Origin of the sequence: Salinimicrobium tongyeongense (assembly GCF_026109735.1) — a bacterium.
GTDB classification, from domain to species: domain Bacteria; phylum Bacteroidota; class Bacteroidia; order Flavobacteriales; family Flavobacteriaceae; genus Salinimicrobium; species Salinimicrobium tongyeongense.
Genome location: NZ_CP069620.1, coordinates 1,382,673 through 1,498,015, shown reverse-complemented (window position 1 = coordinate 1,498,015; position 115,343 = coordinate 1,382,673). Strand labels below are relative to the sequence as shown.

101 protein-coding genes, 1 tRNA gene and 2 pseudogenes (2 of these 104 cut by a window edge) are annotated in these 115,343 nt (G+C 44.5%); 52 read left to right on the top strand and 52 right to left on the bottom strand.

Annotation, left to right across the window (positions count from 1 at the left end):
* The 7 genes from JRG66_RS06655 to JRG66_RS06625 all read left to right on the top strand — a co-directional run.
* Positions 1-2,097, top strand: partial view of a helix-turn-helix and ligand-binding sensor domain-containing protein gene (locus tag JRG66_RS06655; RefSeq protein WP_265165093.1) — the 3' portion only. Its footprint begins 678 nt before the window's first position; 2,097 of the gene's 2,775 nt are visible here — the last part of the coding sequence; its start codon lies off the left edge, out of view; its stop codon occupies positions 2,095-2,097.
* Between the two features lie 383 nt (positions 2,098-2,480).
* Entirely contained in the window at positions 2,481-5,588 is a 3,108-nt protein-coding gene (locus tag JRG66_RS06650; protein ID WP_265165091.1) for a SusC/RagA family TonB-linked outer membrane protein, read from the top strand.
* 25 nt (positions 5,589-5,613) lie between these two features.
* Entirely contained in the window at positions 5,614-7,149 is a 1,536-nt protein-coding gene (locus JRG66_RS06645) for a RagB/SusD family nutrient uptake outer membrane protein (RefSeq protein ID WP_265165089.1), read from the top strand.
* A gap of 24 nt (positions 7,150-7,173) precedes the next feature.
* Positions 7,174-9,267 carry a hypothetical protein gene (locus JRG66_RS06640; protein WP_265165088.1) on the top strand — a complete coding sequence of 698 codons (2,094 nt, stop codon included), beginning with the start codon at positions 7,174-7,176 and terminating at the stop codon, positions 9,265-9,267.
* An 11-nt stretch (positions 9,268-9,278) separates the two neighbouring features.
* Complete coding sequence (locus JRG66_RS06635) at positions 9,279-10,943, top strand: family 16 glycosylhydrolase (protein WP_265165087.1); 1,665 nt, start codon at positions 9,279-9,281, stop codon at positions 10,941-10,943.
* 63 nt (positions 10,944-11,006) lie between these two features.
* Positions 11,007-13,280, top strand: a complete 2,274-nt coding sequence (gene bglX, locus JRG66_RS06630) for a beta-glucosidase BglX (RefSeq protein ID WP_265165086.1) — start codon at positions 11,007-11,009, stop codon at positions 13,278-13,280.
* Positions 13,281-13,337: 57 nt separating this feature from the next.
* Entirely contained in the window at positions 13,338-14,216 is an 879-nt protein-coding gene (locus JRG66_RS06625) for a glycoside hydrolase family 16 protein (protein WP_265165084.1), read from the top strand.
* Positions 14,217-14,471: 255 nt separating this feature from the next.
* Here the strand turns inward: JRG66_RS06625 and JRG66_RS06620 are convergent, their stop codons facing one another.
* On the bottom strand, positions 14,472-14,921 hold the full coding sequence (locus JRG66_RS06620) for a nucleoside deaminase (protein ID WP_265165083.1): 450 nt from the start codon (positions 14,919-14,921) through the stop codon (positions 14,472-14,474).
* Between the two features lie 38 nt (positions 14,922-14,959).
* Here JRG66_RS06620 and JRG66_RS06615 point away from each other — a divergent pair, with 38 nt between their 5' ends.
* Entirely contained in the window at positions 14,960-16,747 is a 1,788-nt protein-coding gene (locus JRG66_RS06615) for a 1-deoxy-D-xylulose-5-phosphate synthase (RefSeq protein ID WP_265165082.1), read from the top strand.
* Complete coding sequence (locus JRG66_RS06610; protein WP_265165081.1) at positions 16,747-17,715, top strand: DUF3078 domain-containing protein; 969 nt, start codon at positions 16,747-16,749, stop codon at positions 17,713-17,715. Before JRG66_RS06615 ends, JRG66_RS06610 begins: the two co-directional genes overlap by 1 nt.
* A gap of 3 nt (positions 17,716-17,718) precedes the next feature.
* On the opposite strand, the gene JRG66_RS06605 is transcribed toward JRG66_RS06610, so the two are convergent.
* From JRG66_RS06605 to JRG66_RS06580, 6 genes are all read right to left on the bottom strand, one after another.
* Positions 17,719-20,550: a T9SS type A sorting domain-containing protein gene (locus JRG66_RS06605; RefSeq protein ID WP_265165080.1), complete on the bottom strand. Its 2,832-nt coding sequence runs from the start codon at positions 20,548-20,550 to the stop codon at positions 17,719-17,721.
* Positions 20,551-20,603: 53 nt separating this feature from the next.
* A complete protein-coding gene (locus tag JRG66_RS06600) occupies positions 20,604-21,944 on the bottom strand; it encodes a deoxyguanosinetriphosphate triphosphohydrolase (protein ID WP_265165411.1) in 1,341 nt (446 codons plus the stop codon).
* 112 nt (positions 21,945-22,056) lie between these two features.
* The gene (locus JRG66_RS06595; RefSeq protein WP_265165079.1) at positions 22,057-23,019 is read right to left on the bottom strand and encodes a ribonucleotide-diphosphate reductase subunit beta; all 963 of its coding nucleotides are present in this window, start codon (positions 23,017-23,019) and stop codon (positions 22,057-22,059) included.
* A gap of 255 nt (positions 23,020-23,274) precedes the next feature.
* The gene (locus JRG66_RS06590; RefSeq protein ID WP_265165078.1) at positions 23,275-24,354 is read right to left on the bottom strand and encodes a Gfo/Idh/MocA family protein; all 1,080 of its coding nucleotides are present in this window, start codon (positions 24,352-24,354) and stop codon (positions 23,275-23,277) included.
* Between the two features lie 61 nt (positions 24,355-24,415).
* Positions 24,416-25,246 (bottom strand): DUF4412 domain-containing protein, encoded by an 831-nt coding sequence (locus JRG66_RS06585; protein WP_265165077.1) that lies wholly within the window; start codon positions 25,244-25,246, stop codon positions 24,416-24,418.
* Positions 25,247-25,538: 292 nt separating this feature from the next.
* Positions 25,539-26,117, bottom strand: a complete 579-nt coding sequence (locus tag JRG66_RS06580) for a DUF3109 family protein (RefSeq protein WP_265165076.1) — start codon at positions 26,115-26,117, stop codon at positions 25,539-25,541.
* A 116-nt stretch (positions 26,118-26,233) separates the two neighbouring features.
* On the opposite strand from JRG66_RS06580, the gene JRG66_RS06575 reads away from it, so the two are divergent.
* From JRG66_RS06575 to JRG66_RS06565, 3 genes are read left to right on the top strand one after another with little or no spacing between them, the layout of a single operon-like run.
* A complete protein-coding gene (locus JRG66_RS06575; RefSeq protein WP_265165075.1) occupies positions 26,234-26,809 on the top strand; it encodes a MarC family protein in 576 nt (191 codons plus the stop codon).
* The gene (locus tag JRG66_RS06570; RefSeq protein WP_265165074.1) at positions 26,806-27,003 is read left to right on the top strand and encodes a hypothetical protein; all 198 of its coding nucleotides are present in this window, start codon (positions 26,806-26,808) and stop codon (positions 27,001-27,003) included. Before JRG66_RS06575 ends, JRG66_RS06570 begins: the two co-directional genes overlap by 4 nt.
* The gene (locus JRG66_RS06565; protein ID WP_265165072.1) at positions 27,003-27,611 is read left to right on the top strand and encodes an FAD-dependent oxidoreductase; all 609 of its coding nucleotides are present in this window, start codon (positions 27,003-27,005) and stop codon (positions 27,609-27,611) included. Before JRG66_RS06570 ends, JRG66_RS06565 begins: the two co-directional genes overlap by 1 nt.
* Position 27,612: 1 nt before the next feature.
* On the opposite strand, the gene JRG66_RS06560 is transcribed toward JRG66_RS06565, so the two are convergent.
* From JRG66_RS06560 to JRG66_RS06545, 4 genes are all read right to left on the bottom strand, one after another.
* Positions 27,613-29,217, bottom strand: a complete 1,605-nt coding sequence (locus JRG66_RS06560; RefSeq protein ID WP_265165070.1) for a S41 family peptidase — start codon at positions 29,215-29,217, stop codon at positions 27,613-27,615.
* On the bottom strand, positions 29,214-29,645 hold the full coding sequence (locus JRG66_RS06555; RefSeq protein WP_265165068.1) for a deoxycytidylate deaminase: 432 nt from the start codon (positions 29,643-29,645) through the stop codon (positions 29,214-29,216). The genes JRG66_RS06560 and JRG66_RS06555 overlap by 4 nt, the downstream gene beginning before the upstream one ends.
* Positions 29,646-29,753: 108 nt before the next feature.
* Positions 29,754-30,341 (bottom strand): HupE/UreJ family protein, encoded by a 588-nt coding sequence (locus JRG66_RS06550; protein WP_265165067.1) that lies wholly within the window; start codon positions 30,339-30,341, stop codon positions 29,754-29,756.
* Positions 30,342-30,450: 109 nt separating this feature from the next.
* Positions 30,451-30,532, bottom strand: a tRNA-Leu gene (locus JRG66_RS06545).
* A gap of 273 nt (positions 30,533-30,805) precedes the next feature.
* On the opposite strand from JRG66_RS06545, the gene JRG66_RS06540 reads away from it, so the two are divergent.
* The 8 genes from JRG66_RS06540 (at position 30,806) to JRG66_RS06505 (ending at position 38,000) form a co-directional block, all read left to right on the top strand.
* Positions 30,806-31,264: a hypothetical protein gene (locus tag JRG66_RS06540; protein WP_265165066.1), complete on the top strand. Its 459-nt coding sequence runs from the start codon at positions 30,806-30,808 to the stop codon at positions 31,262-31,264.
* A gap of 33 nt (positions 31,265-31,297) precedes the next feature.
* The gene (locus tag JRG66_RS06535; protein WP_265165065.1) at positions 31,298-31,840 is read left to right on the top strand and encodes an RNA polymerase sigma factor; all 543 of its coding nucleotides are present in this window, start codon (positions 31,298-31,300) and stop codon (positions 31,838-31,840) included.
* A gap of 2 nt (positions 31,841-31,842) precedes the next feature.
* Positions 31,843-33,099: a porin family protein gene (locus JRG66_RS06530; RefSeq protein WP_265165064.1), complete on the top strand. Its 1,257-nt coding sequence runs from the start codon at positions 31,843-31,845 to the stop codon at positions 33,097-33,099.
* Between the two features lie 177 nt (positions 33,100-33,276).
* Complete coding sequence (locus tag JRG66_RS06525) at positions 33,277-34,218, top strand: ribose-phosphate pyrophosphokinase (RefSeq protein WP_265165063.1); 942 nt, start codon at positions 33,277-33,279, stop codon at positions 34,216-34,218.
* Between the two features lie 172 nt (positions 34,219-34,390).
* Complete coding sequence (locus JRG66_RS06520) at positions 34,391-35,014, top strand: 50S ribosomal protein L25/general stress protein Ctc (RefSeq protein ID WP_265165061.1); 624 nt, start codon at positions 34,391-34,393, stop codon at positions 35,012-35,014.
* A 75-nt stretch (positions 35,015-35,089) separates the two neighbouring features.
* Positions 35,090-35,713, top strand: a complete 624-nt coding sequence (pth, locus tag JRG66_RS06515; protein WP_265165060.1) for an aminoacyl-tRNA hydrolase — start codon at positions 35,090-35,092, stop codon at positions 35,711-35,713.
* A gap of 9 nt (positions 35,714-35,722) precedes the next feature.
* Positions 35,723-36,661, top strand: a complete 939-nt coding sequence (locus JRG66_RS06510; protein WP_265165059.1) for a bifunctional riboflavin kinase/FAD synthetase — start codon at positions 35,723-35,725, stop codon at positions 36,659-36,661.
* Positions 36,651-38,000 (top strand): HTTM domain-containing protein, encoded by a 1,350-nt coding sequence (locus JRG66_RS06505; protein WP_265165057.1) that lies wholly within the window; start codon positions 36,651-36,653, stop codon positions 37,998-38,000. The genes JRG66_RS06510 and JRG66_RS06505 overlap by 11 nt, the downstream gene beginning before the upstream one ends.
* An 81-nt stretch (positions 38,001-38,081) precedes the next feature.
* Here the strand turns inward: JRG66_RS06505 and JRG66_RS06500 are convergent, their stop codons facing one another.
* A complete protein-coding gene (locus tag JRG66_RS06500) occupies positions 38,082-38,648 on the bottom strand; it encodes a thioredoxin family protein (RefSeq protein WP_265165055.1) in 567 nt (188 codons plus the stop codon).
* Positions 38,649-38,917: 269 nt separating this feature from the next.
* Between JRG66_RS06500 and serS the strand changes: the two genes are divergently transcribed.
* The 5 genes from serS (at position 38,918) to mgtE (ending at position 44,663) form a co-directional block, all read left to right on the top strand.
* A complete protein-coding gene (gene serS / locus JRG66_RS06495) occupies positions 38,918-40,189 on the top strand; it encodes a serine--tRNA ligase (protein ID WP_265165054.1) in 1,272 nt (423 codons plus the stop codon).
* A 132-nt stretch (positions 40,190-40,321) separates the two neighbouring features.
* Entirely contained in the window at positions 40,322-42,106 is a 1,785-nt protein-coding gene (locus tag JRG66_RS06490) for a tetratricopeptide repeat protein (protein WP_265165052.1), read from the top strand.
* A 49-nt stretch (positions 42,107-42,155) separates the two neighbouring features.
* Complete coding sequence (locus JRG66_RS06485) at positions 42,156-42,464, top strand: DUF4286 family protein (RefSeq protein WP_265165051.1); 309 nt, start codon at positions 42,156-42,158, stop codon at positions 42,462-42,464.
* 14 nt (positions 42,465-42,478) lie between these two features.
* The gene (gene rsmA, locus JRG66_RS06480; protein ID WP_265165050.1) at positions 42,479-43,321 is read left to right on the top strand and encodes a 16S rRNA (adenine(1518)-N(6)/adenine(1519)-N(6))-dimethyltransferase RsmA; all 843 of its coding nucleotides are present in this window, start codon (positions 42,479-42,481) and stop codon (positions 43,319-43,321) included.
* Entirely contained in the window at positions 43,311-44,663 is a 1,353-nt protein-coding gene (gene mgtE / locus JRG66_RS06475) for a magnesium transporter (protein ID WP_265165049.1), read from the top strand. Before rsmA ends, mgtE begins: the two co-directional genes overlap by 11 nt.
* A gap of 70 nt (positions 44,664-44,733) precedes the next feature.
* Here mgtE and JRG66_RS06470 read toward each other — a convergent pair.
* Positions 44,734-45,127: pseudogene (locus JRG66_RS06470) on the bottom strand (putative toxin-antitoxin system toxin component, PIN family).
* Positions 45,117-45,329 carry a hypothetical protein gene (locus tag JRG66_RS06465; protein ID WP_265165048.1) on the bottom strand — a complete coding sequence of 71 codons (213 nt, stop codon included), beginning with the start codon at positions 45,327-45,329 and terminating at the stop codon, positions 45,117-45,119. The pseudogene JRG66_RS06470 and the gene JRG66_RS06465 overlap by 11 nt, the downstream one beginning before the upstream one ends.
* Before the next feature lie 125 nt (positions 45,330-45,454).
* Between JRG66_RS06465 and JRG66_RS06460 the strand changes: the two genes are divergently transcribed.
* The 3 genes from JRG66_RS06460 (at position 45,455) to JRG66_RS06450 (ending at position 48,115) form a co-directional block, all read left to right on the top strand.
* Entirely contained in the window at positions 45,455-45,820 is a 366-nt protein-coding gene (locus JRG66_RS06460) for a cupin domain-containing protein (protein WP_265165047.1), read from the top strand.
* A 5-nt stretch (positions 45,821-45,825) separates the two neighbouring features.
* Positions 45,826-46,773 (top strand): 2-hydroxyacid dehydrogenase, encoded by a 948-nt coding sequence (locus tag JRG66_RS06455; RefSeq protein ID WP_265165045.1) that lies wholly within the window; start codon positions 45,826-45,828, stop codon positions 46,771-46,773.
* A gap of 130 nt (positions 46,774-46,903) precedes the next feature.
* Positions 46,904-48,115: an MFS transporter gene (locus JRG66_RS06450; RefSeq protein ID WP_265165043.1), complete on the top strand. Its 1,212-nt coding sequence runs from the start codon at positions 46,904-46,906 to the stop codon at positions 48,113-48,115.
* Between the two features lie 170 nt (positions 48,116-48,285).
* Here JRG66_RS06450 and JRG66_RS06445 read toward each other — a convergent pair whose 3' ends face one another.
* The 5 genes from JRG66_RS06445 to JRG66_RS06425 form a co-directional block, all read right to left on the bottom strand.
* Complete coding sequence (locus tag JRG66_RS06445) at positions 48,286-48,486, bottom strand: YwbE family protein (protein ID WP_265165041.1); 201 nt, start codon at positions 48,484-48,486, stop codon at positions 48,286-48,288.
* A gap of 35 nt (positions 48,487-48,521) precedes the next feature.
* The gene (locus tag JRG66_RS06440) at positions 48,522-49,172 is read right to left on the bottom strand and encodes an SDR family oxidoreductase (RefSeq protein ID WP_265165040.1); all 651 of its coding nucleotides are present in this window, start codon (positions 49,170-49,172) and stop codon (positions 48,522-48,524) included.
* Positions 49,173-49,246: 74 nt separating this feature from the next.
* Complete coding sequence (locus tag JRG66_RS06435; protein ID WP_265165038.1) at positions 49,247-51,076, bottom strand: GNAT family N-acyltransferase; 1,830 nt, start codon at positions 51,074-51,076, stop codon at positions 49,247-49,249.
* Between the two features lie 24 nt (positions 51,077-51,100).
* Positions 51,101-52,351: an aspartate kinase gene (locus JRG66_RS06430; protein WP_265165036.1), complete on the bottom strand. Its 1,251-nt coding sequence runs from the start codon at positions 52,349-52,351 to the stop codon at positions 51,101-51,103.
* Positions 52,348-52,830, bottom strand: coding sequence for a GNAT family N-acetyltransferase (locus JRG66_RS06425; RefSeq protein ID WP_265165034.1), 483 nt, complete (start codon positions 52,828-52,830; stop codon positions 52,348-52,350). Before JRG66_RS06425 ends, JRG66_RS06430 begins: the two co-directional genes overlap by 4 nt.
* 118 nt (positions 52,831-52,948) lie before the next feature.
* On the opposite strand from JRG66_RS06425, the gene fbp reads away from it, so the two are divergent.
* A complete protein-coding gene (fbp, locus tag JRG66_RS06420) occupies positions 52,949-53,959 on the top strand; it encodes a class 1 fructose-bisphosphatase (RefSeq protein WP_265165033.1) in 1,011 nt (336 codons plus the stop codon).
* An 80-nt stretch (positions 53,960-54,039) separates the two neighbouring features.
* Here fbp and JRG66_RS06415 read toward each other — a convergent pair whose 3' ends face one another.
* Positions 54,040-54,465, bottom strand: a complete 426-nt coding sequence (locus JRG66_RS06415; RefSeq protein WP_265165032.1) for a tellurite resistance TerB family protein — start codon at positions 54,463-54,465, stop codon at positions 54,040-54,042.
* Between the two features lie 232 nt (positions 54,466-54,697).
* Between JRG66_RS06415 and JRG66_RS06410 the strand changes: the two genes are divergently transcribed.
* Positions 54,698-55,738, top strand: a complete 1,041-nt coding sequence (locus JRG66_RS06410) for a ligase-associated DNA damage response exonuclease (protein ID WP_265165030.1) — start codon at positions 54,698-54,700, stop codon at positions 55,736-55,738.
* Positions 55,739-55,821: 83 nt separating this feature from the next.
* On the opposite strand, the gene JRG66_RS06405 is transcribed toward JRG66_RS06410, so the two are convergent.
* Positions 55,822-56,217 (bottom strand): hypothetical protein, encoded by a 396-nt coding sequence (locus tag JRG66_RS06405; RefSeq protein ID WP_265165028.1) that lies wholly within the window; start codon positions 56,215-56,217, stop codon positions 55,822-55,824.
* Positions 56,218-56,370: 153 nt separating this feature from the next.
* Here JRG66_RS06405 and JRG66_RS06400 point away from each other — a divergent pair, with 153 nt between their 5' ends.
* The 11 genes from JRG66_RS06400 (at position 56,371) to mfd (ending at position 74,460) form a co-directional block, all read left to right on the top strand.
* The gene (locus JRG66_RS06400; RefSeq protein ID WP_265165027.1) at positions 56,371-57,648 is read left to right on the top strand and encodes an L-lactate MFS transporter; all 1,278 of its coding nucleotides are present in this window, start codon (positions 56,371-56,373) and stop codon (positions 57,646-57,648) included.
* A gap of 268 nt (positions 57,649-57,916) precedes the next feature.
* On the top strand, positions 57,917-60,154 hold the full coding sequence (gene pflB, locus JRG66_RS06395) for a formate C-acetyltransferase (protein ID WP_265165026.1): 2,238 nt from the start codon (positions 57,917-57,919) through the stop codon (positions 60,152-60,154).
* A gap of 98 nt (positions 60,155-60,252) precedes the next feature.
* Positions 60,253-61,041, top strand: coding sequence for a pyruvate formate-lyase-activating protein (gene pflA / locus JRG66_RS06390; protein ID WP_265165024.1), 789 nt, complete (start codon positions 60,253-60,255; stop codon positions 61,039-61,041).
* Positions 61,042-61,153: 112 nt separating this feature from the next.
* Positions 61,154-62,776 (top strand): aspartate:alanine exchanger family transporter, encoded by a 1,623-nt coding sequence (locus JRG66_RS06385; RefSeq protein WP_265165023.1) that lies wholly within the window; start codon positions 61,154-61,156, stop codon positions 62,774-62,776.
* 210 nt (positions 62,777-62,986) lie between these two features.
* Positions 62,987-64,321, top strand: coding sequence for a serine hydrolase domain-containing protein (locus tag JRG66_RS06380; RefSeq protein WP_265165022.1), 1,335 nt, complete (start codon positions 62,987-62,989; stop codon positions 64,319-64,321).
* Positions 64,322-64,410: 89 nt separating this feature from the next.
* Positions 64,411-66,000, top strand: coding sequence for an ATP-dependent DNA ligase (locus tag JRG66_RS06375; protein ID WP_265165021.1), 1,590 nt, complete (start codon positions 64,411-64,413; stop codon positions 65,998-66,000).
* Positions 66,001-66,203: 203 nt separating this feature from the next.
* Positions 66,204-66,608 (top strand): endonuclease domain-containing protein, encoded by a 405-nt coding sequence (locus tag JRG66_RS06370; RefSeq protein ID WP_265165020.1) that lies wholly within the window; start codon positions 66,204-66,206, stop codon positions 66,606-66,608.
* A 181-nt stretch (positions 66,609-66,789) separates the two neighbouring features.
* Positions 66,790-69,267 carry a ligase-associated DNA damage response DEXH box helicase gene (locus tag JRG66_RS06365; protein WP_265165019.1) on the top strand — a complete coding sequence of 826 codons (2,478 nt, stop codon included), beginning with the start codon at positions 66,790-66,792 and terminating at the stop codon, positions 69,265-69,267.
* A gap of 8 nt (positions 69,268-69,275) precedes the next feature.
* Positions 69,276-69,914: a ligase-associated DNA damage response endonuclease PdeM gene (pdeM, locus tag JRG66_RS06360; protein ID WP_265165018.1), complete on the top strand. Its 639-nt coding sequence runs from the start codon at positions 69,276-69,278 to the stop codon at positions 69,912-69,914.
* A 453-nt stretch (positions 69,915-70,367) separates the two neighbouring features.
* Positions 70,368-70,817, top strand: coding sequence for an IS200/IS605 family transposase (gene tnpA / locus JRG66_RS06355; protein WP_265165017.1), 450 nt, complete (start codon positions 70,368-70,370; stop codon positions 70,815-70,817).
* A 280-nt stretch (positions 70,818-71,097) separates the two neighbouring features.
* Positions 71,098-74,460, top strand: a complete 3,363-nt coding sequence (mfd, locus tag JRG66_RS06350) for a transcription-repair coupling factor (protein ID WP_265165016.1) — start codon at positions 71,098-71,100, stop codon at positions 74,458-74,460.
* 91 nt (positions 74,461-74,551) lie between these two features.
* On the opposite strand, the gene JRG66_RS06345 is transcribed toward mfd, so the two are convergent.
* The 18 genes and pseudogenes from JRG66_RS06345 to JRG66_RS06260 all read right to left on the bottom strand — a co-directional run bounded on the left by JRG66_RS06345 (position 74,552) and on the right by JRG66_RS06260 (position 88,692).
* Positions 74,552-75,184: a hypothetical protein gene (locus JRG66_RS06345; RefSeq protein ID WP_265165014.1), complete on the bottom strand. Its 633-nt coding sequence runs from the start codon at positions 75,182-75,184 to the stop codon at positions 74,552-74,554.
* Positions 75,174-76,067: a hypothetical protein gene (locus JRG66_RS06340; RefSeq protein WP_265165012.1), complete on the bottom strand. Its 894-nt coding sequence runs from the start codon at positions 76,065-76,067 to the stop codon at positions 75,174-75,176. Before JRG66_RS06340 ends, JRG66_RS06345 begins: the two co-directional genes overlap by 11 nt.
* 117 nt (positions 76,068-76,184) lie before the next feature.
* A complete protein-coding gene (locus JRG66_RS06335; protein ID WP_265165010.1) occupies positions 76,185-76,616 on the bottom strand; it encodes a hypothetical protein in 432 nt (143 codons plus the stop codon).
* Between the two features lie 317 nt (positions 76,617-76,933).
* A complete protein-coding gene (locus JRG66_RS06330; RefSeq protein ID WP_265165009.1) occupies positions 76,934-77,782 on the bottom strand; it encodes a hypothetical protein in 849 nt (282 codons plus the stop codon).
* Positions 77,783-77,896: 114 nt separating this feature from the next.
* Complete coding sequence (locus JRG66_RS06325; RefSeq protein ID WP_265165007.1) at positions 77,897-78,625, bottom strand: hypothetical protein; 729 nt, start codon at positions 78,623-78,625, stop codon at positions 77,897-77,899.
* A gap of 44 nt (positions 78,626-78,669) precedes the next feature.
* Entirely contained in the window at positions 78,670-79,893 is a 1,224-nt protein-coding gene (gene hflX, locus JRG66_RS06320; protein ID WP_265165006.1) for a GTPase HflX, read from the bottom strand.
* A gap of 123 nt (positions 79,894-80,016) precedes the next feature.
* Complete coding sequence (locus tag JRG66_RS06315) at positions 80,017-80,919, bottom strand: DUF3078 domain-containing protein (protein WP_265165005.1); 903 nt, start codon at positions 80,917-80,919, stop codon at positions 80,017-80,019.
* 3 nt (positions 80,920-80,922) lie between these two features.
* Entirely contained in the window at positions 80,923-81,426 is a 504-nt protein-coding gene (locus JRG66_RS06310; protein WP_265165003.1) for a DUF2480 family protein, read from the bottom strand.
* 26 nt (positions 81,427-81,452) lie between these two features.
* A complete protein-coding gene (locus tag JRG66_RS06305; protein WP_265165002.1) occupies positions 81,453-81,776 on the bottom strand; it encodes an SUF system Fe-S cluster assembly protein in 324 nt (107 codons plus the stop codon).
* A 1-nt stretch (position 81,777) separates the two neighbouring features.
* Positions 81,778-82,203 carry a SufE family protein gene (locus JRG66_RS06300; RefSeq protein ID WP_503827431.1) on the bottom strand — a complete coding sequence of 142 codons (426 nt, stop codon included), beginning with the start codon at positions 82,201-82,203 and terminating at the stop codon, positions 81,778-81,780.
* A 2-nt stretch (positions 82,204-82,205) separates the two neighbouring features.
* Complete coding sequence (locus tag JRG66_RS06295; RefSeq protein WP_265165001.1) at positions 82,206-82,610, bottom strand: META domain-containing protein; 405 nt, start codon at positions 82,608-82,610, stop codon at positions 82,206-82,208.
* 10 nt (positions 82,611-82,620) lie between these two features.
* Positions 82,621-83,859, bottom strand: a complete 1,239-nt coding sequence (locus JRG66_RS06290; RefSeq protein ID WP_265165000.1) for an aminotransferase class V-fold PLP-dependent enzyme — start codon at positions 83,857-83,859, stop codon at positions 82,621-82,623.
* 18 nt (positions 83,860-83,877) lie between these two features.
* Positions 83,878-85,191, bottom strand: a complete 1,314-nt coding sequence (sufD, locus tag JRG66_RS06285; RefSeq protein WP_265164999.1) for a Fe-S cluster assembly protein SufD — start codon at positions 85,189-85,191, stop codon at positions 83,878-83,880.
* Between the two features lie 54 nt (positions 85,192-85,245).
* Positions 85,246-85,998, bottom strand: a complete 753-nt coding sequence (gene sufC / locus JRG66_RS06280; protein ID WP_265164998.1) for a Fe-S cluster assembly ATPase SufC — start codon at positions 85,996-85,998, stop codon at positions 85,246-85,248.
* Positions 85,999-86,020: 22 nt separating this feature from the next.
* On the bottom strand, positions 86,021-86,434 hold the full coding sequence (locus JRG66_RS06275; RefSeq protein ID WP_265164997.1) for a hypothetical protein: 414 nt from the start codon (positions 86,432-86,434) through the stop codon (positions 86,021-86,023).
* Positions 86,435-86,439: 5 nt separating this feature from the next.
* Positions 86,440-87,885, bottom strand: a complete 1,446-nt coding sequence (sufB, locus tag JRG66_RS06270; protein WP_265164995.1) for a Fe-S cluster assembly protein SufB — start codon at positions 87,883-87,885, stop codon at positions 86,440-86,442.
* 38 nt (positions 87,886-87,923) lie between these two features.
* A pseudogene (locus tag JRG66_RS06265) lies at positions 87,924-88,312 on the bottom strand (four helix bundle protein).
* Positions 88,313-88,362: 50 nt separating this feature from the next.
* Positions 88,363-88,692: a HesB/IscA family protein gene (locus tag JRG66_RS06260; RefSeq protein ID WP_265164994.1), complete on the bottom strand. Its 330-nt coding sequence runs from the start codon at positions 88,690-88,692 to the stop codon at positions 88,363-88,365.
* 274 nt (positions 88,693-88,966) lie between these two features.
* Between JRG66_RS06260 and thiL the strand changes: the two genes are divergently transcribed.
* The gene (gene thiL / locus JRG66_RS06255; protein WP_265164992.1) at positions 88,967-90,019 is read left to right on the top strand and encodes a thiamine-phosphate kinase; all 1,053 of its coding nucleotides are present in this window, start codon (positions 88,967-88,969) and stop codon (positions 90,017-90,019) included.
* On the opposite strand, the gene JRG66_RS06250 is transcribed toward thiL, so the two are convergent.
* From JRG66_RS06250 to JRG66_RS06240, 3 genes are all read right to left on the bottom strand, one after another.
* Positions 90,016-90,285, bottom strand: coding sequence for a DUF1660 family phage protein (locus JRG66_RS06250; protein WP_265164991.1), 270 nt, complete (start codon positions 90,283-90,285; stop codon positions 90,016-90,018). The genes thiL and JRG66_RS06250 overlap by 4 nt on opposite strands.
* 70 nt (positions 90,286-90,355) lie before the next feature.
* Positions 90,356-91,129: an alpha/beta fold hydrolase gene (locus tag JRG66_RS06245; RefSeq protein WP_265164990.1), complete on the bottom strand. Its 774-nt coding sequence runs from the start codon at positions 91,127-91,129 to the stop codon at positions 90,356-90,358.
* A gap of 150 nt (positions 91,130-91,279) precedes the next feature.
* Entirely contained in the window at positions 91,280-92,572 is a 1,293-nt protein-coding gene (locus tag JRG66_RS06240) for an aminopeptidase P family protein (RefSeq protein ID WP_265164988.1), read from the bottom strand.
* A 294-nt stretch (positions 92,573-92,866) separates the two neighbouring features.
* Between JRG66_RS06240 and JRG66_RS06235 the strand changes: the two genes are divergently transcribed.
* The 4 genes from JRG66_RS06235 to JRG66_RS06220 all read left to right on the top strand — a co-directional run bounded on the left by JRG66_RS06235 (position 92,867) and on the right by JRG66_RS06220 (position 97,644).
* Positions 92,867-93,580 carry a succinate dehydrogenase cytochrome b subunit gene (locus JRG66_RS06235; protein WP_265164987.1) on the top strand — a complete coding sequence of 238 codons (714 nt, stop codon included), beginning with the start codon at positions 92,867-92,869 and terminating at the stop codon, positions 93,578-93,580.
* Between the two features lie 3 nt (positions 93,581-93,583).
* A complete protein-coding gene (locus JRG66_RS06230; RefSeq protein WP_265164985.1) occupies positions 93,584-95,587 on the top strand; it encodes a fumarate reductase/succinate dehydrogenase flavoprotein subunit in 2,004 nt (667 codons plus the stop codon).
* A 77-nt stretch (positions 95,588-95,664) separates the two neighbouring features.
* Complete coding sequence (locus tag JRG66_RS06225) at positions 95,665-96,408, top strand: succinate dehydrogenase/fumarate reductase iron-sulfur subunit (protein ID WP_265164983.1); 744 nt, start codon at positions 95,665-95,667, stop codon at positions 96,406-96,408.
* 78 nt (positions 96,409-96,486) lie between these two features.
* Entirely contained in the window at positions 96,487-97,644 is a 1,158-nt protein-coding gene (locus JRG66_RS06220; protein ID WP_265164981.1) for a methionine aminotransferase, read from the top strand.
* Positions 97,645-97,646: 2 nt separating this feature from the next.
* On the opposite strand, the gene JRG66_RS06215 is transcribed toward JRG66_RS06220, so the two are convergent.
* Positions 97,647-98,165, bottom strand: a complete 519-nt coding sequence (locus JRG66_RS06215; protein WP_265164980.1) for a DUF1440 domain-containing protein — start codon at positions 98,163-98,165, stop codon at positions 97,647-97,649.
* Between the two features lie 100 nt (positions 98,166-98,265).
* Here JRG66_RS06215 and JRG66_RS06210 point away from each other — a divergent pair, with 100 nt between their 5' ends.
* A complete protein-coding gene (locus JRG66_RS06210; protein WP_265164978.1) occupies positions 98,266-99,057 on the top strand; it encodes an amidohydrolase in 792 nt (263 codons plus the stop codon).
* Here JRG66_RS06210 and JRG66_RS06205 read toward each other — a convergent pair.
* Together JRG66_RS06205 and JRG66_RS06200 are read right to left on the bottom strand one after the other, a co-directional pair.
* Positions 99,032-100,675, bottom strand: coding sequence for an Ig-like domain-containing domain (locus tag JRG66_RS06205; protein WP_265164977.1), 1,644 nt, complete (start codon positions 100,673-100,675; stop codon positions 99,032-99,034). The two genes, JRG66_RS06210 and JRG66_RS06205, sit on opposite strands and share 26 nt — an antisense overlap.
* A gap of 51 nt (positions 100,676-100,726) precedes the next feature.
* Entirely contained in the window at positions 100,727-101,407 is a 681-nt protein-coding gene (locus JRG66_RS06200; protein ID WP_265164976.1) for a ComF family protein, read from the bottom strand.
* 73 nt (positions 101,408-101,480) lie between these two features.
* Between JRG66_RS06200 and JRG66_RS06195 the strand changes: the two genes are divergently transcribed.
* The 5 genes from JRG66_RS06195 (at position 101,481) to JRG66_RS06175 (ending at position 108,880) form a co-directional block, all read left to right on the top strand.
* Complete coding sequence (locus JRG66_RS06195) at positions 101,481-102,362, top strand: DUF8428 domain-containing protein (protein WP_265164975.1); 882 nt, start codon at positions 101,481-101,483, stop codon at positions 102,360-102,362.
* 64 nt (positions 102,363-102,426) lie between these two features.
* Positions 102,427-103,965, top strand: a complete 1,539-nt coding sequence (locus JRG66_RS06190) for a glycine--tRNA ligase (RefSeq protein ID WP_265164974.1) — start codon at positions 102,427-102,429, stop codon at positions 103,963-103,965.
* Between the two features lie 111 nt (positions 103,966-104,076).
* The gene (locus JRG66_RS06185) at positions 104,077-107,061 is read left to right on the top strand and encodes a GEVED domain-containing protein (RefSeq protein WP_265164972.1); all 2,985 of its coding nucleotides are present in this window, start codon (positions 104,077-104,079) and stop codon (positions 107,059-107,061) included.
* A 73-nt stretch (positions 107,062-107,134) separates the two neighbouring features.
* Entirely contained in the window at positions 107,135-107,896 is a 762-nt protein-coding gene (locus JRG66_RS06180) for an exodeoxyribonuclease III (RefSeq protein ID WP_265164971.1), read from the top strand.
* A 12-nt stretch (positions 107,897-107,908) separates the two neighbouring features.
* Entirely contained in the window at positions 107,909-108,880 is a 972-nt protein-coding gene (locus JRG66_RS06175; RefSeq protein WP_265164970.1) for an OmpA/MotB family protein, read from the top strand.
* Between the two features lie 9 nt (positions 108,881-108,889).
* Here JRG66_RS06175 and JRG66_RS06170 read toward each other — a convergent pair whose 3' ends face one another.
* The 7 genes from JRG66_RS06170 to panC form a co-directional block, all read right to left on the bottom strand.
* A complete protein-coding gene (locus tag JRG66_RS06170; RefSeq protein ID WP_265164969.1) occupies positions 108,890-110,023 on the bottom strand; it encodes a peptidoglycan DD-metalloendopeptidase family protein in 1,134 nt (377 codons plus the stop codon).
* Between the two features lie 78 nt (positions 110,024-110,101).
* Positions 110,102-110,626, bottom strand: a complete 525-nt coding sequence (locus tag JRG66_RS06165) for a GNAT family N-acetyltransferase (RefSeq protein WP_265164968.1) — start codon at positions 110,624-110,626, stop codon at positions 110,102-110,104.
* Positions 110,627-110,658: 32 nt separating this feature from the next.
* The gene (radA, locus tag JRG66_RS06160; protein ID WP_265164967.1) at positions 110,659-112,023 is read right to left on the bottom strand and encodes a DNA repair protein RadA; all 1,365 of its coding nucleotides are present in this window, start codon (positions 112,021-112,023) and stop codon (positions 110,659-110,661) included.
* Between the two features lie 24 nt (positions 112,024-112,047).
* Positions 112,048-113,193: an alpha/beta hydrolase-fold protein gene (locus JRG66_RS06155; RefSeq protein ID WP_265164966.1), complete on the bottom strand. Its 1,146-nt coding sequence runs from the start codon at positions 113,191-113,193 to the stop codon at positions 112,048-112,050.
* 36 nt (positions 113,194-113,229) lie between these two features.
* Complete coding sequence (locus JRG66_RS06150; RefSeq protein WP_265164965.1) at positions 113,230-114,195, bottom strand: lysylphosphatidylglycerol synthase transmembrane domain-containing protein; 966 nt, start codon at positions 114,193-114,195, stop codon at positions 113,230-113,232.
* Between the two features lie 3 nt (positions 114,196-114,198).
* Complete coding sequence (gene panD, locus JRG66_RS06145; protein ID WP_265164964.1) at positions 114,199-114,549, bottom strand: aspartate 1-decarboxylase; 351 nt, start codon at positions 114,547-114,549, stop codon at positions 114,199-114,201.
* 4 nt (positions 114,550-114,553) lie between these two features.
* Positions 114,554-115,343 carry the 3' portion of a pantoate--beta-alanine ligase gene (gene panC, locus JRG66_RS06140; RefSeq protein ID WP_265164963.1) on the bottom strand. Its footprint extends 59 nt past the window's final position, so the window shows 790 of its 849 coding nt (coding positions 60-849); its start codon lies off the right edge, out of view — the gene reads right to left on this strand; its stop codon occupies positions 114,554-114,556.

Sequence of the window (115,343 nt, the reverse complement as noted above, 5' to 3'; positions counted from 1 at the left end):
CTAATTGCTGAAAATGACTGGAAACGCCTTGAGGTTGAAGCTTACCCTGTTTCTGAAAGTTTCTTTTCGGCACTTTACCTCAATGATGGCAGTTTAGCCCTGGGAAGTATAGGCGATGGCCTGTACATTCTCAACCTTGAAGGAGAGATGGAGTATCATCTGGCACAGCCTTCTCTCATGAACAACACCCTGCTTGCCGTTATGGAGGATGATGAAGGAAATATTTGGGGCGGTTTGGATAACGGGATTGCGGTGATCAACAAGCAGAGCCCCTTCCGGATTTTCGTTGATACCTTTGGGGAAATTGGCACCGTTTACTGCAGCATTGTTGTTGATGGGCTCATGTATTTGGGGACAAATCAGGGCTTGTATTACAAAGAAGTTGATTCTAACGAAGCTTATAGGTTAATAGAAGGTACCACAGGCCAGGTATGGAGCCTTAGCTACCTGAATGCCGAGCTGTATGCAGGTCATGACAGAGGAACCTTTAGAATTGATGGGGCACGGGCGGTTCAAATTTGGGACGGACTAGGAACCTGGACCATGGGAGAAATGGGCCCGGGAATTGTTCAGGGACATTACAACGGTTTAAGCTTTTTTACTGGTGATGATTTTGGGGAAGAAGCTCATTATCTCGATAATTTTGATCTTTCGGTGCAGCACATGATTATAGAAAATGATTCTACTTTGTGGATGAGCCATTTTCATCGGGGTATTTTTCGTGTCGAACTAAATGAAGGTTATTCGGAAGTTGAAGCAATGCAGAATTTCGGAATTTCAAGAAAGTCGGGCCTTGGACCAAAAATTTTCAGGTTTGAAAATGAGATCTATTACTCTACAGAAGATTCCGTTTATCAATACAGCAGTAAATTAAACGATTTTACTTCTAAAAATGTGCTTAATCAACTGACTACTACTACTGAAAGAATAAGTGGAGCTTCCCGCGTGCTGGGTGATGGAAGCTGGTGGACGTTTGGAGTAGATAACCTGTTTTATGTAAACAGAGATCCTTTTGAGCAGAAGCTTATTTTACAGAAGGTTCCCCTTCCGTTAGAGCACAGGAATATAAGCAAAGGCTTTGAGAATATATCGCTGGTTGGGGAGAATCGCTACCTGGTAGGCTCTAATGGAGGTTATATTGAATTTTCTCTGCCTCTTGATAAGATCCCTTCGGGAGAGCTTATGCTTAATGCTGTGAGCACCTCTTCAAAAAGAGAGAATTTTACCTACCGCCAGTTAGATGATCATAAATTGGAATTGGAGAGTAAGGAGAATAATATTCGTTTTGTATACAGCATTCCCGCCTACCAAAGCCTGTCTAAAGCCGAATATAGTTACCGCCTTCTCAATTATTCCTCATCCTGGTCTCAGTGGGACCAAACCGGGATTGCCAGTTTTGAAAATCTCCCTGCCGGCAGTTACACCTTTGAAGTAAAAGGCAGAATTAGTGACCATAATACCCAAACGCTGAGTTATAAATTTAATATTGCTAAACCCTGGTACTACAGCAATTTGGCTGTGTTGAGTTACCTGTTATTGTTCATGCTTGGGCTTTTGGTTATTCACTATACCTATAAGCGACGGCATAAAAAGATCATAGAGAAGAGGGAAAGGAACTTAAGGCTGAAAAACCTGGAAGCAGAACAGGAGATTATAAGGCTTCAAAAAGAGCATTTAGAGAAAGACATGCAGGAAAAAAACAGTCAGTTGGCCGCTTCTACCATGTCTATTATAAAGAAGAACGAACTTCTTTCAACTTTAAAAGCTGATCTTAAGGAAGCAGACAATCCAGAAGTGAAAAAGGTGATTCGCACCATTGATAAAGAACTAAGGGAAGAAGACAACTGGAAAATGTTCAAGGAAGCCTTTAAAAATGCCGATAAGGAATTCTTTGACAAGATTAAGAAGAAACACCCGGAACTCACTTCCAATGATCTTCGGCTTTGTGCCTATTTGAGATTAAATCTGTCTTCAAAAGAAATTGCACCGCTTGTAAATATCTCGGTAAAAAGTGTGGAGATTAAACGATATCGTTTGAGAAAAAAGATGAATTTGCCCCGGGAAGCAAATTTAACAGACTATATCATGAATTTATAGCCTTAACAATGCTGTATTTTACCTCTACAACACCTCTACATTTTACCAAACATCCTGGTTTTACAACCTTTTGAGCAGGCTTTAAATTGGGGGATTTTTCTTGTTGAAACCTTAATTTTGCAGGAGTTTTAATAATCTTTACATGTACCTTCTACTCTCTGTAGGTTTTTTGTAAAGGCGGTATTTGTTTCATCTTTTCTTTTACTTAATACATTAGTAACACAAATTTAACAGCTATCCTTATAGATATTGTCTTTTCTATAATTTGAAGTTCGTGTAGTTGTCTTTTTGATAACTCGAAAACGATTTCGATCACTGTAAAGACAATTTTAAAGAGGTGGTGATATTAACAATTTTACACTAACAACTAAATTAAACAGTCAATGAAAATCAAGAACTATTTAGTGATGTTATTTTTGTTCGTGGTAAGTACGGCTTTAGCTCAAACAGAGCAAATAACAGGTACTGTTGTAGATGGGGATGGTATTCCCCTGCCGGGTGCCAATGTCATTATCAAGGGCACAACAACAGGGACACTTACAGATTTCGACGGAAAGTTTGCTATAGAGGCAGCAACCGGAGATGTGCTCGTGTTCTCTTACATGGGTTATGAGACCGTAGAAACTGTAGTAGATGACCAGGAAGAATTAATGATTACACTCACTCCTGATGCTGCCTCTCTCGATGAAGTGGTGGTTGTTGGATATGGAACCCAAAAACGAAGTGTGGTAACCGGGGCTATTTCTAGCGTAAATGCTTCAGATCTAGAAACTATGCCTATAAATACTGTGGGTGAAGCCCTGCAGGGCCGTACTTCAGGTTTGACCGTAGCTGCTGCGAGTGGGCAACCAGGTTCGGGAGCTACCATACGTGTACGGGGAATTACCACTCTTAATAACAACAACCCGTTATGGATAGTTGATGGGGTGGTTGTAGACGATGGTGGAATAGGATATTTGAATCAATCTGATATTGCATCAATCGAAGTATTAAAAGATGCAGCCTCTCAGGCCATATATGGTGCAAGGGCTGCGAGTGGTGTGATACTTATTACTACTAAATCTGGCAAAGCTGGAAGAATTAGGGTTAATTACAACACCTATCTTGGTTTTTCTGAACCTGCAGAACGCATAGACATGACAAATGCGACCCAATATGCAGCCCTGCGTAATGAAGCAAGTGTTAATGATGGAGAGGGCGTGGTTTTTAATGACCTTAGTGCTCTGGGTAAGGGAACAGACTGGCAGGATGTTATTTTTAATGATTCGGCTTTTCGTCAAAACCATGAACTCAGCATTAGTGGTGGAAATGACGTTTCCACGTTCTATTTTTCTTTTGGATATCTGGAAGAGGAAGGTATTGTAGCTACAGATATTTCCAACTATGAACGTACCAATCTTCGTTTAAATTCTACCCATGAAGTCACACCCTGGTTGACTTTTGGTGAGAATTTTGGTTATTCAAGAAATAAAAGTATAGGAATAGGAAATACGAACAGTGAATATGGAGGGCCTTTAAGCTCTGCTATAAATCTTGACCCTTTGACCCCTGTGATAGTAACTGATCCTGATAGGCTTTCTCAATTTCCATACAATCAGGATCTTCCTTTTCTAAGAGATGCCAATGGAAATCCTTATGGTATTTCTCAACAAGTTGCTCAGGAAATTATCAACCCTTTGGCATATATTCAAACCCGTCTTGGTAATTTCGGGTACAGTGATAATTTTGTGGGGAATGCCTTTGTTGAAGCAGAACCTATTGAAGGCCTTGTTTTTAGATCAAACCTTGGGGTGAAGCTTTCCTACTGGGGAGATGAATCTTTTACTCCCATCAACTACCTAAACGCATCTTTTAGTACTGCAGAAACTTCTTTTACCAGGAGCAGCAATAACAAACTTGATTATAACCTTGAGAATACCTTGTCGTATTCAGATGAAATTGATCAACATAACTTCACCATACTGTTAGGACAGGGGGCTTATAAGGAAAATGAAGCAAAAGGTTTAAGTGTGACAAAATTTGGGATTCCCGTAGACAATTTTGATGATGCATCTTTAAATTTTGATGTGCCGGAAAATAAAGTAGTGGCAAATGGTTATGAGAATGTTCCTCATAAAGTATCATCACTTTTTGCAAGGCTCAACTATAATTATGCTGAAAAATACCTTTTTAGCGGGATTGTTCGTAGAGATGGTTCCTCCAGGTTTGGAGCTAATAACAAGTATGGCGTATTTCCCTCCGGGTCTATAGGTTGGGTTGTTTCGAGAGAAAATTTCTGGGGAGGTAACAATCCTGTAGGCTTTTTTAAATTGAGAGGGAGTTATGGTGTCGTTGGGAATGATAATGTAGGGGATCTTGCTTACCTCTCAACAATTGGTTCGGGTAGAAATTATGCGTTTGGTGATCAGCTTGGAAGTTATGATGTGGGTTACAGCCCCGATGCTCCGGCCAACCCAGATTTGAAATGGGAGGAGACCAGCCAGCTGAATATTGGTTTTGAATCACGCTTCCTCAATGGATTTTCACTTGAAGTAGACTGGTACAAGAAAGAAACCACCGATATTTTGCTCTATCCTAGAATACCAGCATTTGCCGGGGTAATTGGTAATCCGGCTCGTAATGTGGGAGACATGGAAAATACGGGTGTAGAAGTGAATTTTGGTTACTCCTTAAATAAAGAGGATTATGGTATTAATATCAATACAAATGCTTCTTATCTTCATAATGAAGTTACATACCTGGGAGACGGGCAGGAGTATCTAGATGGAGGTGTAGCTTTTCAGTCCAGTACCTTTCCTATCACCAGAACTGCTGTTGGAGAGGCCGTAAATTCATTCTATGGATTTAAAACTTTGGGGGTTTTCCAAACTCAGGAAGAAATAAATAATTATACAAATGCCAATGGAGACCTGATTCAGCCTAACGCTGTACCCGGAGATTTTAGATGGCAGGATTCAGATGGTAGCGGTTCTATTGGAGAAGAAGATAGGGTCTTTATTGGGGATCCAACGCCCGATTGGTCTTATGGTATTACCTTGAGTGGTTACTATAAAAACTTTGATTTTACAATTTTTGGACAGGGTGTAGCCGGGAACCAGATATTCCAGGGGCTTCGCCGCCTCGATATCGCTAATGCCAATTACCCAGCAAAAGCCATGGAACGTTGGACAGGGCCTGGTACCTCAAATTCCTACCCTCGCATGACAAATGATGACCCTAATAATAATTACAGTAATCCGTCAGATTTCTACCTGGAAGATGGAGATTACTTCAGAATTAAGACTGCCCAAATTGGATACAATTTACCCGAATCTCTTCTTTCCTCAGTAGGATTTGAGAAGGTGAGGGTATACGTAATGAGTGAAAATTTATTAACGTTTACAAAATACACAGGTTTTGATCCAGAAATTGGAGGAGGTGTGTTAAGTATTGACAGGGGTATTTATCCACAAGCGAGATCATTCATGCTTGGAGCTTCATTAGGTTTTTAATTGAATAATCATAAAAGTTACTATTATGAAAAAATTTATAAAATATATAGCAGTCGTTGTCTCAGCGGTTACATTGACTGCATGTAGTGATGACTTCCTGGAAGTAGAGCCCCGTGGCCAAAGCCTGGAATCAAACTATTATCGTAATGCACAGGAAGCTTATAATGGTTTGGTTGCAGCCTATGATCCTATAGGATGGGTTGGGCAAAATTATGTAGCCAAAGAATTTGCACTTAACGTTGCTTCCGATGATTTTTATGCCGGAGGAGGGAACTCTCAGGATGTTCCAGCCATTCAGGCCTGGTCCAGTTACACCTTAGATCCTGCAACAGGTCCACAGGAAGAACTGTGGAGGAGAAGTTATTCCGGTATTTACCGAACAAATGTCCTGCTTTCAAAATTGCCAAATACAGAAATGGATGAACAGTTGAGGAGCAGATTTGAGGCCGAGATGAAATTTCTCAGAGCTTACTACTATTTTGATTTAATAAGATTGTTTGATCGTATTCCATTATTTACTGAGCCTGTTGCAGCGAGTGAATTGGGTAATGCCGTACAGGTAGATCGATCAGAAGTTTTTGCTCAAATTGAACAGGATCTAACAGAAGCCATTCCAAACCTCCCCACACAAATCGATGCGGCAACCGAAGCCGGCAGGGCTACACAGGGTGCCGGAAAAGCACTTTTAGGAAAGGTGTTTCTGCACCTGGAGAGGTTTGGAGAGGCTGCCCAGCAGTTTAGCGATGTAAATGGAACCCCAGGAGGCACCAGCCAGTATGGGTATAAACTACTTGAAAATTTTGGAGATCTTTTTGAAAATGAAAATCAGTTCAATGAGGAATCAATTTTTGAAGTAATCCATTCCTCGGCTTCAAACTGGGGAGATTGGGACTGTATTGGTTGCACAGAGGGTAACCTGCTAAACCAAATGTCGGCTCCCCGGGGATATAACGTTCTGCAACAAGGTAAGGGTGCGCCCGACTTTATTGCGGGATGGGGGTTTAATATTCCTACCAAAAAACTTGTGGATGCCTTTATTTACAATGATGGCAGCTATGACAATAGGTATAAATACACCATAAGTAATCTTGACAGCCTTGAACAGGCAGGTATAATTTCTTATGAAGAAAGTTATCAGGACACCGGGTATTTCCTTAAGAAATTCGCAGGAGAACAGGAAGATCGATCTACTGGGGGAGGAAACTTTGAACTTAACTGGTCTCAGAATTTTTATGACATAAGATTGGCAGACACTTATTTACTCGAAGCAGAGGCTTTGGTAAGAGGTGGGGGAGATACTAACCGTGCTCAGGCCTTATTGGATGCCGTAAGAAATAGAGTTGGAGAAGAGTCTGTTCCCGCCACTTTCGAGAATATTCTTAGAGAAAGAAGACTGGAACTTGCAGGAGAAGGCCATAGGTGGTTTGATCTTCAAAGGGCCGGTCTCGCTGCTCAATATCTGGAATTTAAGGGTTATGTAGAAGGGAAACATGATAAACTTCCTATTCCATTACAGGACTTAACAAATACTCAATTGGAGCAAGATCCTGCTTATCAGTAAGTCATTCAATAACACATGAAGATTATGAAAAATATATTTAGAATCATCTTAGCTGTTTTTGTTAGCACGGCCGTAATAAGCTGTGATAAAGACGATGATAGTTTAGGAGTGGATCTGGAAGGACTTGCAGCCCCGTCAAATTTGGGAGCAACCTTTAAGATCACTCAAGACAACACTGGTTTGGTGACCATTATTCCATCTGGTGAGGGCGCAAATTTATTCACAGTTGATTTTGGTGACGGTTCTACACCTTCGGAAGAAATTGGTGTTGGGGAGAGTGTAACCCATACCTATGCTGAAGGTGATTACAACGTCGTGATCACAGGAACAAACATCGCAGGAGAATCTGCTGAAGGTACCCAGCCATTGACTGTTTCCTTCCGTGCACCCGAGAACCTGGAGATTAACATTAATAAGGACCCTCAGGATAGTTACACAATCTCCGTTAGTGCCACAGCAGATTATGCTGCTATGTATAACGTTTACTTTGGAGATCTCGAAAATGAAGAGCCCACTCCTCTTATGGCTGGAGAAACCCTAAGTCATACCTATGAAACTGTTGGCACCTATAATATCCGCGTTGTTGCCCTAAGTGGTGGTGAAGCGACCATTGAAGCTACTCAGGAGGTCACAATTACAGATCCATTATTTCTTCCGGTAGATTTTGAATCTGAAAAGCTGGATTATACCTGGGCAGGATTTGGAGGAGCCAGTGGCGAAGTGGTGGCTAATCCAGATATGAGCGGCATCAACACCAGCTCTAAAGTAGTGGAGCTTAAAAAATCAGCCGGGGCAGAGACATGGGCAGGAATTTCTTTATCTCTTGATGAACCTCTCAATTTTGCTGAAGGTACTGCAGTTAAAATGAAAGCCTGGCCCCCTAAAGCAGGGGTCCCTGTACTATTTAAAATTGAAGATTCAGGTTCTGAGCCCGATGCAAATGGAAATCCTACAGTATTTGTTGAAGTGATCTCCAATACAACCACAACCGGGGAATGGGAAGAGATGACTTTTGACCTGAGTAGCTATGCAGCCTTTGATCCTTCTGTTGATTACGACAGGGTGATCGTGTTCCATGACTTCGGAAATACAGGAGAAGGTACTTCCTTCTACTTTGATGACATCAGGTTAACAAACCTCGAACCATTAAAACTACCTGTTACTTTTGATAGTAGTGCTATAAACTACTCCCCTGCAGTTTTTGGTGGGGTTTCCTTTGAGGTGGTTACAAATCCGGATAAATCTGGAGCCAATACTTCTACTACCATGGTTGGGGCACTTACAAATGCCGGAAATGCCTGGGAAGGTACTTCCTTTAATCTTGAAGAGCCGGCAGATTTTAGTGGCGATAACAAAACGATCACGATGAAATTGTGGTCAGATGTTGCTCTTCCTGTTCTTTTAAAGTTCGAAGGAGGTTTTAATGGAGAACGGCAGACAGAAGTGGTGGCTAACCACGGAGGTGCCGGTTGGGAGGAACTCAGCTTCAATTTTAGTACAGATGCCGTGAAAAGCTACATCGATGGATCCCAGGGAGTAGGTGAAGCCTTTGTTCCTACAGGTCAATATGCTACCATGACTATTTTTATAGATGGTCCCGGAAATTCAGCAGGAACATTCTATCTGGATGATATACAAAAGTTACAAACCGGAGAAACCTCCTATATATCCATTTTCAGTGATGTTGCAGATGATGTTGTAGTCGATACCTGGAGAACACACTGGTCTGATGCAAATTATGAGGAGGTAACATATGAGGGTAAATTATCCAAACACTACACAAATTTAGACTTTGTTGGAATTGAAACTGTGGTAAACCAATTGGATATTACCAATATGACCCACATGCATGTGGAATTCTATACCGAAAATGCGACCAGTTTTAAAGTTAAGCTGGTAGATTTTGGTCCAAACGGAGTATATGAAGAGGGCGGTGATAATACCGAACATGAAGTGGTTATAGAAAACCCCGAACAAAACCAATGGGTGAGCGTGGATATTCCATTGTCAGATTTCACAAATCTCACCACACGCGAACATATTTCACAGCTCATCTTTTCAGCTACACCTACTGGAACAGCTAATGTGTATGTGACCAATATATACTTTCATAATTAAACAGAAGAAACATGAAAAATAATTTAAAAATAAAGAACATATTCTTCATCCTTCTTCTCTCTGTTCTTGCAGTGGGTTGTGCTGAAGAAGATTTCGAATTCGGAGAGCTCACAAGCCCAAAAAACCTTAGTGTTTCTACAGAGGTTGTGGGACAAAGCACAGATATGCCGCATGGAGACGGTTCTGGGGAAGTAGTGTTTAATGCATCTGCAGATGGAGCTATGACTTACAAGTACATATTTGAAAATGGAAGTTCGGGAACTGCATCAAATGGTACTTACACCCACCAATTTTCTAAAATTGGAACTAACGTACACACAGTTACTGTTGTAGCCTATGGTCCCGGTGGTACTGCCACTTCAACCCCTGTGGAAGTAGAAGTACTCGTAACCTATGAGCCACCGGCCGAATTAATTGAAAAATTAATAGGTAAAGAATGGCGTATTAAAGCCTCTGCCCCAGGTCATTTCGGATTAGGCCCCGTAGGAGGAACAACTCCTGTAGAATGGTACAGTGCCCCGCCTGATAGTAAAGCTGGAACCGGCATGTATGATGATCGTTATATCTTCAATGCAGATGGAACATTCACCCACATCGTTGATGCAACAAATGACGATCCAACCCAAGATCCAACCGGAACTGTATTTGGAAGGATAAACCTGGTAGATCAATTAGGTGCGTCATGTAGTGAAGAAGATGGTTGTACTGTAGATGGAGCAGATGTATTAAATATTCCATATACAGATTATACCGAGAACTGGACGATCTCAGCACCCGGTGGTGTAGAAACCCTTAACCTGACCGGAACCGGATTTATTGGCTACTACATTGGTGGCGATCATACCTATGAAATATTTGATCGCTCTGTTGCCAATGAATTGATGCTTAAATCTACCGATGGTAATGGAGAATTTGACTGGTGGTTTGTCCTTACTTCTGAAGAAGAAGGAGCTCAGGAGCCGGAAGATTTCGAAACTGAATATAACAAACTCATTTGGGAACAGGATTTCGAATCTGGATCTTTGGATACCAGCATTTGGAATTTTGAAACAGGAAATGGAGAAAATGGCTGGGGAAATCAGGAAAAACAATACTATACCACAGAGAATGCCGAAGTGGTTGATGGAAACCTGGTTATCACAGCCAAAGCAGAAGCATCCAATGGTTTTAATTACACTTCTTCCAGGATCACAACAAAAGATAATTTCGAATTTAAATACGGTAGGGTAGAAGCCAGAGCTAAATTACCCGAAGGTGCCGGCACCTGGCCGGCAATATGGATGTTGGGATCGAATTTTAATGAAGTAGGCTGGCCAGACAGTGGTGAGATCGATATCATGGAACACGTGGGGAATGACCAGAATACAATTCACGGAACACTTCATTACGCTGGGCGTTCCGGCGGTAATGCCGATGGTGGTACCACCACGGTTGAAGGAGTGAGTAGTGAATTTCACCTCTACACCGTGGAGTGGAGCCCAGAAAGAATAGTATTTCTTGTAGACAATGAAGTTTACCATACTTATGAAAATTCTGCAGACTCTCCATTTAACCAGGACTTCTTCCTTATCCTGAATGTAGCTATGGGAGGAAATTTCGGAGGGGAAATAGATCCTGCTTTTTCAGAATCTTCCTTGATCATAGATTACATCAAGGTGTTTCAGGCAGAAGAATAATTTTAGCCACTTCTTTAATCATATCCAGGGGGATCTTTCGCCCCCTGGAATTTAATTACCAAAATGAAAAAAATAAATATAGTTTTCTTTAGCCTTTTCTGGATCTCTATGGCATCTGCCCAAAACTCCGGAATCAAAAGCTCTGTTGAAAACGTAGAAACAAAAATCGACTCCCTTCTCTCCATCATGACCCTTGAAGAAAAAGTGGGGCAAATGGTGCAGTATAGCGGGACCTGGGACCTTACCGGCCCTGCCAGCGGAAATCAAAACCAGTACCGGGAAGAACAGCTAAAAAAGGGCCTTGTGGGTTCCATGCTCAACGTTCTTTCGGTAGAAGCCACCCGGGAGGCCCAAAAGCTGGTCATGGAAAATTCCAGGATCAAGATTCCGCTCATGTTTGGCTATGATGTCATTCATGGTTACAAGACCATCTTCCCTGTTCCGCTTGGCGAAACTGCAAGCTGGGACCTGGAGGCGATGAAAGAAACTGCCCGTATCTCTGCCCTCGAAGCAGCGGCCGATGGCGTAAACTGGACTTTCGCGCCTATGATAGACATTTCCCGTGACGCCCGTTGGGGGCGCATAATGGAAGGTTCCGGGGAAGATCCCTTTCTCACCTCCCGTGTGGCCGAAGCAAAGATTAAAGGCTACCAGGGCGAAGATCTTTCCAATCCTGCAACTATCGCCGCCACTGCCAAGCACTTTGCCGGTTATGGTTTTGCTGAAGCAGGCCGTGATTACAACACCGTTCACGTAGGCGATAACGAACTCCACAATACCATCTTACCTCCTTTTAAGGCTGCTGCGGCTGCAGGGGTTGCTACTTTCATGAACTCTTTTAACGATCTTGACGGTACCCCCGCAACCGGAAGTGAAATGCTCCAGAGAGAAATCCTTAAAGGTGACTGGGACTGGAACGGGTTCATAGTTTCCGACTGGGGCTCAATTGCCGAAATGATAAACCACGGTTTTGCTGAAGATCTTACCCACGCCGCCGAAATCGCGGTAAAAGCCGGAAGTGACATGGATATGGAAGGTGGGGCCTATGAAAACGGACTTGTTCAACTGGTTACCTCCGGAAAAGTTGATGAAGCACTAATTGACGCTGCTGTTAAAAGGATTCTTCGGGTGAAATTCAAACTGGGGCTTTTTGAAGATCCCTACCGCTATTCCAATCCTCAAATGGCTCAACAGCTCAACCTGAAGGAGCATAGGGCTGTGGCAAGAGATGTGGCAAAAAAGTCAATTGTACTCCTCAAAAATGATAAAAACCTATTGCCTATAGCCTCTTCAGTAAAAAATATCGCTGTTATAGGTCCGCTGGCGAACGATAAAGACACGCCCATTGGTAACTGGAGAGCCCAGGGAGAAGCGAATTCCGCAGTTTCCATACTCGAAGGTTTGAAAAGCGCTGTGGGTAACAATGTGAAGATCACCTACGCTAAGGGAGCCGATCTCGGTATGGGAGAACGCTCCTTCCTGAAGCCTCTTAAGATCAATACTACCGACAAATCCGGATTTAAAGCCGCTATTGATGCTGCAAAAAAAGCCGATTTAGTGGTCCTTGCCCTTGGTGAAGATGCGTTTCAAAGCGGCGAAGGCAGAAGTCAGGTGAATATTGGCCTGGCGGGCGTGCAGCAGGAACTTATGCAGGAAGTTTACAAGGTGAACAAAAATGTGGTGCTGGTACTCCAAAATGGCCGTCCTTTAGAGATTTCCTGGGCCGCCCAGAATATTCCCGCGATTGTGGTGGCATGGCAACTGGGTACCGAAAGCGGTAACGCCATTGCCGATGTGCTCTTCGGAAAATACAATCCTTCAGCTAAACTTCCGGTGTCATTCCCAAGAGCTGTGGGCCAGGAGCCGCTGTATTACAACCAGAAAAATACCGGTCGCCCTTCCAATCCTACAGATGTTACTTATTCAGCCTATACCGATGAAGAGAAAACAGCCCTGTACCCCTTTGGTTACGGCCTTAGTTACACCACTTTTGAATATGGCGATTTAGAACTTTCTTCAGAAGAAATGAATCCGCAGGAGTCATTAACGGTCACCGTGCCTGTTACCAACACCGGAAAAAAAGCCGGGAAAGAGGTGGTGCAGCTGTATCTCAGAGACATGGTGGCCAGTACTACCAGGCCGGTTAAAGAATTGAAAGGTTTTGAACTGGTAGAACTGCAACCGGGAGAGACAAAACAGGTGAGCTTTACCATATCAAACGAATTGCTGAAATTTTACAATGCCAATAAAGAATGGGCTGCAGAACCTGGAGAATTCCAGGTGATGATAGGTGGTAATTCCAGGGACCTTAAAACTGAAAGCTTCCGACTCAACTAACAAAATGGTTTTCAAAAATGACCTTTTTGAAAACCATTTTTGAACCCTACATTAAGAATGAAAAAGATATACACAAAAAATTTAAAAAATATTCTTCTGGGAGTAATGATCTCTGCAGGAGGGAATCTTTTTGCACAGCAGGCAGGTGCAAAAGTTCAAAAAGACACACTTTTCTTTGACGATTTTGCTGAAACCAGCCTCGACCGCCAAAAATGGAATGTGCAGGGCACCGACTTTTGGGTGAACAATGAACAGCAAATCTACATTGATTCTTCGGCCACTGTTTTTACCGTAAAAGGTGCCAAAGCAGGGGGAGTTGAAGATGCGCTGGTTCTCAAAGCCCATTATAGCCCGAATTATATCAACTATAAAGGCAATAATTTCGATTTTATCTCCGGAAGGATCAACACCCGGGATAAAGTGATGTTCACCTATGGTACGGCAGCTGCCAGGATGAAGTTGCCAAAAGGCGCGGGTTACTGGCCGGCTTTTTGGGCCCTTGGTGGGGGCAACTGGCCCGAAACTGGTGAAATTGACATCATGGAATATGTGGGTGAAACAGACTGGATTGGGGTGGCCCTTCACGGCCCCGGATATTCAGGCGAAACCCCGCTGGTGAACAAATACTTTTTTCCCGAAGGGGAAGATGTTACCGGCTGGCATGTGTATGCTGTAGACTGGACTCCCGAAGGTTTCGATTTCAAAGTTGACGGCCGGTTGATCTACAGGGTGACCAAACCCATGGTAGAACACTACGGAAAATGGGCTTTTGACAACCCAAAATACCTTATTCTGAATCTGGCGCTGGGTGGCGCATATCCCTATAAGACCAACGGAGTGGAAGAACCTTACAACGGACTGCCTTCATCTACCGTAGAACTGATAAAATCGGGTAAAGCCGAAGTGCTTATCGATTGGGTCTTGATCACGAAGTAAGCAGGTTGAGTTAGCCAGAGATCCTCTTCAAAAATGGCATTTTTGAAGAGGATCTTTTTTTAATTCTTTCAGGATTTAAAACTTTGAAAGGGTTACCTTCTACAGTCGTGTCTCCTGGTTCTGTCCTCTTAAATTGATGCTGCAAAGAGCTCCGGAGGAGCGGCATTAAGGGTAGGACGCCCGGAGTAAAGGCCCCAGAGCTACACAGTAATAATTAAATCTTAATTTTTGGCTCTTGTTTCTTGGCTCTTTCCTCTAATTCAAATTCCTTCTTTCAATAAAAAACCGCTTCAGGAGCTGCGAAGCTTCCTCTTCTAAAATGCCACTTTTGACCTTTGTTTTTGGGTGGAGTTTTGCACCCATGCTTCTGTAGCCCCTCTCAGGATCGGAAGCAGCAAAAATTAAATTTGATATCTGGCTCCAGTAAAGGGCGCCGGCACACATTTGGCAGGGTTCCAGAGTCACGTACATGGTACAGTCGAGCAGGTATTTTCCGCCTAAAAAATTCGCAGCCGAGGTGATGGCCTGCATTTCGGCGTGGGCCGTTACATCGTTCAGCAGTTCGGTGAGATTGTGTCCGCGGGCAATGATCCTTTCCTGGGCCACAATCACAACCCCAACGGGAATTTCCCCTTTTTCGTAAGCCTGCTGCGCCTCTTCAAGGGCTTTCCGCATAAAATAAACGTCGTCAAAAACTAATTGCATATTCAAAAATACGATTTCAAAATGTACCTTTGTTTTTTATGGCAAAAACTATTCTCGATACCGTTAATTCTCCTGCAGATCTTCGGAAAATTGCTCCTGAAAAGCTTCCGCAGCTGGCCGCAGAATTGCGGAAATTCATTATTGAGATCGTTGCTTCCAAAGAAGGCCACCTGGGCGCCAGCCTTGGGGTTGTAGAACTTACGCTGGCCCTGCATTACGTTTTTGATACACCAGAAGACCTGCTGGTATGGGATGTGGGGCACCAGGCTTACGGGCACAAGATCATTACCGGCAGAAGAGAGAATTTTCATACAAACAGGCAGCTTAACGGCATCAGCGGCTTTCCAAAAAGAAGCGAAAGCGAATATGACACTTTTGGGGTGGGGCATTCATCCACCTCAATTTCGGCCGCATTGGGCATGGCACTGGCTTCGGGTTTAAAAGGCGATAATGAGAAGCAGCATATTGCCGTGATAGGCGATGCTTCTATCGCCAGCGGGATGGCTTTTGAAGGTTTGAACCATGCCGGGGTAACCAATGCTAACCTTTTGATCGTTCTCAACGACAATGCCATTGGAATTGACCCCAGTGTGGGAGCTTTAAAGAATTATCTCACAAAAGCGCGGGTTGGCTATAAGCCGAAGCAGGATAATATCGTGGAAGCGCTCAACTTTAAATATTTTGGCCCGGTAGACGGGCACGACCTAAAAAGCCTTTTGGAAACTTTTGAAGTGCTTAAGAAAATAAAAGGCCCCAAGTTTCTTCATGTGATCACCACTAAAGGGAAAGGCCTGAAAAAAGCTGAAGAAGACCAGGTGAAATATCACGCCCCGGGTAAATTCTTTCCTGAAACCGGGGAGTTGCTGCCTTATGATGCCAGTAAGCTGCCGCTCAAATTTCAGGATGTGTTTGGATTAAGCCTGGTGGAGCTTGCCGAAAAGAACGAAAAGATCATTGGAATTACCCCCGCCATGCCAACAGGCAGTTCGCTCAAATACATGATGCAGGCTTTTCCAAACAGGGCTTTTGACGTGGGAATTGCCGAGCAGCATGCCGTGACTCTTGCCGCCGGGATGGCCACCCAGGGTTTTGTGGTCTATTGTGCTATTTATTCCACTTTTCTCCAGCGGGCTTACGATCAGGTGATACATGATGTGGCGATCCAGGATTTGCCGGTAGTATTTTGTCTTGACAGGGCAGGGCTCGTAGGCGAAGATGGCGCTACTCATCACGGTAGTTTTGATATTGCTTATTTGCGCTGTATCCCTAATATGATGATCTTTGCACCTCTTGATGAGGTGGAGCTTAGAAATATGCTGTACACTGCCCAAACCGGGAAGTTGAACCACCCCCTGGCCATACGTTACCCAAGAGGCAGGGGTTTTGTAGAAGACTGGAAGTTGCCATTTGAAGAGATTGGCTTCGGAAAAGCTAGAAAGCTGAAGGAAGGAAGTGCTATTGCCGTGCTTAGCTTTGGCTCTATTGGTAAAAATGTTGAAAAAGTACTGCACGACCTGGGAGAACCTGAAGCCATCGGTCACTTTGATATGCGGTTTGTAAAACCTTTAGACGAAGGGCTGCTGCACGAGATCATGGCTGGCTATAAAATGCTAGTTACTGTAGAAGACGGCGTAATTAAAGGCGGGGCAGGATCGGCGGTGATGGAATTTGCCCAGCAGCACGATCATCAGCTCCCAATTACCGCCCTGGGCCTGCCCGATCAATTTACAGACCACGGAAAAGTGGAAGAATTACAAGAAAAATCAAAAATTGACGTTGAAAGTATTAAGGCATGTCTTAGCGGCCTGCTCAGAAAATTAAAATAATGCACAAGTTCCTCATTAGCCTCCCGTTTTTACTGTTTAGCCTGCTGGGCTTTAGTACCGAAAGAGATACCACAGCTGTTGATACCACTCAAGTGGTAAATGAAAAGATCAACTACTGGAAAAATACCAATAAAGTTGGGGTGAACCTGAATGAAGTAGCTTTTATCAACTGGAACTCGGGTGGTAACAATTCTTTTTCTGCCCTGCTCCACGGACTCTTCGGAAGGAAATACCAGAAAGAACTTTTAAACTGGAATTCGACCCTTGCAGTAAAATATGGATTTAACGCGCAGGAAGGCAGGGAACTTCGAAAGACAGAAGATAACCTAGAGATCAACTCCAATTTCGGGTACCGGCGAGATTCGGTTTCCAATTGGTATTATTCGGCTAAATTTACATTTAACACGCAGCTCTCTTTCGGGTACAGGTATCCCAACACCGAGACCCCAATTTCTAAATTTATGGCCCCGGGTTATGCTTTTGTAGGGGTAGGAAGTGAATATTCTTCCCCAAAAGAAGACCTTACCGTGTATATCTCTCCGGTTACCCAAAAATCGACTTTTGTGTTAGACCAACGGCTGGCAAATGAAGGGATGTTCGGGGTTTCGCCGGCTGTGAGAGATGAGGAGGGAAATATCATTGACGAAGGGGAAAAAGTGAGAACGCAGCTGGGCTTCCTGGTGAGCAGTGCATTTTCGAAGAAGATCTTTGACAATATAGACCTCAATAACAGTCTGCGCTTATATTCCGATTATCTCAACCAGTTCGGAAATATAGATGTTGACTGGGAACTCAATCTCGACCTGCAGGTGAACGATTACGTAAAGGCCAACGTGGGCTCTCATCTAAAATATGACGATGACGTAAAGTTCAAGCAGGATCTAGACGGCGATGGGGAACTCGAGACCGGCGGCCCAAAAGTCCAGTTCAAGCAGTTACTGGGAGTGGGAGTGGTGTATTCTTTTTAACAGTTACTCCAGGTCCTTAACTTTAATTACTTTCTGAACCTGTGTTTTTCCGGCACCCGTGATCTTAAACAGGTATACTCCTGAAGCTTCAGTCACAAGATTAACATCAATGGGTTCATTGGCTGTAAGGGGCTGCTTTACAACCTGGATCAGTTTACCCTGAAGATTGTAGACGTAAGCTTCCATATCTGCTATGTCCTCTCCCGATACAATCTGAAAATTTCCGCCAGAAACAGTGGGATCTACCACAATCAGGTTCTCTTCAACTACAACTTCTCCGCGTTCCTCAGCTTCTTCTTTGGCCGTTTTGAATTGACCTGAAAAGATCCCGCGCCCGTAAGACGCAGCATAGACAACATTATTGCCCTTTTTGAGATCCAGGTCGGTCACTTTCACGTCGCTCATTCCATTATAAGACTGTGCCCAGACGGGTTGGCTGCTGGTGAAATTTTCGGTGGCCCAAACTCCGAGTTCAGTGCCAATAATTACCTCGTCTTCGTTAATCGGGTTGTGAAGAATGGAAAGTACGGGAAGATCGGGAAGGTTGCCTTCCTTACTTGTCCAGGTGGGCTTAGCTGCACCGGCATTTGAAGTATACCATATACTTTTTACCCCGTAATTGTAAAAGCTTACGTAAATTTCATCTTCAGTTTCACCGTATTCCACATCCGAAATACTTCCAATGAATCCGGGTCCGGTGATCTCTTTCCAGGTGGCATTTTCGGGAGCGCCGTGGGCATTCTCCACTTTAAGGAGTTTGGAGTTGGTAAGCCCCAGCAGCACCGTACTGCTTTGGGTTGAAAAAGGGGAAACCGTGAGGGCACTTATTGAACTGTCTAAAATGCCATTTTTAAGCGAAACTCTTGGTGCAACGGGAGAGTCCTGTTGAATGCCGTCATCGTCAAGAAGCGGAAGTCGGGTAAGCTTATCATACCTGTAAAGCACGCCTTCTGGCCCATTGGAGAACAGCACATCCAGATTGGAATCTAGGGCCTGCGGATTTATAAAGAACCCGTCCCTGTCCTCATTGTTGGCTATAAGTGCAAAACCCTCTTTGTCGTAACTGTAAAGAATGATAAGGTCGTTATATACCAGGTTTGCGATGAGGTACTTTGTGTCTACCTGGTCAAAAAAGGAATGTGCACCATCGCCACCCAAAATTCCTATAGAAGTGGGGTTTCCTCTTTCAATCAAGAGGGTGCCGTTATCCTGGGTGCCCCCCAAAAAGTAATCTCCGGTTGCAAAGGAAGCAGGCGCCACGGCAACAGAGTAGAATTGTGTGGTGATATAGTCGGTTTCGGGAGTGATGAATACTTTCGAAGTGCTTGCTGCTGAAAGATCGCTGGCAAAAGAAACCCCGCCGTCATGCCCAAAGATCGCCTGGTTGGTATTGCCGGGTTTAAACCTCATCACATGATGGTCTGCGTGAACTTCCGAAACAGGCAACTCATCAAGGTTGTCATTATTAGACCATTTAGAGATCTGTTCCCATGAATTTCCCCCTGTTGTTGACCTGAAGAGGTCTATTCCGCCAACGTAGACAATATCATCGTTGGTAGGATCAGATTCAATCATCAGGTTGTAAAATGCCTGTCCGCGGGCAAAATCATCTGGAGGAATATCAAGATCGGCATCGTTGGGTTCATTCAGCCGGGAAATATTCTGAAAAGCATTTGTGGTCACCCAAAGCGAGGCTTCTTCATACTGGTCTTCAGCAAGAATGTAAAATTTTTCAGGATTTATGGCTGAAGCTTCTATTTCGGTGCGGTAAACATTGGGAATGGTGGTCACCAGAGACCAGCTCGTATTTGCCTCTTTTTCGCGCCTGAAGATCTTTCCGCCAAAAGAATTCTCCTCGCCCGGCGAATAGGTAGTTGAAACCCATACATTCCCTGCTGCATCTGTTTCAAAGTCGTTAAAAGACTCCTCTTCAAGGACCTTGTTCCAGGAAGCCCCTTCGTCTTTACTTTGGTAAAGCCCCCTTTCAAAAAAGCCCAGCAAATTCTGCGGATTTTGTGCATTGGCATACAGATGGGTGGAGACGCCAATAAAGACTTCGGTGCTGCTGCCATTATCCCAGGCTTCTATGTCATTGATGTAGTAAACGCCTCCAATGGCCCGAATGTTGGTGCCGCTTCCTGTTTCTGAAAACTCTTCTACATCAAGCACTTTACTCCAGGTCTGGCCTGCATCTGTAGTTTTGTAAACGCCCGTTCCCACTACGTCTCCGCCGGTATATTGTTCTCCTGTACCTGCATACCAGATATCAGGATTCCGTGGGTCTACCGTGAGGCACGATATATTCAAATTGGCCGGCAAGCCTTCTACCTGCTTCCAGGGAGAAGATTCACGGGTAATATTGTCATTGACCCACAGCCCGCCGCTTATGGCACCGGCAAACACCCGGTTGCCCGAGGCATCATTTGGGTCAAAGAGCAAAACCCTTGTACGGCCTCCCACATTGTTGGGGCCGCGGGAGATCCATGGGTGCTGCTCATTGTCTCCCGGAGCTTTGACAAAACTCCTGCTTTGCCTTTGTTTTTGAAGCTGCTCATGCAGCGCCCTTACTTTATGAGGTTCCGGATATCCCAAAGCAGGATTCATGGTGAGGTACTCCATTTCCTCGTAATATTTCTTTGGGGGCAGGCCTTTTTTGATCTTTTCAAGACGTGAGAAGCCTTTATCTTTGGTGGGCTTGTTCTGCTTCAGAAAATGCTCATGCCTTTCTCTTAATTCTGAAATTTCAGAAGGTGCAGTGTTCTCACAACCCAGGTAAAGTCCAAAAACGGCAGCAAACAGAACGACCGGAAGTACAAAAAGTAATCGTTTATTCATAAAGGGAAAGGTAAATGACTTCCGAAGAAAGCTATTCTGCAAATTACAAAAAATTAAATTTTAAGGCCTTTGAATTTTTTGAACAACGACACTATTTTACTGTCTGTTAATGAAGAAATATAACTGCAAATCTTGATAAGCTTGTCGTACACCCCAAGGTCTTCAAAATGATGGGCTTCGGGAATTAATTTTAGAACGAGTTTGTTGTAATTTGTCTGTTTCCCGTTTTCGGGCAGTAAGGCGGCGGTGTAAGTGTCCAGCAAATGAGAAAGCATTTGGTAACCAGCAATTTCCTTGCTAATCACTTCTTCGCTCTGGTAAATTTTATCAATACTAATTTTAATGATATCAGTGATCTGGGCTTCGTATTTACTCCTGTCAAAAAGGGCTTCGTGAAATTCCCCTTTTAGGATGGCCTCCTCGTTGTCCATAAAAATTTCCACAGCCTCGGTGAGCAGCGTATTAATGGCCAGGGCCCTTAGGTAACTCAGCCTGTCGGCGCGGGTTTGCAGGTTGTGGTACTTTTTTGTGATGATAGAATCTTTCACCAGGTTGATGAGGTACTCCAGCGCATATTCTTCCTGGATGAGCCCCAGGTTGATGCCGTCTTCAAAATCAATGATCGTGTAGCAAATATCATCGGCCGCTTCAACAAGAAAAGCGAGGGGGTGCCTGTAGTAGCTCAGGTTTTTGCCGCTGCCGCTGGAAATAAGTCCCAGTTCATTGGCTACCTCTTCAAAAAAGGCTTTTTCAGACTGAAATATCCCGAACTTCTTATCGGCTATGCGTGCGGTGGGTTTATGCGGAAGGGATTCCTTCGGATATTTTATAAAAGCTCCCAAAGTGGCATAAGAAAGCCTGATGCCCCCAGGTATACCGGGTTTGTCTTCCGTTAAGATCTTGAAACCGTTGGCATTTCCTTCAAATTTGGTAAGGTCTTCATATTCTTCAGCAGTAAGCAACTCCCGGAAACGCCTCCCATTGCCATTGCTGAAGTATTCTCCAATGGCCTTTTCCCCCGAATGCCCAAAAGGCGGATTCCCAATATCGTGCGCCAGGGCGGCAGCGGCAACAATGGCCCCAAAATCGTTCATCTGGTAGCCATGGGTCTTTTCCAGCTGCGGGTGTTTCTCCAGGATCTTTTGCCCGGCCAGGCGCCCCAGGGAACGCCCCACTACCGATACTTCAAGGCTGTGGGTGAGCCGCGTATGTACAAAATCTGTCTTTGAAAGCGGGATTACCTGCGTTTTATCCTGTAAACTTCTAAAAGCCGAAGAAAATATGATGCGGTCATAATCTACTTCAAATCCTAAGCGGGTCGCATTTTGTTCTTTTCGTAATCTTTTGTTCGTGTCTCCTGCTTTTTTAAGCGAAAGCAGCTGCTCCCAGTTCATCATGTTCGAAGTTTTTTCCTGAAGCCTCAAAAATAGCAAAAAAGCAGGCGGTTCCCGCAACTGCTTGCTTTTCTAATTTCAGGTTTAAATCGCGTAATTATCCTGAAAAACTTCAGGATTCCTGATTTTTGCTGCGGAAGGGTTCAGGTTCTTTGTTTGTGGTACCCGCATTTTTGAACGCTCCCACTCTTTTTTCTAAGAAATGGGTTTTCTCCTGAAGGCTATCTGGATCCATAGGACTTAACGGGTCTTCTGTTCCGAATTCTTTTGTGCATTCCAGCTGAAGCAGTAGTTGGTCGGTATCAGACTCGAGGTAATGAAGTAGTGATTCGCACTTCATTCCCATAAGCTCATTGGGGAAGCTTGCTGTAATGAATTCTCGTTCCAGGTTGTGGGCTTCAAGAATAATCTCCCTTCTACGCTCTTTTGGCAGCCTGTTCACCAGATGCTTGTTGTGCAGGTGGGCCCCAAAACCTGATTGAACACCTTTATCCCTTGCCACAAGTTGGCTGGCGAGGTAAAGGCCAGGCAGGAGTCCCTGCTTCCCAAGCCAAAAGATGGAACAAAAAGCCCCTGAAAAGAAGATTTTTTCAATCGCTGCAAAAGCAATTAGCCTTTCGGCAAAAGAACTGGATTTTCCCCATTTTTGCGCCCACATATTTTTCTTCTGATGGGCGGAAGCTTTAAAAAAGGCGGTTTTTTCCTGTTCATCTTTGATGTAGGTGTTTATAAGCAGGGAGTAAGTTTCAAAATGGATATTCTCCCTGCTTATTTGAAATCCGTAGAAGGACCTGGCTTCGGGGTATTGAACTTCATTCACGAAGTTTTTGGCCAGGTTCTCCCTTAGAACTGCATGTGAAGTGGCAAAAAAGGCAAGTATATGTTTGATGAAATTTCTTTCACCGGTACCCAAATTAGTGTTCCAGTGGTTCAGATCCTGCTGCAGGTCAATTTCTTCTGCAGTCCAGAAATTGGCTTCCATTTTTTTATACCAGTCCCAAATGTCGTGATGCTTCACCGGAAAAATCACGAATCTGTCTTTGTTTTCCTGTAAAATGGGTTCTAAGCTAGCCATAAAAGTGAATTTGGACGGCTCTTTTTGAGCGCTGTCAAATTTGAACTTAAAGTAAAGAGTTTTCTTACAGCTTCAGAAATATTTTTAACATTTTTTTTTAATAATACAAGTATTCTTCTGCGGAAGTCAGAAAAACGGCTTCAGTATATGCTTTTGTGAGCTAGTTCATTAGCCCTTTAAATTTTCCGAAGAAGCAAAAAAAGGTCTTCCTGAAGTTCTTCAGAAACAGATGTCAAAAATGGCATTTTTGGAAGCTTATATTTTCAGCCTTTGCCCATTTTTTGCTGCCGATGCAAAGATTTTTTCAAGAACAACAATATCCTTCAAACCTTCTTCCCCGGGCACCATCATGGGCTTGTCATGGAGTATTGCCAGCGCATCGTCGTCCATCTGCACGGCCTGCTGGTTCTTCCCGAACGGCTCAAGGATTTTACCGTCGCTGGTGCCTCCTTTTACGCCGGTGTACGTCTGGAAAGGTTGCAGGTAGTACGAGCCATTGCTGCAGGTCACTTCCAGGTTGTTCATGTTTTCCCCGAAACTGGTGCGGCAGTTGGCCACAATTCCGTCGGGAAATTCGAGGGTGAACTCCATGCTTTCATCAACCTCCTTAAAAAGCTGGTCGCGGGTGGTGTGGCTTTTCGCCGAAACAGCAATAGGCTCCCTGCCTACTGTGTAACGGGATGTGTTTAGCGGGTAAACGCCCATGTCGTACATGGCGCCGCCGCCCATTTCCTTTTCTGCACGCCAGCCGGGATTGCTGTTGTAGAAACCGGCTGCGGCTTTTACTTCCTGCATGGGCCCGTAAGGCGTGGTTTCGGCCCATTTCATCATGATGCGGTTGTTCTTTTCATGCTGAAGCCGGTAGCCTATGGCGAGTTTGACTTTGTTCTTTTCGCAGGCTTCTATCATTTGGCGGCACTCTTCGGCATTCATGGCCATTGGTTTTTCACACCATACGTGTTTGCCGGCATTGGCAGCTTTAATCGTGTATTCGGCATGCATGGAGTTGGGCAGCACAATGTAAATTACATCAATATCGTCATTATTGGCAATTTGGTGCATAGTGTCGTAATTGTAAACATTAGCATCGGGGATGTTGTATTTTTCCTGCCAGCGCGGGATCTTCTCGGGGCTGCCGGTTACAATGCCGCGTAGCTCACAGTATTGGGTTTCCTGCAGGGCAGGAGCCAGTTGATGGGTGCTGTAGCCGCCCAGGCCCACGAGGGCAACTCCGAGTTTTTTCTTTCGGGTAGACCCTAAAAATGTGGTGACGGGCAAAAAGCTGGATGCAAGAAAAAGCCCGGACGTTTTGATGAATGTTCTTCTGTTTTTCATATATCTTATTTACCACTTCAATTTAGCAAAAACAGAAGAAATATCTGGGAATGAGATTATTTTATCTGCCTCCGCCCATACTTTGGTAGTCTGAAGTGTTAATGGAAAAGGCTTGTTTCTCAATCCCCGTGCATAGCATGCTCACATTTTTTTCAGGATTTTTCTTGTCTTTCATCTGCATTTCCATCATTAACCCCTTTCCGTCTTTAATCCAGTCGGCGTCCAGGCCTTCAGGGATGTTTTTCTGGTTTTTCTGAAAGAAATCGCTAAAACTGAGTCCGGTCTCATCGGTCACGTAAAATGTAAAGACATTTTCATCATTTTCGGAACTATAGCCCTGGCATTCATATCCCAAAATGGTCTTTTTGCCAATCTTTTCAAACTTCATTTCATCATAAGGTGTGTCTGCCTCCATATTTTCTTCAGAAACATCAAAACGGGTGGCCATCACCATTTTGTTGCCTTCAGAATTCATGTAGAGCACGGTCATATTCCTTTTATTATCGAGTACGCTAAGCATATTCTCTGCCTGCGGGATTTTTATCCCTACATATGGAGCATTCTCCTTAATGTGATATACCATATCCATTGTTCCTTCCGAAGTGTTCATCTGGAGGGTATATTTCCAGTCAAAATTATAGCTGTCGGGAATTTCTGAAGGGTCAACCATGTTCATTCCCATGGAATAATTGGAGGTCTCGAGTTGTTTTGCCCAAAGGTTGTCTAAAGACTTATTGGTTTCTTTAGCGGCTTTGTCAGACACGTTTTTTATTGCTGCGTCTTCAACTTTTTCTTCTACCTTCTTTTTAAGCTTTTTGAAAAACTGGGCTTCAGCTGTGGTGGTGCCGGCCATGAAGATAATTGCAAGAATTAAATGGATGAATCTTTTCATAATGCTATGTTTTTAAGTGATTACAGGCTGTAAAAAAAATTAAAAACGGGGAAAAGGGCTCTGCCTGAGGGAAGTAAAAGTGGCAGAACGAATTACGAAAATAAAAAAAATCCTTATGCGGTCAAAGTCTAAGCCATTTATTTTCAGGCAGGTATATGGGGTTTGACTTTGTTGAGCTGAAAATGCCTGCAGATGGCAGGAAAGCGCAAAGTGCCGGTGCCATTCTTTAGATGAATGGGATTATTTCAAAAACCAGCTTTCTCCAGGGCTGAAGTTTATTCTCCTTAAGAACCTATTTTTCCTGTTCTTTCAGGTTTTCGGCTACTTTTTCAAGTTCAGCGTACCAGTCTTCACCGTATTTTCTGATAAGAGCTTCCTTTACGAACCTGTATACAGGCACCTGAAGTTCTTTTCCCAAAGTGCAGGCATCGTCGCAAATGTACCAGTGGTGATAGTTCACGGCAGAAAACTCGGAATAATCCTGTGTGCGTACCGGGTAGAGGTGGCAGGAAACGGGTTTTTTCCATTTAATATCCCCCTGGTTGTAAGCTTCTTCAATTCCGCAAAGGGCCGTGCCTTTTTTATCGAAAGTGACATAAGCACAATCGGCCCCATCTATAAGCGGGGTCTCGTATTCACCATCTTCGCCAATAACTGAGGTGCCCTGCTTTTCAATGGCTGCAATGCCTTCTTTTCGAAGATAAGGTTTAACGAGTGGATAAATGTCTTCCAGGATGTGGGTTTCGGCCTCTTCCAAAGGTGCGCCCGCATCTCCGGCGATACAACAGGCTCCTTTACAGGCCGAAAGGTTACACACAAAATCCTTTTTCAGGATTTCTTCAGATACTATAGTTTTTCCAAGCTGAAACATGCTGCAAAGATAATTTTTTCAGGCACTTAACTTCAGGGGTGATCCTGTTAAAATTTTCGCGGTATAATTCGTATTTTCTGTCAATTCAGAGTACTTTTGCGAGCTAGTTTTTGAATATGGAATTAAACTTCAGGGAAATAGCCAGCGCCAGTATGATCCTTTTTGCGGTGATTGATATTATTGGGAGTATTCCTATAATTATTGATCTTCGGAAGAAAGCGGGACACATTCAGAGTGAAAAAGCGACCATAGTTGCCGCAATTTTGATGATTGCTTTTCTGTTTTTAGGGAAAGAGATCCTGAACCTGATAGGTATAGATGTGAATTCATTTGCAGTGGCAGGGGCATTTATCCTGTTCTTCCTGGCCCTCGAAATGATTTTGGGAATTCAGCTTTACAAAGATGATGCGCCTGAAACTTCGGCAGTGGTGCCCCTGGCGTTCCCGCTAATTGCGGGTGCCGGTACCATGACCTCAATACTTTCCCTGCGTGCCGAGTATGCTACTGTTAATATTATTGCTGCCATTGTTATAAATACTATTTTTGTATATATCGTCCTTAAATCTTCGGGTAGAATTGAAAACTTCCTGGGGAAACAGGGCATAAGCGTGATCCGGAAGATCTTTGGGGTCATTCTTTTGGCAATTGCCGTAAAACTTTTCGCTACAAATATTAAGAGCCTTTTCCTATGAAAGCCCTCATCTACATTTTAATCGTACTGGCCGTGGGCCTTATTATATACAATGCGACTTTTTTAGATCTTGAAAATGCCTTTTCGGGGGATAGTAAAACTGCGCTTATAGGCATACTTGCCTCAAGTATTGTGGTGGTTCTCATGGTCATTCTTCTCATGTCACGGGCCATTGCAAAGAAGAGTGGCGAGTAATGGTGTTTGATGCGCTTATCATAGGGGGTGGGGCTGCAGGCCTTTCCTGTGCCCTTGTTTTGGGTTCTGGGTTATCGAAAGACTTTGCCGCCGGTAAAAAAGTGGGTCTTATAGCACATCAGCGGGCTTCGCATCTTTCAAGTGCCCGGTTAAACAATGTTCTGGGAATCCCTTCGGGTACTGCCGGTAAAGACATTCTTTCTTCAGGGCTTGAACAGCTTGAAAGGCTTTATCCGGAAGTGGAAATTATTCAGAAAGAAAAGGTGTTGAAAATAGCATTTTTGGAAGGTAAGTTCGAAATTTCTACAAATAAAAACTCTTACTTCTCTAAAACTGTGGTGATCGCTACAGGTTATGCCCGGCCTTTTACTATAGAAGGGCTTGACCAGTATATCATTCCGCATAAGAAAGCAAAAACTTCAAAAGAGAGGATACAGCTGTTCAACGACGATCACCTGGTGCGCTCGGGTTTATATGTGGCAGGAAGCCTGGCAGGTCACAGGAGCCAGTATGCGATTGCCTGCGGCAGTGGTGCGGCAGTAGCAACCGATATCCTCACTCTCTGGAATGGAGGGGAGCACACCAAAGTGCACGATAAGATCAACTAGCTTAATTTTTAAATTTTCGGGCGGTAGAAAGTTCTATAACTTTCTCTACTGCAGGATCTTCTTCATTGAGGATCTGCTCAAAGGCGGTGCTGCCAAATAATTGCTGGGCCATAGCCGCTTTCAGGTAGAGCTTAAGGGTGGGAACGTATTCCCTGAAGCGCATATCAAAATTCTCCCGCTTCATAAATGCCCTGAATTCTTCAACAGTAGCTTTGGTGATCAATTCTTTCTGCATAAAGTCTTCAAAACTTAAGGCGTTGTAAAATTTCCGGTCCTTTTCAAGAACTTCAAAAATAAAGCTGTCCATATAGCCATTTCTAAGCATCAGGTTGAGGCTTTGCTTTTCAAAGTTAGTGTCTTTAGGAATAAAAATATCGGGAATGATACCGCCGCCGCCGTAAACAACCTTTCCGCCGGGTGTAACGTATCGCAGGGAATCGGCTACATGTATACTGTCGGCACTAACCAGTTCGCCGTTTTTATAACGGTTAAGGTAATCGGCGAAATACTCTTCGCTGCCATTGGAGTAGGGGCGCTGAATAGATCTCCCGGTGGGGGTGTAATACCGGGCTATGGTAAGTCTCACGGCGCTGCCGTCGCCCAAAGCCATTTCCCGCTGAACAAGGCCTTTTCCGTAAGACCTTCGGCCTACAATGGTCCCCTTGTCGTTATCTTGCAGGGCTCCGGCGATAATCTCACTGGCCGAAGCCGAATTCTCATTGATGAGCACATAGAGTCCTCCTTCTTCAAAATTTCCTTCTTTGGTGGCAAAGGTCTTCTCTATGGCCCCTTTCTTGTTTTTGGTGATGAGCACCAGCTTGTCTTGCGGTAGGAACTCATCTACAATCCTGGTAGCTTCGGCGAGATAGCCGCCCGGGTTATCGCGCAGGTCAAGTGCAATCTTTTTAGCCCCTTTTTTCTTCAGTTTAAGAAGCCCGCTTTTGAATTCTTCATAGGTAGATTCAGCAAAGCGGTTAATTTTAATGTAGCCAAGATCTTCCGTTAACATATAAGCCGCGTCTACACTTTTAAGGGCAACTTTTCCGCGCTTCACATCAAACTCGAGCAGGTTGGGCACTCCTTTTCGGTGTACTTTAAGAAGAACCCGCGTGTTCTCCTCTCCTTTTAATTTACTGGTGATGGAATCTTCGTTTATATTGGAATTAAAAAGCGGCTCCCCGTTGGCATAAAGGATCCTGTCTCCTCCTTTGATGCCCACTTTTTCACTTGGCCCGCCTTCAATAGTCTGAATAACTGCAATAGTGTCGTTAATATTCCTGAAACTCACCCCAATGCCCACAAAATCCCCTTTCATACTGGCACTTAGGTCTACGTATTCTTCCTGCGGAATGTAGACGGAATGCGGATCTAAGTCTGTGAGGATCTCATTTACCGTAACATCTACAATACTGTCCATATCTACATCGTCTACATATTCGTATTCAATGTAGTCTATAAGCCGCGCCAGTTTTTCCTTTTTCTGGTTCGGTTTTAAGAAGGCGCCCGAATTGTAGCTGGAAAAATCGAGAGCGGCGCCCAGTAACACTCCAATGGCACAGGCAAAGCCCAGTAGTAATGGTAAATATTTTTTATTGCTGTTTCTCAACCCTCAAGTTTTGTTATTTGTTCTATCTCGACCCCGGCTTTCTTTAAAAAATCGAGCCCCGAGTTGTCTTTGTAGTCTATGTTATAAACCAAACGGGTAATGCCCGACTGGTGTATGAGCTTACTGCATTCCTTGCAGGGGGACATCGTGATGTACAGTGTTGCCCCTTTGCAGGACTGGGTACTGCCGGCCACCTTTAAAATGGCGTTGGCTTCGGCGTGCAAAACGTACCACTTGGTGTAGCCTTCATCGTCTTCACACGGATTTTCGAAACCGGTGGGGGTGCCGTTATACCCGTCAGAAATTATCATTCTATCCTTCACAATAAGCGCGCCAACCTGTTTGCGGTTACAGTGAGAAAGTTTACCCCATTCCCTGGCGATCCTTAAATAAGCCCGGTCAAACTTAAGCTGCTTTATTTTTTGCATAGTTGTAAAATACGCCTGCAATATAGGAAGCTTTTTAAGCTGCTGAAACTTTGGGCTTTACTAATTTATTGCATGGCAGGAATTAAATGAATAGAAAGAAGTTAAATTTTAAAGTGCCAGATAATTTTCCTTCAGTATAGGAAGTATAATTCCTATTACGATTGCCGAAACTACCAAGATCCAGTCTCGCCTCGATACCTGCAGCACATTCTGGAACAGGAAGCTTAGCAGGAGCACAGCCAGTACAACGATGATCTGGGCGGCTTCAATGCCCAGCGCAAATTCGAGCAAAGGCAGAAAAAGGCTGTCGCTCCCCGAAGCAATCATTTTGAAATATGAAGAAAAACCCAGGCCGTGAATAATTCCGAAGAAAGCCGTGCTAAAATAAAGCAGGCTCACGTTGTTCTTGTTCTCTTTCTTCTTTGAGTTGATCATGTTGAAAATTGCAGTGGCCAGGATGGTTACCGGGATCAAAAATTCAACCAGCGTGGTGTTTACCAGCACGATTTTGTACACCGAGAGAAAGAGGGAAAGCATGTGTCCCAGGGTAAATATGGTCACCAGCCAGAACACCTTTTTCCAGGTGAGAAAAGAAAAAGAGGCGACAAGAACGATGAGAAAGAGGATATGATCATAAGCATTCCAGTCCAGAACATGTTCCAGACCTAACTGAAAATACAACCAGAATTGCGACATAAGATAAAGATAAGCGCCGAAAATACGATTTCTGCCCAAGATGGGCAAAGCCGGTGCATCAATAGAACGTAATTACAATAAAAAAAGCCCATCCTGAGATGAGCTTTTGTACCTTGGGTGGGAATCGAACCCACACTTCCGAAGAAACTGGATTTTGAATCCAGCGCGTCTACCAATTCCGCCACCAAGGCAAACGGGAGGCAAAAATAATAATTTTTGTGTTAAGCAAATAGATTTCTGGTAAAAAAGTTGCAGGCATAAAACTGCATCGGTCAAAACTGAACAGCCAGCTACTTTAAAATGCCGTTTTGGGAGCAGGTTTTTTCTTTTTTCAGAAAGAACGCACAGAAACAACATCGAAAATATGCTCTTAAAATTGTGACCAGGAATATTTTTTGAAAATAATACGCAACCTTTTAGAAAATGAAGGTCATAAGGGTAAATAACAATTTAAAACAAAAAACATGAAAAAATTTCTTTTCTTATTCATTGCAGCTTTATCGTTAACCGCTTGTGACGTTGATGACGACGGTCCCGGAACTGTACAGGTTTTGGCTGAAGTAGTTGACACCACACTTCCCGAGTTTTTTGAAAAAGACAAACTCTACGATATCAAGATCACCTACCTGCTTCCAGATGCCTGCCATACAGGAATTGGTGTACAGGCAATGAGAGAAGGGAGTGGAGAAGCGGAAAGAAGGAAAATTTATGTAGGAGGAGTGGCTTCGCGCCCTGCAAATCAAACTACCTGTAACCTAGAAGAAGATGATCTTGAGGTTGAAGGTTCTTTTTCCATGAGAGTTGACAGTGATCAACCTTACACTTTTTATCTTTGGACAGGGGTTGATGTAGATGGCGAAAGCGTCTATGATGAGGTAGTTGTGCCGGTTGGCGAAGAAGAGCCTGCAACTCCCCAGGAATAAATTTGAACATTAAAGAACCAACATAAATTTCCTGTGGGTCTAAAGGAACTAGTTCGGCTTTGTAAACAACAGGATAGAAAGGCGCAGGAGGAGCTTTACCGAAAATATTCGGAACAGCTCTTCGTGCTCTGCCTTAAATATTCGGGGAATTACGAGCAGGCAAAAGACCTGTTGCAGGATAGCTTTGTGAAAATTTTTCAGAAAATTGACCAGTTTAGCGGAAGAGGCAGTTTTGAAGGCTGGATGACGCGACTGGTCATTAACACCGCCATCAAAAAGAGCAAAAAGAACGGGCTCCACCTTAGCATTACCGGCGAAATTTCTGAAGAAGCTGAAGAGGAGCTTGATGACCAGAACCTGTCACTGGATTTCCTGATCAAAATAATCCAGGAACTGCCCGAAGCCTACCGGCTCGTCTTTAACCTTTACGTAATGGAAGAACATTCTCACAAGGAGATCGCTAAAATGTTGGGGATTTCTGAAGGGACTTCAAAATCAAACCTCGCGCGTGCCCGCTACAAGTTACGAGAGAGCATAAAGCGTCACAACCGGGGGAATTTCCTTAAATCTATATGAAAATGGAGAAGGACATAGACAAAATTTACCGGCGTCGCTTTGAGGGGGCAAAAATGCCTCCGCCCGAAGGTTCCTGGGAAAATATCCTGTCTCAGCTCCCGACAAAAAAGGCAAAAAGAAGGCTGGTCCCGCTTTGGGTGCCGCTGGCCGGGGTGGCCGCACTGGTCGCTCTCATTTTGATGCTCTACCCGCCAACTTCAAATTTTGCTGAAAATGAAAATGGCGTGCAGGTTGTTTTTGAGCCGGGGCAATTCAATTTTGAGCCCGAAACTGCTTCCGAGAATTTCCGGGAAGTGATGCAGCAATCCCAAATCCTTTTGCAGGCCTTGATCATACAGCATGAGCTTATAGACAGGCAGAAAATTATTGCTGAAGTAAAACCTGAAGTTAAAGCTGAAGCCGGCAAAAATACTTCAGGAAATTACGCAATTGCCAATAGGCAGTTGCAGCTCACAGAAGAGGCCGAAGTAGCTGAAGTTTTTGAAAATCAGGAAGTTCCTGAGGAGAAAACTTCCGAAGAAATTCAGGGGCCGGGTGCTTCAGCAGATCTTGCTGCGGCTTTGAACCTGTCTAAAGAGGAAGAGCCTGAAATAGCTTCCAAAAATGACAATTTTCAGCAGAAATTTAAACTGAGTACAAGGGTGGCCCCCGTGTATTTTAATAACTTCGGAAACGGGAACGTGGTGAACAGAGGCTTTTCAGAAAAAGAAGCTTCGGGGGAGGTGACCTTCTCTTACGGGCTGAGCGTGGCTTACGCGGTTTCTGAAAATATCAACATTAGGGGCGGCATTAACAAGCTGAGCCTTGAGTACAATACCCGGGAGGTTTCGTTCAACGAGGTGGCCAAAATTTCATCTTATGGCATGAAAATGATGAATGCCACAACGCTTGCTTCCCCTTCTAACGGTACGCTGCATCAAAAAATGGGATTTTTGGAGGTTCCCCTTGAACTTGAATATTTGGTGGTAGACGACCAGTTTTCACTGGGGATTATAGGCGGCGGAAGTGTGCTTTTTCTCGAAGAAAACAGCCTTTTACTGGCCCTTCCCGGCGAAGAGGCCGATCTTGGAGGGGCAAACCGGATGAATAAACTCAGTTATACCACGAATATTGGCCTTGGCCTTGGCTATAACCTGTCCAAACAGCTGCAATTAAGCCTGGAACCTGTGCTCAAGTTTCAAATGAACACTTTTAAGGACAGTAACGGGCAAAAACCTCACTTTTTTGGGTTGTATTCGGGCTTCAGTTACAGGTTTTGACAGGGGCTTAGCTAAATCTATTCCAAAACTTCCTCTCAAAAATGCCATTTTTGAGAGGAAGTTTTTTTTCAGGCTATGCCTTTTTTACTTTTTCGTTATTTCTCAAAAAGTAATTTTGCCGGTTCCCACCCACAAATTTAATTTCTAAATTTGCAGGGCAACAACAAACAACACAACATGCCTGAAGTTACTACCGCAGTAAAAATCTTTTCCTGTAATCAAAGCCGTGATCTGGCCGAAAAAATAGCCGAATCTTATGGCTCTAAATTGGGGAATGTTATCACTTCTACTTATAGTGATGGCGAATTTCAACCTTCTTTTGAAGAATCTGTACGAGGATCAAGAGTCTTTATTATAGGATCTACCCACCCGGGTTCTGACCACCTTATGGAATTGTTACTGATGCTCGATGCTGCAAAAAGGGCATCGGCAAGGCATATTACAGCGGTAATTCCTTACTACGGTTGGGCCAGGCAGGACAGAAAAGACAAGCCACGCGTGCCTATTGCCGCCAAACTTATCGCAAAGATGCTCGAAACTGCCGGGGCTACCCGAATCATTACCATGGACCTGCATGCAGACCAGATTCAGGGCTTCTTTGAGAAACCCGTAGATCATCTGTTTGCGTCTACCGTATTTTTGCCCTACCTGCGAAGCCTCAACCTCGAAAACCTCACTATTGCATCACCAGATATGGGTGGCTCCAAAAGAGCTTACGCCTATTCAAAAGCTATGGAAAGCGATGTGGTAATTTGTTACAAACAAAGGATCAAGGCCAACGTGATCTCCCATATGGAATTGATTGGAAATGTTGAAGGTCGCAACGTGGTGCTTGTAGATGACATGGTAGATACCGCCGGAACTCTAAGCAAGGCTGCCGATTTGATGATGGAAAGGGGTGCCCTTAGCGTGCGGGCCATTTGTACGCACCCTGTACTTTCGGGGGAAGCTTATGAGCGCATTGAGAACTCAAAACTGATGGAGCTTATCGTTACCGATTCAATCCCGCTAAAGAGAAAAAGCGACAAGATACGCGTGGTTACCTGCGCCAATTTGTTTGCAGATGTGATGAGCCGGGTCCACAACAACAGGTCGATAAGTTCAAAATTCATCATGTAAGCAGGAGGTAGATTTTAGAAGCTAGAAGTACGGGCAGCCTTTCTAAGATTTTAAATTCCCGACTTTTAATATTCAGCTATTGCTGCCAGGAATCTTTCGTTATAAATAATTAGGCGCGAAGCTTTTATTAGCTCAAAAAAAGATTTACTTTTGCAGCCTAAAATTTTTAACAATGAAATCAATTACGATCAACGGATCTAAAAGAGAAAGCGTGGGCAAGAAAGCTACAAAAGCCCTACGTAATGCTGGACAGGTTCCTTGCGTATTATACGGGGGAGACGCGCCATTGCATTTTGCAGCTGAAGAAATTGCTTTTAAAAGCCTGGTATACACGCCAGATGTTCACACTGTAGAGATTAAGCTTGAAGGAGGCGAGGTATTCAATGCTGTACTGCAGGATATCCAGTTTCACCCGGTAACCGATGCAATTTTGCATATAGATTTCTACCAGATCTTTGAAGACAAAGAAATCACTATGGAAATCCCTGTACATACTACAGGTGTTGCCCGTGGTGTGAAGAATGGTGGGGTATTGAGATTTAACCTTCGCCGCATGAGGGTAAAAGGTCTTCCGGGAAATCTTCCAGATTTTATCGAAGCCGATATTACTCCTTTAAGAATTGGTAACAAACTTTACGTTACTGCATTGAAAAGTGATAACTTCAAGATCATGCACCCAGATAACACTGTGGTTTGCCAGGTTAGAACTTCTCGTAACGTTATCGCCGATACCGATGATGAAGAAGAAACTGCAGAAGACGAAGTACCTGCAACAGAAGTTAACGAAACTGAATAAGCTTCCAGACTTCTTATCAGAATATAAAGCATCCCAAATCGGGATGCTTTTTTTATTTTTACCAAAAAGTCGCACATGCTATCCTTTTTTGGAAGATTGTTAGCAAAAACACCTAAAGAAGAAATTCCTACTATGAAAAAATTTCTCATTGTGGGTCTGGGAAATATTGGCCCCAAATACCACAATACGCGCCACAACATCGGGTTTAAGATCCTGGATTTTCTGGCGGAAAAAGAAGGACTTACTTTTGAATCCCAAAAGCTGGGAGATATAGCTACCTATAAATTTAAAGGCCGCACATTTATTCTGCTAAAGCCTTCCACTTATATGAACCTAAGCGGGAAAGCAGTAAATTACTGGCTGCAGAAGGAGAAAGTCCCTCTGGAGCACCTGCTGGTCATTACCGATGATCTCAACCTCGCTTTTGGCACCATTAGGGTAAAAACCAAAGGCAGCGATGGCGGGCACAACGGTCTAAAGGATATTCAGGCGCAGCTGGGAACCACGGCCTATAACCGATTTCGTTTTGGCATTAGTGACGCCTTCTCTAAAGGCAGGCAGGTAGATTATGTGCTGGGAGAATGGGAGGAAGAGGAAAATAAAATGCTGCCCGAACGCCTGGAGAAATCGGCTGAAGTGATAAGATCTTTTGGCACGGCGGGCATTAATAACACAATGAATACCTTTAACGGGAAATAGCAGTAAGTCTTGGAAGAACACAAAGGAGCACACGCTTTTCACAGCAAGCATCATACAGTAGTCACTATAGGTACTTTTGACGGGGTACACATAGGGCATCAAAAAATAATTCAAAGGCTGGTAAATACAGCAAAAGCCGGGAATCTGGAGTCGGCTATACTTACCTTTTTCCCTCACCCGAGGATGGTACTTCAAAAGGATGCCGATATTAAACTTATCAATACCATAGAAGAACGAAAGGATATCCTGGAACAAAGCGGGATAGACCACCTAATTGTTCATCCTTTCACTCAGCAGTTTTCAAGGCTTTCGGCACGCGAATTTGTGAGGGACATCCTGGTGCATAAGCTCAAAGCCAAAAAAGTGATCATTGGTTATGACCATCGTTTTGGGCGAAACCGCACTGCCGATATTAACGACCTGAGGGCTTTTGGGGAAGAATACAATTTTGAGGTAGAGGAGATCTCCAAGCAGGACGTTGAAGACGTGGCGGTGAGTTCTACAAAGATCAGGAATGCCCTTTTGGAAGGAAGGGTTGAGAAGGCCAACCGTTACCTTAGTTACCCCTTTTCCCTGGCAGGAACTGTGGTGAGGGGTAAGGGTTTGGGAACCGAGTTCTCATTTCCCACTGCCAACCTTGAAGTAAAGGAAAACTACAAGCTAATTCCCAAAAATGGCGTTTATGTGGTGAGATCAAAAATTGATGGCGAGATGGTGTTTGGGATGATGAGCATTGGAACAAACCCCACTGTGGGCGGTACCGAAAAGACCATTGAAACCAACTTTTTTGACTTCAGTAAAGACCTTTACGGAAAACAGCTTTCTATTGAACTTCTCACCCGGATAAGGGACGAGAAAAAATTTGATTCGGTAGAGGCATTAAAAATTGCCATGAAGCAGGACGAGGCTTTTAGTCACCAGTATATTCGCGACAATTATGCTCAATAAATGGCTTTTTACCCGCATAGATAATTCGGCACTTATCGTGTTCAGGATATTATTTGGGGCATTGTTGGCCATTGAAGCTTTTGGTGCAATCTTTACTGGTTGGGTAAGAAGAGTGTTTATTGAACCCGAATTCACTTTTAATTTTATCGGCTTTGAATTTCTGCAGCCTTTGCCGGGCAACGGCATGCTCTGGTACTATGCGGTAATGGGGCTTTTTGGCATCTTTGTAATGCTCGGGTTCAAATACAGGTTCAGTATCCTGGTGTATACAGTAATGTGGGCCGCTGTTTACCTGATGCAGAAATCATCCTACAACAACCACTACTACCTCTTAATGCTGCTGTGCTTTTTGATGAGCCTCCTCCCTGCACACAGGTATGCTTCGGTTGATGTGCGTATTAACCCGGCCTTGAAAAAACTGAGTATGCCACGCTGGGTTTGGGTCCTGCTGGTGGTTCAAATGGCGATTGTCTATACCTACGCGGCGGTGGCCAAGATCTACCCCGACTGGTTTGACGCGACCCTTCCGGGAATATTAATGGCTGCAAGAAAACATTACTGGCTGGTAGGAGATTTCCTTCAGCAGCCCTGGGTACACCATACCATTGCCTGGTTCGGGTTCTTTTTTGACCTGCTCATCATCCCGCTACTGCTGTGGAAACGCACCCGAATTTTGGCATTTTTGGCAGCTGTGTTCTTTCACCTCTTCAACAGCTTCATTTTTCACATTGGCATTTTTCCTTACCTCGCGCTGGCTTTTACCATTTTCTTTTTTTCTACGGAAAACATCAACAGGTATTTTCTATGGAAAAAGCCACATTATTCCGCAGCTGAAGTAGAAGTCCCCAAAAACCGGAATTTGATCGTTGGTTTTATGGCAATTTGGCTGCTGGTGCAGGCGGCCTTGCCTGTAAGGCACTGGTTCTTCAAAGATGACGTGCTGTGGACCGAAGAAGGTCATCGTCTTAGCTGGCGTATGATGTTGAGGTCAAAATCTGGCCAGATCAGGTTTAAGGTGGTAGATAAGGCAAAGCCTAAAGACACGATCTATATTCAGAATGAAGATTACCTTTCAGCAAAACAACAGCGGGCTTTGGGTTCAAAACCCGATATGATCTGGCAATTTGCCCAACGCCTCGAAAAAGAATATGAACTGGAAGGAAAAGAGGTGGAGGTGTATGTAGACAGCAGGGTAAGCGTGAACAGGAGGCGATACAAGCCATTCATAGACCCTAAAGTTGATCTCGCAGCCGAAGAATGGAAGCATTTTGAACATCACGACTGGATCCTGCCTTATAATGAGGAAAAAGATGAAGAATTCCCTGGCAGCAGTAAGTAGAATTCAGGAAAAAGAAAAGACCGGAGAGGGAAGAAAATCACCCTGCCCCGGTCTTTAATTTAACCTGAAATTTTTCCTTTTTCACACAATTTCCTTGACCAGAAGAGCTAATTCCTTCTGAATCTCCAGCCCTTTGTTAGAATTGTACCATTGCTGGATTTCTTCCTTGATCTTTTCAAAAGTGGCTTTTTCAGCCTTTAATTTTTCAAAAATTTTCTGGCATTCGGCCGGGCGTGGCCCCCAGGTGGCGAGGTCATTTCCATTTTCATCGAGTATGATAAGCTTAGGGATAGAGAGCGTGCCATTGGTGCGGTAATTTTCTATCCTGAACGGTTCACTGTCCCTAAGCTCATACGAAACACTAATCATGGGGTTCTCACGGCCTGCAAGTTCCAGAAAGGGCGTAATATGCGCTGCATCCCCGCACCAGGGTTCTGTTATAACAATCCACTGCTGGGGTTGGTGTATCTGCTGAAGGGCATTTTGAAAGTCAGCCGTGATCTTCCCGGTCTTCAGCCAGCGGTTCATGCGAGACCAGTTCAGTTTTGTATAGTTGAGGTAATCTTCCTTATCATAGGGAGCTTTCTGCTGCTCTAAAGGCGTGTCTTTTATAGTTTCAAAGTGCCTGCGGTATTGTTCAAAAGTCATATGTTGTGGCTTGAAGTGAAATAAAATTGGTTACAAACATTCTTCAGCATTTTTATCACTAAAAGATGCCCGAAAAGTTGTTTTAACAAAGGTAGGCATGAAGTTGTGCCAGCGCAAAAGTTTAAGGCGACAAAATTCTCACCGGGATGAAAGCTGGGAGAACATTTTTATTATCTCTTGGTTGGGAAGATCAAATGTTTACGGGGCTTTTGTTACTTTTGCTTTTCTGGCGGAAGAAATACGCTTGCGCAAATCCAAATATTAGATCTATGTTACAGGTAGCCAATATCAGGGCCAACAAGGAGGCATATATTAAAGCCTTGAAAAAGAGAAATTTTGATGCTGAAGAAGTTTTTTCTGAAGTGCTTGAGCTTGATGAAACCCGTCGTTCCACACAAGCCACGCTCGACGAGAAATTAGCCGAATCAAACCGTCTCTCCAAGGAGATAGGAATGCTTTTTAAAACAGGAGAGCACCTGAAGGCGAATCAGCTGAAGCAGCAAACTTTAGAATTGAAGGAGGCTGCCAAAGAACTTTCAGAAAAGCTTGCCGAAACCACCCTGGCTCTTAACAGGCACCTTTACAACATTCCAAATATTCCGAATGAGCTTGTTCCTGCAGGGGCTTCCGAAGAAGACAATGAAGAAGTTTTTCGCGAGGGGGAAGTGCCGCAGCTGGCCAGCGATGCCCTGCCGCACTGGGAGCTGGCAAAGAAGTACGACATCATAGATTTTGAGCTCGGAAATAAGATCACCGGCGCCGGTTTCCCTGTGTACAAGGGAAAAGGTGCACGCCTGCAACGAGCCCTTATTTCTTACTTTTTAGATAAGAACGTGGCGGCTGGTTATACAGAGTTCCAGATGCCGCTTATGGTGAATGAGGCTTCTGGTTACGGAACCGGGCAGTTGCCCGACAAAGAAGGGCAAATGTACCATGTCACCGAAGATAACCTCTATCTTATTCCTACGGCAGAAGTTCCTATTACCAATATGTTCCGCGATGATATGCTCAACGAGAACGACCTTCCCATTGCCTGTACCGGGTATACGCCCTGTTTTAGAAGGGAAGCGGGGTCTTACGGCGCGCATGTTAGAGGGCTAAACCGTCTTCACCAGTTTGATAAAGTGGAGATAGTGAGAATAGAGAAACCCGAAAATTCTTATGCCGCTCTTGACCAGATGGTAGAGCAGGTAAAGAATATACTCAGGGATTTAAAGCTGCCCTATCGCATTTTGAGGTTATGCGGAGGTGATATTGGCTTTACCTCGGCTCTTACCTATGATTTTGAAGTCTTCTCTACGGCGCAGGATCGCTGGCTGGAGATAAGTTCATGTTCAAATTTCGAAACTTTCCAGGCCAACAGGTTAAAACTGAGGTACAAATCGGCCGATGGTTCCAAGCAGCTGGCACATACCCTTAACGGAAGTGCCCTTGCCCTGCCACGTGTACTGGCAGGAATCCTTGAGAACTACCAGACCCCGGCGGGAATTAAGGTGCCCGATGTGCTGGTGCCTTATACCGGTTTTGATATGATTGATTAAAAAAAGTGGCATAATATTTTGAGACCTCACAGATTTTTCAAACCTGTGAGGTCTTTGCTTTTAATAGAATAAATCCCTCTCTTTCAGGTGCTAAAAAGGGCATTTTCTTATCTTTACTCAAAACACTTGCAGATGCGTTCCCTCTACTTCTTTCTCATTCTTCTTTGCGCGCATGTTTCCGGTTTTGCTCAGTCTGAGCAGCTGGCCCGCAATTACTTTGACCGGGGGGAATTTGAAAAAGCCGAAAACATCTACGAGAAGCTTCTAGACCAGGAGCCAGATAATTCCTCATTTTTCTACGGGCTCATTGCCACATATCAGCAACTTGAAAAATACTCTGAGGCAGAAAGGCTGCTCAAGGAAAGGGTGAACAATACTGCCAATGCGCCACATTACCTCGTGGAGCTGGGCCATAACTTTGAATTGCAGGGGAAATCTGAGCAGGCTCTCAAATTTTACGATGAAGCTTTAAAGGCAATAGAATCAAGGCCCAATTACGCATTTCCCATAGCCAGGGCTTTTGAGAAATACAGCAAACTCGACAAGGCCGTAACGGCTTATGAGCTGGGGATGAAAATGAACCCCGATGCCGAATACAACATCCAGCTCGCCAGGCTTTACGGCGAACAGGGGGAGATAGAGAAGATGTTTAGTAACTATATAGACGTGCTGGGAAACAACCCCGATCTTTTGCCAGGCGTAAGCCGCATTTACGGGCAGTTCATTACCGATGATCCCGCTAATGAGGCCAACATCACTTTCAGGAAATTATTGCTGAAAAGGCTTCAGGAAGACCAGAATATTCTTTATAACAATATGTTGAGCTGGTTGTTCATTCAGCAAAAAGAATATCAGAAGGCTTTTCAGCAGGAAAAAGCCATTTACCGCAGGTCTAATGAAGGTTTGGGAGCTATTTTAAGGCTTACGGTAATGGCCCGGGAAGAAGGGCAGCTGCAAACCGCACTTGATGTGCTAGATTTTATTATTGCTGAAGCTCCAAACCAGGACCTGAAACTTCAGGCACACCAGCTGCGCCTGAACATTCTTCAGCAAACACTTCCGAAGGAACAATTTTCAGAAATAAAGCAGGGCTATAATGCCCTTTTTGACACCTATGGGAATGGTCCGGCTATGCTGTCCCTGTACATAGATTATGCGAATTTTCTCGCCTTTAAGCAGGCAGAGATCCCAACAGCAGAAAAAGTGCTGCGGGATTTTCTTGACCGCGACCTGAAAGAATTCGAGGAAGCCGCCTTAAAGATGGCACTGGCCGATATACTTGTGCTCGATGAGAAGTTCAACCAGGCCCTGATCTACTATTCGCAGGTGCAAAATCTCATAGAAAATGATGTTGTTGCACAAATGGCCAGGTTCAAGGTGGCAAAAACCAGCTATTACAAAGGAGATTTTGAGTGGGCGAACATTCAGTTGGATGTTTTAAAATCGGCTACCTCGCAATTGATCGCAAATGATGCTATGGAACTCAGTTTGTTGATTAACGAGAATTCCCGGGAAGACACTACCCGGGCGGCGCTCAAAAAATATGCCCGTGCCGATTTACTGGCTTTTCAGGAGCGGGAAAGAGAAGCCATTAAGTTGTTAGATAGTGTGCTGGCCGCCCATAGAGGTGAAAGTATAGAAGACGATGCCCTTTTAAAGCAGGCAAAACTCTTTGAACAAACCGGGCAGTATAAGAAAGCCGAAGAGAATTACCTCAGGCTTATAACGCATTACCAGAATGACATTTTGGGAGACAACGCCCACTACTACCTGGCCGAACTTTATGTCCAAAAACTGGAACAACCGCAGAAAGCCCGGGAGTTTTATGAAAAAATTATCTTTAATTACGCCGATAGTATTTACTTTGTCGATGCCCGGAAAAAATTCAGGCAACTTCGGGGAGACGAGATTGAATAAGGTTTTATTCAGTTAAAACTCCCTTATTTTTCTAAAGAAGCTACAGTCTATGTATATCTATAATGTTACCGTCAACATCCAGGAAGACGTTCACGAAAAGTGGGTGGAGTGGATGAAAAATGAACACATCCCCGAAATGCTCAACACCAAAAAATTCATTAAAGCCCTTATGACCAGGGTACTGGTGAACGAGGAAATGGGCGGGATAACCTATTCTGTTCAGTTTACTGCCAAAAACAGGCAAATGCTGCAGCGTTATTACGAAGAAGACGCCGAAAGATTAAGAAGAAAATCTGCCATTTTTGAAGGGAAATTTGTTGCTTTCAGAACAGAGCTTGAAGTTGTGAGCGAGCAGTAGAAATTACGTTACCCATGAAAAAAAATTACCATAAAAAAGGTGGGAACCGCCACAATAATACTGCGCCCGGCCATCAGGAAGGGGATGTGAAGGCTAAGAAACACCTTGGCCAGCATTTTTTGACCGATGAATCTGTAGCCGAAAGGATTGCCGGCACGCTGGGTTATTCGGGATATCCTCATGTGCTCGAAATTGGCCCGGGAATGGGTGTGCTCACCAAATATCTGCTGAAAAAGGATACCGATCTTCACGTAATAGAAATAGACACCGAAAGTGTGTCTTATTTAAATGAACATTACCCCGCCCTTGAGGGAAAGATCCATGAAAAGGACTTTTTGAAGTACGATCTCAGCGAGATCTTTAAGCAGGATCAGTTCGCCATAATTGGCAATTTCCCGTACAACATTTCCAGCCAGATTGTTTTTAAGATGCTGGAGCTTCGGGAGTATATCCCGGAATTTTCGGGCATGTTCCAGAAAGAAGTGGCGCAGCGTATTTGCGAAAAGGAAGGCAGCAGGACCTACGGGATACTTTCAGTTTTGGTACAGGCATTCTACGAGGCCGAGTACCTGTTTACCGTGCCGCCTTCAGTGTTTAATCCGCCTCCAAAAGTAGACAGTGGCGTGCTGCGGTTTAGACGGAAAGAAGATTTTTCCCTGCCCGTAAATGAAAAGTTGTTCTTCAGGGTGGTAAAAACCGCTTTTCAGCAGCGAAGAAAAACCCTTCGCAACAGTCTTAAGGTCTTTGACCTGCCCGATAATATTAAAGAAGATGCTATCTTTGACCTGCGGCCGGAGCAGCTGAGCACCGCCCGTTTCATTGAACTCACACAAAAGATCCAGCCTTATGCAATTTGAGGTAAGCGAAGAATATATTGAGCATATTCAGCTTCTTATTGAAGAGAAGCGCGATGACGAGCTCCTGAAGCTGCTGGATGAGGTACACCACGCCGATATTGCCGAGATCATCCACGAGCTGGAGCTTGACCAAGCCACCTATATCATAAAGCTGCTAGACAGCACCAAGACTTCCGAAGCCCTTATGGAGCTTGAGGAAGACATGAGAGAGCGCATTCTCGACAACCTGTCGGCCAAAGAGATTGCCGAGGAGCTCGAAAATATGGATACCGATGATGCAGCCGATATCATCGCCGAACTTTCCGAAGAAAGAAAACAGGAAGTTATCCAGGAAATCTCAGATGAAGAACACGCCGAGCATATTGTAGAGCTGCTGCGCTACGATGAGAATTCGGCCGGGGGGCTCATGGCCAAAGAGCTGGTGAAGGTAAATGAGAACTGGAGCGTAACCGGCTCTCTCGCCGAAATGAAGGCCCAGGGCGAAAACGTCACCCGGGTACATTCCATTTATGTAGTAGATGACAGGGGGAAGCTGAAGGGGAGGCTGTCTCTTAAAGACCTGCTTACGGCCTCCAGCAAGGCAAATATTAGCGACGTTTATATAGATAAGGTAGATTATGTGACGGTGCATACCAAAGGCGAGGAGGTTGCCCGCATCATGCAGAAGTACGACCTGGAAGCTATTCCCGTGGTAGATGAGATGGGCCGGCTGGTAGGCCGGGTGACCATTGATGATATCGTGGATTTTATTCGGGATGAAGCCGAAAGGGATTACCAGCTCGCAGCCGGTATTTCTGAAGATGTAGAGGCCGATGATTCCATCCTGCGGCTCACCCGGGCGAGATTGCCCTGGCTCATTCTGGCCCTTTTTGGAGGGTTTGTGTCTGTGACGGTGCTGGGCACTTTTGATGCCGCCATGCAGGAGCATGCCGCCCTTTTCTTTTTTGTGCCGCTTATTGCGGCAATGGCGGGAAATGTGGGGGTGCAGTCTTCGGCCATTGTGCTGCAGGGTCTGGCAAATCAAAGCCTTAGCGGTTCGCTGCTAAACCGGCTTATCAAAGAAATTTTATTAAGCCTTTTAAACGGCTCGGCGCTGGCATTACTGCTTATTATTGGCGGTATTTTCCTGCTGGGTTTTGATTTCTGGTTTGGGCTTACGGTAGGAATTTCGCTTATCTCGGTGATCGTAATTGCTTCGCTCATAGGTACCTTTGTGCCCATTATTTTAGACAGGTTCGGGATAGATCCTGCCATGGCCACCGGGCCTTTTATTACCACCAGCAACGACATTTTCGGGATCCTTATTTATTTCACGATAGCCAAGTTAATCTTAGGATTTTAAGCTAGAAAAGAACTTTCTGAATTTTTGTAGTGTATTGTGAGGTAGTAATTGAAGTAAGTATGCCTGTAAATTAATCTGAAGTTATTTTTTTTAGAAAATCCTGAAAAGTGATTATTTGAGTTCCTGATATTTTTCCAACTACTAATAGATCCTTATCACCGGTAATTAGAAAATCAGCTTTTCCATCAATGGCTAAATCGAGGAGGAAGTTATCTTTTGGATCCCGGCAAATATGCGTATTAGATTGAATTACTATTAACTCCGCATATTGATCAAATAAATTTAAAAAAGATCTTTTTAAATTTTGGCCGGTTCACTACCTCAATAAATTCTTCTAAAGATTCATTGGAGAATAATAAAGTAAACCTGCTTGTTAAGATTAGGTTATCTATTTCAGTATAATTTTTAGAAATTAAAAAGCTAATCCAGATGTTGGTGTCCAGAATTATTCTCTTATTCTTCATATCGTGAATTTCTCACGCTTTCAACTTCTTTGGTTATCTCTTCAAGATTGATATTCTCAACGGGCTTAGATCTTATTTTTTTTACAAGTTTGGAAAAATCTGATTTTTTTTCTTCTTTAATTTTAATTAGATTGAGATCAGCTAACTCTTTTAGAATTTTCTTAGCTTTTGGATTGATAATGTCGACTCTTAAAGTTTCCATTGCTCTTTTTTTATAAATCTACAATTTATTTTCCTTCCTTAAGCCATTTAATTGCAGCTTATAATTTATGTTCTGCGAATATAATCTGCGGAAGTTTTTTCTCATTTTACTTTTATCTTTGGAAGATGAAAACAATAAATCTAAAGGAAAAACTACAGAGCTTCAGCAGTCACTGGCATCCGCGGCAAATTGGAGTGGTGAACGATATGCAGGTGCTCGTGGCAAAGGTAAAAGATGAATTTGTGTGGCATAAGCACGACGACGAAGACGAGCTCTTTCAGGTAATAAAAGGTACTTTATATCTTCAGTTTGAAGATCGCACCGAGACTGTACGGGAAGGGGAGATCATCATTGTTCCCAAAGGAGTAAAACACTGCCCCATGACCAAAAATGGGGAAGAAGTACATATTATGCTCTTCGAAAAACTCAGCACTAAACACACCGGGGATGTACAAAACAGCCTTACCCAATCTGACTATCCAAAAATCTGATTTTCATGACCATTCTTCACGCCGATTCTAATCATCCTGTTTTACTACAACAACTTGAAGCAGCAGGGCACCAGAATATAGAAGCCTATACCCAAAGTGAACAGGAGATCCTGGAAAACCAGCATCTCTATGACGGTATTGTGATTAGAAGCCGGTTCCACATTGGCAGGGAATTTCTCGATGCGGCTCCCAACCTTAGGTTCATTGCCCGTGTTGGCGCAGGCCTGGAAAGTATAGATGTAGATTATGCTGAACAAAAAGGAGTGAAGCTTTTTTCGGCGCCCGAAGGTAATCGCAATGCCGTTGGTGAACACGCCCTGGGAATGCTGCTTTCCCTTTTTAATAAACTAAATCAGGCCGACAGGCAGGTGCGGGAAGGATTGTGGTACCGGGAAGCCAACCGCGGATTGGAACTGGAAGGTAAAACAGTGGGTATCATTGGCTACGGAAATATGGGGAAATCCTTTGCCAAAAAATTTCAGGGGTTTGATGTAAAAGTGCTTTGTTATGACATTTTGGAAGGGGTGGGAGATGAGTTTGCAGAACAGGTTTCCTTAGAGAAGTTTCAAAAGGAATGCGATGTGGTGAGCCTGCACACACCCTGGACTCCCCAGACCAATAAGATGTTGAACAAAGATTTTATCACAGCTTTTGAAAAACCTTTCTGGCTGCTCAATACCGCCCGCGGAAAAAGTGTGGTGACCGAAGACCTCGTTGCAGCCCTTCATTCTAAAAAGATCCTGGGTGCAGGTCTCGATGTACTGGAGTACGAAAAAAGCTCTTTTGAAAGCCTTTTTTCTGAAGGTGCAGAAATGCCGGAAGCCCTGCAGCAGTTATTGGTGATGCCAAATGTGCTGCTTAGTCCGCATGTTGCTGGCTGGACAGTGGAATCTCACAAAAAGCTGGCAGATACTATAGCTCAAAAGATCATAGATCATTTCAAGGACCTATGATCTGTACAGACAACCCTGGGTTGTCTCCCCAATTTAATTCTATAGTACGGTCAGCTCATGAGCTTATCCTAGCAAAAACCTTTTCCCTGCGAGAATAAGGCCATACCTTTGCAGGCTCAAAAAAGGCATTTTGAAGGATTATTTTTACTTTCTAAAAGGGAATTTCAGGACGGTAAGCTTTGGCTGGCTGCTCACGCTGTTGTCGGGCTTTGGGCAAACCTTCCTTATTTCGCTCTACGTGCCCGAGATCATCAGGTCCTTTCAAATCTCGGAAGGTGCTTTTGGAGCCATTTACGCTGGCTGTACCGTTGCTGCCTCTTTTATCATGCTTTCGGTAGGCCATACGGTAGACCACAAGCCGGTAAAAAAGGTTACTGCCTGCACTGTGGCCGCCCTGGCACTCTCCAGTATTTTATTGGGCGTTTCAGAAAATATCCTGCTGCTCATCCTTGCCATTACCGGCCTGCGATTGTCGGGGCAGGGCCTGCTCACGCATATTAGCATGACCATCATGTCTAAACAATTTGTGGCCGACAGGGGGAAAGCCCTCAGCTTTTCATCCCTGGGTTTTTCTGTGGGGGAAGCTGTTTTTCCGCTTATTATTGCCTTTTTAATAAGTTGGTTTGACTGGCGAGTTGCCGCAATTGCAAGCGGGATTTTCCTGCTCCTTTACCTTGTTAGGCTGAAGTTTAATAGGCTCGATAATTTTGACCGGGAGCTTTCTAAAGAGGGGAGCCCCTCGCCCTTTGCACTGCTAAAAGATTATAGATCGGTGGTATTAGACCGAAGGTTTGGCGTAATGATGCCGGCGAGTTTTATACTTAGTTTTTCGGCTACGGCCATTTTCTTTTATCAGTACGTTTTTGTTGAAAACAAAGGCTGGTCAATTCAGTTGTACGCTACTTTTTTTACGGTATATGCCGTTACCCGCTTTCTCTTTTCATTATTCGGAGGGCTGTGGGTTGATAAATTTACCGCCCGAAAGCTCTTTAGATATTACCTCATTCCTGTAAACCTGGGGCTTCTGCCTTTTGCTTTTATGGATAGCATTCTTGGGGCACTTATCTTTCTGGTCACCGCCGGAATTACCATGGGAGTCTCGGGAACTGTTAAGACCGCTCTCATAGCCGAACTCTACGGCACCGGGAAGATGGGGGTGATAAGAAGCGTTTTTACAATGTTTTCGGTGATAAGTACCGCTCTAGGACCACTGGTGGTGGGATTGCTAATGGACGCCGGTGTGGGTTTTGAACATATTATGGCCGGAATTTTTGTGTTGATGCTACTTATTATCATCAATTCCCAGCGTATCAAATCATATCAGGATCTTGAAACGGTTTAAAAATTCTTCCGTTTTACATCACCAACGGCCTATCGAAAATTTTAGCAACATTTTCGTAAGCCTAGATTTTTTGGTTCTTTTTCATCAATGGGAAAAGAACAGAAGAGATTAGCACGTTACTGGAATTACGAATTAAGGCTGAATATTGTTAACTGATCAATGTGAATTGATTATACCAGTGAATCCTCAATTTTCTGAACTCTTCCTACTTCGCCTGTTTCCAGCCTCACCTTTATGCCGTGCGGGTGCATGGGCGATTTGGTGAGTATGTCAGCCACGTAGCCATAGGTAAGTCGGCCAGATCGCTGATCCTGCTTCTGAACTATGGCCACACGGCTTCCGGGAACAATCTCCTTTCTTGTAGGTTTCAAAAATGTGCTTTTTGATTGATATTTTTCCGAAGTAATTATGACTGACTCAGCTCTATCATAGCCGATTTAATGGGCTCTTCTCCCTCTACAGCCTCAAAGCTCATGTTCTTCACCAAAGGATCGGCTAGCGACATGATGAGGAGAAATGCCACGTCGTCTCTTGGTATTTCACCTAAAGAGTCCAGTTTTTCTGAAATTTTCACCCTGCCTGTACCCATATCGTCGGTAAGGCCTCCCGGGCGCACTATGGTATAGTTTAGTCCGCTTTCTTTTAAGTGCTTATCGGCGGTGGCTTTGGCCTTCAGGTAGTGTTCCAGTTTCTCGTGCTGTGAAGGTTCATCGGCCCCCATGGCGCTAAGCATGATAAACTTCTTCACTTTTGCCTTTTTTGCGGCATCTATCACTTTTATGGCGCCTTTTTCATCAACTTCTGTGGTCTTGTCGGGGCCTGTTTTACTGCCCGAACCTGCAGCAAAGATCACTTTGTCAATACCTTTTAGCGCAGGGCTAAGGTCGTCCTGCTCAAGGTCGGCAAATACCCACTTCACCTCCATATCGTCAAAAATCTCTTTCTGCTCCTCTTTTCTTATCATGGCCACCGGTTCAAAACTCTGGCTGTTGTTCAGGATTTCGATAATTCTTTTTCCTGTACTTCCGGTTGCTCCAACTATTAAAATCTTTTCCATTTGTCGCTTTTATTTTCTGAAATAGCAAGATAAGCATCAAAAAGGCCATTTCCAAAGGGCTTCGGGCAATTTGGCTATTCTTGTTCAGCCTGCTGCTCCTTTTTGCGCATTTCGGTAACCTTGCGCTCCAGCTCCTGTTGAAATTCTTCTATCACCGGCCGCACGGTGCTTTCAGGAAGATCGGCAATGCGAATGTACATGAGTCCGTCAATCGCGTCATTGAACAAGGGGTCTACGTTGAATGCCACAACCTTTGCGTTTTGCTTGATGTATTTTTTGATAAGTACCGGAAGTCTCAGGCTTCCGGGTTCCAGTTCATCAATGAAGCGGTCAAACTTGTTGAGGTCAGACTGGGTTTCATCAAACACAAAATCTTTGTCCACGTCTTTCAGCTTAACCTTAAATTCCTTTTTCGGCCTAATGTATTGCGCCACATAAGGATCGTAGTAATGCGACCTCATGAATTCTATCATGAGCGATTTTGAGAAATTGGAGAATTTATTGCTGATGCTCACCCCGCCAATAAGGTATTTGTGCTTTGGAAAACGCAGCGTACAGTGCACAATGCCTTTCCACAACAGGAACAGGGGCATGGGCCGCTGTTGATATTCGCCGGTGATAAAAGCCCTTCCCATTTCAATAGATTCGCTCATCATTTTATGCAGTTCGGGTTCAAACCTGAAAAGGTCCTGCAGGTAAAAGCCCTGAATCCCGAATTCTTCATAGATCTCGGCTCCCATGCCCATTCGGTAAGCCCCGGCTATTTTGTTGGCCTCATTGTCCCACAGGAACATGTGGTAGTAGTAATCGTCAAAATTATCGAGATCTGTAGACATGTTGGTGCCTTCGCCAATCGCTCTAAAGGTAATTTCTCTTAATCTTCCAATTTCCTTTAGTATATTGGGAATGATCTCTTTTTTTGCGAGAAAGACTTCGTAATTTTTACTTTCCAGGAGCCGCTTGTCGAGTTTTCGGCAGGTCTCCACCTCTTCCAGCATTAGATCCAGTTGGGTCTCTTCAACAATCTTTTTGGGAGGCTTCTGAATTTTAAAATTTTTGGGAATACCTTTCAAAAATGGCTTTTTTTCGAAGGCATTTGCCAGCATGTAAGTCTTTCGGCGTAAAAAAGCAGTGAGCGCTTCAATGCTTGTAATATCTTCAATATCCTGCGGCTGAATGGCATTTCCAATCCGTACTTTGATCTTGCGCTTCTTTTGTGACAACATCTCGCTGGGAAGCTTGGCGGTTCTAAGAATGTCACTTATTGATGCGAGCCGGTAAAAGAAGGTGCTATTCTTCGCGTGAAAATAAATGGGGATCACCGGCACTTTTGCCTTCTGGATAAGTTTAATGGCGGCTGGATCCCAGGGCCGGTCAACGATCATTTTATGGTCGCGATAGGTAGAGACCTCGCCTGCGGGAAAAATGCCAAGCGGTTTGCCGTCTTTGAGGTGTAAAATGGCCTCTTTGATGCCTTTGGTGCTGCTCTGTGCCTCCTTGTGCTCCTCAAAAGGATTTACTGGCATAATGTATGGCTGTAAAGGCTCGATTCGCTGCAACAGGAAATTTGCAATCACTTTAAAATCCTCACGCCTTGAAAGCAGGAGCTTCAGGAGTATCATACCGTCAATACCGCCTAAGGGGTGGTTTGAAATGGTAATAAAAGGCCCTGTTTTTGGGATGCGCTTCAGGTCTTCTTCGGGGATTTCGAAGTTGATTTCAAAAGCTTTCAGAATAGAATCAATGAATTGGGGCGCGCTCATGTCTTTGCGCTTGTCGTATTCCTTGTTGATGACCGAAAGCTTGGTAGTTTTAAGAACTATCCATCCCATAGAGGTTCCCAAAATTCCGAATTTGTCCAAATTCATCACTCTGGCAACTTCTTTTGCACTTACAATTCCCATTTAAATTTTATTAAAAGTTAAAAACTAGGGTATGGCTACAAGCTGAACGGTTTCCCGGGTGATTTGCTTGAGAAGCACCTTTTTGTCTTTCTCCAGCGTCGCCACTGCGTTCTCATCAAAATGCCGAATCGTGTAAAGCGACACGCCAGTGTTGTAATTCACCCTAAAAGTGGCCTTTAAATGGCTTATTAACTTTTCTAAGTTATTAAATTTATTGTCAATACAAACTGAAAAACTGATGGCAGAGTTCTGAATAAGATCCACCTTTATTTGATATTTATGAAAAAGGCTGAAGATCTCACTGATGTTTTTCTCCAGGATAAATGAAAAATCTAGGGAAGATAAAGAGATAAGTACCTGGTTTTTCTTGACGATAAAACAGGGCAGCTTCGGAAGTATGGGCTGTCCTTTCTTAACCGCAGTTCCGGGGTTTGCCGGGTTCAGGAACGATTTCACGTACAGCGGAATTTCCTTGCGCTGCAATGGCTGAAGTGTCTTGGGATGAATCACCGAAGCGCCGTAAAATGCCAGTTCTATGGCTTCTTCATAAGAAATATGATCGAGCAGCTGCGCATTTTCAAATACCCGGGGGTCGGCATTTAACACGCCGGGCACGTCTTTCCAGATGGTCACACTTTCGGCATTAAGGCAGTAGGCGAAAATCCCGGCTGTGTAATCACTGCCTTCGCGCCCAAGCGTTGTTGAGAAGTTGTTGGCATCGGCCCCAATAAAACCCTGGGTGATGCTAAGCGTTTTCCGGTTTACCACGGCCGTGATCTGCGCCTGGGTCTCTTCCCACTCTACCTGCGCATCGCGATAAGTATTGTCGGTGCGTATGCAGTTACGGGCATCGAGCAGGTCGTTCTTTATTCCGCAGGAAGAAAGGTATGAGCTCACAATCGTGGTAGAGAGCAACTCTCCATAGATCACCACCTGGTCGTACACAAAATCGTAATTGGCAGAGCGGTTGTGCTGAAGAAAATTTTCCAAACCCTGGAATAATCCTCTTACCGAAGCAAAAGCCGGATGCTCACCGTGTCCGAACAATTCCAGCATAATTTCCCGGTGAAATTCTTTCACGGGTTGAAGCGCATTTTTAAAATCCCCTTTTTGGAGGTAATCATTTACCACTACTTCAAGCGCATTGGTCATTTTGCCCATGGCCGAAATTACCACGAGTTTTTCAGCGGTTCCTTCGGTTTCTAATACCTGCAGCACATTCTTTACCCCGCCGGCATCCTTTACAGATGCACCCCCAAATTTGAAAACTTTCATGCGTTTGTCTCTATGTATTTGGTGATGCCGTTCTCATCCATCTGCACTGTGTACCAGTCTTTCAGAATATTGGCACCGCTTCGCGCGTAGAAATCTATAGCGTGCTGGTTCCAGTCCAGCACCACCCATTCAACTCGTTTTAAACCCTGGGCTTTGGCATATTCTATCACCCTTTTGTACAACGCGTTCCCCAGGCCGGTGCCGCGTTTTTCTTCGCGTACAATAAGGTCTTCGAGGTGCAGGGTACGGCCTTTCCATGTAGAGAAACGGTAATATACGAGGGCCATTCCTTCAATTTTGCCGTCTACCTCGGCCACAAAAACGTGGAAGAGCGGATGCTCGCCAAATCCTTCTTTTTCCAGGGTTTCTACAGTGGTGATCACCGCATCGGGTTCGTTCTCAAAAGCTGCCAGTTCCTTGATCAACTCCAGCACTGCCGGCATATCTTCTTTTCCTGCGTCTCGAATAGTGGTGTTCATAGCTGTGATTTGCCTGCAAAAATAGAGATTTGATTTTAAGATTAAATTACGAAATCGTTGTAGTTGCTTAAAATAATTTCCTTTAGTTTTGTTTGGTACAAGCACATTTTCAACTTCAATGGTCAAGAAAAATCAGACATTAGGCGAATTTATTATTGAAAATCAGGCCGAATTTCCCTTTTCTTCGGGAGAACTTTCCAGATTGATTAACTCCATCAGGCTTGCCGCAAAAGTGGTGAACCACGAGGTGAACAAAGCCGGACTGGTAGATATTACCGGCGCAGCAGGAGAGACCAATGTGCAGGGGGAAGACCAGCAAAAGCTGGATGTCTACGCCAATGAAAAATTTATACAAACCCTTACCAACCGTGAGATTGTCTGCGGAATTGCTTCCGAAGAATCTGAAGAATTTATTACCATTTCAGGCCAGAAACAAGATCACAAGAATAAATATGTGGTGTTGATGGATCCGCTTGACGGAAGTTCAAATATTGATGTGAATGTTTCCGTGGGAACCATTTTTTCCATTTACCGCCGCGTTAGCCCTATAGGCACTCCCGTTCAACTAGAAGATTTCTTGCAGCCGGGGAGCCAGCAGGTGGCTGCGGGCTACATTGTGTATGGCACCTCCACGATGCTCGTTTATACCACCGGGCACGGCGTGAACGGCTTTACCCTTAACCCGGCCCTTGGCTCTTGGTACCTTTCTCATCCCGATATGAAATTTCCCGAAAGAGGAAGTATTTATTCGGTGAATGAAGGGAATTACGTGCACTTTCCAAAGGGCGTAAAACAATTCATTAAATATTGCCAGGAAGAAAAAGATGATAGGCCTTTCACCTCGAGGTATATAGGTTCGCTGGTGTCCGACTTCCACCGCAACATGATCAAAGGCGGAATCTATTTCTATCCCACCACTTCCAATGCGCCAAAAGGCAAACTAAGGTTGCTGTACGAATGTAATCCCATGGCTTTTATTGCCGAACAGGCCGGCGGCAAGGCAAGCGACGGCTTCAGGCGGGTTTTGGATATTGAGCCCACCCAACTGCACCAGCGCACTCCTTTCTTCTGCGGAAATAAAGAAATGGTAGAAAAAGCCGAAGAATTCATGGCCAAAAACCCTGAATAACTAAAGGTCCAAAAATGTCATTTTTGGAAGAAATTTTCCAGACAATAGTCTTGATTCTTGTCTCTTGATGCAAAGCGGTCTTATTTTTCCCTGTTAAGCAGGTAGCGGTAGTCATCAAAGCTCATCCCGCTAAAGATCTCCATAGAACGCTTTATGATGTCTTCGGCCACTTTTTGAGAAAAACCTATGCCAATGGCATATTTTTTAAGAAGGCCCACTTCCTGCTCTTCAATATCATGGTCTGAATAAATGATCCTGAACAAATCATAAAGTCGCTCCAGCCGTCCTTCAACCGAATTGTTCGGGTGAATGGGAAAAGCGTTGGGGTTTTGCAGCACCTTCATATATTCATCTTCCGCAATATCCAGTTTGGTGGCAAAACGCTTTAACTGCGCCTCTTCTTTGGCATTTATTGGCCCATCGGCGGCAGCAAGGTTTACAATAGCGGCAAAATGCCCAAGATTCCTGAGGTGTTCCCCGGTTCCAAAAAGATCTGAAAATGACATAGCACAATATTTTACTCAAATATAGCAAATTACAGCTTTATTTTTTGATGTCTTTGGGGCTTTCCCCCGCCAAAAAAGGCGGTGGCCGCGCTTTTCGCTCATAGTTTTGAGGCGCTAAAGCCGCCCCAAAAGCTAACCGCTGCAATCGCTAAGCCTTTAAAAAGGGCATTTCCAGTTTTAATTTTTTCCTAATGCCACAGCTGCCCTGCACAAAAAATACTAACTTGAATTTATGCCGCTCAAAAATCAGAAAAAACCCCTGCTTTGCTTTGATGATAAAGGGATCTACTGCGAGCCTGCGGGTGTTTACCTCGATCCGTGGAAGCCCGTAAACAAGGCGATCATCACCCACGGCCACGCCGATCATTCCCGATGGGGGCATAAGCAGTACATCACCCACCACAACAATGTTCCCATTATAAAACACCGGCTTGGAGAAATTCAGGTTTCCGGAAAGGAATACGGGGAGACCTTCGTTATTAACAACGTGAAATTTTCGCTTTTTCCGGCCGGCCATATTATTGGCTCTTCCCAGGTGAGGGTAGAACACAAAGGTGAGGTCTGGGTTTTTAGCGGCGATTACAAAACTGAAGACGACGGGCTGGCAACGCCTTTTGAACCTGTAAAATGCCAGGCTTTTATCACCGAATGCACTTTTGGGCTTCCGGCTTTTAAGTGGCTGCCGCAGCAGCAGGTGATGAACGATATTAACAGCTGGTGGCGGCAAAACCGGGCAGAAGGTAAAACCTCTGTCCTTTTTGGCTACTCCCTTGGGAAAGCCCAGCGGCTCCTAAAGTTTTTAAATCCATCAATCGGCAGGATCTTCACCCACGGCGCCATAGAGAATATGACCGAAGTAGTGCGGCCTTTTGCCGAACTTCCTGAAACGACAAGAATAACACGGGAAACAAAAAAGAACGAATTAAGAGGCGGAATGGTGCTCGCACCGCCCAGCGCCCACGGCAGTACCTGGATCAGGAAAATGGTGCCTTTTGAAACCGGAATGGCCAGTGGCTGGATGGCTTTTCGTGGTGCACGCCGCCGCCGGGCAGTAGACCGCGGATTCGTACTTTCTGACCATTGCGACTGGCAGGGATTGTTGTCATCCATCAAAGCAACAGGTTGCGAGCGGGTGATCTGTACCCACGGATATTCTGAGATCTTCAGCCGGTTTTTAAATGAACAGGGTTACGACGCCCGCACCGCCGAAACCCAGTATGAAGGAGAGCTGGCAGAGATGAACACAAAGCAGGATGAAAATGAAGATGGATAAAAAGTGGTCAGTGGTCAGAAAAAAATGATATCCAATATCCAGTATAGTAATGTTCACCTGAAAGGAAAAAACTTCTGAAGAAATTACATGCTGCCCATTAAGAAAAAGAACAGCAGCAGGGCGATGCCTACCGCAATGAGGATTGGCTTGATCCAGCTTTTCTTGTGGTATTGCAGGTCGCGACCAATGAATTTGTTCCAGAAGAATTCGTTGAGAATTGCGGCACCAATCACGTTAGCGATGGCCGTCATTGACGGGGAGAGGCTAAGGGCCTGCATGAGCAGCGCAGTGGTAAATAGATAAACAACGGCAAAGAGCAGTACCCAGCCCGATTCTTTCTTCTTGCCCAATGTTCTGAGGTTTGACATGAGCAGGACAGCGGCAAAAATGGTAGAAAAAAGCAGCGCAAAGATCAAGATGAGGCTTTTTGAGTATAGCTGAGGTTCGTGCGATTTAGAATTTCCTTCTTCTGCTGTCATTTGTAAGCGTATTTAGCGGCTGCAAAATTAGAGATTTCCCGGCAAAAGTGTCGGTAATCCCTGGAACAATTACTCGCGGCTGACTCATGTCATGTTTTATTGTGGATGCCTTTGTTTATTTTGCCAAAAATTTCTCTTTTAATTCTCTATTTCATGGGAAAAGTAAAAAACCGCTGGCTCATTGCCGCATCTGCAGTTGGCATGCATCTTTCAATTGGTTCTGTTTATGCGTGGAGCGTATATACCACGCCGCTTACCCAACAGCTGGGATGGGATTTAAAAGAAACGCAGTTCACGTTTAGCCTTGCGATATTCTTTTTGGGAATTTCAGCTGCTTTCCTGGGGCATTTCCTGGAAAAGAACGGTCCCGGGAGATCGGGTATTCTTACCGCCGTACTTTTTGGAGCGGGAATTGCCGGCTCGGGTCTTGCCATAGAACTGGAATCTATCTACCTGCTTTACCTTTTCTATGGCCTTTTAGGCGGGATTGGATTGGGGCTGGGGTATATTACACCGGTTTCGGCACTCATTAAATGGTTCCCAGACAAACCCGGCCTTGCAACCGGTATGGCGGTAATGGGCTTTGGCTTTGCAGCGCTTATAAGCAGTCCGTTGATCGTTTTCCTTATAGAAGCCATTGGCATTGCAAATACTTTTTACTTAATGGGGAGTATATATTTTGTGGTAATACTTTTGTCTTCCCTCTATATTTCTTTACCTCCGGCCAACTGGTCTCCCGGCCAGGAGGCAAAAGAGGCAGAGAAAGTAGTGCAAAACCCTGTTCAGCTTACGGCAGGAGAGGCGGTAAAGACCAGGAGGTTCTGGCTGCTTTGGCTCATGTTCTTTATCAATATTTCCTGCGGAATTGCCATTATTTCGGCGGCATCGCCAATGGCACAGGAGTTTGCCGGATTAACAGCGGTCGCTGCAGCCACTATGGTGGGAGTAATGGGCTTGTTCAACGGCCTGGGCCGCATTGGCTGGGCTTCGCTTTCAGACGCCATTGGGCGGCCAAATATCTTTAGCTGCTTTTTTATAGTGCAGATCATTGCCTTTTTGATATTGCCACAGGTAACCAATGCGTGGGTGTTTCAGCTGCTTGTGTTTGTGATCATTTCCTGCTACGGCGGAGGTTTTGCCACTGTACCCGCCTTTATAAAAGACCTTTTTGGCACTAAACAACTGGGGATTATCCTGGGGTATACCCTCACCGCCTGGGCGGCGGCTGGTATGGCCGGGCCGCTACTGGCTGCCTGGGCGCGTTCTATTTCCAGCAGCTACAATTCTACCCTGTACATTTTCTCGGGCCTGCTGGTGGTGGCTTTTTTGCTTTCCATGCTCATTCGCCGGGATATCAGGAAAATTTCAGTTGTTGAAGAAAAATCTGCTGCCGCAGTTCAAGCTGCAGTTGTTTCCTCTTCTGAAAGCTAGCCCTGTTTGATTTTCAGCATTATTTCCGAAGAAATCTGAATTTTTAAGAGCATTTTTTGCGAAAGCGAAAATTTGATCCTGCCCTAAAACGTTGTAGTTTCATATTGTTATCAACTAAAACGATTGAAGCTATTCGGGGTGCCGGGGGCGGGTTGAAATATGATTTTTATCATAAAAAAAGCTGCTTTTCTGAGGGAAATTTGTGCTGTAATTAAAATTGAAGAGCAGCATTTGTAACAAGTATACTCTTCAATAAAATCAAAAAAAGATGCTGAAGTTATCTCAGGAAGTACTTGAGTTCCGCGAAGGAACCTGGACCAGGAAAATTGATGTGAGGGATTTTGTGACCCTTAATGTGACCCCTTATTACGGTGATGATTCATTCCTCGCCGGTGCTACAGAGAGAACTAAAACGCTGTGGCAAATATGCCTCGCTGCCATGAAAGAGGAGCGGGAGCGAAACGGCTGCAGGGCGATAGATACTGAAACTATTTCGGGCATCACCAGTCATGGCCCGGGTTACATCAATAAAGATCTTGAGGTAATTGTAGGTTTACAAACCAACGAGCTTTTAAAAAGAGCCATGAAGCCTTTTGGCGGATTTCGTGTAGTAGAAGGTGCTGTGGCCGAAAAAGGTCAGCAGGTAACACAGCGTGTTAAAGAAATCTTTGATTATACCAAAGATCATAACAACGCTGTGTTTGCTGCATACGATGATGAAATTAGAAATTATCGCTCAAGAGGAATCCTTACCGGCCTGCCCGATAACTACGCCCGTGGCAGGATCATTGGAGATTACCGCCGGCTTGCCCTTTATGGGACAGACCGCCTTATTGAAGCTAAAGAACAAGATAAGCGACTTGTGGATGGAGAAATGACCGAACACAAGATACGCCTTCGCGAAGAGATCACAGATCAAATAGTTGCCCTTAAAGATATCAAGCAAATGGGAGCTATGTACGGTCTTGATCTTGGAAGGCCTGCCCAAAATGCCCGTGAAGCTGTACAGTGGGTGTACATGGCCTACCTTGCCGCTGTAAAAGAGCAGGATGGCGCGGCTATGTCTCTTGGTAACGTTTCTTCTTTCCTTGATGTTTATATTGAAAGAGATCTTACCGAAGGTTTGATAACCGAAGAAGAAGCCCAGGAATTTATTGATCAATTCGTGATGAAACTGCGAATGGTAAGGCACCTGCGCCCTGAAGCCTATGACGAAATCTTTGGGGGCGACCCAACCTGGGTAACCGAAGCCATTGGCGGGCAGTTTGAAGACGGAAGAACAAAAGTGACCAAAACTTCTTTCAGGTTCTTACAAACTCTTTATAACCTGGGGCCTTCTCCCGAGCCTAACCTAACCGTACTCTGGTCTCAGGATCTGCCTGAAGGCTTCAAAAAATTCTGTGCCCAGGTCTCTATAGATACTTCTTCAATTCAATATGAGAATGACGACTTGATGAGGCTGGTAAGAGGTTCAGACGATTACGGAATTGCATGTTGTGTTTCCTACCAGGAATTAGGAAAAAGGATACAGTTCTTTGGAGCCCGTGTAAACCTTCCAAAAACGCTGTTAATGGCACTTAACCAGGGCAGGGAAGAGCATTCAGGACAGGCTTTACTGGCTGGAATTCCTGCGCTGCAAAACGAGTATCTCGATTATGAAGAGGTAATGTCAAACTTCAAAAAGTCGATGGTTGAAGTGGCCAGGGTGTATTCCAAGACCATGAACATCATCCACTACATGCACGATAAGTACTACTATGAGAAAGCCCAGCTGGCATTCGTAGATTCCGATCCCGGTATTGACATGGCCTACGGAATTGCCGGAATCTCTATCATTGCCGATTCACTTTCGGCCATTAAATACGGAAAAGTTAAAGCTATCCGCAATGAAGAAGGGCTTACTGTAGACTTCAAAGTAGAAGGGGAATATCCGAAGTTTGGTAACGACGATGAAAGGGTAGACAGCATTGCAAGGGAGATCACCCGATTCTTCTCTCAGGAACTTGCTAAGCACAAGTGTTACAAAGACGCAGTCTCCACACTCTCTTTGCTCACCATCACTTCCAATGTGATGTATGGTAAAAAGACCGGTGCCACCCCCGATGGAAGAAAAGAAGGTGAAGCCTTTGCCCCCGGTGCAAACCCAATGCACGGCCGCGATGAACACGGTGCCATAGCCTCTTTGAACTCGGTTGCCAAATTAGATTACAGGGATGCCCAGGACGGGATCTCCAACACCTTCTCTATAGTTCCCAAATCTTTGGGAAGCGACAGGGAAGGGCAAATTGAAAACCTGGTTGGCCTGCTTGACGCCTACTTTGGCCTCAATGCCCACCACCTTAATGTGAACGTGCTTAACCGCGAAACTTTGATGGATGCTTACGAGCACCCCGAAAATTATCCTCAGTTGACCATTAGGGTCTCCGGCTATGCGGTAAACTTTATAAGGCTGTCAAAAGCCCACCAACTGGAAGTGATCGCAAGAACCTTCCACGAAAGAATGTAGTTTAGGATTGAGTTTTTAATTGAGCATCAGGAGATTTCAGGTACCCCCAAAACGAAATCTCCTGATCTTTTTTACTAATTTCCCAAAAATGAAATGCTATGATAAAGGATGGATCTTTGGTTAAACAGGAAGTAGCACAATTAAACGCACCAGATTCTGAACAACTTAGGGTACATTCCATAGAATCTTTTGGTACCCACGACGGCCCCGGAATAAGACTGGTCGTATTTGTACAGGGCTGCCAGTTTCGTTGCCTTTACTGCGCCAATCCCGATACCATGGATGTAAAGGGAGGCCATTTTTTAAATATAGAGGAAATTGTGCAGCGGGCGATAAAACAGAAGCCCTATTTTCGCAATAAGGGAGGCGTAACGGTTTCGGGAGGGGAGCCTTTGCTGCAACGCGCTATCCTTAAAAAGCTTTTTGAAAGGCTGCACCAGGAAGGTATCAATACGGTGCTTGATTCCAATGGGCGCGTAATAGACCAGCAGGCTAAAGACCTGCTCGATGTGACCGATTTGCTGATGCTCGATGTGAAGCATTTTAACAACGAATGGCATAAAAAACTCACCGGCCTCTCCAATCTAAGCACCTTCAAAATCGCCGAATACCGCGAAAGTACCGGTAAACCCATGTGGCTGCGCTATGTGCTGGTTCCCGGCTGGAGTGACCAGGAAGCACACCTGCACGAGCTGGGCAGGCATTTTAAAGATTACAAGACTATTGAGCGTATAGAAATTCTGCCTTATCACCAACTGGGGGTGCACAAATGGGAAGCCCTTGGCATGGAATACAAGCTGAAGGATGTGAGCCCGCCAAACGCTGAAACCCTCGAAAATACCGCTGCTGTTTTCAGAAAATACTTCCGGGAAGTGCGGGTAAACTGATTCCGGAAATTTCCGAAGAAATTTGAATCGGCTTCAGCTAAAAAACGCTTCCTGAAAAAGCTATTTTTGACAGGAATTTTTCAATAGTTCAAAACATCAAAATAAGATCACAATGTCTTCACTTCTCGATTTTCTGAGCACAGATTATGTAGCTCTTTTTATAATTATAGGCATAGGGATCATCCTGGGAAAAGCCTCCTACAAAGGTTTGTCGCTCGATACTTCGGCAGTGATCTTTGTGGCAATGTTCTACGGCTATGCCATGTTCTCCCAGGGTGTGGAGTTTGCGTTTCCCGGAATTATTCAGCAAATAGGGCTTTTGCTGTTTATCTTCACCATAGGCATGCAGGCCGGCCCCACCTTTTTTGAGGTATATAAATCTCAGGGAAGAAAGCTTATTAGCATGGCTTTTTTGACCGTTTTGGCCGGTGCTCTTACCACCCTGGTCCTGGCACTTGTTTTAGATATAGATTATAGGATCTCTGTAGGCCTATTTTCGGGTGCGCTCACCAGTACACCCGGTCTGGCAGCTGCCATTGAAGCTACCGGCTCGTCTCTGGCGTCTATCGGTTACGGGATTGCTTATCCGTTTGGAGTTATTGGAGTGATCCTTTTTGTAAGGCTTGCTCCTAAGATATTTGCCACCAATATGGCCCGGGAAGAGCAGAAATACATTGAAGAAACCCAAACCAAAATCCCCGAGGTGGGCCATAAGAATTTTATGGTGACCAACGAAAATGCTAACGGCAAGACCATTAGGGAGCTGGATATCAGGATGATGACCAAGGCGAATATTTCACGGGTCATGAGGGCCAATGAGACCTCCATTCCACCTGCGGCCGATCTTGTTCTTCGGAAGGGTGACGTGGTAAGGGCTGTAGGCACCAGCGAAGCCCTCAAAAAAGTGGAATTGCTTTTGGGGAATCCCACAGATATCGAAATCCCCGAAAGTGGTATGTTCGAAGTGAGGTGGTATGTCATTTCCAAGCGGAATGTGGTCAATAAAACCCTGGGGGAACTCAACCTGAGGGAGAACTACAAAGCCACGGTAACACGCATTAGAAGGGCAGGCATTGACCTGCCGGCGAGGCCCTCGGTCAAGCTGAGGTTTGGCGACCGTTTGTTCATTTCTTCTACCCGCGGCAACGTGAACGGCCTTAGCCTTCTTTTTGGCGATAGCATGAAAGAAGTTGAAACCACCAGTTTCCTGCCGGTTGCCCTGGGCATTCTCATCGGCTTAATGATTGGGGCCATTGAAGTGCCGCTTCCCGTAGGCAGTTCCTTCTCACTGGGGCTTACGGGCGGCGTTTTACTTGCAGCCCTCATATTGAGCCGGATTGGAAAAACAGGGCCCATTTTATGGAACCTTCCGGGTACCGGAAATCATATTTTACGGCAGTTTGGCCTCCTGCTTTTCCTCATTCCCGTAGGGCTTTCTGCGGGTAGCCAGCTGGGGCCCACCATCCAGGAATACGGCTTAAGCCTCTTTGCCATTGGCGCGGCAATTACCTTGATCCCCATGATCATCGTCGTGCTGGTGGCCAGGATCATTCTTAAAATGAACTTTTTGTCTGTCCTGGGGGCTTTAACCGGGGGTATGACTAGCACTCCCGGCCTAAGCGCGGTAGATTCCATGACGAGCAGCGAAGGTCCGCAGGTAGCCTACGCCACCGTTTACCCCTTTGCCCTGGTCGCCATCATCATCTTTACCCAGGTGCTTAGCTACATTTTGTAGAGTATAAAAATGTTTTCTTCGGAAGTTAATTTTCATCTGTTTCTGAAGCTTCAGACTCAAAAATGACATTTTACGATTAGAAATTCTGTAGGAAATTTCAGCAGAAACTAAATACTCTTCCGCATAAATTCAGAAAAAAACAGCGGTCAGAAATGCCATTTTTGGGAGGTAAGGGATTTTACTTTTATATTTAAGATCCCAATACACCTTATGAAAAAGATCTTTCCGGTTATTCTTGTGCTGTTTTTTCTCGGCTTTGGAGTTGTGGCGTATATATATTACCCGCGGCTTAACCTTATTACGGGATTTGCCGCTAAAAATATGTGTTCCTGTGTCTATGAGGCCGGTAGAACTGCGCAGAGCGTGGTTTCTCAGGACAATGATTTTAGCCCCGTAAATTTAGCCGAATACGAGATCAATCCTGAAGCCAGGTCAGCTTCATCAAGGGTTTTTGGGCTGAAAAAGCGCACTGCCATGTACAACCCCGGCCTTGGATGCGTGCTGCTGCCCGAAGATGCGGGCCGCGATGACCTGCCGGAAGCAAAACCCCGGCGACAACAGCCCTTTTCCAGCCTCGCTTATCCTTATGGCAACGCAGAGCCTGTAGATACTGTGTTTCCTGAAGTTAATTACCAGCAGCTGGAACTGGCTCTCGAAAATGCCTTTTTTGGGGAGAATAAAACCCGGGCGGTGGTGGTCTTGTACAAAGACAGGCTTTTAGCAGAAAAATATGCCCCGGGATTTGATGAAGGCACAAAATTCCTGGGCTGGTCTATGACCAAAAGTATTACCAGTGCCGTTTTAGGCGTGCTGGCCAGGCAGGGCAGGATTTCCTTAAGTGATGATGTGCTTTTTCCTGAATGGGCAGCCGACGAGCGGGCCAAAATCACGCTCAACCACCTGCTGCACATGAGCAGCGGACTCAAATGGGAGGAAGATTACACGAAAATTTCGGATGTGACCAAAATGCTCTTTCTGGCCGACGACATGAGCGAAGTGCAGCTGCATAAGGAGTTGCTGGGGCAGCCCGGCAGCATCTGGAATTACTCTTCGGGAACTACAAATTTGCTTTCGGCATATATCCGAAACCAGTTTAATTCCCACCAGGAATACTTCGATTTTTGGTATGCTCAGCTTATCGACAAGATAGGAATGTATTCCATGACTCTGGAGACCGATATGGCTGGCCATTATGTGGGATCGTCTTATTCGTGGGCAAATGCGCGCGATTGGGCGAAATTTGGCTTGCTGTACCTCAACAATGGAAACTGGAATGCTGAGCAAATTCTGTCTCAGGAATGGATAGATTACACCACTCGGCCTGTTGCGGGTTCTGATGGCCTTTACGGCGGCCATTTCTGGCTAAATGCAGGCAAAATCTATCCTGATGTACCAAAAGACCTGTTTTCGGCAAACGGTTTTCAGGGGCAGCACGTGTTCATCATTCCGTCACGCGATCTTGTGGTGGTGCGCTTTGGCCTTGCAGAACATCCCGAATTTGACCTGAACGTCTTTCTGAAACAAATTCTTGAGGCCGTGGAATGAGGTGTAGGCTCTTATAGAAGGCTTCAGTAGGTTTTAATTATTAAAAAATATTGAGTAATCAGCGTAATGGCATTAAATAATTAACTCGCGTGGAGGAATTTGCAGCACTCATAAGGGAACTTGACAGCACCAACAAAACCAATGTGAAGGTGGCGGCATTGACGCGCTATTTTCAGCGTGTGCCTAACAAAGATAAGGTGTGGGCAATCGCCATTCTCTCGCACCGCCGTCCGCCGCGACCCGTGAATACCACTTTGCTGCGTAACTTTGCCGCAGAGCTGGCAAATATCCCTCTCTGGCTGTTTGAAGAATCTTATCACATCGTTGGGGATTTGGCTGAAACCATTGCTTTGGTCATTCCCCCTGCCGAAGAATCAAGCGAGAAAAGCCTGACCCAGTACCTGGAGGAAGTCATTGCTTTAAAGAGTAAAACCGAAACTGAAAAGAAAGCTTACCTGCACGAGAACTGGGCGGCCCTGAATTATTACGAGCGTTTCGTCTTCACTAAACTCATTACCGGAAGTTTCAGGATTGGCGTAAGTCAGAAGTTGATGACCCGTGCCCTTTCCAAAGCTACGGAAATAGATGAAGATGTGCTGGCGTATAAACTGATGGGAGATTGGGATCCTCAGAAAATTTCCTTTCAAAAGCTCATTTTAGAGGAGAATGAGGAGGATTTTCTTTCCAAACCCTATCCGTTTTATCTGGCCTATGCCATTGAAGGTGCGCCCGAAGATCTTGGTGATCCATCCGATTGGAGTGCAGAGCACAAATGGGACGGAATACGATCGCAGGTGGTGATAAGAAATAGGGAGATCTATGTATGGAGCAGGGGAGAAGAACTGGTGACTGATAAATACCCTGAGTTTTCGGCATTTTTGAGGATCATTCCCGACGGAACGGTGATAGATGGCGAAATTTTGCCTTTTCCGGAAGGTGATATTGGTACCTTCAACGACCTGCAAACCCGCATTGGCCGTAAAACTGTTTCCAAAGCCCTGCTGAAAAAGACGCCGGTGATCCTGAAGGCTTACGACCTGTTGGAGTGGGAGGGAAAAGACATCAGGAATTTGCCATTTTTGGAACGCAGAAAGATCCTGGAGCAACTGCATTCAATCGCCGAAACAGCAGATTCTCCTTTTCACCTTTCAAAAACAATTTCCTTTAACAAATGGGAAGAGGCAACTGCCGAAAGGGAAAGGGCAAGAGAGGTGAAGAGCGAAGGTTTGATGCTGAAACGCTGGGATTCGCCCTATCTTGTTGGCAGAAAAAAAGGCGACTGGTGGAAATGGAAAGTGGAGCCATTGACCGTAGATGCCGTACTCACCTACGCCATGCGCGGCCACGGCCGCCGCTCCAATCTCTTTACCGACTACACTTTCGCCCTGTGGCAGGGTGATGAGCTGGTGACCTTTGCCAAAGCCTACTCCGGACTTACAGATGCAGAATTCCGCCAGGTAGATGCCTGGATAAAGAGAAACACGCTGGAACGTTTCGGCCCGGTTCGCTCCGTAAAACCTGAGCTGGTTTTCGAAATCGCATTCGAAGGTATCGCCGAATCCAGTCGACATAAAAGCGGGGTGGCAACAAGGTTCCCCAGAATATTGAGGTGGAGGCAGGACAAGAAGATCGAAGAAGCAAATACAATAGAAGAATTGAAGCAGTTGATCCCGAAGTGAGATTGTGCTGCGACGGACCACCCCGTCTCCGCTTCCGCGGAGCCACCCCTCCTTGAAAAAAGGAGGGGAGCTTTTTGTATTGTACAGCTGCACCAAAGGTGCAGCCCAAAAGCTCCTTCCCTTGCTAAGGGAAGGTGGATCCGCCGCAAGGCGGAGACGGAAGGGTCACACGGCTGCTTCTCGTTTGAAAAATAACAATCAAAATGAAACGCAGAATCCACAACAAAAAATCCCTCGAGCCCTACCGCAAGAAACTCCGCGGGAACGGAACTTCAGCCGAAGCTTACCTGTGGACACACCTGCAGCAAAAGAAACTGGAGGGGAGGAAATTCAGAAGGCAGCACAGCGTGCTGAATTTTATAGTTGACTTCTACTGTGCAAAAGAGAGGCTGGTCGTGGAACTTGACGGGCAATATCATATGAATCCAACAAATGAGGAAAAAGATGCAGTAAGGACCAAAAAGCTCGAAGAGATGGGGTTGAAGGTAATACGGTTTGAGAACAGGAGCGTGTTCGAGAATCTGGAGTGGGTGTTAGAGGAAATTAAGAGGCATTTTAAGAGCGACGGACCATCCCGTCTCCGCTCCCGCGGATCCACCCCTCCTTGAAAAAAGGAGGGGAGCTTTTGGGAACAGCTTTGCTGTTCCTTTGGAAGAATGTGGGTTTGAAAAATTAAAAAGTGAAGTAGAATTTTTAAATAGTAGTACAAATAGCTCCTTCCCTTGTCAAGGGAAGGTGGATCCGCCGCAAGGCGGAGACGGAAGGGTCCAACCGGAGCAGAATTATGATATGAACAAGAGAGAACTCATAAGACTCGCCAACGACTGGTTCAAAACGCAGTCCTGGAAATCTTTTGCCTTTCAAAAAGAATCCTGGAACGCCTTTCTGGATGCTAAGCACGGACTCCTCAACGCACCCACCGGAAGTGGAAAAACCTATGCGCTGTGGATTCCTATTGTTTTAGATTACATAAGGCAAAATCCCGATTATAAGACCAAGCACAAACCCGGACTAAAAGCTATCTGGATCACGCCGCTGCGGGCATTGTCGGTAGAGATCGAGCAGGCGGCAAATAGATTTGCGCAGGATATTGGCAGCGGACTCACAGTAGGCATCCGTACCGGTGATACTTCCCAAAAGCTACGTGTGGCCCAGAAGAAGCAAATGCCCGACCTGCTAATCACCACACCCGAGAGTCTGCAGCTGCTACTTTCCTCCAAAGGCTATGAAAAGACCTTTAAAGACCTAAATGCCATCGTAATTGACGAGTGGCACGAGCTGCTGGGTACTAAACGCGGAGTACAGATTGAACTCGCGCTTTCAAGATTAAAAACTGTCTCTCCAAAAATGAAGATATGGGGCATATCGGCTACTATTGGAAACCTTCAGGAGGCAAGGGAAGTGTTGCTGGGACCGGGATCTGAGGCTTTTGAGAATTCGGTTTTGATAAGGGCAGATATTCAGAAGAAGATCACGGTAAAATCGATCATTCCGGAGAAGATGGAGACTTTTCCGTGGCGGGGACATCTTGGTTTGCACCTCATTGATGAGGTGGTGCCTATCATCAGGAAGTCAAGAACAACCTTGCTTTTCACCAATACCCGATCGCAGTGCGAGATCTGGTTTCAACGGATACTTCAGAAATATCCTGAGTTTGCCGGGGAACTGGCCATGCATCACGGAAGTATCAACAAGGAGACGCGCCTTTGGGTAGAGCAGGCGATAAGGGATGAGCAGCTAAAGGCAGTGGTAGCAACTTCCAGCCTCGACCTGGGTGTGGATTTTGCGCCGGTTGAAACTATTATTCAAATTGGCGGACCAAAAGGAGTGGCCCGATTCCTGCAACGGGCGGGGCGAAGCGGGCACCGGCCGGGCGAAGAGAGCCTGATCTACTTTTTGCCCACCCACGCGATGGAGCTCATTGAAGCTTCAGCCTTACAAAAAGCAGTGAAACATACGGTGGTTGAAGACCGGATTCCATACCTGAATTCTTTTGATGTTCTGGTGCAGTATCTCACCACTTTAGCCGTTTCCGACGGGTTCTTTCCGAAGGATATCTGGCCGGAAGTAAAATCCACCTTCTGTTACCAGGCGCTTTCCGAAGCACAGTGGGAATGGCTGCTGAATTTCATCACCCAGGGGAGTCAGACGCTGCAGGCTTATGACGAATACAAAAAAGTAGAAATTGAAGAAGACGGACTTTTTAAAGTCAATAACAGAGCCATTGCCATGCGCCACCGGCTGCAGATAGGAACAATCGTGAGCGATGCGGTTTTGGCGGTGAAATATTTGGGCGGAGGATATATTGGTACTATTGAGGAGTGGTTCATTTCTAAACTTAATCCCGGGGATGTCTTTACTTTTGCCGGAAAGAACCTGGAGCTGTTCCAGATCAAAAACATGCAGGTGATCGTGAAGAAGTCGAAGGTGAAGAATTCACGTTTCCCCAGCTGGGCAGGAGGCAGGATGAGCTTTTCGGCACAAATGAGTGAGCTGCTGCGGGAGGAAATGTTTGTTGCTTCAGAAATTGAAGAAGCTTCTTCAGCAGAGACTTCTACTGAGCTTGAGGCGATGCATAACATTTTTCAAAGGCAAAAGCGGGAATCCATAATACCAAAGAAAGATGAATTCCTCATTGAGACTTTTAAAACCCGGGAAGGCTACCACGCAATTTTTTACCCTTTTGAGGGCCGGTTCGTACACGAAGCCATGGCAAGTTTACTGGCTTACAGGATAAGTCTGCTGTCGCCCATTACTTTTTCCCTGGCTTTCAATGACTACGGATTCGAGCTGCTTTCCGATCAGGAAATCAACATGCAGCAGGTGTTTGACAATGATCTTTTTTCTGCGGAATATCTGATGGATGACCTTCAGAAGAGTTTGAACGCGACCGAAATGGCCCGTCGAAAATTCCGAGACATTGCGGTCATCGCCGGTATGGTCTTTACGGGATTTCCTAACAAGATGATCAAAACAAAGCATTTGCAGTCCAATTCGCAGCTGTTGTTTAGTGTTTTCAGGGATTACGAGCCGGACAATTTATTGTTTCAGCAGGCGTTTAGGGAAACATTCGAGCATCAGTTGGAAGAAGGCAGGTTGAGATTGGCCATGGAACGCATTTCGGAACAGAAATTGGTTTGGAAACAATGCGAAAAACCCACACCTTTCGCCTTCCCGATCATCACCGACAGGATGCGGGAAAAATTATCTTCAGAAAAACTGGAGGACCGAATCAAAAAAATGATGGCGCAATGGGGCGACCTGTAGCTTCAAAAATGACAAAAACACTGACTCTTAATAATCAGACTTTCATTTTACATCCTTCCGGGGCTATGTTCTGGGAGGAGGAAGACCTGCTGGTGATTAGTGATGTGCACCTGGGAAAGGTGTCGCATTTCCGAAAGTTTGGCAGTGCGGTACCCCAAAATGCCATTGAGGGGAATTTTCAGAAAATGAATGAGGTAATTGCCTTTTTTGAACCCTCAAAAATAGCATTTTTGGGAGATCTTTTTCACAGCTCGCTCAACAAAGAATGGCTGTTATTTGAAAAATGGCGGAAAAATATTTCTGCGGAAGTCATTCTTGTGGAAGGGAACCATGACATCATTTCTCCGCTGAAATATGAAGCCCTGGGAGTTAAAGTTACCCCTGAAATTGTCCTTAAAAACTTCCTTTTTACCCATCATCCTGAAGAAAGAGCCGGATTTTTCAACTTTTCGGGGCATATCCATCCGGGAGTGAAGATCAACGGCCTGGGCCGCCAAAGCCTGAAGCTCTCCTGTTTCTTCAAATCCAAAGATCAATTGATATTGCCGGCTTTTGGTGAGTTCACCGGTAAATATATCCTCATTCCGCAGGGAGATGATGAGGTGTATGTGGTGACGAAAGAGGAAGTGATTTGTTTGAATGATTGAAAAAGAGCCAAGAACCTAGAGGCTAGAACCAAGACCTTTTCTGTGGACAAAGGAATTGGGCTTAAGCCCTGAGATGGATAAATTATAAACCACTGGCTAAAGCCAGTGGCAATTCATGAAAATCAAAATCTATGAATTGCCTCCGCCTTTAGGCGGAGGATTTGGATTGAAAATAAGACAGGGCTTTAGCCCAACTTTGGGATCAATTTAATGGGAAATGAAAGTCTTTTGATTTAAAAGAAGGAGGTTTTTATGAATTGCCTCTGCCCTTAGGCAGAGGATTGGGAATGGGAAAAAAGAGCTTTGGTCCAACAAAAATGAGAAATTTATTATGAATAGCCTCCGCCTTTAGGCGGAGGATTAAGAATAAAAAGAATAAAATAAGGGCTTTAGCCCAATTTTTTGTCTCAGATTAATTTATTAAATTCATCTTCAGCTAATTAGATCAACTTTATGCCTCACATAAAGGTTTACATTCATTTTGTCTGGAGCACCAAAAACAGGGTTCCATTTCTTAATTCTCCTGAAATTCGGAAAAAGGTTTGGCGGCATATTGCTGAAAATGCAAGATTCAAAGGAATTTTTGTAGACTTTGTCAATGGATATGCAGATCATTGTCATTGTCTTGTTTCATTAGGAGTAGATCAAAGCATTCAAAAGGTGGTTAATTTGATAAAAGGAGAATCTTCCCATTGGATCAACAAAAATAACTTAACCACCCAAAAATTTGAATGGCAGAATGATTATTTCGCTGTTTCTGTTTCGGAATCCAAACTAAATGTTGTGAGAGATTATATTAAAAATCAGGAAGAGCATCACACAAAAAAATCATTTCAGGAGGAATATGATGAATTCATAAAGAATTATAATTTCACAAATTTTGGGGAGGATAAATTGGGCTAAAGACCTGACTATATTTTGATTTTAAACCACTGGCTGAAGCCAGTGGCAATTTATGTGAAGCACAATTATAAAATGAATTCTTTAATTGATTGAATTCTAAATTGCCTCCGCCTTCAGGCGGAGGATCATTGGAATTGTAGAACAAGGGCTTTAGCCCAAATAAACCTTCCAATTCACCAATCCCCAATTCACCAATCCCTTCCTTTTTTAACTTCTGTTTAAACTTCACCCTCTTTAGCCTTTGCGCATTAAGCTTTATCTTTGCAAAAAATTAAATTTTTTGAGTAAATCTTCTATTGCCCAAAGCTTTGCACAGTCGGCTCTACAGCTTGAACTGGGGAAAGCGCTTGCCCTGCCGCGAACTCAGGTGCAGTTAAAAGGCCTCGTAGGCTCTGCACTTTCCTTTGTTATTGCCAATGCTTTTGAAGAAGCTGAAAAGCCTTTTTTGCTCATTTTCAATGACAAGGAAGAAGCTGCTTACTACCTGAATGACCTCGAGCAGTTGCTGGGTGACAAAAATGTGCTTTTTTATCCTGGAAGTTACCGCCGTCCTTACCAGCTGGAAGAAACCGATAATGCCAACGTGCTGCTTCGGGCAGAGGTACTTAACAGGATCAACTCCCGAAAAAAACCTGCGCTGATAATTACCTATCCAGATGCCCTTTTTGAGAAGGTAGTGACCAGGAAAGAGCTGGAAAAGAACACACTCAAGATCAAGGTTGGTGACGAACTCTCTATCGACTTTGTGAACGAAGTGATGTTCGAATACAAGTTCAAAAGAGTGGATTTTGTTACAGAGCCGGGTGAGTTTTCGGTGCGTGGAGGAATCCTCGACGTGTTTTCTTTCAGTAATGACGAGCCTTACAGGATAGAATTTTTTGGCGATGAGGTAGAAAGCATCAGGACCTTTGATGTGGAGACGCAGTTGTCTACAGATCAGGTGAAGAAGATCACGGTGATCCCGAATGTGGAGCACAAAAGGCTTCAGGAGGTGCGGGAGAGTTTTTTGAGGTATATTTCAGATCAAACGCTAATCTTCAGCCAGGAACCGGAATTGTTGTTTTCCCAGATAGATAAGCTTTTCAGCAAAGCCGAAGAAGCTTTTAAAAATCTTTCCGAAGAAATAAAGCACAATGAGCCCGAAGAATTGTTCTGTAATTCGGCACTTTTGAAGGAGCAGATGCAGGAGTATTCGCTGGTGGTGACCAACTCCCATCAACCAGAAGATATTGCTGAAACAATAGAGTTCAACACCAAACCCCAGCCATCCTTCAACAAGAATTTTGAACTGCTTATTCAGAATTTCAGGGAGAACAGCGAAGACGGTTTTACCAATTATATTTTTTGCGTAAGCGAGCAGCAGGCCAAGCGGTTTCATGACATTTTTGATGATGTTGACCAGGAGGTGAAATATAAGACTGTGGTGCTTTCTATGTACCAGGGGTTTGTTGCTGAAGATCAAAAAATGGTGTGCTACACAGATCACCAGATCTTTGAGCGCTACCACAAATTCCACCTGAAAAATGGGTACGCCAAGAAACAGGCGATCACGCTGAAGGAGCTCACCAATCTTGAAGTCGGCGATTATGTGACGCACATTGACCACGGAATCGGGAAATTCGGCGGACTCCAAAAGATAGACGTGGAAGGGAAGAAGCAGGAGGCCATCAAGCTGATCTACGGCGAACGCGACGTGCTGTACCTAAGCATCCACTCGCTGCACAAGATATCAAAATACAACGGGAAGGACGGGAAGCCGCCCAAGATCTATAAACTGGGCAGCAACGCCTGGAAAAACCTGAAGCAAAAGACTAAAGCACGGGTCAAGAATATTGCTTTTAACCTAATCGAGCTGTATGCCAAGCGCAGGCTGCAAAAAGGCTTTGCCTACGGGCCAGATTCTTACCTGCAGCACGAACTCGAAGCCTCCTTCCTCTACGAAGATACACCCGACCAGAGTACCGCCACGGCCGATGTTAAAGCCGATATGGAAAACGAACGGCCTATGGACCGCCTGGTGTGCGGGGATGTTGGCTTCGGAAAGACCGAAGTTGCGATTAGAGCCGCATTCAAGGCAGTTGATAACGGCAAACAGGTGGCAGTACTGGTGCCTACTACCATTCTGGCTTTTCAACACTACAAGACATTTACAGAACGCCTGAAGGATTTTCCTGTCACCGTAGATTACCTGAACCGCTTTAGAACGGCGAAGGAGCGAAAGACAACCCTGGAAGAACTGGAGAACGGGAAAGTTGATATTGTGATTGGGACCCATCAGCTGGTGAATAAAAATGTGAAGTTTAAAGATCTCGGGCTGCTTATCGTAGATGAAGAGCAGAAGTTTGGGGTGGCCGTAAAAGATAAGCTGAAGACCATCAAGGAAAACGTGGATACGCTCACCTTAACTGCGACGCCGATTCCACGGACATTGCAGTTTAGTTTGATGGCGGCGAGGGATCTTTCTACCATTACCACTCCGCCGCCAAACCGGTATCCTATTGAGTCGCATGTGATAAGATTTTCTGAAGAGAATATTCGCGATGCGGTTTCTTATGAAATTCAGCGGGGCGGACAGGTGTTCTTTATTCACAATCGTTTAGAGAACATCAAGGAAGTCGCCGGGATGATCCAAAGACTGGTACCTGATGCGAAGATAGGGATAGGACATGGACAAATGGAAGGGAAGAAGCTGGAGCAGCTTATGCTGAAGTTCATGAATGGCGAATTTGACGTGCTCGTTTCCACCACCATTGTGGAAAGCGGACTCGATGTGCCGAATGCCAACACCATCTTTATTAACAACGCCAATAACTTCGGATTGTCTGATCTTCACCAGATGCGCGGAAGGGTAGGCCGAAGCAATAAAAAAGCATTCTGCTATTTCATCACGCCACCATATTCTGCCATGACCGATGATGCCAGGAAACGAATTACCGCTTTGGAGCAATTCAGTGAACTGGGCAGCGGCTTCAATATTGCGATGAAAGATCTGGAAATTCGTGGCGCAGGTGACCTTTTGGGAGGGGAACAAAGCGGATTCATCAACGAAATTGGTTTTGATACTTACCAGAAGATCCTCAACGAAGCCATTGAAGAGCTGAAGGAAAATGAATTCAGGGACATATATCAGGAGCAGGAGAAAGAGGATAAGGAATACGTGAAGGACACGCAGATAGATACCGATTTTGAATTGCTGTTCCCCGATGATTATATCAACAACATTTCTGAAAGGCTGAATCTTTACACCCAGCTCAACAACCTGAAAACGGAAGAAGAGCTTCAGAAATTTGAAGCCGAACTGGTAGACCGGTTTGGGGAACTGCCAACTCAGGCCGAAGATCTGCTGAACAGCGTCCGCATCAAATGGATCGCTTCAAAAATAGGAGTCGAGAAAATAATAATGAAGCAGGGCAAGCTGATAGGCTATTTCATTGCCGACCAGCAGTCTCGTTTCTATCAAAGTAAAGCTTTTACAAGAGTGCTGCAATATGTGCAAACGCATTCGCACAGCTGCACCATGAAAGAAAAGAAAACCCGCAGTGGATTGAGGTTGTTGCTGACATTTGAGAAGGTGACAACTGTCGATAGAGCATTGAAAGTGCTACAGCCGCTGGATGTGAAGGCGGAGGTTGAAGCCCCCTAGCCCCCGAAGGGGGAAATTTAATGCAGGAAAAATAATACCTCTCAAAAATAGCATTTTTGAGAGGTGGTGTTCCAATTATAGTACACTGGAATTAGGACATTGATAAGCCTTTAGAGTCCACAATAGTCCATTTATCACTAATCCTCCGAAAAAAATATATTGCTGTAAAGGAGGCTAATCTACTTGTTCCTACACTGGCGATGACAGCCGCTTCATTTCCTGCTTCATTAAAAGAGATTCTGGAAAAGGATAGTAATTTATTTATCTGATAATAATCTGCTGAGAATTCTCTTAGATGCTGTTCTCCAAATTCTACGACAGAATCGCTTCTTAATGTTCTTAATTCTGCAATATTCAGAGGTTTTTGCTCTTTCAAAGAATTGAGGCGGTGAATTAATTCTCTCTTACTAGAATTAAAATCCATAATGTCCAACTTAGATTCTAAGGGTTGCATGGTTGGGATTATACCCACTATCTGTTTTTCAAACTTCAAGGAATCTCTAATGGAATTGTATTGACTTAAAATTCTTAAAGAATCTTTTATGTTCAAGCCGTGAAGATTTGGCGGTGGGGGGGGGATTTTTTTTGCCAAGGAATCATATAACACGGATATAATTTCCTGCTCCGCCAAATTTTCATTCTTAGTTGAATAATCTTGACAAGCCGCCAAGAAAGTGACGCAGCCAAAGATTATAAAGTACCACATAAAGAATTTATTCTTCACAAGTTCCAGGGAAATTAGTAGTTAAAAGCACATTTCTTTGTTTTATATAATAATCTGACGATTCATCCTTATTGAGGCTGATCCATTTCCCATTATCATAGTAGCCATCATAACCATACTCTCTTAAACCATCCCAACCGAAGCCCATGTAATGTTCTAAGTCATACCTAAAGCCATCTAATTGTTGAATGGCACTTGCAATTGGTTTTACGAAGTTGTCCGCCATATATTGGTGCTGTGCTTCCGTTGTAACTAAATCTAGTCTATTTTTGGCTTTATATTGGAAATAATAATATAGCAAATTTGTACGATTAGATGGATCTATACCGTTTCTATGTTCTTCAACATATTTATAGATTTCAGCATGAATTCCTTCATGTAGTAAAGTTGCAGCAAAATCCAAGGTGCCTAGGCCTGCAGATTCAATTTTAATAGTCACAATTCCGTTTCCTATTTCTCCACCATCGGCACATGCATCTGCCCCCGAACGCTTGCAATCTCTATAAGTAATATTTAAAATGTAGTCGTCGTTATTATCGAATACACCTATTGTTTCTTTGAATAGATTTAATTCTTTTAATTTATTATATACACATCTATCTTGCCCCTGGAGGTTATTCACAATTTTATCCTCTTCCTCTAACCGTTCATAGTCGTGAGGATTTTTATTTATGGCAGGTCCATGAGGTGGGTTGTTATAATGTTCATGGTATGAATCTCCTCCCGCGTAATCACCATAACCTTCGTTATATCCTCCTGAATTATAGACATATACCCATTCCGACGTACTGCCTTCGTAACTGGAGTGCGTATAATTAAAATAAAAGTTCCCATTAGAGTCTGTACCAGTATGATACCAATCTTTAATCCTATAGGTGCGCATCAGTACCCAACCACAACCTGCACACTCACTAGGTCCTATAGGAGGAGCATATTTGAGGTGAATTTTTGAAAGGAAATCTTGAGAAAATTCAGATACAACTTCCCCATCTTCAAAAGCTTAGATTTCTAGAATTTTTCCTGTTAAATCATATAGGCTATGGGTGCCGGTAAAATTTTCAATGTTTTCAAGGGTGGCTTTGTTCAATTCTTTTTTATCTGCCGCAATAAATTTTGCTAATTTAAATTTCCAATTCCCTTCCATTTGAAATACTACTAAGTGATACTTATAAAATAAGGATTTATTATCACCATTCAATTGTGAATTGAGACTGGTAGTAAATGAAAAAGATTCATCATTGTCATTTACCCAATATTCATTCCAATTAATTCTTAGGTTATTCTTTATATATTCATCTGGGAATTCAGATAATGAAAATTCAGCCTTTATGGCAGCAACAATATCCTGCTCTTGTGTTACGGGAGAGACCATCTCCTCTTTTTGACAGCTGAATGAAATCACTAAAAATAGTAACAGGTAAATTTTCTTCATGATTTTTATTTTAGAAGATTAATAACAACCTGCAATTAAGGTAGGGAAGCAGTGTCGTGCTGCGACAAAAATGCAATAGATGAGGTAATTTATTTTTTTTTGAATTAGGCAAGAAAAAGATTAAATCTTACTGCTTCTTTCTTATAAATCCCGTAGCGGGTTAGGATTTTCGCGTATATCTAAGAAAGTTACTTCCGTTGATGAGCGCTTAAAGTTTTAAAGCCTCTGGATGTGTAGGCTGAGGTTGAAGTGGAGGAAAAATAAATCACCTCTCAAAAATGTCATTTTTGAGAAGTATTCTCTGCTTTGGGTCAGTATTATTCTATCTCGGTCAATGGATAAACTCGAATATACATTGGAGGTTCATAATTATAGTCCACCAGATATATTATGAATTTTTGAAGATGAGAAGCAAGTCTGTAATCTTGTAGCTTATTTACTTTTTTTTCCTCCTGGAAAAATTCGGAACCTGTAATATACTGGTGAAAACTTCCAATTTTTTCCGGGGCTGCAATGTCACTTCTTCTTTCCATTATTTTAAACAGAAAAGTTTCTGAAGATCCTTCATCTTTTAAAGCATCTTTACTATAAAGCAAGTTCTCATCGTATTTTCCTTTTTGAAAGTAACTTTCATTTAAATGAAAAAATAAAGAATCCTTTATTTTTTCAGAGGATTTTAAATTCTGAAGAGAAGGCTCATTTTGGTGGTCCGGATTATATAAATCAGTGGTTTCAGATTGTGAAATAATTCTTTCGGATTTTGATTCCCGGCCCAAAGTGGACTTAAAAAATGCCCTTTTTGGCAGGTAATAAATACTACCGGGAGCCTCCCGTATTTCAAAAAGCAGAATTTTCTTGTTAGGATCGAAAAGTAGCTTTACTTTCTCTTTTTTGCCACTATAGCCACTTCTAATTGTTCCTTCAAACTTATTTTCAGCAGTCCTTTTAATTTTAATAGATACAGTATCGTTTTGGTCAACGCAATCAATCTTGTCGCTATTTTCAAATACTGCACAATGATGACCGGTGAATCCAGCTCCTTCTGCTTTTAAAATGATTTCCATCCGGGGCCCGTCATTTTCAGCTTGCCAGAACCAGCTTCCAGAAATATCCTGAGCTATTCCGCTAAAAGGGATTAAGAGAATAAGAAGGAGTAGGTATTTCATTGGGAAAAGATAACAGAAAAATTATTACCTCTCAAAAATGGCATTTTTAAGAGGTAATATGGAGCAGACCTCACAGGTTTTCAAAACCTGTGAGGTCTTATAAATTATAAAAAACTACTCTTTATAAGCTTCGGCATAAGGAGACCAGATCTCATAGATAGGGTCGCCTTTAGAGCTTTTACCGCTGTGATGCCATTCCCCGTCTTTCACTTTGTAATCAAAATCGAGGCTAGCACCAACGCGACTGTCATCTCTCGAGAAAAATTCAATATGCTCTGTGTACTTACCATCTTCAGCTGTGTAGGTGCCGCCTCCTGTGCCCGAGAAATCCCCGGTTTCAGAATTAAATGCCACCCATTGAAAGCGGTCGCCGCCAAGGATCTTTATGGTTCGCCTGGCGCCTGGCGTACTGCGGTTAAGTTTTCCGTCGCGTTGTCTACCTGTGATCACCCAGTTTCCGGAGAGGTCGTTGGTGTCGTCTGATATTCTTCTCCAGGTATAGGTAGTGCCATCTTCGGCAGTAAGGTTGAGCAGGTTCTTTTGAATTTCAACCGGTTCATACTCTTGGGTTTCTCCTAAAGCTGAAGTGTCTTCAGTATTAAAATCGTAGGTTTCGGTATAGAGGTCGTCTAAAGTATATTCCCCGCCCAAGGCACTAATGAATTTATTGGTACCGGCTTCTTTAGTGCCCTGTGCAAAATAATTGTCCATGTAGATCCTTAGCGTTTCCCGGTCATTAACAGGCTGATGATCTACTTCTACAAGAAGCCATGAACCCTCCAGGTCCTGGGCAGTTGCCATGCTGAAAAACATCAGCATGGGCAGGAATAGCAATTTTTTCATGTTCAGAGAATTAGCTCCTCTAAAATACTGAAATTTTTCAGAAATTATTCCTCTTCGTCTGTATAGGTGTCGTATTCGGGATAAAGGAAATTGTTATAAGGAAAGCGGGTGATGTGAATCTCCCTTACTGCCTCATAAACCTTTTTCCTGAATTCTTCCATGTTCTCCTTGTTGAGGGCCGAAATGAACAGCACATTATCGCCAAGACGGTTCATCCAGGTGTTTTCCCATTCTGCCAAAGTGTAGTGGGAGCTGGTTTTTTCGGTCACCAGGTCATCTTCCTCGATTTTTTCGGCTTCGTAGGCATCAATTTTATTGAAGACCATCAAAGTAGGTTTTTCACCGCTCTTTATTTCGGCTAAAATCTGGTTTACTGAAGCTATATGATCTTCAAACTGCGGATGGGAAATATCTACCACATGCAGCAAAAGATCGGCTTCGCGCACCTCATCAAGCGTAGATTTGAAAGATTCTACCAGCTGTGTGGGTAATTTCCTGATGAACCCAACAGTATCTGTAAGCAAAAAAGGCAGGTTGCGGATGACCACTTTTCTAACCGTAGTATCAAGGGTGGCAAAAAGCTTGTTTTCAGCAAAAACTTTACTCTTGCTAATCACATTCATAAGTGTAGATTTTCCCACGTTGGTGTAACCTACCAAAGCCACTCTCACCAGTTGGCCGCGGTTTCCGCGCTGCACTTCCATTTGTTTGTCTATGGTCTCCAGCTTTTTCTTGAGCAGGGCGATCTTGTCACGTACAATCCGGCGGTCGGTTTCAATCTCAGTTTCCCCGGGCCCTCTCATTCCAATACCCCCCCGCTGGCGCTCCAGGTGTGTCCACATCCCGGCAAGTCTTGGAAGAAGATACTGGTACTGCGCAAGCTCTACCTGCGTGCGGGCGTAGCTTGTTGTGGCCCTCTGGGCAAAAATGTCAAGAATAAGGTTCGTTCTGTCCAGCACCTTGCAATTCAGGATCTTTTCGATATTCTTTTGCTGGGCAGGAGAGAGTTCGTCGTCAAAAATGGCAGTTCCTATCTCATTTTCAGAAACAAAAAGACGCACTTCTTCCATCTTTCCCGTACCTATAAAGGTTTTTGGGTTGGGCATGTCCATTTTCTGCGTAAACCGTTTTTTTACCTCGCCTCCCGCAGTGTAAGTAAGGAATTCAAGTTCGTCAAGGTATTCTTCGAGTTTTTCTTCGTTCTGCTCGCGGGTGACGATCCCAATGAGCACAACTTTTTCGTATTCTAGATTGTTTTTTTCTAACATAGAAGGTGGACTATGGAAACAAAGTTACATAAATGATTTTTACAAGCCGAAGCCGCGAACTGCGAGAGCTCTTAAACATTAGCTAAATTTAAGGCTGAAAAATTTCTTCTGAAAATGCCTTTTTTAGAAGGTATAGGTAAAGCCCGCCCCAAAAACTTCCCTTACCTGAAATGCGCCTACGATATTGTCATCGTAAATGGCCTGAAAGATGAAATTGGCCGAAAGATACTTATTGATGCCCATATCAAGGTTAAGCAGGTAATCAATATCAATATTTTCGGGATGGTCGAGGTAGTTGGAGTAGAGGCTAAGGTTGTGTTCCATGGTCACATTGGTCATCACCTCATATTTGAAGTAGGAACTCAGCGAAGCCCCAAGTTCAAACCGGGTACTTTTGTTGGTGTCAACCCCGTAATAGGAGCCGTCAACATATCCGGGAACTGAAGTAAACTCTGGATCCACAAAGATAAACCTCGCAGTGGCAGGAGCCAGGTTGACCCAGAAATCCTCGTTTTTTTTCCACATCATCCCGGGGCCAAACTGCAGGTAGGCGGGAGATATGAAATGCGTGGTTTCGCGGCGGGTTGGCTGCCCTGTTTCGGGGTCTTCAGAATACACATAGCCTTTGCTGAACTGGGTCCTGAAATTCGTGAAAAATGAGTAATACCAGTTAGAATCTTCCATCTGTTTCCCGAGTATGCTGTTGATCTCGAGCCGGTCACTGGTTTTTCGGGTAAACTCGTCAGCCTTCAGTTTTGTGAGGCCATAATTGGCCAGGAATTTATTGTCCCAGGTAAAATTTCCCTTTCGATAATTGAGGTTGTAGTCAAGCACCAGGTTGGCAGCCATGCTCGAAGTTCCGCCGCCGGTCCATTCAGCATTAAAAGCCGACTGGTTAAAGAGCAGCTGGAATTTTCCTTCGGAAGTCCATCCATCTGGCGGAGTTTCGTTCTGGTCTTCATTTTCATCCTGGGCGTTTGCCGCAAATGCGAATAAAATAAAAGTAAAAAGTAAAAATTTCTTCATGTACTACTTTTTAAACAGCGGTACCGAGGAACAGGCTTCGCCATACATGATGCTTCTTGCTACCGGCTGAAGTTTATTGATTAGTTGTAAATAGGCATTTTGAGGCACGGGTCGGCGCGAGCAGCCTTTTATAATTACCGGCAGCCCCTCATATTTAGAAACATCAAGGTTTTGCAGGATTTCGGTATAAAGTATCGTTTCGAGCATTGACAGGTCTCCCGTAACCACTTTTTTGGCGTGAGGCGCGAGATAGGTGCTTAGCAGCATATAGGCCCAGCCCGGAATTATGGCTTCACTGGAGCAGGTAAGGGCAACGTATTTACCGGTGTACTGCGACCAGTCGTGTGCCTTTGCAGTGGCCCTAAACTCCTTTTCCCTTAGCACAAAACCTTCCAGGAGCCAGTCTTTTATGTCAAAAATAACGCGCTCGCCGGTAGGGTATAATTCCTCCAGGTCAACAGTTACTAATTTACTGTTTGCAACGCGGTTTATAATTTCTTCTGGCATAAAAATTTAAAAGATAGTTTTGTTTGTTAAAGCATTCCCAGTTCCAGTTTGGCCTCTTCACTCATAAGATCCTGGTTCCATGGCGGGTCAAAAGTGATCTCAACTTCGCAGTCTTTCACTTCGTCCATAGATTTGATCTTCTCTTCTACTTCCATAGGCAGAGATTCGGCTACGGGACAGTTGGGGGTAGTAAGAGTCATAAGGATCTTGATCTCGTTATCTTCATTTACCATAACATCATAGATCAACCCAAGTTCATATATATCTACCGGAATTTCGGGATCGTAGATGGTCTTTAAAACCCTAACGATTTTCTCTCCTAAAACTTCGGAATTCTGTGCGTGTTCCATCTTAATTTAATTGCGTTTGATATGCCACTGCATACATTTTTAACTGCTTGATCATACTCACAAGGCCATTGGCCCGCGTGGGGGACAAATGTTCTTTTAATCCAATCTCATCTATAAAAGTTGTATCGGCATCCAGAATGTCTTTTGGGTGCTGGTTGGAGTAAGCGCGAATGAGAATGGCGATGATGCCTTTTGTAATAATAGCGTCACTATCGGCTGTGAAAACCAGTTTCTCGCCTTGAAGTTCGGCATGAACCCACACTTTACTCTGGCAGCCTTTAATGAGGTTATCTTCGGTCTTGTATTTTTCTTCTATAAGCGGCAGGGATTTACCAAGCTCGATCATGTGCTCATACCGCTGCATCCAATCGTCAAACATGGCAAATTCATCTACAATCTCGTCCTGTATTTCTTTTATGTTGCTCACTATTAGTCGATTTTAGTTAAAGTTATTAAAGGTACATCATTGTTGGAATAAATAACAATTTCATTGCCATTGTGGTCCAGTTTTGAGACCTTTTCGAAAGAAGACAAAATTTGTCTTTCTACTTCCATTTTCCCCTTACAATACTTCCTAGTATTCATGGGAGTGGAAAACTCCAGGTTGTTTCCCTGCTGATTGTAATGAGCTGAAAAATCATTACATCCCGTATTTCCCGAAAGTTTGCTTGCCATAGGGTTAAAGTTGAAAACAATGCCCCTGGGCAGCGAATCATGTCCCTCAATTTGTGTCACCCTGTAATCACCGTCCAGAATTTCTTCTGTTACGGTATCTATGGTATTGGCACATGAAAGGGAAATTACAAAGAGTATTAAAAGCAGTATTTTCCTCATTTCCTGAAATTTATGACAGCATTTGTTTTGCTTTTTTCACTGCCTCAACAAATGTATCTATTTCTTCTTTAGTGTTGTAAAATGAAAATGAAGCCCGAACTGTTCCCGGTATTCTGTAGAAATCCATCACCGGTTGTGCGCAATGGTGGCCGGTTCTTACAGCAATTCCCAATTTGTCTATGATAGTGCCTATGTCATACGGGTGTATCTCACCAATGTTGAAAGAGATCACAGCAGTTTTTTCTGAAGAAGTTCCGTAAATCTTTAAACCTTCTATTTCGAGTAGCTTTTGAGTGGCGTATTCCAGGAGTTCATGTTCGTAGGCAGCGATCTTTTCGAAGCCTATGGCATTCATGTAATCAAGAGCGGCTGCAAAAGCAATGCCGCCGCAAATATCGGGCGTTCCGGCTTCAAATTTATGGGGCAGATCGGCATAGGTGGTCTTCTCAAAAGTCACCGTTGCAATCATTTCGCCTCCTCCCTGATACGGCGGAAGTTTCTTAAGCCATTCCTCCTTTCCGTAGAGCATTCCCACACCAGTGGGGCCGCACATCTTATGGGCCGAAACTGCATAAAAATCCACATCCAGTGCCTGTACATCTGCCTTAATGTGAGCTGCTGCCTGTGCCCCGTCTAAGAGAACGGCTGCGCCCACCGCATGTGCTTTTTGAATGATCTCCTCAACCGGGTTTACGGTTCCCAGGGCATTAGAGACGTGGTTTACAAATACCAGTTTTGTCTTTTCTGAAAGCAGTTTTTCGTACTCATCCATTCTGAGCATTCCCTCTTCATTCATGGGGATCACTTTCAGCTTTGCACCGGTTTTCTCGCATAACATCTGCCAGGGCACAATATTGCTGTGGTGCTCTAAAGCTGAAACTATGATCTCATCATCTTTTTTCAGAAGGTAAGCAAATCCGCTGGCCACGAGATTTATGGCGTGGGTAGTACCCGAAGTGAGAATTATTTCGTGTGCCTTAGCTGCATTAAAATGCTCCTGGACTTTTATGCGGGCCTGCTCATAAGCATCTGTGGCTTCCTGCGAGAGCGTGTGAACCCCGCGGTGAATGTTCGCATTGTATCGCGTGTAATAATCTACAATAGCGTCTATTACCTGCTGCGGAGTTTGTGAAGTTGCCGCATTGTCAAAATAAACCAGCGGTTTTCCATTCACCTCGCGGGAGAGGATGGGAAAATCTTTTCGAATGGTTTCCACATCAAAGTGGGGTTTGGTAGAGGCAACTTTCATGAGTTTTATTTTTTTGGGTTACAGGCTGTAGCCCACATTCACCCCGAGTTTAAGGGCAATAATTTTTGTGATCCTGGCCTTAAGCTCCGGAATTTTGACACTTTCGAGTACGTTATTTGCAAAGGCGTACATTAAAAGTGCCCTCGCCTCTTTTAGCGGAATTCCGCGTGAACGCAGGTAGAATAAGGCTTCATCATCTAACTGGCCAATAGTACATCCGTGGCTGCACTTTACGTCGTCGGCAAAGATCTCCAGCTGTGGTTTGGAATTGATAGTGGCCTTATCGTCCAGTAAAATGTTGTTATTTGCCTGAAAAGCATTTGTTTTCTGAGCCTCTTTATTAACGATGATCTTTCCGTTAAAAACCCCTGTAGAAGACTCGGCAAATACACCTTTATAATCCTGATGGCTCTCACAGTTGGGTTCTGTGTGGTGAACCAGGGTGTTGTGATCAACATGCTGTTTGCCGCCAATTACGGTGATCCCTTTTAAAGTAGAATCTATGCGCTCTCCTTTTTGGTAATAGTTGAGGTTATTGCGGGTAAGGTTTCCACCAAAAGAAAAAGTGTGTACAGAACAAATACTCTCCCTGTGCTGTTCAATAAAAGTGTTGTCAATTAAAGAGGCATTGTGATTGTCATTCTGGATTTTGTAGTAATCGACAATTGCTCTTTTATCGGCATAAACTTCAGTAACCGAATTTGTCAAAACAGGTTGATCAGTAAGGCTTTGGTGCCTTTCAATGATCTGCACGTGCGAGTTCTCCCCAACAACAATCAGGTTTCTTGGCTGCACCAGCAGGGCCGATTCATTCCCGGTAGAGAAATTAAGCACCTGTATGGGCTTATCGGCCATTGTGTTTTTCGGAATATTGATGAAAGCACCTTCCCTCGAAAAAGCAGTGTTTAAAGAGGTGAGGCTTTCTTTTGGGGCCACGGTACTGAAGTAATTGTCAATAATTGGCTTGTATTTCGAGCTGTTTAATGCCGAAGACATCAGGCAGGCATCAATCTTGTCGTGGGTTGTAGCCGAAAGGTGTGAGGCATAGATCCCATCGATGAATACGATCTTGTAAGTATCTATATCATCTATGAAATACTTCTCCACATCCCGGTAATCAATGGTGTCGTGTTTTTTTGGAAATACAGTATAATCGTGCTTCAACACCTTGTTAAGGGATGTGTATTTCCAGGCTTCCTGTTTCCTGGTGGGGAAGCCCATTTCTTCAAAATCCTTAATTGCCCGGCTTCTAATGTCGTGAATATCACTATTCATGTCCACGTTCTCTTCAAAAGCCAGGAATGAGGATAATAATTTATCTTTTAGCTCCATTGTTCTTTTTTCTTACTCCCCAAAAAGGGGAAAATTAAAGGGCCTTCTGGCGCCTTACGCTCCTACTTCTTCCTTGATCCAGTCGTATCCTTTTTCTTCCAGCTCGTAGGCGAGTTCTTTTCCTCCAGATTTTACAATCTTCCCGTCGAGCATCACGTGTACATAATCTGGGATGATATAATCCAGCAATCTTTGGTAGTGAGTGATCACCAGGGTAGCATTGTCTGGCCTTCTCAGCTTGTTCACCCCGTTAGCCACAATGCGCAGGGCATCAATATCCAGTCCTGAATCTGTCTCGTCAAGTATGGCCAGTTTTGGCTCTAACATGGCCATCTGGAAGATCTCGTTTCGCTTCTTTTCTCCTCCCGAAAAGCCTTCGTTAAGGGAACGGGAAAGGAACTTGCGATCTATTTCAAGCAATTCGGATTTTTCACGGATCTTTTTCAGCATTTCATTGGCCGGCATATCTTCAAGGCCTTTGGCCTGCCTGTTGGCGTTGATCACTGTGCGCATAAAGTTGGTCACCGTCACCCCAGGAATTTCCACAGGATACTGGAAAGACAGAAATACACCTTTATGCGCCCTTTCTTCAGCATCAAACTCGGTAAGTTCTTCTCCTTCAAAAACGATCTCTCCGCGGGTTACTTCATACTCTTCCTTTCCGGCAATAACCGAAGAAAGCGTGCTTTTCCCTGAACCGTTAGGCCCCATAATAGCATGGATCTCTCCTGCATTTATAGTGAGGTCTATGCCTTTTAATATTTTAAGGCCTTCTACTTTGGCGTGTAAATTCTTTATTTTAAGCATAATTTTAATATTTCCTGAATCCTCAGGGTTTTTGTATGTCTTTTTTAATTCGTGGCGCAGCTGAAGTATCGGGTTGAGGTGTGGAGATTTCGATGATCTCTTTTATCTCTACCAGTTCTTCCCAACCTTCGCGTCGCGGATTTTGAAGGATGCGCGCTTTTACTGTGACCGGCACCATGTCAAAATCATCTTCTTTAAATTCCGCAACACTGTCGGCCAGTCTGCGGCTTAATGAATCTATCTGCACTCCATAAATAAAGTCTTTACCTTTTATAACTGCAGCATCTGCAAGAAAGATAAAATCCCCTTTTATGGTAGGTATGCTGTCTTTTGCCACTACGGCCTGTGGTTCAACTTCTGTGGGGTCTGAATCTTCCCCGCAGCCGTTGAGCGTGAACAGCCCTGCCGCCAGTAATGCAAAATATATTTTTTTCATAATTGTTATCCTACAGATCCTTCCAGGGAGATCTCCAGTAACTTTTGAGCTTCAACCGCAAATTCCATGGGAAGTTTGTTCAATACTTCTTTGCTAAACCCGTTTACAATCAAGGCAATAGCTTTTTCGGTGTCAATACCTCTCTGGTTACAGTAGAAAATCTGGTCTTCCCCAATTTTACTGGTGGTGGCCTCGTGTTCTACTTTAGCTGTTTTGTTCTTTGCTTCAATATAAGGGAAGGTGTGGGCACCACATTTATTTCCCATAAGCAATGAGTCACACTGAGAGAAATTTCGGGCATTTTCAGCTTTGCTGTTTATTTGAACGAGCCCCCTGTAGCTGTTCTGGCTTTTTCCGGCCGAGATACCTTTGGAAATAATGGTGCTCCTGGTATTTTTTCCAATATGGATCATTTTAGTTCCAGTATCGGCCTGCTGAAAATCATTGGTCACCGCGATAGAATAAAATTCTCCTACCGAATTATCTCCTTTCAGCACACAACTCGGGTACTTCCACGTAACTGCCGATCCCGTTTCTACCTGGGTCCAGCTTATTTTGGCGTTCGCTTCACAAAGTCCGCGCTTGGTCACGAAGTTATACACTCCTCCTTTTCCCTGTTTATCACCTGGATACCAGTTTTGTACGGTAGAATATTTGATCTCTGCTCCGTCAAGTGCAATGAGTTCCACCACTGCGGCGTGCAACTGGTTTTCGTCACGTTGCGGGGCGGTACAGCCTTCAAGGTAACTCACGTAGCTGCTTTCATCGGCAACCACAAGTGTTCTTTCAAACTGGCCGGTACCTGCCTGATTTATTCTGAAGTACGTAGACAACTCCATAGGGCAGCGAACTCCTTTTGGGATATAACAAAAAGAACCATCACTAAATACTGCGGAATTTAAAGCTGCGTAAAAATTGTCTTTTTGAGGTACTACAGTTCCCAGGTATTTTTTCACCAGTTCCGGGTGCTCCTGAATGGCTTCAGAAATAGAGCAGAAAATAATCCCTTTTTCGGCCAGGGTCTTTTTGAAGGTTGTGGTTACAGAAACGGAATCCATCACCACATCTACGGCTACACCTGCAAGCTTTTTCTGCTCATCAATGGAGATCCCAAGCTTTTTAAAGGTATCGAGTAACTCGGGGTCTACTTCATCAAGGCTGTCATATTTTGGCTTTTTTGAAGGGGCAGAGTAATAGGAAATATTCTGGAAATCAGGTTTTTCATAATGAACATTTGCCCATTCCGGTTCAATCATTTCCTGCCATGCCCTAAAAGCTTCCAGCCTCCAGTTGGTCATCCACTCAGGCTCATTTTTCTTTTTAGAGATTGCCCGCACAATATCTTCATTAAGCCCTACAGGGAAAGTATCAGATTGAATGTCTGTATAAAATCCATACTTGTACTCTTTATTGTCGAGCTCTTTCTTTAAATCGTCTTCTGTATATGCCATCTTTGTCTAATTCCAAATTTAAGGTTCAAAATTCAAGATTATTTGAATTTGCTCCCTTTTAAATTGCTATTTTGAAGGTATGCCCTAAACCCTCCAATTTGTTTGCCAAGCATGAGAACTTTCTCATATAAAGCATTAAATTCTTTGTCATCTATGTATTTCCTGTCAAGAAGTCTGTACAGTTGAGATCTTGTCTCGCCACAGGATGCTTTTGCTATTGAAAGAAATTGAGCAAACTCTTTATTCCCATTCCTCTCAAAACCTTCGGCTATATTATCCATTACTGAACCGGAAGAACCATTTAGTTGATCATAAAGTCGGTAATCGCTCTTCAGGTTGCTTTTTTCTCTGATAAGATAAAGCTCTAACAAATTTCTCTGGCCAGTTTCCAAATTTCTAAATCCTCAAATTTCGTAATACTACTCATCTACTACTCCTGAAATCTTGAATTTTGAATCCTGAAGTCATTTTCGCTCACTAGAGCGAAAATGACTCTCCACATCCACAAGTGCGCTGGGCATTTGGATTGTTGAAAACAAAACCTTTCCCGTTAAGGCCGCCCGAATATTCCAGGATGGTTCCCGCCAGGTACAACACGCTTTTTTTGTCAACGACGATCTTGATATCGTTATCCTCAAAAAGCCTGTCATCTTCTGCCTTTGAATGATCAAATTTAAGATCATACGAAAGGCCCGAACACCCGCCGCTCTTCACGCCTACCCGAACAAAGTCCTGCATGGCATCAAAACCATCCTCCTGCATAAGGGCAGCTATTCTCTTTTTGGCGTTTTCACTTACCTTTATCATCGCTATAAAGATTAATTCTAAATTAAATGCAAATATAATACAAACAATAGGTTTTACCATGGTAAAAACCATCAGAAAAATGAATTCGGGCATTGGCATCGGCTATTTGCCGTACTTCTGTAATTTCTTTAGGAAGTAAGGCTAACATTTTCATTTTCAGAATTAAACAGATTGTTGCTATGGCTCTTCTCCTTTCAAAAATGCCTTTTTGAACACATCTTTCTTTAAATGAACATTTAAGCCTTAATTTTGCCGAAACTCATGTATAAGGATTATGTTTGAAAACAGTAACGAAAACAGGACAAGCCTTTCAGAATACGGTGAATTTGGACTTATTGATCACCTAACCCGTAACTTCGGGATCACCCCCGAAAACACTATAAAGGGCATTGGGGATGATGCGGCAGTACTCGATTTTAAAGATGAGAAAGTAGTGGTTACTACCGATTTTCTCGTGGAAGGCGTGCATTTTGACCTGTCTTACATGCCGCTGAAGCATTTGGGTTACAAGGCGGTAATGGTCAATTTGTCCGATTTGTACGCGATGAATGCAAAAGCCCGTCAAATCACCGTTTCTATTGCGGTTTCCAATCGCTTTCCTGTAGAAGCTCTTGAAGAGCTTTATTCGGGTATTGCACTTGCTGCAAAACTGTATAAGGTAGACGTGGTTGGGGGGGATACAACTTCCTCAAACTCGGGCATGATCATTAGTGTTACCGCCCTGGGTGCCGCAAAGGAAGAAGAGGTGGTGTACAGGAGCGGCGCCAAAGAAAATGACCTCCTGGTAGTCACCGGAGATCTTGGTGCCGCATATATGGGGCTGCAGGTGCTCGAAAGGGAAAAGCAGGTGTTTAAAGTAAACCCAAATTCACAGCCAGACCTCGATCCTTACACGTATTTGATTGAAAGGCAGCTTAAGCCTGAAGCCCGCCAGGATATCCCGCCTTTGTTTAAAGCCCTCGACCTGCAACCGACTTCTATGATCGACATAAGTGACGGTCTTTCTTCTGAGATCATCCACTTGTGCAAAAACTCCGGAACAGGGGTGAATTTGTTTGAAGAGAAAATTCCGTTAGATCCGGCGGTGATTTCTGTGTGTGAAGAATTTCAGCTAGACAGTACCACCATTGCTTTAAGTGGGGGCGAAGATTATGAGCTGCTGTTCACCGTAGATCAAAAAGACTATGACAAGATTAAGGGGAACCCTAATTTTACGGTAATTGGGCACATGACCCAGCAAAGTGAAGGTATGCATTTAATTACCCGCGCCAATCAAAAGATCGAGTTGATTGCCCGCGGCTGGAATGCCATGGATAAAAAGGACTAAGAAGCCCTGGAAAAGTCATTTTCAGCAAACACTTTTCTCGAACGCCTGCGTTTGTGAATCTTTGCAATATAAGCGTTGGTTTCCCTGAATTTAGGGGTGAGTTTGGCGATAAAGCCCTGGGCGGTATCGGTCATTTCCTGTCCGCAGCGGGTACATTTGTACTCTTTGATATGGTCTGTTATCCTTTGAGAAACTGTAAAGTTATGGCTAAAGACAGCGCATATCCAGGCGTTGGGAGAAAACAAACGGGGGATTTTATTTTCCATCTATAGGGTTTTGGAGGGTAATTTCAAAGTAGGAAAATAATAAAACTTTCCTAAAAATCAGTTAAATAACTCACTTTTTCGATGAAAAGCATAATTTCCTGAATTGTTCTTTATTTTCAATGTAGGAAAGATGTCCGCCGGGAAAAACGATGAACGTACAGCCACAGCTTTCGGCCAGGCTTTTTAGTGCGCCAATTTCTACTAAGGGATCTTCACTGCCGGCAACGATGGTCTTTTGTGATTTGTGATTTTTAAGGGCTTCTGTTTTTGCTGAACGTATTTTCATTCCCTTTAAAGCTGCGGTGATGCCTTTAGTTGGGAATTTCATGGCTTTATGCTTCAGCTCTTCTATTTCTTCGGAAAATGATGTGGCATTGCGGGCTGACAGCAGATTATTGATGGCCATGCTGATGTATGCTTTCTTATTTCGCTGCACCAGTTCAACAGAGCGATCTCTTATCTCTTTTTTCTCTTCACTATCGGCCTGTGGGGTAGAATTGAGGAGCAGGAGGGCATTGACCATTTCAGGATGTTGTTGCAGGAATGCCAGGCTCACGTAACCGCCCATGGAATGACTTATAAAATTGGCCTTTTTGACACCTGTGGCTTGCAGAACGGCATAAACAGCTTCGGCCATTAATTCCATGCTGTGCACTTCAGAAATAACGCCCGATTTGCCATGCCCCGGCAGGTCAATGCTGATGATTCTGCCGTATTTTGAGAACCCGGGCAGGAAATCTTCCCAGATTTCCGAAGATTCTAAAAATCCGTGCAGCAGTACAGTTGTTTCACCTTCTCCAACTATTGAATAATGGATCTCCGTTTCCTGAAATTTTATCTTCATCTTGTTGAAGTTTATGGCTATTGGCGTTTAGCTGTGAGTTTAAGATGCTGTTTATTATCGATACCCCAATCTTTATACATTTAAAAAGCCACGAATTCACTGGTGATCTGTGCATTCGTGGCTTTGAATCATAATTTGCAACGCTGGATTCTATGAATTCATGATCTCTTCAATCTCATCGGCTTCAATAGGGATATTGCGCATCAAATTAAAAGGTTCTCCTTTTTCCTGGATCACCACGTCGTCTTCCAGTCTAATTCCGAAGCCTTCATCTGGGATATAAATTCCGGGTTCTACGGTAAAGACCATATTTGCCTGTATGGGCTCGTAAAGTAATCCGTAGTCATGCGTGTCAAGCCCTATATTATGAGAAGTGCCGTGCATGAAGTATTTCTTGTATGCCGGCCATTCGGGGTCTTCATTTTGAACATCAGCTTTATCCAGAAGTCCGAGGCCCAGTAACTCTGAAGTCATAAGCTTGCCAACTTCCTTGTGGTATTCGGCCCAATCGGTGCCGGGAACAAGCATTTTTGTAGCGTCGTTCTTCACGCGGTTCACGGCCTTGTAAACTTCTTTCTGGCGTTTGGTATACCTTCCGGAAACTGGGATAGTCCTGGTAAGGTCGCTCGCATAATTGGCATATTCGGCACCTGTGTCCAGAAGGATTAATTCCCCTTCTTTACACTGCTGGTTGTTTTCAATGTAGTGGAGCACGTTGGCATTATTTCCGCTCGCGATGATAGGAGTATAGGCGAAACCTTTAGAGCGGTTGCGGATCATTTCGTGCCAGTATTCGGCTTCGATCTCATATTCCCAAACTCCCGGTTTTACAAATTTTAAAACTCTGCGGAAGGCTTTTTCGGTAATATTACAGGCCTGCTGCATAAGGTCGAGTTCAATAGGGTCTTTTACCGAGCGCAGGCGCTGCAGGATAGGGTTGCTCTTTGCCACCCGGTGCGCCGGGAATTGCTCTTTGCACCATTTGATGAACCTGGCTTCGCGGGTTTCGGTCTCCACATTTGCCCGGTAATGTTCGTTGGTATTGAAGTATACCGTGTCACATTGGGTCATAACTTCAAAAAAGACTTTTTCAAAATCTTTGAGCCAGAAGACATTTTTGATGCCTGATACTTCAAATGCTTTCTCTTTGGTGAGTTTTTCACCTTCCCAAACAGCAATGTGGTCATTGGTTTCGGTAAGGAAAAGCATTTCCCTGTGTTTTTCTGAAGGGGCATCGGGAAATAGCACCAGGATGCTTTTGTCTTGATCTACGCCACTAAGGTAGAAAAGGTCCCTGGCCTGTTGAAAGGGCATGGTACTGTCGGCTCCAATAGGGTAAATGTCATTGGAATTGAATACCGCCAGGCTTTTAGGCTGCATTTTTTCAGTAAAATTCTTTCTGTTCTTGATGAACAGCTTGCGGTCTATTTGGTGATATTTCATGAGTATTTTTTAGTGTGTGCCACAAATTTAAAAATTTAAACCGAGAAGCCGTCGAAATCCTGGAAGACTCCGCAATTTGATGAGGGAGGTTCGTGATCTGCTGTTGAATAGTGTTAAATAACGTTTTAGTTCCTGTTGTTGCTGCGGCATTTTTTAAGCTCATTCCTCTAAACAATAGCCTTTTGCGCCTTCTTTATATTTGTTCTAAATAAAGCGTAATTGGAGGTGAATGTTTGCTAATGAAGTGAAAGGGCGTATTTTTGCTTTTACTTTACTAAAACAATCACAAATTTTATGGCAAAATCTGCGCTATTAAAGTCATCACTTGCAAAAAAGTACTGGATGGCTTTCACAGGCCTGTTTCTATGTTTATTCCTGGTGGGCCATCTTGCAGGGAACCTGCAGCTGTTGGCTACTGGAGAGGGTGCGAGAGATCAATTCAATGAGTACGCGCTTTTCATGACCACCAATCCTATCGTCAGGGTGCTGTCTATAGTAACTTTTGCGAGTATACTTTTTCACGTCATCGATGGGATCGTTCTTACAGTGAACAACCGTAAATCCCGGCCCCAGGGTTATGTGAGCTTTAAACCGGCTACAAACTCAAAGTGGTCTTCAAGGAACATGGGGATTCTTGGAACCGTGATCCTGGCGTTTATCGTGATCCATTTAATCAACTTTTGGGGGGAAATGAAGTTTGGGGGTCTTGATGATACCGTGTATCAAACTGCCAACGGGGAGACTGTAAAAGACCTTTACACCCTTACCATTAGAACGTTTCAGGATGCCGAGATGGGTCTTGTATGGGCCATTATTTACCTTATTTCCATGATCGCTATCGGTTTCCACCTGTACCACGGATTTGGCAGCGGATTCCAGTCTTTGGGAATAAACCACCCCAAGTACAACAATTTTGTGCGGAAGACCGGAGTGGCATTCTCTATCATTGTGCCGCTACTGTTTGCTATCATTCCGTTTTACATCTATTTCGTACTTGAAAAAATATAAGCTATGGGAGTATTAGATTCTAAAGTACCACAGGGGCCACTGGCCGATAAGTGGGTCAATCATAAAAATAAGATCAATCTTGTCAATCCCGCCAACAAACGGAATATCGACATTATTGTAGTAGGAACAGGTCTTGCCGGGGGTAGCGCAGCCGCTACTTTGGCAGAGCTGGGATACAACGTAAAGACTTTCTGCTACCAGGATTCCCCACGTCGTGCGCACTCAATCGCGGCACAGGGAGGAATCAATGCAGCAAAGAACTACCAGGGGGATGGGGATTCAGATTACCGTCTTTTCTACGATACTGTTAAAGGAGGAGATTACCGTGCCCGTGAAGCTAACGTGTATCGTTTAGCAGAAGTTTCGGGTAATATTATTGATCAGTGTGTAGCTCAGGGGGTTCCCTTTGCACGTGAATACGGTGGTTTGCTCGACAACCGTTCGTTTGGAGGGGTACTGGTTTCCCGTACCTTTTACGCAAAAGGCCAAACCGGGCAGCAGTTACTTTTAGGCTGCTATTCGGCCATGAACCGCCAGATTAACCGCGGAAAAATTAAATCTTACACCCGTCATGAAATGCTTGATGTGGTGCTTGTAGGTGGAAAAGCCCGTGGGATCATTGCCCGTAACCTGGTAACCGGTGAGATTGAAAGGCACAGCGCACATGCCGTGGTAATTGCTTCAGGAGGATACGGTAACGTGTTCTACCTTTCTACCAATGCGATGGGAAGTAATGTTACTGCTGCCTGGAAAGTGCACAAAAAAGGAGCATTTTTCGCCAACCCTTGTTTCACTCAAATTCACCCAACATGTATTCCGGTTTCGGGAGAGCATCAGTCTAAATTGACGCTGATGTCTGAATCCCTTCGGAATGACGGTAGGATCTGGGTTCCGAAGAAACTGGAGGATGCAAAGGCAATCCGCGAAGGAAGGCTGAAGCCCACTCAACTGGCCGAAGAAGACAGGGATTACTATCTGGAAAGACGTTATCCTGCGTTTGGTAACCTGGTACCTCGAGACGTGGCTTCCAGGGCTGCAAAAGAGCGTTGTGATGCCGGGTTTGGGGTAAATAAAACAGGAGAAGCTGTTTATCTTGACTTTAGCGCTGCTTTTATGCGCTACGGAAGAGAGGCGGTTTCCACACAAAAAATAGAAAATGCTTCCGAAGAGCAGATACGGGAGCTTGGAAAAGCTGTGGTTGAGGCTAAATACGGAAACCTTTTCCAAATGTACGAGAAAATCGTAGACGAGAATCCGTACGAAACCCCAATGAAGATCTACCCTGCTGTTCACTATACCATGGGCGGACTTTGGGTTGACTACAACCTGCAAACAACTGTGCCCGGGCTTTATGCCGCCGGGGAAGCCAACTTCTCCGATCACGGGGCTAACCGCCTTGGAGCTTCAGCTTTGATGCAGGGGCTTGCCGATGGCTACTTTGTACTGCCATACACCATGGGAGATTATCTTGCCAACGACATTAGAACTGGAAAGATCCCAACCGATTCGCCCGAGTTTGATGAAGCCGAGAGAAAGATACGTGAGCAACTTGAGCGTTTTGTGAATACCAAAGGAACAAAGTCTGTTGACTATTTCCACAAGCGTCTTGGAAAGATCATGTGGGATAAAGTTGGTATGTCGAGAAATGCAACCGGATTGAAAGAAGCTATTTCAGAAATTAAAGCTTTAAGAGAAGAATTCTGGAAAGACGTACGTGTTCCCGGAACCATCGACGGCATGAACCCAGAGCTTGAAAAAGCCGGAAGGGTAGCCGATTTCCTTGAACTTGGGGAACTTTTCGCTAAAGATGCACTGCACAGGGAAGAGTCTTGTGGTGGGCATTTTAGAGAGGAATACCAAACCGAAGAAGGGGAAGCCCTACGTGACGACGAGAACTTTATGTATGTTGCCGCCTGGGAATACACCGGTGAACCTGCCGATGCAGTCTTACATAAAGAAGACCTGGTATACGAAAATATTGAAGTTAAAACGAGAAGCTATAAATAGAATTGAGAAGTTAGAATTGAGAAGTGAGATTTTCACCCTCTCAATACTTCATACTCAATGCTCAATACTATAACAAAATGAATTTAACGTTAAAAATATGGCGTCAAAAAGATGCCGCTTCAAAAGGGGCAATCCAAACCTACCAATTGGGAGGGGTGGAGCCCGATATGTCTTTTCTGGAGATGCTCGATGTACTTAATCAGGAATTGATTGACAAAGGAGAAGAGCCGGTGGTCTTTGATCACGATTGCCGTGAAGGGATCTGCGGAACCTGTAGCTTACAGATCAACGGAGAGCCGCACGGACCGGATAGAGGTATTACTACCTGCCAGTTGCACATGAGAATGTTCAAAGATGGAGATACCATCACGATTGAACCTTTTCGTGCCAAGGCCTTCCCTGTGATCAAAGATTTAGTTGTAGACCGTACTTCTTTTGAGAGGATTCAGCAGGCAGGAGGATATATTTCAGTAAACACATCAGGAAATACGCAGGATGCGAACTCCATTCCGGTTGCAAAAGATAAAGCCGATGCAGCATTTTACGCCGCCACCTGTATTGGATGCGGTGCCTGTGTGGCAGCATGTAAGAATGCGAGTGCCATGTTGTTCACCTCGGCCAAGGTAAGCCAGATGGCCTTGCTGCCCCAGGGAGAAGTTGAGGCCGACCGCCGGGTACTGGCCATGGTAGAACAAATGGACAAGGAAGGTTTTGGTAACTGTACCAATACCGGGGCCTGCGAAATTGAATGCCCAAAAGGAATTTCTCTTGAGAACATTGCCCGTATGAACAGGGAGTATTTAAGAGCCAGTGTAAAATAGCATTTTTGACACCTTGTATTTCTGAAGATCCCGGACTTTGCAGTTCGGGATTTTTTTTGGAACTTATTAAAAAAACCAATGACCGGAGTCAGCAATATATCTTCCAAGCTTCCGAAGCACGAGACCAGTATTTTCTCAGTGATGTCAAAAATGGCATTTGAGCATGATGCTGTCAATTTATCTCAAGGTTATCCTAATTTCGAAACAGATCAAAAGCTTAAGGATCTGGTTGCGCAGGCAATGAATGATGGTTACAATCAATATGCTCCTCTAGCCGGGATAAAGCAGCTGCGGGAGCAAATAATTGATAAGATAGAAAAGCTGCATGGCAAAAGGTATGACGAAAATAAGGAAATAACAGTGACCAACGGGGCTACACAGGCTTTATTCCTGGCAATTACAGCCTTTGTAAATCCAGGCGATGAAGTGATAGTGCTCAAACCGGCTTACGACTCTTATGAACCCGCTATTAAGCTGAATGGCGGCATTCCGGTGCTGCTGCAACTTGAAGGAAAAGGGTATAAATTGAATATTGAGGAGATCAAACAGAAGATCACTTCCAAAACCCGGATGCTCATCATTAACACGCCCCACAATCCCAGTGGAAATGTTTTCAGCAAAGAAGAAATGCAACAGCTGGAAGCACTTTTAGAAGACACAAATATTATTCTTTTAAGCGACGAGGTGTACGAGCATATAGTTTTTGATGAAGCCAGACATTATAGCGCCTCGGCTTTTCCTAACCTCTCAAAAAGGGCAATTATTTGTGCTTCTTTTGGAAAGACATTTCACAACACCGGTTGGAAAATGGGTTATTGTGTAGCTCCGGAAGAACTCATGGCCGAAATATGGAAAGTGATGGAAGTTAATGTCTTCTGTGTACATCATCCTACCCAGCGGGCATTCGCCGAATACCTCCAATCGCCTGAACATTATCTCGACCTGGGAAGGTTTTATCAGGAAAAGAGAGATAGGTTTCTGGATCTAATAAAAGATTCAGCCTTTAAGGCGGTACCTTCAAAAGGGACTTACTTTCAGCTTCTGGATTATTCAGAAATAACCAATGAGCCCGACGTGGATTTCTCCCGCAGGCTCATAAAAGAATTTGGTATTGCCAGCATCCCGGTTTCTGTATTTAATAAAGACCAGATTGATCACCGGCAGTTGAGGTTCTGTTTTGCCAAAACTAATCAAACTCTTGAAAAGGCCGCAGAGATCTTAAACAGGATAAAATAAAATCACTTTTCTTCCTCGTGATTTCTAAGGCTGTCATTGATATAAGACCGCACAATTTCGGTAGTTACCCCAAAAACCACGTGGGCAATCAGCTCATGTGCCTGGGTTTTAAAGGGTACTTTTTCGGGGCTTTTGTCAAGGCCCATCAGCGGTAAACTTGTTTCATGGGTTGACGCCCAGGTCGTGGCGCCGAGTATGGCTCCATCGAGCATGTTCATCTCGTCTTTATCCCTTTTTCCGTAGCCATAAATAGCCCCTACGGTGGCACCCAGCGGCAGGTTGACCAGTTGTTCCACAATGCCTTCATTTTCGAGCTTTATGGGAGAGCCTATCAGTTTGGTAGAGAACTTATCCATCACTTTGATCTGCGCCGACCGCTGATCTATTTTTCGTACTTCGAGAAAACGCTCAACGCCGGCTTTTACGGCCGTTCCCACCAGGCCGGCCACAAAGCCGGCGAGGATTCCGCGGGAAGTATTTGACGGGAAACTATCTTTTTCAAAAAATGATTGTAAACTCATAGCTTTAATTTTTCAATTTAAAACTATTCAACTTCGCCCGCCAATGCAACCATTTAACATGCATTTAGCAGGGAAAACAGCATTTTTTATAACTTTACGTATGGCAGAAATTTTAAACACCGCACTCCTTCAGGCCCACCTGGAATGGGAGAAAATCGAAGACAATAAAGCCCTTTTTGAGAGGAAAATAAAAGAACTTCCGCAGGAAACCGATTTAATTATCCTGCCCGAAATGTTCTCTACCGGCTTCTCCATGAATGCCCAAAACCTTGCTGAACCTCACAAAGGCCCCACTTTTAAGTGGATGCAGAAAATGGCTGCGGAAAAAGATGCGGCGGTTACCGGTAGCCTCATCATTTCAGATAAAGGCAATTTCTACAATCGCCTGTATTTTGTTTATCCCGACGGTTCCTCCCAAAAATATGATAAGCGGCATACCTTCAGCCTTGCTAAAGAAGATGAAACTTATGCCTCGGGGCGCGACAGGCTTATTGTTGACTACAAAGGCTGGAAGATTTGCCCGCTGGTGTGTTATGACCTTCGTTTCCCTGTCTGGTCCCGCAACACCGTAGATTACGACCTGCTTATCTACGTGGCAAACTGGCCGGCAGCCCGAATTGTGGCCTGGGACGCCCTTTTAAAGGCCCGTGCAATAGAAAATATGAGTTACTGCATTGGATTGAACCGGGTGGGCCGCGATGGCAGTGACCTCGATTATATAGGGCACTCGGCTGTTTATAACTGCCTCGGAAAACAAATCTCTTCCAACCTGCAGGAAAAAGAATTTACTGAACTGGTAAAGCTGGACAGGCAGCATTTAAAAGATACCCGTTCCCAGCTGAAGTTCTTACAGGACCGCGACCGGTTTACGGTACATCTGAACGAGGAATAGCAGCTGCAGGGCTGGCGTTAAAAGTGTAGTTATCGTCCCAGTTGGCTCTCACGCTAATTGGTTCGGGGTAATAAACCACTACTTCGGGCTGTTTTCTCTTTAGAAAACTTCCGGTGTCCCAAATGTTATTTTCATTGCGGTCATAAATGAGCCGTAGCAGGTAACTGCCGGGTTTGAGGTTATTGAAATTGATTACATTACTGCCGGTAGAATATTCTTCGGCTATCACCTCGCCTTTTTCCGAAGTAACCTGAACGATCACCGGGAAATCTTCAACTCCTGTGAGGTTCACAATAACATTTCCGCGCTCGGCCAGGGCAGGCGTTGAGGCCTGGGCCGTGATGGTGTCGTTTTGCCTTCCGAAGAAATCTGTAAAGGCACCCGGCAGGGCCAGGAGCTGGTATTTTTGCTTTTCAGATTTATCAAATGACAGCCGGTAAACATTGTTCCACCTGTCATAAGTGCCGGTAAAGGGCACTGAGGTACTGTCGCTGCGGGTAAGGCTGATGAGGGAATCATTAATCTGCTCAAGGGGCACGGTGGGAATGATGTTCAAATCTTCCTGGAAGCCGAGGCTGGACTTGGGTTCTACGTTAAAGAGCAGGGTGTCGCGCTTGGCATTTCGCAGCCGGGCAATAACAGTGTCGCTCATCCGCGGGGTTTCCACAAGGAATTTGAGGGTGTCACGCTCGGCATAAGGTTTGTACCAGTAATGCAGGGTGTCTGTTGCAGCATCTTTGGTGATCCTGTCTTCAAAACTGGCAGGTACGTCAAGAGGCGTGATTGAAATACTATCGGCCAGGATGAGTCCGGTGTATCCAAAAATGAGATGCTGTTGAGACTTTAATTGAGGCCTTTCAAATTTTCCTTCCAGAATTTCGGTGAACAGGGTGAGATCAAATTCCTCATCTGTAGGAATAGTAATGTATTCGTCAGAAAATGCAACTTTATCGGTACGCGGTTCAAAAGTGTAATTGTTGTTCACATCGCGCATGGCCACCAGTTGATAAGTACCCTGCTTGAGGTTGTTGAGCTGAAAAGTGGTAGCACTGTCGAGCGTATTGGTAACATACCTGGGAACCCGGGTGTAGATCACAGAATCTGAATAAGTGGAGTCTACTTCATAGAGCATCACCGAAATAAAAGGATCGGGTGCCCGAAGGATAGCATCTTTCACGCTGCCTCGCAGCGAAAGGGAATCGATATAAGGGCCTGTGGAAAACGCATAGGTGAAAAAACTAAGGGGGTTGGACTCGTTGTTATCGGTAATGCTTCTTCCGAAGTTAATGGTATAAGTGGTACGGGGTTGTAAAGTATCGTTGATCCTGATGCGAATAGATTTGCTGGCGGTTCCCAAAGGGGTGATCTCGGGCCGTGGATCCATTGGCGGCGATATGATTATTTGTTGCTGCGGGTTTGTGAGCTTAACGTATTCATTGAAATAGATCCTGATCTCATCTGCATCAAAACTGGTGGTAAAATTCTCCGGCTTGGCCCTAACATAACGGGGAGGCTCCATATCTCTCGGGCCGCCATCGGGCGTACCTCTTTTTGCGCAGGCCGCAAAGGCGATAATAATGGTAAGGATGAGCAGGAAGTTTACACCGGCACGTTTCATAAAATGAAATTTGTTACAAAGAAACAATTTATTCTTTTAATCCTGAAGCCGCTAATGGGTAACGGCCATGGTGGCTATGCTAATTTTCACCCTTGGGTTTTGCAGGAGTTTGTGAGCGCAGGCCTCAAGTGTGGCACCGGTGGTAACCAGGTCGTCTACCAGCAGCACGTGTGCATTTTGCAGGGCAGAAGGGTTTTGAACAGTCAGGGTTTCATCTATGCTGCCCCAGCGGGCAATTCTCTTTTTGATTGTTTGAGTTTCGGTAGAAGTGATCTTGAGTAAAAGGTCATCCCGGTAGTCAATTTTTAATGCTTTGGCAATTTCGCGCCCAAATTTATCTACCTGGTTAAAGCCTCTCGTTTTAAGCTTTTTTTGGTGGAGGGGGACAGGAATAACCATGTTCACTTGCTGCCATTGCGGGAGATCTTTTAATTCGTTTCCCAGCCAGGCTCCCAAAAAGGGCCCTATTTCTTCATGACCCCGGTATTTAAGGTTGTGGATGAGTTTTTGAACCACGCCTTTCTTCTCAAATAACAGGAGGGAGGTGGCGTTTTCAACAGGGATCCTTCCGTAGAAAACCTTCTCAACCGCATTGTCTTTCTCCAGGTGATAATTGGTTACCGGCAACCCGTGAAGGCAGGACGTACATAGTATGTGCTCATGGGCCAGAAGGCCAGATTCACATCCATAACAGAGTTTAGGGTAAAGAAGGTTAAGGAAATCGTGAAACATTTGTTAACAAATTGGTCTTAGCCTGATTAAAACTCCTAAATTTACAAAACTAAACCGTTAAAAATCATTTGTTATGTCAGACCAGAAGAGTAATAATGCCTTAAAGATCCTTACCGGGGTTTTGGCAGTCGCTTTGGTTGCACTGGGTATTTATACCATAAAGTTTTATAATGACGAAAAGGAGAACCAGGAATTACTACAGCAGGAAAAAGCTGTTATAGAAGGGGAGCTTAACGATTTAATTCTAAAATACGACGAGGCAATTGCCGAGAACGAAGGTCTTGATTCTGAACTGACCGCAGCCAGGAACAGGATTCTGGCTTTGCGCGATTCGGTGCAGGATATGGAAGCTAACCTGGCGTTAATTTCGCGCTATCGCAGGGAAGTGAGTAATTTAAAGGCTGAAAAAGAGCAGTTGTTCAGGGTGGTAGACAGTCTTAGCAATCAAAACCAACGACTTATCACCGAAATTGACAGCACCAATAACATGCTGCTTGAAAGAACGAGAATTTCAGATTCCCTGCAGGTTCAAAACCAGACCATGGCCTCAAAAATTGACCGCGCCGCCCAGCTTAAACTAAGTAATTTGAGAGGCGAAGGAGTCATTGAGCGAAACAGCGGAAGGCTGGTAGAGAACGACCGCACCCGAAGAGTAGATAAGATTAGAACCTGTTTCACCATCACGCCAAATACCCTGGCTTCCGCGGGAGACAAAAATATTTACGTGCAGGTTTACAACCCCAACAACGAACTGGTGGGAGACCAAATTGCCGTACAGCACGATGGCGGCGTTATGGTTTACAGTGCCGCCTCAAAAGTGTACTATGAAAATGATGAGCTTGACGTGTGCCTGTTGGCCAATATCAATCCTGACCGCCTAATTGAAGGCTCCTATAAAGTACTGGTTTACGAAGGGGCTAATTTGATAGGGGCAACAGGATTTAGTCTCAGGTAAAACAAAAAATTAATTAATTCCACCGCCCTGGCTTGAATCGGGGCGGTTTTTTTATTTTTGCTTTATGGCAAAACAAGAAGACCTTTTTAAAAACGTAATATCCCATGCCAAAGAGTATGGGTATATTTTTGCTTCTTCCGAAATCTATGACGGCCTGAGTGCGGTATATGACTACGGACAAAACGGAGCAGAACTCAAAAAAAATATCAGGGATTACTGGTGGAAAAGCATGGTGCAGCTGCACCAGGAAATAGTAGGTATAGATGCCGCTATTCTCATGCATCCTACTACCTGGAAAGCATCGGGCCACGTTGATGCCTTTAACGACCCGCTTATTGACAATAAAGATTCTAAGAAGCGATACCGGGCCGATGTACTGGTTGAAGATCATGCAGAAAAGATCCTTCAGAAAGCGCAAAAGGAGATCGAAAAAGCGCGCAAACGCTTTGGGGAAGCTTTTGATGAAGAGCAATTTGTAAACACCAATGAACGCGTGCAGCGTTACCTTTCCGAAAGAACGGAAATCCTTGAACGCCTTGGCCGCTCCCTTACCAATGAAGATCTAAAGGACGTAAAGGCCCTTATCGAAGAACTTGATATTGCCGATCCTGAAACCGGATCCCGTAACTGGACCGAGGTGAGGCAGTTTAACCTTATGTTTGGCACCAAGCTGGGGGCTTCTTCTGAAACAGCATCAAACCTTTATTTAAGGCCCGAAACTGCACAGGGGATCTTTGTGAACTTCTCTAATGTTCAGAAAACCGGAAGAATGAAAATTCCTTTCGGGATTGCCCAAACGGGAAAAGCCTTTAGAAATGAAATAGTCGCAAGGCAGTTTATTTTCAGGATGAGGGAGTTTGAGCAAATGGAGATGCAATACTTTGTAAGGCCGGGAGAAGAACTAAAATGGTACGAGCACTGGAAAGAAGTGCGCCAAAAATGGCATTTTTCACTGGGTCTTGGTGAAGAAAATTATCGCTTCCACGATCATGATAAACTGGCTCATTACGCCAATGCCGCAACAGATATTGAATTTAATTTCCCCTTTGGTTTCAAAGAACTTGAAGGGATACATTCCCGCACCGATTTTGACCTTAAAGCCCATGAAGAATTCTCGGGCCGAAAGCTTCGTTTTTACGATCCTGAACTCAAGGAAAATTACGTGCCTTACGTGATAGAAACCTCAATAGGTCTTGACAGGATGTTCCTGGCTGTGCTTTCGGCCTCTCTTAAAGAAGAAGAGCTCGAAGATGGCAGTTCACGTACTGTTCTTAAACTACCTGCAATACTTGCACCTTATAAAGCTGCTGTTTTGCCGCTGGTTAAAAAAGACGGCCTCCCCGAACTGGCACAGGAGATCATTGAAGAGCTTAAGTGGGATTTCAATGTACAGTATGATGAGAAAGATGCTATTGGGCGCAGGTACAGGAGGCAGGATGCTTCGGGTACACCTTTGTGTATCACCGTAGATCACGATTCTCTTGAAGACCGCATGGTAACTGTGAGGTACAGAGATACCATGGAACAAAAACGGATCCCGATTGCCGAAATCTCCAAAGTGATTTCCGAAGAAACCGGTTTTAAACACTGGATGAAAAAGTAGCTTTTTTCCATCCAAAAATGAGTTAAAAAAAAGAACAATTCCGTGTGAATTGTTCTTTTTTTTGTTCCTGCTCATCCTAAATCATTACATTTATTGGTCAAAGTTTGCTTTATGCTGAAAAATTATTTTTTTCTTTTTCTCGTTCTGTTCCTGGAATTGCATGTTTCTGCCCAGGAGAAGGAACTCTTGGGCCCAATTTCACAGGGAGTCGCAAAACCTTCAGTCTCTGCGCCTCTCTCTGCCAAAGAATTGATCCCGGCTGTAAGTGAAAGAAAAGAAGTAAACCCGAAGAACCGCACTGCCAACAGGGTGGTGCCGGGGAAAGGATATCCTAAAGGTGTAGACGCAGCGTTGCAGGAAAAGAAAGGGACCATTCCCGTGAAACAGGCTATCCTCTCTTTTGATGCCGCCAATCTTTTTCATACCCCTACAGACCCTACCGGTGCTGCCGGGCCAAATCACTATGTAAACGCCTATAATTCGGGTTTCTCGGTTTTTGACAAACAGGGGAACGTCCTCCTGCCGCCTACCGATATAGCCTCTTTGGGAGGTGAATTCTCGGGGGAAAGGCTGGGAGATCCTATTGTACTTTACGATCAGTTTGCCGACAGGTTTCTCATCACCCAATTTGCCGGTTGCCCCTATAATCCCGTGCAGGGCTGCCCCAATAAAGTTGATCCCACCAATGCACTGCTGGTAGCTGTTTCCAAAGGGCCAGACCCGGTCAATGACGGCTGGTATACTTACAGGTTTGCCACGGGAACATTCCCGGATTATCCTAAATTTTTTTTGTGGAGTGACGGCTATTACGTGACCACAAACCAGGATCTCGATGATCCCGAGATCAGCGAGGTGGTATTTGTGCTTGAAAGGGAAAAGATGCTAAGGGGAGAGGCAGCCAGGCATGTGGGCTTTCCGCTTCCGGGGGTGAGGAACAACGGCTTTTACAGTCCGGCGGCTTTTAACGCCACGGGCAGCGAGCCACCGCCACCGGGGAATATGCCGGTAATCTATTTTCAGGATGATTCCTGGATGGGGGTGAATGTAGACCATCTTAAAATATGGCTGGTCAATGTAGACTGGAATAATTTGGGAAATTCCACCATTAAGGAAGCGCAGGAAATTACGCCTTCCGAAGGCTTAACCCCTTTTAAAAGCACTTTTGACGGCGGAGGTTTTTCAAATCTTGCCCAGCCTTTTAACAAACCCGAACTCGATGCCTTACAGGGAGCCTTGATGTATCCAACTTCTTACAGGAGGTTTGCTACCCATAACTCGGTTGTATTTAATTTTGTGGTAGATGTAGATCCGGGAATTGCAGAGCATGCGGGAATAAGATGGTACGAGCTGCGGCAGCCTGGCGAAAATCAGGACTGGCAAATTTATCAGGAAGGGACCTATGCGCCCGATGATAGCGACCGCTGGTGTGGCAGCATAAATATCGACAAACATGGAAATATTGGGATGGGCTTTACCCTGGTGAACGACAGTCCCGAATCGCCCATACTTCCTACTTTAAAATTTACAGGGCGATACTTTAACGATCCTCTCAACAGGATGACTTTGCAGGAGGAGACGCTTATAGAGAGCACTGCTGCCAGCGAAAGCAACAGGTATGGAGATTATGCCCACACCAGCATTGATCCGGTTGACAATGAGACTTTTTGGTATAATGCCGAATACTTCAGGCCTGGTTCCCGCCTTAACAGGGTAGGGGTGTTCAAACTTGCGCCACAGTTCGCAAAAGACGTGGGGGTAACGGCAGTCATTTCTCCTGTGTCTTCAAGCCTTACAGCCGGCGAGAACCTTACCGTCACTATCAGGAACTTTGGGAGTGAGCCTCAGTCAAATTTCCCGGTAAACTTTCAGCTGAATGAAGGTGAGGTGGTAAGCCAGGTTTTTACCGGTACCATCCCTTCAGCCGAACAGGTGGAATTTACTTTTTCTGAAACTTTAGACCTTTCAGTGCCCGGGGAAGAATACCAACTTAGCGTGAGTACAGCTTTGGAAGGGGATATGAACCCTGAAAACGATTCCCTTACCATCCAGGTTGTCAATTTGCCGCCCAAAGATATTGGGGTCACGCAGCTAGTACATCCCGAAACCGGTTCTAACCTTGCTACTGAAAATATTACTGTGGTCATAGAGAATTTTGGAGGGGAAGCCCAGGGCAATTTTGAAGTGGGTTATACCGTAAACGGCGGAAATACCGTAACCGAAACTGTAAATGAGACCCTGGAGGTGGGCGCTCAGCTCACTTATACCTTCGCCACCCCGTTTGACTTTTCAGCAAATGGCAGGTATACCATTGAAGCTTCCACTTTTCTTGAAGGTGACAGCGACCTGGAAAACGATGCAATAGTAGAGACCATCGCCCGGCTAAACTGCATCCCCGAAGGTTCTTCCTGTGCCTTTGGAGACGGCATCATCAGCTTTTATCTTGAAGAGATCGTCAACGAGAATATTTACTGTGACGACGGCTATAATAATTTCCTCGGAATTTCTACAAGGCTCGATATTAACCGCGATGTCTATCAGGTAGGGGTGGTTTCCAACAGCAGCAATGAGTTCTCCATGTGGATAGACTTTAACGATAATGCTGTTTTTGAGCCTGAAGAGCAACTGGTGAGATCTGGTAATATAACTTCCTCTTCGGGGCCAAGCCTGTTTGAATTCTCACTTCCCGAAAATGCCACTTTGGGGGAACATATTTTGAGGGCAAGAGCTGGAGACGTAAGTTCAGCTTATGAAGGAGAGCTCAATGACCCTTGTGACGTGATGCAATACGGAACTACCGAAGATTACACCGTGGTTATTGTAGACGGGATTGAAGAATCTGAAATCCAGCAGGGCAATTTTGTGATCACTTCTTCCGAAGAAGACCTATTTAACCTGAATTTTACCACTCCGTACCAACGCCCGCTGTGGGTTACCGTCCACGACATGCTGGGGCAAAAACTGGTGGAAGCCATGGTAAAAAAAGGCAGCATCGCTTACGATTATACTCTCGATATGTCTTATGTGGCGGCCGGGGTTTACCTTGTGCGTATTGGCACACGGGATGAAGGCAAAATACAGCGCATTGTGGTGCGATAGTGAAAAAACTCTGGCTTCATTCTTTCTGAAGGCCTTTTAAAAATGCTATTTTTGACAGCATAAAATGTAAAGAATGAAAATAATTTCCTACAACGTAAACGGAATTAGGGCTGCCATTAAAAAAGGTTTTATAGACTGGCTTGAGTCTACCAACGCCGATGTGGTTTGCCTGCAGGAAATAAAGGCCACGCCCGATCAATTTGACCAGGAGCCTTTTGAGAACCTGGGCTATAAATACAACTCCTGGTTTCCGGCGGTTAAGAAAGGCTATAGCGGGGTTGCAATTTTGAGCAAAGAGGAGCCCAAAAATGTGGTTTTTGGAACCGGGATAGATTACATGGATTTTGAAGGCCGCAATGTGCGGGTAGATTTTGAAGATTTTTCGGTAATGAGCATGTACCTGCCATCGGGAACCAACATTGCCCGCCTGGACCATAAACTGCAGTACATGGCCGATTTTCAGAAGTATGTGGACGAGTTGAAGCAGGAGATCCCGCACCTGGTGATTTGCGGAGATTACAATATTTGCCATGAAGCAATAGACATCCACGACCCGGTAAGGCTTAAAAACACTTCCGGATTTTTACCTGTAGAAAGGGAATGGATCGGGAATTTCATCAAAAGTGGCTTTATCGATTCCTTCAGGCATTTTAATTCGGAACCGCATAACTACTCCTGGTGGAGTTACCGCGCGGGTGCCCGCGGTAAGAACAAAGGCTGGAGAATTGATTACCACATGGTGAGCGAACCGCTTAAAGACCGGTTGAAACGCGCCCTTATTTTGCCCGATGCACAACATAGCGACCACTGCCCCGTTCTTGTTGAATTAGATTAAACCAAACCCCTTATGAATAGAAATCTTTTTTTTGCTCTTTTGAGCAGCTCGGTTTTACTTTCTTCCTGTGTTTCTTCAAAAGTGTATAAAGACCTTGAAGACAGGTATGCACAATTACAGGAAGAGAACAGCGAACTTGCCAGGGAATTTGATGATCTGGCAGCCAGGTTCCGCCAAAACGAAAATGATCTTGCCGCTTTGCAGGCTGAGTATGAAACCACCAAAGCCGAAAGAGACAGGCTGCAGCAGGAGTACAACAGCACAAAGGCAAGCTACGAGAAACTGAAAACTTCTTATGATGCCCTAGAAGCCAACAGCTCTTCGGCCCTGGCCGAAAATTCCCGGAGAAACCGCGAACTTCTAGCCGAGCTTGATGCTAAAGAAGAAGCTTTGCTTCAGGAAAAAAACAGGTTGGAAAAACTTCAGAAAGACCTCGCGGCCCGGTCAAAACGGGTTGAGGAACTCGAAAGTCTGATCGCTGCAAAGGATGCAAAAATGAATGCCCTCAAAAATGCCATTTCCAAGGCCCTTGTCAATTTTGAAGGGAAAGGCTTAACCGTAGAGCAGAGGGACGGAAAAGTCTATGTTTCCATGGAAAACAAGCTCTTGTTCAGTTCAGGGAGCTGGGCAGTGGGTAGCGAAGGCAGAAAGGCCGTGCAGCAACTTGCCTCTGTACTTGCTCAAAACCCCGATATCGCCGTTCTTATTGAAGGCCACACCGATAATGTTCCTTACAACGGAAACGGGCAACTCACCAACAACTGGGACCTTTCTACCAAACGTGCCACGGCCATTGTACAGCTGCTGCTCGAAAATTCGGGAATCAATGCTGAAAACCTTACCGCAGCCGGCAGGGGCGAATATGCGCCTGTAGCTTCAAACGACACTGCCGAGGGCCGTGCAAAGAACCGAAGGATCGAGGTCATTCTCACTCCTAAACTCGATGAAATCAACAGGCTGCTTCAGGAGCCAGAATTCGAATAATCAAATTTTTTACAAGGGTGACGCCAGGCTTTTATGGATGAAGAAATTTTCATCTTTAAGCCTGGTGTGATACCAGTGGGGCGTTTCCCCAAGTAGCTGCAAAGTATCATTTGTGCTGGCACGGCTGCCAATTTCAGCTTTGGTGGAAGGGCCTTTTCTCAAGTTAGCGCTGCCCGTGGCCAATAGAAATATATTATCTGACTTCGGAATAAATACAGCCGGAGGGGAGGGCTTGAAGACATAAGGCAGAGGATCCTGTGCGCCTCCATAAGCCTGGTAAACGCCAAAATGCAGGTGTGGCGGGGTGGTGCGGGCATTTCCGGTGTTGCCCACAAGCCCAAGCGTGTCCCCTGCTTTTACACGCATTCCGGGGCGGGCAATGATGCTGTCTAAATGTGCATAATAGAGGGAGTTTCCGCGTTTGCTGTCGCGCAGCCAGACCTGTTTTCCGCCCAAACCTTTATTCCCGGTTGAAGATATCCTGCCGGCAGTGGCCGCAAGTACAGGTGTGCCTCTGGGGGCAAAAATGTCAATTCCTTCATGGCTCCTGCGGCCGCCGTCTCTCGCAGCACCCCACAAACTCTGCACTGCCGCATTGCTTTTATTGGCTACCGGAAAGGAGTAAACCGGCTCTTTAACTATTTTAACTGAAAATGCGGAAGTGGAATTGATTTCCGGCTGAAGGAGGATTTTAAAGATTCCAGGTTGTTTTGTTTCATATTGTATTTCAGTGGCTCCAAACTCGGCCGATTCCACCTGCTCGTAACTCGCTGCCGAATCTGTTTTCTTCCGGTACAGGTCTATAAAAACAAGAGGTTTGAGTGAATCGGTTTGCACCTCTGCCCGTAAACTTTCCCCCGGGTTGAGGGAGATATTGTAGGTGTAAATGTGGTCTCCTGTAGCAGTAAACTTTCCTGCTTCAAAATAAGGAGGCGTAACAGTTATACTGTCAAAAAGGGCATTTTCGAAGCTTTTTTCCCAGCGGGCGTAGGCTGCTGGATCATTTTTAAAGTTGCGCGCATACTGTTCCCTCGCAGTGGGTTTGCTGAAAAGATCTTTGGCTTTGTTCATCCTGGAACAGGAAACCGCCAGAAATAACAATACCAGCAGTGCCGTAAAATGTAGTTTTCCTGAAGTATTCACGAAACATAAAATGCAGAAATTGTGCCAATTGGGACCTGTAAGCCAAGGTTAAAAGGCCATTTTTGAGGCTTCAGGTTGTCAGAAGAAAAGCTTCATGATTTTATCTGTCTGCCGGGCGTTTCCAACCATATAAGGATGGCTTCCGGCAGCTTCAAACCCATTTTTCAGGTAAAAACTGATGCCGCGCCGGTTATGTTCCCAAACCCCCAGCCACAAATATTTCATTTTTCGCTGTACGGCCATTTCTATCACGGTATCAAGCATTTTCTGTCCTGTTTTTTGGTTCTGAAACTCGCTTTTCACGTAAATTCGTTCCAGTTCCATGGCGTCTTCATCCTTAAATTCGGTTTGAGCGTTACCTAAATTTATTTTGAAGTAACCAAGGGTTTCGACCTTCCGTTTTGCGAAGTAAAATTCAGAAAGCGGGTTGAGCAGTTCGGTTTTGAGCTGCTCATCGCTAAAGGCATTATTGAGATAGGCCTGGAGATCTTCAGCCTTGTTCTGGTCTCCAAAGGCATCGCTAAAAGTTCTTCGGCTCAACTCCTTCAGCTCTTTAAGATGGGCTGAAGAAAGCTTCTCAAAAATGACATTTTTGGATGGCATAGCTGTGTTTTTCAGTAAAAGATAAGGTTTTTCTATCCGAAGAGAAAACTCACCACATCTTCCACTTTTGAAGCTTTCTGAACTTTTATGCCGAACTTATTCTTGGGAAATTTATTTTGGGAAGAAACCACAATACTGCTGAAGCCGAGTTTTTCGGCTTCAAGAATTCGCTGTTCCACACGGGTTACGGGCCTAACTTCGCCCGCCAGGCCAATTTCGGCCGCAAAACTGATATCCTTGGGCACGGCAATGTCTTCATTGGAAGAGAGGATGGCGGCTACCACAGCCAGGTCAAGGGCGGGATCATCAACAGAAATTCCGCCGGTAATATTCAGGAAGACGTCTTTGGCGCCCAGCCTGAAACCTGCCCTTTTCTCGAGAACCGCCAGCAGCATATTGAGGCGCTTGGCATTATAACCCGTCGCCGACCGCTGCGGCGTGCCGTAAACCGCCGAACTCACCAGCGCCTGCACCTCGATCATCAAAGGCCGCATGCCTTCAAGGGTGGCGGCTATGGCCGTACCGCTCAGATCTTCTTCATTTTTGGAAATAAGGATTTCAGAAGGATTGCTCACTTCTCTAAGGCCATTCCCCTGCATTTCATAAATGCCGAGTTCATTGGTGGAGCCAAAGCGGTTTTTATGCGCTCTTAAAATCCTGTACACATGGTTGCGGTCGCCTTCAAACTGGAGCACGGTATCAACCATGTGTTCGAGGACTTTTGGCCCGGCAATGCTTCCTTCCTTGGTGATGTGGCCTATGAGGATCACCGGAGTGGCTGTTTCTTTGGCAAATTTTATAAGCTCGGCCGTGCATTCGCGAATTTGAGAGATGCTGCCGGGCCCGCTTTCAATAAAATCGGTTTGAAGGGTTTGAATAGAGTCAATGATGACAATCTCTGGCTGCAGCTTTTCTATTTGCTGAAAAATGTTCTGGGTCTTTGTTTCGGTAAGGATGAAGCAGTTGTCGGAATCAGGGTTGATACGCTGGGCCCGAAGTTTTATTTGCTGCTGACTCTCTTCACCCGAAACGTACAATGTTTTAAAAGATAAATTCAGCGAAATTTGCAGGAGCAGGGTGCTTTTCCCAATCCCCGGTTCGCCGCCAAGAAGGGTGAGGGAGCCGGGAACTATGCCGCCGCCCAGCACCCTGTCCAGTTCTTGGTTGTTGGTTTTGAGCCGCTCTTCTTTCGATACTTCAATTTCAGAAATCCGCAGCGGTTTTGCTATTTTATGAACCCCGGGTGTAGCTTCGCTGCTCCAGGATTTTTTTTCGGTTTTTTGTACTACTTCTTCAACCAGTGTGTTCCATTCCCGACAGGAATTGCACTGGCCCTGCCACTTGCTGTGCTGTGTACCACAGTTTTGGCAAAAATACAGGGTCTTGGGTTTGGCCATTGATGGGTTGCTTCAAATGAGCTGCTAATAACCGAAATCTTGTTTAATTAGATCGGCTTTTTTCAGCATAAAATCTATCGTAATAAAGGCCACTTCTTCTTTTCCGTATGCACTTTGGTAGGTTTTCATGGCTTTTTTGGTTTTGCCACTGGCTTCATAAGAGCGGGCAAGATAGTAATTTGCCAGGGCCATGTTGGGATACTGTTTTTGGGCAAGTTCACCCAGTTTTTCGAGCTCATCCCATTGTTCACGGTATTCGAGAGCTTTTCCCACGGCGAGATAGTCATTGATCCTTACCAGTTTTCGGAGCCCGAAATTATTTTCAATAAGCTCGTATTTTTCAAGGAGAAAATCGAGGGCAGAGCCTTCAAGGGCGATCATTTTGTCGTATTCTTCGAGGTTTATGGGTTTGTAGGTTTGAAAAATGTGTTCCAGGGCCCGGGGGAGCGCATTGGCAATAAGGGTGTAATGATTGGCGGCTTCAAAATTCCCAAAACCGTAATGCAGGTTATTATTTTTAATGGCAGCCATTTGCTGATTGAAGGCTGTGGCCTGCTTCCTGAGTTCGGCTACATCGTTTGAGCCGGTGGCCAGATAGAACCAGAACGGGCTTTCGGCCTTAGAAAGGGATTCGGCGATCCTGTTGCTCATTTCGGGGGCAAAATGAGGGCTTAAATTGATGTAAGCCTTGAAAATAGGCTGGGGTTTGAAGAGGTAGTAGTTTATGAAGTTGGAGGTGATGTCATGTCCTGCAATGGCCACAAATCTTGAGGTGCGGTAATTGTTGTCTATGAAGGGCAGGAGTTCCATGCCCAAAAATTCGAAAAATTGAGCTCCTTTTTTTTCCGGAAGGAAATTTTTAGGATCGTAAGTGCAGTCGTCATTCCTGCTTCGAAGCTGATTTACGCCCACCACTATGCTTTCGGGGATCTCGTCCCAGTAAGAATAATAATCTACGTTTCCGGCCATAGGTTCGAACAGGTAATCTCCATCGAGCACGATAATCACCGGATAAATTTTATCGGAATTTTGTTCGTAATTGCGTGGCAACTGAATTTTGAGCTCCCTTTGTTCTCCAAGTTTCGATGAATTTATGGTCTTGTAAAGGGTTTGTGAAAAACTTAACTGTACGACTAAAAACAGGTAGGTAAAAATGTATAATTTCTTCATATGCAATAGGTTTATTTCCTAAAGCAATATAAAATTTTATTTCTTTTGATTGTAAAGTGGAAGAAATAAGAGGGAAAGTCCGCCAAGAATAACTACCATGAGGGTTTGCGACCCCCACATGATCCAGCCGAAAGCTTCGCCGGCCTGCTGGTTGACCCCAAAAAGTAAGAGTACGGCCCCCATGGCGATTGGATAAACGCCAATTCCGCCATTTGTGGTGGTAATGGCTACAGAACCAACGATAAAGGCGGCCATAAAACCTGCCAGCGATAAGGAATTTGTTTCGGGGATGGCGTATTTAATCACGTAGAACATGAGTAGGTACATGATCCAGATGAAAAGGGTATGAAAAATGAATTCTTTTTTCTTTTTCATCCTTACAATGCTGCGCATGCCTTCCAGCAAGCCCCGGGCAAAGTCTTTGATCTTTAGCATTAAAGGGTGATTGGAGCGCCTAATGAGATTGAGAAAAATAACGCCAATAATGATGAGCACAAGCAGGATGCCTATAGAAATAAAGGGGTTGATGTTATTGGCATCAAAGTAATTGATGAGGTTCTCGGTTTGAATGAGAAAGCCGAAGGTGGTGATGAGAAGCACCATTGCCAGGTCGGCAATCCTTTCTGAAACTATGGTTCCAAAAGCTTTGTCAAACGGAACGTTCTCGTAGGTTGAAATTGTTGCGCCACGCAATACTTCGCCCGATCGCGGTACGCCCAGGTTAGCGAGATAGCCACCCATAACGGCCATAAAACTGTTGGCCAGGCGGGGTTTATACCCCAGAGGTTCCAGGAGGTACTTCCAGCGGTAAGCACGGGAAAGGTGGGAAAGTATTCCGCAGAAAACACTTAAATAAACCCATTTTAGATCGGCAAGCAGAATGTTGTTCCACAGTTCCCGGCGCTCTTCGGGGGTTGCGCTGCTAAGGGAGTACCATATCAAAAAAATACCCAGTAACAGGGGAAGAAAAGTTTTCGCGAACCTGAAGATTTTTTTCTTCAAAAGTTAATTCAGGAGATTTGTCTCTTCGTTAGGGAAAACAAGAGAAGGCTTAAATTTTTTGGCTTCTTCAATATCCATTATGGCATAGGTGATAAGAATAAGGATATCGCCTTTTGCCACCTTGCGGGCGGCAGCCCCGTTAAGGGTGATCTCGCCGCTGTTGCGCGGCCCGGGAATAGCGTAGGTTTCTAGTCTTTCGCCGTTATTATTGTTTACAATTTGTACTTTCTCACCTTCAATAATGTTGGCTGCGTCCATAAGATCTTCATCTATGGTAATACTGCCAATGTAGTTAAGATCTGCACCGGTTACTTTTACGCGATGAATTTTTGATTTTACAACGTGGATTTGCATACTGCTAATTTAAAGCTATATTATCAATTAACCTGATGTCACCCGAATAGGCGGCAATAAAGGCGCGATATTTTTTTGTCATGTCTTCTTCCTGCACACTCACCAGGTCATCTGCGTTGGCTATCTCAAAATATTCGAGCTGCAGGCCGGGTTGGGATTCAAACTGGCTTGACACCCAGTGGGTGATATCCTGAGCACTTTTTATGCCAAAATCACTCTTCACTTTTTGCAGGATCTGGTATATGAATGCAGCATTTTGTCGTTCGCCGGGGCTTAACCTTTCATTTCGGGAACTTCGGGCGAGCCCGTTCTCTTCCCGGTAAATAGGGCAGCCTATTACTTCAACATTCAGTTTTTGTTTTTCTACAAGTTTCCTGATAATTTGTAGCTGCTGGTAGTCTTTCTCTCCAAAAAAGGCTTTATCGGGCTCTACCATTTCAAACAGCCTTTTTACTATGGTGCCAACGCCGTTGAAATGTCCTTTCCGGTATTTGCCTTCCATCTGGTGTTCCAGGCCATCAAAGGAGAATTCTTCCGAAGAAATGCTGTCGCCATACATTTCGGATGCCGCAGGAGAAAAGATGATAACATCATCGCTTAACTGACTTATAAGGGCTACATCTTTCTCCAGGGTGCGCGGATATTTTTGAAGATCCTCCAGATTGTTGAACTGCGTAGGGTTCACAAAAATACTCACAACTACCTTATCACAAGTAGAAAGGGCCTGTTTGATTAGAGAGAGGTGGCCTTCGTGCAATGCTCCCATGGTAGGAACAAAACCTATGCTGCGCTGG

Bases quoted from the DNA above. Each gene is read 5' to 3' on its own strand.
- JRG66_RS06245 (WP_265164990.1), bottom strand. From the start codon at position 91,129: ATGAAGATAAAATTTCAGGAAACGGAGATCCATTATTCAATAGTTGGA.
- JRG66_RS06370 (WP_265165020.1), top strand. From the start codon at position 66,204: ATGAAACGCAGAATCCACAACAAAAAATCCCTCGAGCCCTACCGCAAG.
- JRG66_RS06405 (WP_265165028.1), bottom strand. From the start codon at position 56,217: ATGACAGCAGAAGAAGGAAATTCTAAATCGCACGAACCTCAGCTATAC.
- sufB (WP_265164995.1), bottom strand. From the start codon at position 87,885: ATGGCATATACAGAAGACGATTTAAAGAAAGAGCTCGACAATAAAGAG.
- JRG66_RS06615 (WP_265165082.1), top strand. From the start codon at position 14,960: ATGGCAAAAACTATTCTCGATACCGTTAATTCTCCTGCAGATCTTCGG.
- JRG66_RS06570 (WP_265165074.1), top strand. From the start codon at position 26,806: ATGAAAGCCCTCATCTACATTTTAATCGTACTGGCCGTGGGCCTTATT.
- JRG66_RS06565 (WP_265165072.1), top strand. From the start codon at position 27,003: ATGGTGTTTGATGCGCTTATCATAGGGGGTGGGGCTGCAGGCCTTTCC.
- sufC (WP_265164998.1), bottom strand. From the start codon at position 85,998: ATGCTTAAAATAAAGAATTTACACGCCAAAGTAGAAGGCCTTAAAATA.
- JRG66_RS06435 (WP_265165038.1), bottom strand. From the start codon at position 51,076: ATGGGAATTGTAAGTGCAAAAGAAGTTGCCAGAGTGATGAATTTGGAC.
- pflA (WP_265165024.1), top strand. From the start codon at position 60,253: ATGATAAAGGATGGATCTTTGGTTAAACAGGAAGTAGCACAATTAAAC.
- JRG66_RS06190 (WP_265164974.1), top strand. From the start codon at position 102,427: ATGGCAAAACAAGAAGACCTTTTTAAAAACGTAATATCCCATGCCAAA.
- JRG66_RS06440 (WP_265165040.1), bottom strand. From the start codon at position 49,172: ATGGAAAAGATTTTAATAGTTGGAGCAACCGGAAGTACAGGAAAAAGA.
- JRG66_RS06295 (WP_265165001.1), bottom strand. From the start codon at position 82,610: ATGAGGAAAATACTGCTTTTAATACTCTTTGTAATTTCCCTTTCATGT.
- JRG66_RS06540 (WP_265165066.1), top strand. From the start codon at position 30,806: ATGAAAAAATTTCTTTTCTTATTCATTGCAGCTTTATCGTTAACCGCT.
- radA (WP_265164967.1), bottom strand. From the start codon at position 112,023: ATGGCCAAACCCAAGACCCTGTATTTTTGCCAAAACTGTGGTACACAG.
- JRG66_RS06185 (WP_265164972.1), top strand. From the start codon at position 104,077: ATGCTGAAAAATTATTTTTTTCTTTTTCTCGTTCTGTTCCTGGAATTG.
- JRG66_RS06555 (WP_265165068.1), bottom strand. From the start codon at position 29,645: ATGCAAAAAATAAAGCAGCTTAAGTTTGACCGGGCTTATTTAAGGATC.
- JRG66_RS06400 (WP_265165027.1), top strand. From the start codon at position 56,371: ATGGGAAAAGTAAAAAACCGCTGGCTCATTGCCGCATCTGCAGTTGGC.
- JRG66_RS06500 (WP_265165055.1), bottom strand. From the start codon at position 38,648: ATGACTTTTGAACAATACCGCAGGCACTTTGAAACTATAAAAGACACG.
- panD (WP_265164964.1), bottom strand. From the start codon at position 114,549: ATGCAAATCCACGTTGTAAAATCAAAAATTCATCGCGTAAAAGTAACC.
- JRG66_RS06340 (WP_265165012.1), bottom strand. From the start codon at position 76,067: ATGCGCACCTATAGGATTAAAGATTGGTATCATACTGGTACAGACTCT.
- JRG66_RS06635 (WP_265165087.1), top strand. From the start codon at position 9,279: ATGAAAAATAATTTAAAAATAAAGAACATATTCTTCATCCTTCTTCTC.
- JRG66_RS06175 (WP_265164970.1), top strand. From the start codon at position 107,909: ATGAATAGAAATCTTTTTTTTGCTCTTTTGAGCAGCTCGGTTTTACTT.
- JRG66_RS06215 (WP_265164980.1), bottom strand. From the start codon at position 98,165: ATGAGTTTACAATCATTTTTTGAAAAAGATAGTTTCCCGTCAAATACT.
- JRG66_RS06275 (WP_265164997.1), bottom strand. From the start codon at position 86,434: ATGAAAAAAATATATTTTGCATTACTGGCGGCAGGGCTGTTCACGCTC.
- JRG66_RS06200 (WP_265164976.1), bottom strand. From the start codon at position 101,407: ATGTTTCACGATTTCCTTAACCTTCTTTACCCTAAACTCTGTTATGGA.
- pdeM (WP_265165018.1), top strand. From the start codon at position 69,276: ATGACAAAAACACTGACTCTTAATAATCAGACTTTCATTTTACATCCT.
- JRG66_RS06180 (WP_265164971.1), top strand. From the start codon at position 107,135: ATGAAAATAATTTCCTACAACGTAAACGGAATTAGGGCTGCCATTAAA.
- JRG66_RS06195 (WP_265164975.1), top strand. From the start codon at position 101,481: ATGTCAGACCAGAAGAGTAATAATGCCTTAAAGATCCTTACCGGGGTT.
- JRG66_RS06620 (WP_265165083.1), bottom strand. From the start codon at position 14,921: ATGCAATTAGTTTTTGACGACGTTTATTTTATGCGGAAAGCCCTTGAA.
- JRG66_RS06550 (WP_265165067.1), bottom strand. From the start codon at position 30,341: ATGTCGCAATTCTGGTTGTATTTTCAGTTAGGTCTGGAACATGTTCTG.
- JRG66_RS06385 (WP_265165023.1), top strand. From the start codon at position 61,154: ATGTCTTCACTTCTCGATTTTCTGAGCACAGATTATGTAGCTCTTTTT.
- JRG66_RS06210 (WP_265164978.1), top strand. From the start codon at position 98,266: ATGGCAGAAATTTTAAACACCGCACTCCTTCAGGCCCACCTGGAATGG.
- JRG66_RS06220 (WP_265164981.1), top strand. From the start codon at position 96,487: ATGACCGGAGTCAGCAATATATCTTCCAAGCTTCCGAAGCACGAGACC.
- JRG66_RS06325 (WP_265165007.1), bottom strand. From the start codon at position 78,625: ATGAAAAAATTGCTATTCCTGCCCATGCTGATGTTTTTCAGCATGGCA.
- JRG66_RS06490 (WP_265165052.1), top strand. From the start codon at position 40,322: ATGCGTTCCCTCTACTTCTTTCTCATTCTTCTTTGCGCGCATGTTTCC.
- JRG66_RS06365 (WP_265165019.1), top strand. From the start codon at position 66,790: ATGAACAAGAGAGAACTCATAAGACTCGCCAACGACTGGTTCAAAACG.
- JRG66_RS06460 (WP_265165047.1), top strand. From the start codon at position 45,455: ATGAAAACAATAAATCTAAAGGAAAAACTACAGAGCTTCAGCAGTCAC.
- JRG66_RS06380 (WP_265165022.1), top strand. From the start codon at position 62,987: ATGAAAAAGATCTTTCCGGTTATTCTTGTGCTGTTTTTTCTCGGCTTT.
- JRG66_RS06485 (WP_265165051.1), top strand. From the start codon at position 42,156: ATGTATATCTATAATGTTACCGTCAACATCCAGGAAGACGTTCACGAA.
- JRG66_RS06155 (WP_265164966.1), bottom strand. From the start codon at position 113,193: ATGAAGAAATTATACATTTTTACCTACCTGTTTTTAGTCGTACAGTTA.
- JRG66_RS06455 (WP_265165045.1), top strand. From the start codon at position 45,826: ATGACCATTCTTCACGCCGATTCTAATCATCCTGTTTTACTACAACAA.
- JRG66_RS06425 (WP_265165034.1), bottom strand. From the start codon at position 52,830: ATGAACACCACTATTCGAGACGCAGGAAAAGAAGATATGCCGGCAGTG.
- JRG66_RS06330 (WP_265165009.1), bottom strand. From the start codon at position 77,782: ATGAAATACCTACTCCTTCTTATTCTCTTAATCCCTTTTAGCGGAATA.
- JRG66_RS06310 (WP_265165003.1), bottom strand. From the start codon at position 81,426: ATGCCAGAAGAAATTATAAACCGCGTTGCAAACAGTAAATTAGTAACT.
- JRG66_RS06585 (WP_265165077.1), bottom strand. From the start codon at position 25,246: ATGAAAAGATTCATCCATTTAATTCTTGCAATTATCTTCATGGCCGGC.
- pflB (WP_265165026.1), top strand. From the start codon at position 57,917: ATGCTGAAGTTATCTCAGGAAGTACTTGAGTTCCGCGAAGGAACCTGG.
- JRG66_RS06605 (WP_265165080.1), bottom strand. From the start codon at position 20,550: ATGAATAAACGATTACTTTTTGTACTTCCGGTCGTTCTGTTTGCTGCC.
- pth (WP_265165060.1), top strand. From the start codon at position 35,090: ATGCTATCCTTTTTTGGAAGATTGTTAGCAAAAACACCTAAAGAAGAA.
- JRG66_RS06590 (WP_265165078.1), bottom strand. From the start codon at position 24,354: ATGAAAAACAGAAGAACATTCATCAAAACGTCCGGGCTTTTTCTTGCA.
- JRG66_RS06465 (WP_265165048.1), bottom strand. From the start codon at position 45,329: ATGGAAACTTTAAGAGTCGACATTATCAATCCAAAAGCTAAGAAAATT.
- JRG66_RS06430 (WP_265165036.1), bottom strand. From the start codon at position 52,351: ATGAAAGTTTTCAAATTTGGGGGTGCATCTGTAAAGGATGCCGGCGGG.
- JRG66_RS06305 (WP_265165002.1), bottom strand. From the start codon at position 81,776: ATGGAACACGCACAGAATTCCGAAGTTTTAGGAGAGAAAATCGTTAGG.
- thiL (WP_265164992.1), top strand. From the start codon at position 88,967: ATGTTTGAAAACAGTAACGAAAACAGGACAAGCCTTTCAGAATACGGT.
- JRG66_RS06260 (WP_265164994.1), bottom strand. From the start codon at position 88,692: ATGATAAAGGTAAGTGAAAACGCCAAAAAGAGAATAGCTGCCCTTATG.
- JRG66_RS06580 (WP_265165076.1), bottom strand. From the start codon at position 26,117: ATGTTTCAGCTTGGAAAAACTATAGTATCTGAAGAAATCCTGAAAAAG.
- JRG66_RS06235 (WP_265164987.1), top strand. From the start codon at position 92,867: ATGGCAAAATCTGCGCTATTAAAGTCATCACTTGCAAAAAAGTACTGG.
- bglX (WP_265165086.1), top strand. From the start codon at position 11,007: ATGAAAAAAATAAATATAGTTTTCTTTAGCCTTTTCTGGATCTCTATG.
- JRG66_RS06335 (WP_265165010.1), bottom strand. From the start codon at position 76,616: ATGAAGAAAATTTACCTGTTACTATTTTTAGTGATTTCATTCAGCTGT.
- JRG66_RS06240 (WP_265164988.1), bottom strand. From the start codon at position 92,572: ATGAAATATCACCAAATAGACCGCAAGCTGTTCATCAAGAACAGAAAG.
- hflX (WP_265165006.1), bottom strand. From the start codon at position 79,893: ATGTTAGAAAAAAACAATCTAGAATACGAAAAAGTTGTGCTCATTGGG.
- JRG66_RS06410 (WP_265165030.1), top strand. From the start codon at position 54,698: ATGCCGCTCAAAAATCAGAAAAAACCCCTGCTTTGCTTTGATGATAAA.
- JRG66_RS06640 (WP_265165088.1), top strand. From the start codon at position 7,174: ATGAAAAATATATTTAGAATCATCTTAGCTGTTTTTGTTAGCACGGCC.
- JRG66_RS06205 (WP_265164977.1), bottom strand. From the start codon at position 100,675: ATGAAACGTGCCGGTGTAAACTTCCTGCTCATCCTTACCATTATTATC.
- JRG66_RS06520 (WP_265165061.1), top strand. From the start codon at position 34,391: ATGAAATCAATTACGATCAACGGATCTAAAAGAGAAAGCGTGGGCAAG.
- JRG66_RS06650 (WP_265165091.1), top strand. From the start codon at position 2,481: ATGAAAATCAAGAACTATTTAGTGATGTTATTTTTGTTCGTGGTAAGT.
- JRG66_RS06165 (WP_265164968.1), bottom strand. From the start codon at position 110,626: ATGCCATCCAAAAATGTCATTTTTGAGAAGCTTTCTTCAGCCCATCTT.
- JRG66_RS06595 (WP_265165079.1), bottom strand. From the start codon at position 23,019: ATGGCTAGCTTAGAACCCATTTTACAGGAAAACAAAGACAGATTCGTG.
- JRG66_RS06600 (WP_265165411.1), bottom strand. From the start codon at position 21,944: ATGAACTGGGAGCAGCTGCTTTCGCTTAAAAAAGCAGGAGACACGAAC.
- JRG66_RS06505 (WP_265165057.1), top strand. From the start codon at position 36,651: ATGCTCAATAAATGGCTTTTTACCCGCATAGATAATTCGGCACTTATC.
- JRG66_RS06230 (WP_265164985.1), top strand. From the start codon at position 93,584: ATGGGAGTATTAGATTCTAAAGTACCACAGGGGCCACTGGCCGATAAG.
- tnpA (WP_265165017.1), top strand. From the start codon at position 70,368: ATGCCTCACATAAAGGTTTACATTCATTTTGTCTGGAGCACCAAAAAC.
- JRG66_RS06645 (WP_265165089.1), top strand. From the start codon at position 5,614: ATGAAAAAATTTATAAAATATATAGCAGTCGTTGTCTCAGCGGTTACA.
- mgtE (WP_265165049.1), top strand. From the start codon at position 43,311: ATGCAATTTGAGGTAAGCGAAGAATATATTGAGCATATTCAGCTTCTT.
- JRG66_RS06415 (WP_265165032.1), bottom strand. From the start codon at position 54,465: ATGTCATTTTCAGATCTTTTTGGAACCGGGGAACACCTCAGGAATCTT.
- JRG66_RS06250 (WP_265164991.1), bottom strand. From the start codon at position 90,285: ATGGAAAATAAAATCCCCCGTTTGTTTTCTCCCAACGCCTGGATATGC.
- rsmA (WP_265165050.1), top strand. From the start codon at position 42,479: ATGAAAAAAAATTACCATAAAAAAGGTGGGAACCGCCACAATAATACT.
- JRG66_RS06625 (WP_265165084.1), top strand. From the start codon at position 13,338: ATGAAAAAGATATACACAAAAAATTTAAAAAATATTCTTCTGGGAGTA.
- JRG66_RS06530 (WP_265165064.1), top strand. From the start codon at position 31,843: ATGGAGAAGGACATAGACAAAATTTACCGGCGTCGCTTTGAGGGGGCA.
- JRG66_RS06525 (WP_265165063.1), top strand. From the start codon at position 33,277: ATGCCTGAAGTTACTACCGCAGTAAAAATCTTTTCCTGTAATCAAAGC.
- JRG66_RS06575 (WP_265165075.1), top strand. From the start codon at position 26,234: ATGGAATTAAACTTCAGGGAAATAGCCAGCGCCAGTATGATCCTTTTT.
- JRG66_RS06315 (WP_265165005.1), bottom strand. From the start codon at position 80,919: ATGAAGAAATTTTTACTTTTTACTTTTATTTTATTCGCATTTGCGGCA.
- JRG66_RS06290 (WP_265165000.1), bottom strand. From the start codon at position 83,859: ATGAAAGTTGCCTCTACCAAACCCCACTTTGATGTGGAAACCATTCGA.
- JRG66_RS06610 (WP_265165081.1), top strand. From the start codon at position 16,747: ATGCACAAGTTCCTCATTAGCCTCCCGTTTTTACTGTTTAGCCTGCTG.
- sufD (WP_265164999.1), bottom strand. From the start codon at position 85,191: ATGGAGCTAAAAGATAAATTATTATCCTCATTCCTGGCTTTTGAAGAG.
- JRG66_RS06225 (WP_265164983.1), top strand. From the start codon at position 95,665: ATGAATTTAACGTTAAAAATATGGCGTCAAAAAGATGCCGCTTCAAAA.
- fbp (WP_265165033.1), top strand. From the start codon at position 52,949: ATGGTCAAGAAAAATCAGACATTAGGCGAATTTATTATTGAAAATCAG.
- serS (WP_265165054.1), top strand. From the start codon at position 38,918: ATGTTACAGGTAGCCAATATCAGGGCCAACAAGGAGGCATATATTAAA.